Source organism: Paenibacillus sp. Soil724D2 (genome assembly GCF_001427935.1).
GTDB lineage: Bacteria > Bacillota > Bacilli > Paenibacillales > NBRC-103111 > Paenibacillus_E.
In genome coordinates, this window is record NZ_LMRY01000056.1 from 173015 (window position 1) to 288357 (window position 115343).

Consider the following 115343-nt stretch of genomic DNA (forward strand, 5'->3'; position numbering starts at 1 on the left):
TCCCGGCGTAGGAACTACCTTGAATCCATATCCGGCAAATTCGTACGATTCGTAATCCTTCAGAGCTCCGGCGATAGCTACTTGCTCGAGTAAGGAATAGCGATCTTGACGGACATTGTAGTTATTAAATACTTCCCTCGCTTGCCAGTGTGCATCAATGTTCGAAAACAGCTCTTGTTCGGTGTGCGGCACCCAAATGGGGATACCTGCTTCTGACGCGCGTGCAAGCCCTTGTCCTTGATCGCGGTGATGGTGCGTCATCAAAACCGCGCAGACTTGATCTACCCCGATCTCTGTGAGTCGATCAAGTACTTCACCGCTGCCGAAATCGATTAGTACTGCCTTTGTTCCATTTTTCACAACGTACACATGACATGTGTCCTGATATAGAAATAAATTCTTTGAAAGTTCAATCATAGATATGTTTACCCCATCTCCTAATTCACTAAAGCTATTTCTTTACTTTTTGTGTTTTTGGATAAGTCATGTTTTTCACTTTCGGGCTACTTTTCATCTTCGCCTACAATTTTGACTGCTGACTTAGCCACATGTCGTATTCTAGGAGCATAGGACGAAAGCGTGAGAACCCGTTCTCGAACATGGACCGATATTGCGTGTGTCTCATTGGGTCAGGCGCATAGACTTGTGACTCTGGTGCTGGAAGAGCAAGTATGGCCTCCTCGAACGAAGTATACACACCAGAACCGACACCCGCCATTAACGCTGCGCCAAGCAGTGTTGCTTCCGGCAAATTCGGATGCTGGAGCTCGATGCCGGATACGTCTGCTTTTATTTGCAGCCAGTGTTTATTCTTGGCACCCCCACCGACAACAATTAGTTTGTTGATGGGCTCTCTCCCTACTTTTTCGGCTTCCTGCCGCAGCCATTCCATCTGGTATGCGTTTCCTTCCAATATGGCCTTGAACATATCGCCTCGACTATGACGCGTAGTAAGGCCAATCCAGCCAGCCTTTGCCAAGGCATTCGGAGAAGGCGCACCGCAACCTGACAAATAAGGGTAGTACAGGATACCTGTCGGAGTAAGGGCTACCTGATCCAACATGCCTAGAATATCGGAATAGGATAAATCTCCTTTATCCAAAAGATCCCGCAGCCATTCCACTGAACCCCCTGAGGCTGAGTGACCGCCCATCCAGAACATTTGACCTGGCAGTGGATGGCGTCCGAAGGCAAGACCGGAATGGTAATCGGCTTCCCCAAGCGCCCTTATGCCGAAGTGCCCCACCAACGTTTCCGCAGTGCCCATGGAATTATAGACACGCCCGACCTCTGACTGACCAATTGTCAAGGAAGCACATACATGATCGTGGCCGGCAAGACAAACGGCTGTTTCAACTCCTAAACCTAGTCTCCGACTAACTTCAGGCAGCACGGTTCCTATGGAAGTTCCCGTTGCAACAACAGTTGGAAAATGACTTTCTTTAAGTCCAAAATGCTGGATTAACGGCAGATTCCAAGCCTGCTTATCCATGCGATACACGAATGTTCGGGCAGCAAGTGTTTCCTCTTCCATAAACCTTCCTGTAAGTAAATAAGCGACAAAGGAGGAAACGGATAGCCAAACGGTGCCTTCAAGCGCCTCGGGCTGCGTTTCCTGTATCCAAAGCAGCTTCGACAGTCCTTGCTTAAAAGACGGATGAAGTCCGCTTTGGCAAAACTGCTCGTAAGCGTCAATTTCGCTTTTTATCCGTGCCTCATAGGGTAATGCACACGTCTCAAACCAAGGAATAATCATCGTTCTGGCTGCGCCCGTTTGGCGATCCACAAGCAGCCCGCTTTCAGCCATACTGGTTATGCCCACTGAACGAATAGATGTAACGCGTGCTCCTGTTACCACTTCGTTGATAAGATCAACCACGGTGTTCCACAGATGCTGCGGGTCATAGTAAGCATACCCCTGTGCATGCTGCTGCTTCCGGTTAGCCCTAATTGCCGTAGCCAGCAGTTTTCCATTTTCATCAGCTACTCCTGCTTTAATGTTCGTTGTACCTATATCGAAAGCTAAAAACAAAGTAGCCACCTCATCCTGAGAAAGTTCCCGCAGTCACAATCCGATGGTAGGAGCCGCGTCCCAGCGTACCTTCCCTCATGACCCACGGAGCATCGAAAAAGAGCCGCTGCTCGTCTAATTCCTCTAACTGGCTAACGCTTCCAGAAAGATAGTCTTGAATTCGCTGTTGAGCCGTCTCCAGTCGGGATAATACGCCTCCGTATCTGATATCAATAACTTCCCAACCGAATGGTGTGTTCTCGGCTAACCATATGGTGCGATGGCATTTCCGCAGATGATCCACATCACTCCGCAGCGTGTTGATTTCCGATTCAATACGCCCTAATTGCTCCAAATCATTTGCATCATAAGCGCTTTTCAACCGAATACCCATATCGCATTTCACACGCAGCACGCCAGCCAGCTGTTCATAAAACACGAAAAGTCGGCCCCAATCCCCATTCCTACCTACTGCAGCCGACATCTTCAACTGCAAATCAGCATAATGGTCGCTTAACGGCAGCCCTTGCACGTTAGAATCATATAAGCCGATCATAACATCCTGCCAAAGCAAAAATTTTGAAGGATTGGATTCCTGCATATTATTTTTGGATATACCAGGCGTTTCATCAAAGGCGTTGAGGGCTATAAAATCGTCCCAATTTCCTCCGGTACAGAATGCAAAGCGTTCAGCCAGCTTCGCCTCATCCACCTTCTCCGAATAGCCATGCTCCGCAAAAAGCTGCATGCCAGCTAAACCGGTAAACACACTTGTCTCTGCACCATTATCACCCCACATGGTAGCAAAGACTTCTCGAACTCCTTCTGATTTGCAAGCGTTCAATGCGGCTGAAGTAGTAGCCATCGTCTTGCCGTAATTTGGAGCAACACTGCCCCAAGTCCAAATCCCGCCAGCAAATACAGGATCAGAGCCAAAAGCTCTATGTTTCTCTATAAACGTACGGTAAAAAGCTTCGTCATCATGGTAATAATCCCAATAGACGTACTGCACATTCTTAGGCATATCTGCTATAACATCCGATGGAATCTGTCCGTTTAAATCGTAATAATTGCCAGTTTTGGAACCTAGGCGAAAGTACATATCACTCCAAATCATCGGTGAAAGTCCGAACTCTCCACAGATATCAACTACCTGCTCCAGATGTTCATTCATGATATCAAAGCGTTTGCGGTAGCCGTTCTGCTCCAGATAGCGTCCAAGTCCAAGCTGATGGGCTTCATCCATCCCAATATGAATGTTCTTACTGCGGAACGGCGCCACCGCTGCCTCAATCAAATGACGAATAAAGGTGTAAGTTTTCTCACTGCCAACTAACAAAATATCGCTGGTATCGCGGATATCTCCGGCGTAGTTCCATTTCAAGGCTTCCGTCAAATGGGCAAGGGTTTGAATGCACGGTACTAGTTCAATGCCCAAGGAAAAAGCATAGTCGTCACAAGCCTTCAATTGCTCCGCCGAAAAGCGCCCCCGCATGTAACCGAAATAAGGATACGGCTCAACGGCAAATGTATCTTCTGTATACAGCATAAGTCGGTTTAGTCCCATCAATGCCATTTTTCGCAGCATCGTTTCAACCGACCCTACCGTCAATACCGCATTACGTGATACGTCAACCATGACGCCATTGGTATCAAACTGTATGTGTTCCGTTAGATGGAAATTGGTCCTGCTCTCGTAATGCTGTATCCAAAGACCAAATGCACGAAAAAAATGAATGGGCTCTTTATAACGAATCCAGCCTTTCCCGTCTTTAAAGCCTGCTTCCAATTGGTTATCGTCTGATCGAACGACCTGAATCACCAAACCGTCAGGACGGAGCGTACATCCTAGCTCCATACTTACAACACTTAGTCCCGCTTCGAGTCCTTGCAAATCGCCTTCCAAATGAAGCTTCATCTCTTCTTCTCCTCACAAGTGCGTAATATGGATTCACTGTTCGTTTCAATATCAAGCTGAAGCTGGAGTGGGTGCGTTTGGCGATAGGGCCGCTCCGAATCCAGCCAAATACGCAAGCGTTCCGCATCCTTATCGAGCAATTGTCCACTAAGTGTCCGAAGCTGCTGTAAGGCTTGCTTCGCAAGAAGAGATCGCCCGTCGCGAACATACTGGATCAACACTTCATAACCCAGTCTGCTGCCGCACCTGGCTAGCGCTCTGGCAATAACCAATTCGAGCATAGCTCTCCGTTCCAGAAAATAATCGGATTGCGGAGCTGATGAGCTTATTTGCGAATGCAAATAGGGAATACGATGCAGCTGTTCCAGAACAGGAATAGCGCCTCGGTCTCCCAACCGCTCTGCTCCTTGGCTAATGGCATCCACATAGTAATAGAGCCCAAGCCACGTATCTGTAAAGTCTTCTTCCCTTGGCTGCATGAGGTCAACCACCCGCTGCCATACAGCAATGCTGCGTGAATCTCTCGTCTGCGCGAGGGAATATAGCAAGTAAACGACATCTGGCATCGCGCCATGATCAGGCGGCAATTGGACATACATCATATCCGCAGTCCGGCGAGGAAGCTCTGTGCCTTTCAGCTGTTCCATGATCCTTTCGATCAGTACAGGAACGGCGGATTGGTTTCCAAGCATCGCCAATGCTTGCGCCAATCTTATTTGCTTCGCCCCCGAAGCCAACTCAAGCGCTTCCGCCAGAAACGGTACGATCCTCTGACCTAGTGAGCATATTTCCACAAAGGGAATGGGTCCCTTATAAATTTCATTCATTCTCATATTCGCATATTCATAGAGCGGTTGCTCCGATTCAATCTGATCCACCAGTCCTCTTAACGCCTCTTCCGAATAATGAATAGGCGCAAGACGTCTAGTTCGAACCGAAGCAGGTAATATCCCCTCGTGAATCAAGCGATCCTGCAGCTCTTGAATCCTAATATCCCTTGGTGTGACACCTGAACGTACGGCAAGTGCGGCTGCAAGCGCAGCTACTCCACCCAGATTTTCTAAGTCAGACTGCATGCGAATAGCAGGAAGCGCATCATGTGTAGCAGATATGGCTTTTCCGGCAACCAACAAACCTTCAATGGCTTTTGGCAGCAGCAGACGGTAAGGGATTTCAATTTCTAAATTAGGGGGGATAAGTCCGACATTTATCCAGTCTGAGCCACTAACCCCTTTGACATCATGATTGCTAAAATGAATATTAACGACGTCCGGCCAGCTGCGCTGCAAAAGCTGATCAGACAACTGCATAACGGTTTCACCTATAATGTGCCGGCTTTCCCGCGTTGCGACATAGATGCCATGATCGTGCAATTGCGGATCGCCTCTTCTGCGGCCAGCCATAATGGCACGCGTATAGTCCAAGATATCCGATACATCCACCATGCTTGTAAAATTGTTTTGAATCTTATCAGGCGTTTTATATTGGGCGAGGGAGTACCACATCACCGTATGGTCCTTGGCAGAGCCGTACACAAACTCTGCTCCTGCAAAAGCAGCCACATCCCCATCCCCCGTCGCATCAATAACGACCTCAGCATATAACGCAGCAGGTCCCCAGCGTGTGGCTACTTGAACACCGCATACGCGGTTCTCTTTCATTAATACGCCATATGTGAACGCATTAAACAGCAAATCGACGCCTTTGCGAACGGCTTCCTGCTGCAAAGCGAACATTTTGGCTTCGATGTTCCATTTATGCCCCTTATAGCCGATTTCCTGCTGCACGGCTAACACAGCCTCATGAATCCGAGAAGCGAAGCCTTCTCTTCTACCAAACCAATAGCTATCTACCCCGCCTAGTGTCCCAGTTCCGCCAAGTCCCGGATTCATATCCACGAGGAGCGAGTTGACACCTTCCCCTGCTGCTGTGATAGATGCACAGGCTCCGCTTGAGCCGCCGCCGATGACGAGCACATCTACCTTCTTGAGCGTAGGAAGAGGGGCGTCTATCTTTTTACTTGTACTTGATGTGAATACTTGTTTAGTAAAAGGCCTTTTAATTACTTCAATTGCCAGCTGCATACCCGCTTCAACCGCTAAAATCGGATCTAGACATACAGGCAGCTGCTTACACAAGCTATAAATGCCAAACATCCCATTCGCTGTCTGCTGCGTTTCGATCGCCAGCGTAACGCGGTTGCCTTATTGCATCTCCGCACCCCTGAGAGGAAAAGGACCGTGAAGCTCGAAGGACGACCCGCAAAGCACCGCTTTCCGGAATGCAGGGACATGCTTTACCAAATAAGCCGCTAACGCCATGCCGCTCCTGCGCGCTTCCAGTTCACGTTCACCCGCCGCTGCGATCTCATTGGCACTCGCTAATTCCAACCAATACTCAACATAGCGATGCTGCTTTCCACGATAACCCTCCATTAGCCGGACTTGGCCGCCCAATAGTCCCAAATCGTCAGGAACCGCATACGTCATAAGCTCCTCAGCAGCTTTATCCGGCCACTCTACGCCGGTAAATTCCAATGTCCTTGCAAACGCTGCCTTTTCATTGAATGCCAAATCAACCACTGGTTCACCACGAAGACGTGAGACTATCGCGGTTTCCGTTGTATCAATCAGCTTGCTGCAGCGGATGAATTGGCTGCCCATTTTATTAGCGATCACAATGCCTTCCAGTCCTGATTCCTGATCATTACTTATAATGGCAACCGGAAGCGATGCATAGATGAGCTCAATACCATATGCCATTAGTTTATCTTCCAGTGACCGCTTAAGCCGATCTGGTTGCAGCGGAATATGAGCCATGTCAGCAGCATCTGCTTGTGCAGCTGACTGCTCCACGACAAATTGAATCAGCTCAGGCCATTTCCCATCCTCACGCGAAGAAAGGTCAAGCCACGGGCGAAGAGAGGCGGTTAATTCCCGCCCCAAATAAGTCCGTGGCTCAATGATCATGACCTGTTGTCCGGCCTTGGCCAATTCGACCGCGCATGCAATGCCAGCCAAAGAACCCCCGATGATAACAACATCTTTGTTAGCTAATACGGGAATTCCCGCTTCCCATTGGGTCGTCTTGTCCATGTCATCTCTCCTCCACATGCACGCATTATTCCGATACGGACAGAACAATGTTCAGCTTTTCATCCAACATCGGAACGTCTACTTCATACAAATGCTCGCTGATAAGTAAGACTGGAAGCGCCTTGCCGTTCAACTGCGCGGAAACACGATTGTTCTCCGACACGAACCGGAACGTACCGCCTTCTTTGAGCTGAAGCGATCGTGTAGAACCTTCCGATTTCACATCGCTAACCGCATCCGTTGCTACATACTTGTTCGTCAAACCAATTGGTGTCACAGCCCCCCCTGAAGGAATAATCAGGTAAATCGCACATTGACCAGGCTGCAGCTCAAAAGCATGCTGTTCGCCCTGATGCATGATCTTCATCTCACCAGAGAAGTGTTCATAGAGAACAAACGCATCGCCTTCCAATCCTGGAACATCGGACGGACCTACCGTGCCTTTGACTGAATCCGTATATTTACCAATATGGAACGCGGCAACGACACCGGATGACTTGGCGATATTCCATAGCTTGAGCGGTACGGTTTCCTTCGTAGGATCAAGCAACAAGCAATCAGCCGTAGGGTTCGGCGTTTGCTCACAGCGAATGATTTTTCCGTTGTTATAAATTAATGGCCATAGTTTTGAAGCATCCGTGTTGCCCGGGGCATCACTGAAATATATCGGACCGCCGCTGACCGAGCGGAGGACAGCATTTTGAATATCATCATGATTCTTAGTCCAGTACATATCCCAGTCACCATAATAAAAAGCGCCATGATAGTAGGAATTGTAAGCATTTTGCAAGGCATGTTCAGCGAAACCAAATTGATCTTGGGGAACGAAATCATCACTGTTGCGCGACACAGAGGACTTAGGACGGTGCCACATATTTTCCGCTGCCATCCCCATGCAGTTAATGATTGTATTGTTAAAATGTAGTGCCGCAGAAGCTTCCAGCGCCTCATGAGCAGCAGCTGCAGCCTCACCGATCGACCACTCATGCTTCGTGAAGTTCAAGACGGCGCTTTGGCTGTCTACTTTTACGAAATCAATACCTTGACGCTCCAAAAAGGAATGCCACGCATGCCAGAAACCAAAGCCGCGGCCCGCATCCGGATATGGAATTAAGCTCCCTTTGGCATTGCTGTATAGATAATCGCTGAATTGTTTCGCGAGTGGGCTATCCGGATGAATGCCGCCCCAATAACCGGCAATGGTATGCCAGACTCCAACCCAACGAATACCATACTTTTCCTTAAGCTGACGGACGGTTTCCGCGAGACCTTGAGGAAATTTCTCTACATCTGCCTCAAAAGAGGACAATTTTTTGTCTACCGTCTGTGACCATCCATCGTCAATCATCACCCATTGCACCGGCAAGCTAGCAGCCTGCATCTCTTCGGCTTTTACCAACAGTCCTTCTTCATTGACCTGATGGTAGAATGCATCCCAGCTGCACCAGCCAAGAGAGTCCAGAATTTCAGGATAGGGTTTACGTGAGCGAGGCAGCGTCGGGTAATCAAGGGTATGCAGCGCAGCTTCCACATGTCGCTCTACAAGCTGGTAAGGATCAGTCCCCGCACCTAGTACAAACGATAAAGACTCACAGCGCGTCCTTCCTCCTTGATGCGAAGAAACGCGAATTTGCAAGCCTTCCTCCGTACCGCATACATCTGTTCGAAACACCGGTCCGCAAACAGGCAGCAAATGATAAAATGCCGATTCCTTACGCCACAGCAAAGATTGTGTCCGTTCAGGTAATGTCGACCATTTTGGGTCAAAATGAGGTCGTGTCCACCAGTCTTTATGCTGATAATTGGCCATTAAGCCATCTATATTCGTCATTCCTTGTGCATGAATGATAATGCCATTCTGAGCGGCAAAGCAGTGTTGTTTGCCAAAATCGCTGGCATTTATCATTTCTCCCTGCACCGATGTCAGTACAAAGGATTCATAACAGCGGAACTGTAAATGAACAACAGCCGTGTCTGCTTCATTCGAATAGGTTACTTTCGTTTCTGTGTAATCACCGAGATGATCCGTTCCCGCAGTCTTTTCGTTTGCTCCGCGCAGAAGCGGCAATGCCGGACCCGAATCAGGCGTCACGGTAACACCAATACGGCCCAGAACATCCTGCAAGCCGCTTGAACTTAGATTTTGAAGTTCAATTTCATTTAGTTGAAACATAGGGGCCTCCTTATAACCGTTGTTGTTCAAATTCATGAAGCGCTACGGATAGGCTGGCGGCATCTCCGACATGATCCATTAATCCCGAAGGAACAATTCCGCAAACACCTAGTGAAATCGGCAGCGCTTCGCGTTTTAGCTCCTCCATAACCAAAGGGGCTAGCATGGACTCCTGCCGTTCATAAATACTGCCGATGACGATGGTATCCGGATTGAGGATGTCAATTAGGATCGCAAGTCCTCTGCCTAGCTGCCCACTTACCTTACGAATCACCAGCATCGCCAGCTCATCGCCAGCATGTGCCGCTTCAAAAACATCTTTCGCTGTGAGCTCTTGGAGCTGATCCTTAGAAGTAGAAAGTATCGTTGATTTTCCTGCAGATAACCAGTCTTCAGCCATCGCAAACGCCAGCCGGGCAATACCGCCGCCGCTGCAAAACCCTTCGAACGAACCTTGCTTACCATAGCCTAGAGGTCCATCCTCAGCTAAACGGATATGCCCAACCTCGCCGGCCATATCGTTCGCTCCTGCATATAAGCGGCCATTTAGAATAAGACCCGCACCCATTCCGGTACCAAAGGTCAAGAAGATCATATTCTGGGAACCTCGCCCGGCTCCCCATTTCCATTCAGCTAACGCACAGGCGTTGGCATCATTTTGCAATCCGACAGGAACATCGAAACGTTCTCGAAAAGGGGCTAGCACATCAATACGGTCCCAACCAGGTAAATTAGGCGGCGACAGCACGAGGCCATCCTTACTGCTTAAAGGACCGCCACAGCTGATGCCAATGGCTTGTAAATTACCTTCAGGATTGCGCTTCAGCAGCTGCTCTAGCGCGTCACCAAGCTGCACAAGTGCTTCATTCGGCGTTGCCGGCGTCGGAAAGCTTATTTTATCTAAAATGTTAACGGTCTCTCCAGCAGTGATACCAAGCACCGCAGCGCACTTCGTACCTCCTATATCAATGCCACCAAGCAGAAGACTCATACGAAAAATGCCTCCTCCAGCATCATGCATAGCACATGGTAGATGGGAAGATGGCGTTCCTGAATGTCTGGTGTTGAACGATACGGCACGCAGATCGTCACATCGCAAAGTTCTTTTAAGCGGCCTCCGCCTTCCCCAGTCAAACCAATGGTGTAGACACCAAGTGCTTTGGCAACTTGCACCGCGTGTACAATATTAGCCGAGTTACCCGATGTACTGAATACAACGAGTGTATCCTCCGGCTTTCCATAGCCATATACCTGCTGTGCGAATACCATGTCAGCCGCCACATCATTATTGAAAGCTGTTGCAAACGCTGTATGGCTGACAAGCGAAATGGCCGGCAGCGCACCTTGCAAATGATCAGCCAAATACGTCCCCTGCTCTTCGCCGTGAAGCATCATTTTGTCTCTTTGCTCCTTGGGTAGCTTGCGCGGCGACATAAATCCTTTCATTAACTCGCCCACAACGTGTTCACAATCAGCTGCACTTCCTCCGTTACCGGCAAGCAGCATTTTGCCTCCCTTTTCAAACGACACTTTCATAGATTCAAATGCCTCTTGGATTGATGAACGACACGGTTCCAAGTCTGGATATTTCACGAAAAGCTGCTCCAATGTTTGACTCATAACGTCAATCTCCTCCTAACACAGGTTATGTTTGTTTCAAGTGTTCAATAGCTTCTATGAAAAAGGGTTCGCTGCCAAAGCTGCCTGATTTTAACACCAAAAAGCGCTGCGGCGTTTGGAGCGTTAAACAGGATGGCAATCCCGGCTCAATTTCTTGCCAGATGCTAAGTCCGCCAATGCCCAGCTTATCGCAGACCGCAGCGGACGTTTCCCCTCCAGCGATGAGCAGACGTTGCTGCCCTGTCACATTGACGACCGATTGTATGACGTCGGACAGCGCATTCGAAACGATAACGGACACTTCCGTATTGCCGTAGCCGAGTTCAACGCCTTTTACTTTCGTCGCCGCCACTTTGAGCGGGCTATTCGAGGCGTGAATGAGTACGTCCTTATCATCCTTTAGAAGTCTTGACGCTTGTTCGACCAATTGCTTGCAATGCGCCTCCTTCTCAGCAGGGTTAAACAAGAGCAAGGAATCGAGCTCCAATGCTGTCAGGCCCTGCTTTTTGGCATAGGCAATTTGCGCAGCTGTTTGCGGCATTAAACTGCCTGCGGCGCACAAAACAGCTGAGCGTCCAAGCGCTGGCAGCTTATTCGCAACACTCGTTTGCACGGCATTCTGCTTCTCTAACAACGCCAGCTCCTCCGCCAAAGCTGAGCTTCCGCAAATAATCGGCTCAGCCTGAACCGCTTGCGCAATGGTCTTTAGTGACTGCTGATCACGCACATCGAGGATGATATAGGTGAAGCCTGATTGCTTCATCACTGCAATTTGCTCCTCTAACACAGAAGCACCTTGTTCTACAATATGAATGGGAATTAGTCCTACTCTGCGGTCCGTTTGTGATTGTAAAATATCAACCAAATTGGAACAGCGCATCGGATGCACAGGATCGTTTCGAAACTCGGATTCTTGCAGTTTTTTACCATGTACATAATGAATGCCATTCAACGTAGTCCGTCCATTTTTCGGAAAACCAAGCACTACTATGCCAAAAGATGCGTCTAGCGCATCAAGCATGGCATCGAATTCTGTCCCGATATTGCCGCGGAAGACGGAGCACGTTTTATTGATAAATCGTGCGCACCCAGCCTCCTGCAGCCGCTTCGTCATCTGGTACACCTTCGTGTACGCATCATCCGGCGTATCTAATCGGGAGTGCGTGTCGAGAACAAGTACATCAGGTTCGGCACCATTACTCTGATCTCTCCCCGTCCACGCCTCCATCGGGTAGACATGTGTTCTGATGTTCGCTTTAGCGTACATGATGCCGATGTCATTAGCCCCTGTAATATCGTCTGCGATAATACCAATCATTCGGAGAACCTCCTTCTTGGCCTATAGCCCGACTCGTTCAAGAAGCTTTGAACCACGTCATCTGGCAGCTTGCGTAGGGAAATCCCCGAACTCTTCGCCATCACATACATCTGGCAAGCCATTTCAAGTGTGTGCATGGCCATACGGGCTTCCTTCACGTTCTTGTCGTAAACAAGAACACCGTGATTTTCGAGGAAAAGCACATTCGCTTTGCATGCCTTTTCCCGCACCGCATCACCAAGCTCGCGGGATCCAGGATGAAAATAAGGAACGCGTTCTATGCGTTCCAAGTAATACATCGTTTCAACAAACCATTCAGATGGCAGTTGTTCTGCCGAGCAGGCTAGCATCGTGCTGTAAAAGGGTGAAGCATGAAGCACGGCCCCTACATCAGGGCGAGACTCATAAATCGCTTGGTGCATGGGCACTTCTTTGGATGGCTTCTTCCCTGGTGCAGAGGACGAGGTGCCACCCGTTAAAGCGCACTCAACGAAGTCGTCTTCGCTGAGTTCCCCTAGGTCTGTACCGCTTGCTGTAATCAAGTAGTGGTCAGCTTTGGTTCGCGCACTGATATTGCCTGCGTTTCCCCAAGCCAAGCCGTTATTCAGCATGTAACGCCCGGCTTCCTGCAGCTGCTGCCAAACCGATGCCTCCATTTACTCCACATCCCATTCCAGCATATTGGTTTCTTTGATCGGCAATTCCGGATTCTTCGGCACGCGGAAGGTTTTGATCTCGCATGGGTTAAAATCCGCCTTAATGACACGCTTCCATCTAGGCAGCTCAATCTCGGCTGACGTAGCGGATTTATTCGTCTCATAGACACGAATAATGAGGTCCTCGTTATCTTCCGCTTTCTTGATCGCACTAACAACGATATTGTCGCGGCTTACTTTTACATAGGAATCGGTTTGCGCAAGCTCCCCTTCATGGAACGATTCGATAACAGCAATCGGCTTGCAGTTAAGTTCCGCTGCGCGCTTCACCGTACCGGCCTGCTCCCATGTGCCTTCATGAGGCAGCAAGGAGTAAGAAAAACGCTGAATGCCCTGATCGATAAAGGAATACTCACCATTTGGATCCGGCTCATAAGGCACATGGTGCGCATAAATAGGACTTCTCAGTACAGTCAACGCCATGTCTTGGTTATGAATGCTATAGCTGTATTTGGCATCATTCATTAGGCTGAGGCCATACATGATGTTGCCTTTTCGAGTCACACCCGAATAATCAATCCACGTTAATCCTGGTTCTTCTTCGCCGTTATGTTCACGTTCAATCGTACCGTAAGGTATTTCGTAGGTTTGCTTGCTAAAGATGACATTCACAGGGAAAACCAGCTTTAACATTTTGAAGGACTCGCGCCAATCCACCATCACCTGTACATCGATTTGATCGCGGTCCGGATACATGGCGAAATCTTGAACTAGCTTCGAGCTGCCATACTCACTGACAACACGGATGACTGATTTAACGGGACCATGCTCGACACGGAACACCTTTTTCGCCTTGAATGTGCCAGCCTTTTGGTTAAAATGCAGCACATCATGGCTCCATGTATCCGACTTATCATCCAAGACGATGGGCTTGGCTCCTTCTCCTTTAAACACTTCATGATCGACCACTTTATCATGCAGGCTCTTGATATAGCCTGTTTCTTTATCGAACTCCAAGCGGAACCGCTTATTCTCCATAACTAAGTCGCTTGCTTGAATGGGCTCGCCAACCGGTTTAAGTGAGGCTGACTCAGCCACCAATTTGTACACCCGATATCCCATGGAAGGCAGCTCAGCCATAAAGCTAAGACGGAAACGGCCATTTGCAGAAGCTTGTGATTGCACTGTCTGGAATGGCACCGGATTCCCTTTGTCATCAAGCAAAACAGTAGTGGGTTTGATGCCTCCTACTTCCAGCTCAACGTTTACACGGCTTTCCCATGCATGAGGGTTAAAAACAACAATCGGCTTCATGGTTACATCCTGTTCAATGTTTATGTTCCATGATAAAGATTGAACCGCATAATTAAGGGAACGATCCGCGATAGCCATGGCTTCCCCATACAAGTACATCGCGTCTTCGTAAGCAGACTCCAAGCTGGTTCCAGCTAATATGTCATGGAACTGATTAAATAGCACATTTTTCCAAGCTTGCTTGAACTCTACCGGATAAGGTTGACCCGTAATCCATGAAGCAAGCGCCGAGTACTTCTCTGCGGCCATTAATCGATTCTCTGCCTTGCGATTCCAATGCTTGATGCCTGAATGCGCTGCGTAGCAGCCGCTAGCATGGTGCTGCAAATCATCATGAACGACCGGCAGCTTTAAGTTCTTGCTCTCCATCTCTTTGAAATACGCATCCGGCGTTGCAAACTCCAGCTTAGGAAGGGATGGGTCCTCGTTCATGCGGCGAATACTCTCGATATTTTCTTTCGTTGGGCCGCCCCCATGATTGCCAACGCCATAGAACAGCATCAATTCGTTAAGCGGCTCTTTGAATTCGCCCAAGCAGCGGCGAACATGGTTTTCCAAATCTTTGCCCCAAGACAAATATTCATACATGATGCGGAATGTCATGACTTGTGAGCCATCATCAGATTCCCACATGAACAGACGGCTTGGCAGCCCTTTTTCATTCGGCATCGGACGCATCATCACGTAATAGTCCATCCCGCTCTTCTTCAGAATTTGCGGCAGCATACCGTTATGCCCAAAGCTGTCTACGTTGTAGCCAACTTTAGCGGTTACCCCGAACTTTTCTTTGAAATAATGTTGACCGTACAACCCTTGACGGACGAAGGATTCCCCATTCGGAATGTTGCAATCAGGTTGAATCCACCAACCGCCGACAATATTCCAGCGTCCTTCCTGCACGCGTTTTTTGATCTCCGCGAACATCTTTGGCTCGTTATTTTCAATCCACTCGTACATGGCAGCAGAGCTGGAAGTGAAAATAAAATCTTCGGACTCTGTCATCCGGTCTAGAGCAGAACGGAATGTCGCCTTCGCTTCTTGGAATCCTTCCTGCCATTGCCATAACCAAACCGGATCCAGATGTGCGTTACCAATCATATAGAGTTTGTTATCTTTCATTGAGAGAATCCCCCGATCTATTTGTTAAAAACATCCGCTTTACCAGCGCTGTTCAAAAAATGCTTCATTTTTTCCATCACCGTTTGCGTAACGGCATCACGGCCAACTTGCAGCCTATCCGGCGCTAAGTTTTTACATTCTTCATTGGTCATCCGTTCTTCACGTCCAAGGGCTTGGAGCAGCGAAAGCTCCAAATCCGTCGCGATATTCACTTTGCTAACACCGCCGCCTGGCAATTGGTAGGCTCTGCGCATCATTTCAGGTGGTACGCCAGAACCGCCATGCAGGACAAGATGAACCGGAGTCAATCTGCGAATTTCCATCAAGCGGTCATAGTCGATTTTCGGCTGCTTCACGACATATACGCCATGTGCGGTACCGCAAGACACAGCTAGCGCATCAACACCGGTAATCGCGACAAACTCAGCCGCTTCCTGTGGATTCGTATATAATTCTTCATCTTTATCCGTTTCTACGAAGTCTGTTGTGCCAATCATTCCAAGCTCGGCTTCTACGGAAACTCCTTTCGCATGGGCATATTCCACAACTTCCTTGCTTATTTCCGCATTTTCGGCAAATGGTTTCTCCGATGCATCAATCATGACCGACGTAAAGCCTGCTGCAATTGCTTCCTTAATGGTTTCTAATTCCTTTGTGTGATCCAAATGCAGTACGACAGGCACTGTGATTTGCTGCTCTTTTACTTGGCGGTAAAATTCTTCTCCAAATTCAGCTGCTGTAATCCCATAACGAATCAATTCTTTATGTGAAATTTGAACAATTAACGGTGAATTTGCGATTTGTCCCGCCTTCAGAACGGCAGCAATCATTGGGGTATAACGCGGCGAGAAAGAGCCAATCGCAAAATGGTTCGCTTCAGAAATCTCAAGTGCTTGTTTTAATGTGATTACCGGTGCAGTAGGTGTTGAGTTTGTCATCGAGTATGTCTCCTTTTATATAAAGCTTCTAATAGTGAGGTAACGTTATAGTTGTTCCATGACTTCTTTAACCCGCAGCATTCCTAAACGCGGGCTGCTCAGAAAACGCGTTTGTTCCTCTGGGGCAAACTGCGAAATCACGCGGGCCATAGAAGCCTGCGCAAGCACAACGACATCCGTGTTGGCTGCAAGATTGCGGAGTGCAGATGCGAGTTCTTCATCATGCCCCTCTTTATCTCCAGCGAGGAGCTTCTGATAAGCAGATTTTGCGACGACTGAATCAATTTGCACCGCTTTGCCAGCTTGCTCTGCTTTGCTAATAAGCATTCGTTTGGTCGGCTGCAATGTCGTTTCGAGCGTTGCCGCAACACCAATCTTGCGTGCTGAATTCACCGCTAACTCTGCCATCGGGTCATCGATACGAATGATGGGAATTTGGAGTTTCGGCTGTACGCGGGCAACCAACTCGCCGATGGACGAGCATGCGCTCAAGATACAGGAAGCACCTGCTTTCTCGGCAATTTGTGCGTACTGAAGGAAACGCTCTTCAATCTCATCGATTTGCCCGCCATTCGCTACGAGCTGCGGCAAAATGGAATCATCTACCCAGTTCATCACTTCAACCTCAGGCAGAAGCTCTGCGGCTAATGCTTTTAAACTTTCCACCGTTACCGGCGTTGTATGGATAATGGCTAGTTTATTTGTCATTGAAATCGCTCCTTTGCATGTATGAAGCACCTTAGAAACTGTCGCTTGATTCACAACTGGTATTCATAACTCCAAAAATTCGTCTTTAGAGTCATTCAGCTTTCGTGAGAACAGATGGGCTACAGTGATTACTAATGTTGTATTTTCTTCAACAATTCACACGCCAAAAGACTGTTTTGCAACTTGAAGTTGCATTTCGTGCAACATTTTGAGCATATTTGTTGCGAAATGGTCTATATTGGGCCAAATTGTTGTACATTATGCAACATCGAAGGGTGAAAGTCTGGATCTATGCAGCAATTGTTGCACTTTTTACAACATCATTCTACCGCGAATATGGATTCGTTCTTCCAACAACCTCAAGCGAGCATAAATGATAATTGATCCCAATTTAAAACACTTCAATGTAGGGAGAGATGGATGAATGAATGAATGAATGAATGAATGAATCGACGGTCTCCGTTATCTGGCAATTTGGGCACGTTCCCAAAAGTTATATAGGCTGCAACGCAGCCTACTTTTCATTTGGTCCACTTCAATTATCGATCGTATAAATCTAAGTCATTTTCATAAGGTAGAGATGCCTGAGCCGCATATAATATGAGTCCAATACACCAAGAATGGGATAGCGTCAGCATCATTCCCTTCGGTTGGAAGCAATTCGTATTGTAGAACCGTTCCGTTACCATACCTTTGTAAGCATTGAAGTCGCCATCTTCACGCGCGATAAACTGCAGGAAGCAAGAAATATGATCTCGCGTACGATCTAGATAATATCGGTCTCCTGTATAAGTCCATAGCCGGAGCATCTCTGGTACTGCAAAAAGTCCATAATTGTGTAAATGTTGATTGGATGTTGAGGCCTGATCCGCTCCGCGCGAACAGTAGTCATACTGTGCCAGAAGAGAATGTTTAGGAAATTGCAAGTTGTACGTCCAACGGAAAGTCATCATCCAATCCGCGGCACTAGAGGCAAGCTCCAACCAAAGCGGCTGACGATTGAATTCATACAACAGAACGTAAGACACGACAGCGTTGTAAGCATCTTCCGAAGTTGGTGTTAAGTGGACGTCCTCGGGAGCGCCATAAATATACTCGTCACGAATGAATCGTTCGTAATAGCTTCCTCCCCGAACTGCAGCAGCTGCGAAACCTTCGTCTTCAAAGTAAGAGGCTCCCTCCAGAAGAGCTGCAATCCACAGCATACCGCCTGCGCCATCCCACTCCTGTACTTCGCCAGTCTCGCAATCATAGTAGGAGCCGAAGTTCCCATCGGAGCGTTGATGTTCCGCAGCGAAACGAAGATTGGAAAGAACAGCATGCTCCCATTCAGGATGCATGACACCTGCTTCTCTCTCAAAAGCAAGCGCCCGGACTAGGAACAACGTTGCTTCAGATATCGTTCGGGCTTGCAGCCACGTCTTTTTCGGATTCCAGCCTGCCGTCCAACCTCTCCCGAGCTCCCATGAAGCCCAGAACGTTCCGCTCGGTGCAAGCCCTGTTGCGATTTTATTCAACACTCGGATGCCTGCTTCTGTATAGGATGTATCCTCTTTTTTCCTGCCATAGGTCAACAAGGCGTAGGCATAAGGCACACCGCTAACCCAACTGACGTGCATGTGCGGACGATCGCCCATCCCTTTGACATTGTTGTTAAACTCGCGGTCGAAAGCAGCCGTTTCTCTAAGAATGTCGTTCTCTTTATCATAGTGCCATTCGTACAGGCCATGAGCCGTTAGTTCTGCTGCTTGCTCCAGGCCCATCCATGGATTCAGCCCATTTACTTGACGATGTATAGCATACATTTGACGAACGAAAGGATTGTAGCTGTGCGCATCAGAAGTGCCTGCGTAAACATAGAAATGAAGCTCTACTTTCTCACCCGGTTGGAACGTATGCATGTGCAGATCCGCTGGTGCTGGCACGGCGTTACCAATGAACGTCACGGGCTCCTCCTTATAGGGAAAGTTAAGCCAAATTTCCGTCCCTGCTTCATTGCCTCGAAAGCCTAGACCACTAAGTCCAAGCGGGGACATTTCATCCGTACAAAGCGCTCCGCACATCCCGTCATTCCAAGCGAACACCGCTGGAAGAGCTGCACGATCTGCACGAAATGACCAGTAATCGGACACCATTTGCTGAGGATCGCCCCCCTTAAAGTCATAGCGAGGGTAGGGACGCAGATTTTTTTCGAATCGATTCTCTTTGTAAAAAGCGCCGGGAATCATCCAATCCGGCTTGCCCGTCCCTTCAAGGCTGCAGCCAAACTGCAAATTGTACGCAGAAGCTTGCTTGCCCTTGTACTCCACATCCATGGATACTTCGAAATAGTCGCAAATATCGTTCATTTGTTTCCAGCTTGATCTTACTTGAAAGCTTTCCGATTCCCCAGAAGCCTGCAGCCCGTCAGAGGTTGACGTTATCTCATCAACAGATACCATTTCCTGCTTCCCGTCCCTACCGCTTGCCGATAACAAATTGGAAAACCGAAGACTTGCTTGATGCTTGGATTCGGCCATAGTAATCTCAAATGCCTTTACTGCATGCTCTAAGCCGTTATCCGATAACTTCCACTGCATCGCTATTCCTCCAAACCCTTCAGCTTATATAGTTCGATTAAATTCGTTCGGAAAATCCGATCAGCAAAGGTCATGGCTTCTGATTCATCAAGTGCGCCATCAGCCACCTTTTCCGTCAACACATCCGCCACCACTTTGCGGGCCAACTTCTGGTGGGCATATGTCCCTTCGATAAAGTTATAATCGCCGCCAAAGCCTTGAATTTTCGTCATTGGGACCATTTCAATAACCTGATGCAATATTTGTTTAGATGCCGTCGGCGAAATGATGTACACCCATGTAAAATCTGCGTAGACATTCGGAAAATTTTTTACAAGGCTTAAATAAGGCAAATAATAGGGGTATCCGCTGTGGAGCAGAACAAATCTTGCTTCCGTATATTCCAGCAGCAGCGGGATCAGCAATTCCACATTAGAATTCGTTAACGTGTTACCGTTAGAAGAAACACTTACTTCATGATGACCAGTATGAATTTGAATCGGTAGATCATAAGCAATCGAACGTTGGATGATGAAATGAATCAAATAATCCTGCAGCGCCTGTGTTTCAGCTTGTGAGAGCGATTCTTCCAGTGTACAGCCGAGCAGACGATTGAAAGCCAGCTCCGCTTCATGGAAGGTCGGTTTACCAGAAGATAGGGAGCGCCAGTAGGCATGCCCAAACTTTGTCGCGACCATGCCTTCCTGAACATATTTATGCAATAAGGTATCCACTGCCTCCAAATATTGGCGCAGGTGATAGACCGTAACGCCAGACATTCTCTCGACAGTAGTGATATCCTTCAATGTTCGAAGTTTGAAAGTAAAATCCATAAACATGATGGGACGAAAACGCTCGTATTCCAATTTCGTTGTTTGGATCAGTGTAAAAGCAAGATCAATGCCGGATTTTTGGACCATAACTTGCTCATACCAGCCTGGGTTATGTGTTGCTTGGGTCACTTTTTCATTCGCCTCTAATAGGCCTTTCACATTCCACTCGCTGAGCCCATATAAATCTTCCATCGCTGTCCGAAACATCCGGGCATACGTTGTATTTTTTGTTTTATGCCAAAAGTCCATAAACAGGGAAGCCTTTTGCTCCACATCTAATGAACTTTGCCTTCCTAACGCACCCATTTTCATGCCTGCGCTATAAAAATCAGAGTCCAAGTAATGCAGCAAGGAAAACAAATCATGATTTTCTCTTTTTCGAATTTGTGGTGTTGCCAGGTGTTCATGACCGTCAATGATGCGGATTCGGTTAACATAATCATGAAGGATGCTCATTAGCTGGTCTCTCTCCTTCTAAATATGCGGCTGTTTCTTGAAGAAACAGCCGCTTTTCTTTTTTACAATTATTGAAGCTCAGGGAACGCTGCTTTCACTTCTTTTTGGAAGGCTGCTACAACATCCGCATAGCTTTTATTGTCTGTAAGTCCTTGACTTGCTACTTTTCTCCAGAGACCTAGAATCGAATCACTGTATTTATCAGACTTAATCACTGGCATTGACTTCATCATTGCGTAGTAAGGCTGCAGTACTTTTTGATCCCCAGTTAAAGGAGCTGTATACTTATCTACATTTGCATCATAAACACTTTGAAGTGCTGGCATGTTCCCTCTTGCAATCAGATCTGCGTTCTGCCATTCAGCGCTAGCAGAGAATTTGATAAACTCAGCAGCGATGTCTTTATTAGCCGTTTTATTATAAATCGCACGGAACGTTCCACCGTTGTAGAAACCTTCTGGAGTTTTGGCAACGCCAAACTTACCAACGGCTTTATTATCTTTGTTACCGATCATGAATGTTGCCCAAGCAGGCATCGCTACCAATACAACACTTCCGTCATTAAGTGCATTACCCCAGCCCGCTGACATGAATGGCAATTTTGCATCTACGTTATTCGCACGAATTTCTTTTTGACTGTTATATACTTTTTCCCATTTCGGATCGACATTTAATTTGCCATTCACATAGAAAGGCTGTGTATTGTAGCTGGCAATGTCATTCAAGTCCCCTGTATTCGCAATTAAATGAACCTTGCCATCGCTTTGCTTCGCAACTTTTTTACCGAGTTCAATGATTTTATCGTAACTGTTCACCATTTCGCTGATTTGGTTCGAATCATCCGTACCGAGGAACTTTTTGGCATTTTCTTTCAAATACCAGAAGCCGCCTGGAGAGGATTGGTCAGATACCGCTTTGATTTTGCCGTCCGATGATTTACCAAGCTCAGAGACATATGGAATGTAATTTTTAACTAAATCAGCAGCGCCAATTGGTGCTAAATCCATCAAGAACGGAGATTCAATGAATTTACCAACATAACTTCTTTCAAGGTCAAGCACGTCAGGCACATCTTTGCCGGATTGCAGCGCTGATAACAGTTTGATTTGATATTGATCGCCAGGGAACACCTTAACGTCAACTTTGACATTCGGATATTTCTTTTCAAATGCTGTCGCAATGCCTTTTGTTCCATCAAAGAAAGTCCATAGGGAGAGCGTTCCAGACAGCTTTGCCGGATCTACTGGTGCGACAGATGCCGCAGGAGTATTCGTCGCTGAACTATTGTTAGTTGATTTAGAACCACAAGCCGTTAGAACACCTGTCGCAAGTACCGTTGTCATTAAAATAGAAGCCCATTTTTGTGCTTTCAAGATATATCTCCCCTTAGAGTTAATTTACAAGTATAGTGATGTTTTCTGGTTAAAATGACGATAACATATTGCCGCGCATCACTCCCCTCAATGTCTACGTATCAGCCCTTTACGGCTCCAGCCGCAACTCCGTTAATAATCCGCTTGGACATAAAAGAGAAGAACACCAGGATCGGGACGACCGATATCACAATTCCTACATATTGAGCGCCAAAGTCGGATGAAAACTGCGATTTAACACTCGCAATCATGACTGGCAAAGTTTGCATGTCGGCATCGAACAAAATAATCATCGGAACTAAAAAGTCATTCCATTTTCCAATGAAAGCAAAGATCGCTAACGTGGCAAGCGCAGGACTCATTAACGGTAAAATGATGCGATGGAAAAGCTGCATTTCACCATATCCGTCTATTCTTCCAGATTCGATAATTTCGGTTGGTACCGATGTATCAGCGAACTGTTTGACTAGAAAAATACCGAATGCGTTGTACACGGACGTAAGCAATAAAGGATAATAGGTGTTCAACATATGGAAAACATCCATTAATTTATAAAATCCGATAATCCCCAATTGTCCAGGAATCATCATTGTCGCTAGGGTAATCATGAACAATACGCCTTTGTACCGAAAATTGTATTTTGAGAATCCATAACCAGCTAACGCTGCAAAATAAACATTAATGAGTGTTGCCGTAACAGTGATGAATAACGTATTACCTAATCCACGCCAGATGTTTACGGTTTCAATCAGCCTATGATAGTTCTCTAAGAACTGGTCGCCAGGTACGATGAGCAGCTTCCGGGCAATGTCTGAATTGGTGTGTGTGGAAGTAATGATCATGCTGTAAAAAGGCAGTAAGCAAGTCAAAGCTATAGCCATTAACGCCACGTAGATGATAATTTTCAAAATAAACCAATCGAATTGAAACGCTTTCTTTATCAAGGGTCGTCACCTCCTACTCATTGAGCTTTGAAGCTTTCGCTGTAATCGCCGTCAAGACCATGACAACAACGAAAATACCATACGCGACTGTTGCTCCGTAGCTGTAATCAAAATTTTTGAATGCGGTTTGATAGAGGTACATAACCATGGTTCGGGTCGTATTATTAGGACCATCTCCGAGCATTAGTGGCGCATCAAACAATTGCAATCCACCAATTACTGAGGTAATGAAGGTAAACAGAAAGACAGGACGCAGCATGGGGAGCGTAATATATAGCGTGCTTTTCCATTTATTCGCGCCATCCATCTTGGCCGCTTCGTACACTTCTTCTGAAATGGATTGAAGTCCCGCGATAAACACGATCAGGTTAAATCCGAAATATTGCCAGCAAATGACGCCCGATACAATCGTGCGCGACCACCATGGACTGCTGAACCAGTTCACTGGCTCACTAACGATTCCTAATTCCATCAGCACTTTATTGACCGAGCCCGTTTGCCAGTCGAACAATAAGCTGAACATGACGCCAAGCGTAATCGGTGTAATGATATGGGGAAAGTAGTACACAGCCCTGAAAAAATGCTTGCCGCGAATAAATTTCTCATTCAAAATAATCGCAAGAACGAGAGCAATGATCAGCTGTGGAACAATCGACATGACCCAAATGATCAAGGTGTTCCCTATCGTTTGATAGAAGTACGTATCGTGCAAAAGACGAGAATAGTTGGCCAAGCCGACATAAACGGGATCTGTAAATCCATCCCATTTGGTAAAGCTTAAATAAAACGTATATAAAATCGGAATTAAACCAAAGATGCCAAATCCTATGAAAAATGGAGCTACAAATAGATATCCGTAATTCGACTTATTGATTTTTGAAATCATCGGTCTCAACTCTTTTCTAAAGTTTGGTACAAGATTGACGAATCACCAGTGTCGGTTTAAATAAATGAGACGTTCTCTCTACTGCTTCTCCCTCTATTTGGGCAAACAAGCCTTCCGCTGCCTTCATCCCAACCTGCTGTAGAGGCTGGCGAACCGTTGTCAATGGCGGGGAAACCCAACTCGACAAGGTGATATCATCAAATCCGACGATCGACATTTGGTTAGGAACTTGAATCCCTTGCTCCTGTAATGCTCGAAGCGCACCGATAGCTGTCTCATCACTGGAGGCAATGACTGCCGTATAGCCTTCTTCTTGAAGCAGCTCCTTCATGGCCTCGTATCCGCCTTGATTGGTCCAATCCGACGCCACGACCCACTCAGGCCGGAATTCCATTTGCAATTCTTGCATCTTCTGCTGCAAGCCTTTCAACCGGTATTTGATAGGTCCCATGTGACTAGGACCTGAAATATAGGCTACTCGACGATGTCCTAATTCATGCAGATAGGTAACCAGATCAGCAACCCCAGAAGCGTTGTCGATATCAACGGAGTATAAGCCATCCATTTCCCCATGATCGCCAATTAATGCAAGCGGATACGGAACATCCATCATCCGCTCCAGTTCAAGCAGATCCCGCTTCTGGAAGCTAAGCAGGATAATACCGTCAACCTGTCCTTCGAAAAGCAGATGGAGGAAGGACGCCTCTTGTTTGGCATTTGAAGTTCCACTATAGAATATACAGTTATAGCCTTTCTTATTGGCTACGGCTTCAATCCCTCTAATAATGCCTGAGTAGAATATGTTCGAAATGTTGTCGACCACGATACCGATCGTATTCGTCCGACTCATGACTAATCTTCGAGCATTTTCATTCCGATGATAATTAAGAGTTATAATCGCTCTCTCTAAGGCCTCTTCCGTTGCTTTCTTTACCTTTTGACCATTTAAATAACGTGATACTGTACTTTTGGATGTGTTGGCTACTCTAGCGACGTCATGAATCGTTGGATTCATTGGCTGCCCCCCTCTATACTTGAACAAATCGATTGAATTTTCATTTTCGGGAACGTTCCCATTTTAAGGATAAAAGTTTGATTTTTTGCTTGCTTCGATAAGTAATCTCACTTTTTGAGAACGTTCCCATTTTTTATTCAAAAAAAAGGGCATCTTATTCAGTTTTCCGCACTTGTTTGGGATCGTTCCCACTTTTATTCATGGCGATTTCTATAAATACATGTTATCGCTTACACATGAAATTGTCAATACTTAATTTAACAAATGAACAAACCTAATCGATGACTAGATTCATCTGTTTTAAATCTACATTTTCCATTCACCAAGATAGCAATCAACAAAAAAAGCGGGGGTCCTAGAAGCCTTTAAGGCTTCTATTGGACTACCCACTATTTTTTACTGTTACTTTAACTCTCATTCATCTTCATTTAGGATCAATTCCTTCACGGGACAAACAATCACCTGCACTCCGCACTGGCGGATTTCATCAAGAATACTGGGTTCTACTAGATCGCTAGTAACCAGAATATCAACATCTTGAAAGCTGGAAAAGGAGACCAAACCTTGCCGCTCGAATTTACTGTGATCCGCAACAATGACAATCTTTTGTCCTGCCGATATCATGGCCCGTTTTACTTCCGCTTCATAGAGATCAGAACTTGTAAAACCTTTACGAATGGTTATCCCAGAGGCGCCTAAAAAGGAGAAATCGGCATTATATTTCTGCAGCTCTAATTCCGCTTGGGGACCAACAAGACTCATTGATTTCTTAATTAGCTTCCCGCCAATGACAAAGACTGAAGCATCTTCATTATGACTGCTTTCCTCCGCGACATCTGTTCCGTTCGTAACTACCATCAGCTTTGGCACATTTCTTAGGTGACGCGCCACACACCAGGTTGTTGAGCCAGCGTCTAATATGACGATTTGATTGCCTTCCACCAACGAAGCGGCCATTTTCCCGATCGCATCTTTCTCCTCGTAAAATTGGAATCTCCGCTGCTCGACTGGAGGAATGTTTTGTGAATTATTTTGCAATTCTTCCATCAAAATGGCGCCGCCGTAATTTTTTTGAATGATGCCTTCCTGCTCCAATTGGTTCAGATCGCGGCGTATGGTTTCTTCGGAAACATTGAATTCCTTCACCAAATCAGCTACTTTAACACTGCGTTCTTGGAAGAGAATTTCTTTTATTTTGGTTCTGCGATGAATAGCAATCATAATTTGATCCCCCTCTAATCCTCGAATACCTTTACACTATTAGTTTCCGAATCAGAAAGGGATTTCTGATTGGGGATTTCTCAATGAAGATATGCAAATTCTAATATCGCTCTTCTTAGTAGGGTTGTCAAGAGAGTTCCCCGTAAAAACCCTCCAGTAAAAGAGGTTATTAAGTCCTACCCGTTATAAAATGTTCTGAACCGGGCTGTTCCAAGCAGATATGTCCAGTTTCCTGTCTGCTTCAGGAATGGAGCTCCACTGGACGTTAATCGACTTGCTTTCACCAGGGAGTAAAGAGAAGTCATTATCCGTATAATAAACATATCCTTCTGCAGTTACCGGACGAGCATCCTCTAGATGGACTAGAAAGGCTGCTTGTGTGCCTACGTTCGTAAGTTGAAGCTGCCAGAATGCCCCTTCCTCGGAAATCTTTTTCTCCACCTGTATGCTGGTTTGTGATAGTACTAACATCGGCACCAAATTAGCTGTGACACTAAATGGATAGCAATTACTGCTGATGACTTCCTTCGCGGCGTTTACAAGATTGATGCGGAAGTAGAACACATCCTCTTGCAGCTGCTGGAGGGACAGTTCAAACTCCCCAAGTCTTGTGGCAGCACTTGGCGCCACTTTTCCTTGCCACTGGAATTCCGAATATATGTGTCCGCTTGCTCCAACTAAACACCACTGCGAGGTTAACTCTCCAAGTTCTATCCTATCTGACTGAACAACCCATACATCCGCCTTGAAAGTTTCTTGACCTTCCCATGCAATCATCGCAAAGCTGGCTGAAACTTGTATAGTTTGATAGGCTCTAGCCATCGCATAGTAAACCGGCTTAGGGTTCGTAAAGTAATCAAGCGCGGAAGTGCAATAAGCATTCGGGAATGGCTCATTGAACTGCCATGGGAGTGTTCCGCTATTTTGCCACATCCGTCGAAGATTAGATTCTACCGCATACCTAAGTCCCTCTGCTTGCAGAAACTGACTTGCGCGTATGAGGTCCTCCGGATTACGAAGCTCATTTCCGAAGGATGACTGAATCATAGGCTCATTAATCCACCAGGAGCCTCGGTGAAAATAAATAGGATTATCCCGGGTTGCTGGCCACTGATTAGACTCAGAAATCGTATGGTTCAGCGTCTTTAAATGCGTCATTCCCTCTACGCCGAACTCACTATGGAGCAGTGAGGTTCCTTTGTTATAGAGCTCATACTGTTGCGACAATCCCTGAAACTCCCAAGGGCCATGCACGTCATGCTGCCCAGTTGGATCCTGATCGATGTTGTCCAGCGTATTCGAGAAGCATCGGCCGGTAGGCGATGTCGGCAGCCAAAGTGCGTCAGGATGTAGTGTTTCAACCACTTGTCTAAGGGCTCCCAATACAGGCTCCGTATCGTCAAGCGGCCGATCATCGCTATCCTGCAGTTCATTGCCTCCACACCACAGCACAAGAGAAGGATGATTTCTCTTTCTCAGAATGATTTGTTCGGCTTCCTGTACCATCATCGTGATAAAAGCCTCATCCTCACTCGGTTTGTTCGCAATCCCAGAGCTGGATTGGATGAATTCCTGCCAAACCATAATGCCGAAACGATTGCAAAGCTCATAGAAGGCATCCTTCTCAATTAGCCCTCCACCCCATACTCGCAGCATATTAACTCCTGCCTGCTTGGCTAACGTTAATAGTCTTTCTAGCTTAGCCGCCTGCTCTCTACCATACATAACATCCATAGGCACCCAGTTCCAGCCTTTAATGTACGTTTTATGCCCATTCACCACTAGTACATAAGGCCTTGCCGTAGGATCAGGTGTTTCATTCCGATGCCATGCCACTGTTCGAATGCCGAACGTTATTTCTTTGTCGGTGCTAAGCAGACTGTCGGCACGTCCCTCAGTATCATTTTTCCTTTCAAGCACGTTAATTCGGACCCGATACAAATGGGCTTCACCCGAACCGTTCGGCTGCCATAGACGTGGATGGTTAACCTGTGCAGTGGAGCTAATCTTGGTTTCTCCCTCACTTATGAAGTGATCGGATACGACAGAACTAACTTGCTCTTCTCCTGAAAAAATGCAAGTCTCCAGACGTACTTCCGCTTGTTTATTAGAGGAAAGCGTCGAATCTATCGTAAGTTTTGCTAATTGAAAATCATTGGAAAGTGTTGACCTCACATAAATATCCTCGATACGAATCGGACCCGTGACTTCCAAATACACATCGTCCCATATCCCTTGATGAATCATGCGCGGACAGAAATCCCACCAATACGTCATCCGGCTTTTATGTTCGCGAACATAGCTTGTTTTGCTAACCTGCGGTTGTTCGTCCGGTGCTTTTTCAATCACAACAGACAATAGGTTCGCCCCTCCATAATGAAGGGTGTCCGTGACATCAAATACGGCTGCCGTAAACATGCCTTTGTGATGACCTATTTTAGCACCATTCAGAAAAAACTGCGCCTCAAAATCAACACCCTTAAAATGAAGCTGAACGCGTTGACCAAAGATGAAAGCATCGATGTCGAACCATTTTTTATAAATCCACGTTCGTTCAGGCACCCATTCTGCCAGTAAACTATTACGCTCAAAATAGGGGTCCGAAACCTCACCATTTTGCCATAGATCATAGAGGACAGTTCCAGGAACCGTCCCTTTCCTCCACCAACGACTATCTTTGGAATCGGGTTTTTCTGCATTTCGCCATATCCAGTCCTCACCCAAGAAGTCTTTGAAGAGCCAATCGCTTCCGTTCAAACTAATTTGCTTTATTGCCATCGCAGATCCCCACCCTACCACTCGATTAGATCCGTCTCAGTAACCGAAAGGCTTGGATCGGAAGGAACACGGAAGGTTTTAATTTCACAAGGACCGAATTTGGCTGTTATTTCTCGATCCAAGTGAGGTAAATGAATGGTCGCTTCGGTCGTTTCTCGCGTTGTTTCATAAGCACGAATAATCAGATCGCTGCCTTCTTCGGCTTTTTTCACTACACTGAGAATGATATTATCCTTATTTACGTTCAAATAAGAATCCTTTTGAGGAAGCTCTCCCTCATGATAGGTTTCGATGATCGTGATCGGACGCTGATTTAGCTCCAGTGCATGCTTGACCGTTCCAGCCTGCTCCCAGCTTCCTTGATGCGGCAGCAGTCTGTAATTAAACGTCTGAATGCCTTGATCGATGAAGGAATAGTGTCCTTGAGGCTCGGGAACTACAGGATCATGATGGGCATAAATCGGACTGCGAATCACCGTCATCGCCAGCTCTTTATTCATAATGCTATAGCTGTATTTCGCATCATTCATTAGGGAAACACCATAGGAAGTCCCTCCGTGCTCACCAATATCACGCAAAATACCGCCATAATCTACCCAGCTTTGGCCTGGCTCTTCTTCGCCATTATGCTCCCGTTCTTTGAAGCCGTATGGGATTTCATATGTCTGTTTGGTAAATACCAAATTAATTGGGAATACCAATTTCAACATTTTAAACTGTTCACGCCAGTCCACTGTCACTTTGACATCGATATAGCCCAATTGTTTATACAAGGTGAAATCCTGCACGATCTTGGAGCTGCCATATTCACTTGTGACTCGGATGACTGATTTAACCGGGCCATGCTCAACGCGCTGAACGCCTGTCGCAATGAATTCACCAATCTTATTGTTAAAATGAAAAACATTATGACTCCACGTATCTGACTTGTCTTCGATAACGACGGGTCTCGCCGCGGGCCCGCGGAATACTTCAACATTTACTTTTTTATCAAATAAGCTGGAGATAAAGCCTGTCTTTGGATCAAATTCCAGTCGGAATCTATCATTTTCCAACGCATAATCGTTCGCTTTAATAGATTGTGATGCCAATTTGGTTTCCTGCGAAGCTGTTAGTACCTTATACACCCGATACCCCATGGACGGCAGCTGGGCAATAAAGCTAAGACGGTATCTGCCGCCAGCCGTTGCCTGAGATTGCACCAATTGGAACTGCACCTGTTTGCCGTTCTCATCTACCAATATCGTCGTATCTTTGATGCCGCCAATTTCTAACTCGATATTAACGGTGCTTTCCCAAGAATGAGGATTAAATACAACGATTGGCTTCATGCCATCTTCCTGTTCAATGCCGATATGCCAGGAAATTGATTGTATCGCATAGTTCAAACCACGCTCGGCAATCGTCATCGCTTCTCCATGCATGTTGCGAGCATCTTCATAAGCCGATTCAAGACTAGTCCCGGCAAGGATATCATGGAATTGGTTAAACAACACATTTTTCCATGCTCGATGAAAATCCGTTGGATAAGCTTGCCCTGTTCTTAATTCAGCCCATGAGGACCATTTTTCAGCCGCTAGAAGTTTATTCTCAGCTTGACGGTTCCAATGCTTGATGCCCGAATGAACGGCATAACAACCGCTGGCATGGTGCTGAAGATCGTCGTGGACGACGGGAATCGGCAGCTGCATAGCTTCCATATCGGCGAAAAATTCATTCGGCGCAGCCATCTCCATCGTCGGAAATTCAGGCAGCCCATTCATCCGTTTGATGCTGTCGATGTTCTCTTTCGTTGGACCTCCCCCATGGTTGCCAACCCCGTAGAAGACCATCAAATTGCCAAAAGGATCCTTCAGCTCCTCCATACAACGGCGAACATGCTTCTCGAGGTCCTTGCCCCATGTGCAGTACTCAAATGGAATCCGGTAAGTCAGCACGCGGCTGCCATCATCCGATTCCCAGTGAAATAGACGTCCTGGCAAGCCTTTCTCATTCGGCATGGGACGCATAAAAATATAATAAGGCATTCCGCTTTTGAGCAAAATTTGCGGCAGCATGCCGTGATGTCCAAAACTGTCGACGTTATAACCCACCTTCGCGGTTACGCCTAATTTCTCCTTGAAATAACGCTGGCCATATAAGCCTTGACGAACAAACGATTCCCCTCCGGGAATGTTGCAATCTGGTTGCACCCACCATCCGCCCACGATTTGCCAGCGGCCTTCACGTACACGTTCCTTAATCTCTTCAAACATTTTTTTGTCGTTATTCTCAACCCATTCATAGTTTGCAGCGGAGCTCGAGGTGAAAATAAAATCATCATATTCCTTCATGCGATCGAGAGCTGACCGGAAGGTTGCCTTCGTTTCTTGAAAGCCTTCCTGCCACTGCCAAAGCCAAACTGGATCCAGATGGGCATTCCCGATCATGTAAAGTTTCTTCTGTTTCATAAATTCCCCTACCTTTATTGGTTATTGGAGTGAAATCAATATTGGAAAGTCTCATACATGGGCTTGAACCATGGGTTAAAATAAACACCTAGCTGCTTCCGTGCCTCGGACACTTTCGTTTTGGCGTCATAGACCAACGTCGGAGGCAAATGACCGAATGTCATCAAGTCAAAATCATAAGTCAACAGCTTATCCAGCGAGTTGCCCCATGCTTCAATATCAGATCCTACTTTGACGTGGTAGCCTCCCCACATGGTATCACCGGCGATGAGAATCTTGTGAATGCCATCCATAAGCAGCAGCGATACACTCCCAGGAGAATGACCTGGTGTATGTATAACTTCTAATGTGAACCTGCCTATTTGCAGCATCTCCCCGTCAATTAGCGTCCGATGAACCTGCAAAGCAGGAAAAGACTTACCATAGAGAAAAGCACCTGTTCGATGGTAATCGCCTATCTCCACTTGCTCTCGATCAGCCTCGTGAATCCAAAGCTCAGTTCTGCTTTCCAGCGCCAACTGTGCAAATCCGGATACATGATCCCAGTGACCTGAGTCGCAATCACCTTCGTAATATCTTGCGGCTGCACGCCAAGCTCCCCTAAGTTGCGCTTTAACGCCGGATAGCCATCTGCACCTCCACAGTCAATTAACACAGGCTCTTTGCCAGTAATCAAATAAGCACTCGCATCCCACGGATGAGTTAGCTTATCGCCAGATACAACATAGAAATCTTCAGCGAGTTTAACAGCTTTAGACATTTGAGGATCCTCCTTTATTAGAAGATAACCGGGGCTAGGCCATAGGTATCGTGTTGTTCAACTTCTTTAGCGGTACCCCCTCATGATAGGGAACATACGATGCAGAACACTCGAGAAAAGGGATTTACCATCCAGTAACCTCAAGAAAGGAACATACCATCCAAAACCCTTGAGACAGGAAACATTCCGTCAAAATCATCGAGAAAAGGGATCATGATGCCCAAAACCCTCATGAAAAGGGATTATGATGCCCAAACCCTCATGAAAGGGCACATGCCTCCCAAACCCTCGAGAAAAGGGATCATGCCTCCCAAAACCCTCATGAAAGGGATCGTCGATGCGTTATTTACCTAGAAAGTCGCTATTCGACTAGCGAAACGGAACGTCAATCACTTATTTCCGCTTTGAAAGCCGTCATTCAGCCCAAAATGACGAAATAACGCATCCATGTTCCCTCAACGCTCGAAAAAACAGTTATTTTACAAAATAACGCATCGTCGTTCCCTTTGTTCTCGTCCGAGCCCATAGACTTCCCCTAGATGAGGCGCTCCCACCCTTCTAGTTCGACAATCCCAATGGGGCAAAACTGTCACTTTAAACAGAACCCAAACCATATAAATCTGGCAATGGAGGTGGCTTAAATTGGAATCCTTCGTCTTCTAGGCTCACTTGAGCATGCCGGAGGGAGGTATCCATCATCTTTTAGGCACTCTTGAGCTTCACATAGGAAGGTATAAGCTCCCATCCTCAGTCATTTATGCCTTTATCACTTTAAACAAAATGATCAGCCTGCGCTTTGCTACCTAAGAAATGAATCATTTTATCGATGACCGTGTTTTCAACTGCAGCTCTCCCCTTTTCCAAAAGAGAGGGTTCCAATGCTTTGCATTCTTCATTGGTTAGTCTCTCTTCCCGTTCCAATGCCCCCAAGAAAGCTAGCTCCAAGTCCGTTGCGATATTCACTTTACTCACACCGCCGCTTGGAAGGCGTATGGCTCCTTCCATCATTTCGGCAGGCACACCGGAACCGCCATGAAGAACAAGATGTACGGGTGTTAGAGAACGGATTTCTTGCAATCGAGCGACGTCGATCTTAGGCTGTCTAACCATATACACGCCGTGGGCTGTCCCACAGGAAACCGCCAATGCATCAATATTCGTTTCATTCACGAATCGTTTTGCTTCCAGAGGATCGGTATACAGCTCCTCATCTTTATCCGTTTCCACGAAATCCGTCGTTCCGATCATGCCGAGCTCCGCTTCAACGGAAACACCCTTCGCATGGGCATAATCTGCGACCTCTTTGGAGGTGCTAATATTGTCCTCTAAATTTTTCTCAGAGGCGTCAATCATGACAGAGGTGAAGCCGGCGTCAATCGCAAGAGCGATGGTTTCCAATTCCTTAGTATGATCAAGATGCAGGACTAGGGGCACGGTTATTCCTTCCGTTACCACTTTTTCATAAAATTCATCGGCGAATTCCTTCGGTGTAATCCCATATCGGATTAGTTCTTTATGAGATATCTGAACAATAGCCGGAGATTTCATCTTCTCGGCAGCCCTCAAAACGGGCGTAATCATCGGTGTATATCGAGGGGAAAACGAGCCAATTGCGAACCCGTATTTTTCGGCTACCTCTAAGGCTTGTTTGAGTGTAATAACGTTTTTGGGTCTTAATTCAGTATTCATGGTGATCTCTCCTTTTTATCTATTTGGTTGTTACAGATGGAAAGCTGATTTCAAGCGTAATGATTTCGGCACCTTTTGCATGAACTGTGAATGCCCCATCGGCATCCATAGTAAGATCTTTCGTATCTATGGGCTGTTCATTCAATTTCACGTAGCGTACCTGATCAGGCTTTATCTTCATTCTTACTTTTGCTGAGGTAGCTTTTTTAGCTGTATTCCAGAATCGCAATATAAGGCTATCTGACTTCTCCGCTTTTTTGCAGGCGCTGAGCATAAGGGTATGATTTCCCTCTATCTCCAGCCAACCATCTTTCTTTGCCAAAACACCGTCATGTTTCCCAGTTATCGATCCGAAGCTAGCAGTTAAATATTCATGTACCCTTGGAGATATATGGGATTCCAGCCAATCTCCTTTATGAACAAAGATCGCATACTCTGCTTCATTGAACCCGAGGCTCTGCGCATCAGGTACCGGTGTTTCAGGACCTGCTCCGCCAATCCTAACTAGCGTATCCTCACGGGACAACCAGCCTACAGCCCTTAATAAAGTGATAGCCAGCGTTCCCTGCTCATCATCAAGCATGTCATACTCGGTCAGCCCTTTATTGCCTACAGTCATTCCTTTATCTCTGCTACTCACACTGACAAAGCCTTGCTGAGGCTTTTGCTGTACATAGGTTTCCGGCCAACCATTGCCGTGATCTTGGGCAGCAGCTTCTCTTGCCACAACATCGAAATGCCCTTCGGCATGTGAAACCTTGAGCTTCTCACCAAGCGGAAACAACACCCGTAGTCGATGGTCTTCTGCTTGATTGTTCCACGCCGTGCGCACATCCACTCTTGCGGATCCTGCGGCAAGCGTCACATAATTCGTAATCCGATATTCTGTGTAGGCAGCTTCTCTGCTTAATCGGTCTCCGCTAAGTTTCTTCGGCAAGGACCAATCGATGTCCACTTGAAGCGTTCCTCTCGCATAACCAACCTCAGCTGCTGAAACGTGTACTCTGACAGGAGTTTCCGTCGTGCGGAGCACTCGATCAACTAATGGGGCTGCATAATTATAGGTATCTCCAGCATCCCCTCCGCTTTCAAAGGCGCCTAAACCTTCATAAATAAGGCCGCTTTGTTTGTCGGTAATGCGCAGCGTGCCGTTTTGTTGATTCACTTCAACTCGCAGTAACGCATTTTCCAAGATATGGTGTCCGATCTGCAAATCAGTTACAGCTTCGCTGCCTTTCAACTTGGCAGATGGCAGCAGGGCGTTAAAAAACACCTGTTTGGGATCGCATGCTGCTTCCCTTTTATGCAATGAGTAGGTCTTATAGCCAAAACCGGGAAGATCTACAGCTGGAAAACTTATTTCCGTATAAAAATGTTTATCCGTCATAGGCTTCATACCGCTGACTTCCTTCACCTGAAAAGGAACCTCATTCCCTTCCGAATCCTCCAGCCTATAGGTTCTTGGATGAACCGTAAGCTTTCGATCCACCCATACGGTTGCCGTGTCGTCACGCGTCCAGCTGAGTGAGTTATGGATAACAATCGCCAAACCACCATCTTCCAAATCGTTCGTATCAATTTGATTGTTGATGTGTTGGATGCTTTTCTCGGTCAAAATGTCAGCTATTTGCTTTGATTGTGCGAACCTTGGCAGCATCTCCCGATGTACTTCGTCAATGCTGCATCCACAAATACTGTCGTGCGGGTGATTCTGGACAAGAAGCTCCCATGCAGTCCACAGCAGGGTTGATTCGTACTTGCGGCCGCTTAGCCAAGCAAGCGCTGAGAAAGGCTCCGCGTAGCGCTCCAATGCCAGCTGTCCGATGAAATTATGTCGTTTCAAATATAGACGTGCTGACAATACACCGGGCAATACATGGGGTAAATCTACGCCAAAATGACGAAGCTCGCCATGTATAACTTCTAATGAAGGATTCTGACTGCGAACGGCTTCGATGAAATCTTTCGTCGTTCCCCAATGCAGCTCCGCGATTTCTTGTAAATCTTCGCCCACCTGCTTCATTAATCGCGGCAATCGCGCATCAATAAGCCTGTGATCACCGCCATAGGGCATTAACAAGCAATCCGTCGTTGCCCGTGGAGCCCAGCGTTCCAAGGATTTACGGACTCTGCCGTAAGTTTCGTCATAAGTCTTGAGCGGATTGTCAAAGTGGAGAAAATCCACCATATAATAGCCATCCGGGAACCAGTACGTGAACACTTGCGTGCCATCTGGAGCTTCCCACAGAAACTCTTGTTTAAATTCGGGTGATGCTCCGCCGAGCCCTCGCCAGACCATCGCATTATCAATCCCGAAGCCTTGGAGAATCTGCGGCATCTGAGAGATATGACCAAATGTATCCGGGATATAACCGACATCCAAGTTCGTATAGCCAAGCTTCTCAGCCATCCGTGCACCTAGCATCAAATTACGCACATGCGCCTCACTGCTGACGAGAAACTCATCTGGTAAGATGTACCATGGACCGCATTGAATCCGGTTTTCATGGATATAACGCAGAAGACGTTCTTGATTTTCCGGCCGAATCTCCAGATAATCCTTCAAGACAATCGTTTGACCATCGAGCAAAAAGCAGCGGAACTCCGGATCGTTATCCATCGTATCCAGCAGTTCATCGATAAGCTCTACCAGGCGGATGCGGAAATCCTGCATCGTCGCCCACCACTCCCGATCCCAATGGGTATGATGATAAATAAACACACGATATTTGCGATCCAAGTTTTTATCCTCCTTACCCTTTCGTACCGGCGCTGATGTTCATTCCCTCGATAAAGTATCTTTGGAAAATGAAGAATATTGCGATAACCGGAATCATGACCATCACCGAACCCGCCATCAGCAAGTGCCATTGGCTAACGCCCGAGCTGACCTTGAAAGCCTGTAAACCAAGCTGCAGCGTATACTTTGATTCATCATTTACATAAAGCAGCGGTCCAAGGAAATCGTTCCAGGCTCCTGTAAAAGTACCGATTGCCACCGTAGCGAGTGCCGGCTTAGCCAACGGAAGCATAATCGAGCGCCAAATATACAAGTGGCTTGCGCCGTCAATTTTCGCTGCTTCAACTAAATCATTGGGAATTCCTAAATAAAATTGGCGTATAAGGAAGATATGAAAGGCGCTTCCGAAAAAACCTGGAATGACTAAGGGCAAGTAAGTCCCCACCCAATGCAATTTTGAAAATAAAATGTACTGTGGAATGAGGGTTACGAATCCCGGAATAATCATCGTCCCAAGAATGATGGAGAACAAAAGCCCTTTCCCGGGAAAGCGAATTTTTGCAAATCCATAAGCGATGAATGAATTTGAGATTACATGCGCAAGCACCGCGGTTGTAGCGATTAACAGCGAATTGGCCGAATATCTCGCAAAATTCCCTGCTTCCCACGCCGTTTTATAGTTGGACCATTCGAATTTCTTAGGAAACCAGGTCGGCGGATAGGTTACCACTTCTGTCAATGATTTCAAGGATGTTTGAATCATCCACCAGAACGGCATGAGAAAAGACAAACTGCCGACAATGAGAATCAAGGTTACGACCCATTTGGAGATCCTTTGCTTGGTCTTGCGGCTTTGATAGTATGATTTCTTATTTACAGCTGCAGCGACAGTCATCGCGAATCTCCTCCTTCGTAGTGAACCCAATATTTCGACATCACCATATTAATGATGGTAACGATAATTGCGATGATGAAAAGGAACCAGGCCATGGCCATGGCATATCCCATATCGAATATTTTGAAAGCTTTCAGGAACATATGAAGATTGAAAAACAAGAGGGAGTTCGCAGGAGATCCCGGAGCACCAGGGTCATCTGCCATGACATAACCTTCCTGGAAAATTTGGAAGCCGCCAATTAAGCTTGTAACGACATCAAAGAAGATAACAGGCGTAATCATCGGCACCGTGATATGCCAAAGCTTGCGAATGCTGGATGCGCCGTCAATTTCAGCTGCTTCATACAAATGATCGGATACTCCTTGCAACGCCGCTAGAAACAGCAGCATCCCTCCGCCGACTGCCCACATTTTCATCATGACAATCGCATTTTTCGTCCAAGCAGGATCCGTCAACCAAGCCGGTCCTTCAATTCCAATCCAACCAAGCACCGTATTAATGAGACCTGATTCTGGGTTAAGCAGCATCATCCAAAGCATATAAACAGCTACACCGGACAAGACAGTTGGCAGGTAGTAAATCGTCCGAAACCATCGCATGCCGGGAATTTTCACATTCAGTAAAACGGCAAGAATCACAGAGCCCATAGTGGTTAACGGAACGGCAAGAGCAACATAGTAAAGGGTATTTCGGAGTGATTTCCAGAACAAAGGATCTTCTGTAAACATGCGTTTATAGTTGTCGAAACCAATAAAGTCCATACGTGAAGTGATGTCATAGTTCGTAAAGCTAGCGTATAAAGAGAACAACAGAGGACCTGCTGTAAAAATCAGAAAACCAATAAACCACGGGGCAACGAAACCATAGCCTTCTAGCGCTTCTTTCTTGTCCAAAGACCACTTTCTTCTCTTTTTCGGATGGATAACCTTATTCACTTGGGGATTCACATGTGTCCCTCCTTAACATTTCTTTCTATATCTGACAATTAAAATCTTCTGCTTATGAGAAAAGGGTGGAGCAGTAATACACTACGACTCCACCCTTATGTTCTAAAGCTTACTTTGTATTTTGCTTAACCAAGTCTTCAACCGCTTTCTGAGCTTTATCCAAGGCTTCTTTCGGGCTTTGCTTCCCTAGAATCGCCTCATCAATTTGTGGATTCATCAAGTTAGCAAAATCAGGTGCTGTTACTGGTACTGGCGCAAGCACAGTATCTTTCAAGTTATCAACAGTAAACTTGTAAATTGGATCCTTGATCAAATCCGGGTCATTGGATGCTTTAATATTGGATACGTTATCGAAGTTGAATTGCGCCCAATATTTCTGTGCATCCACATCCGTCATGTATTTCAAGAACTCCCAGCTTTCATCAGGATGCTTAGCGCCAAACGGAATTTCAATGGTAAAGCCTCCACCGACGCTCCAGTTTCCGCTTCCTGCTTTGTATTCAGGTACTGCAGCAATACCAAAGTCTTCTTTCTTAGCGGCAAAGTCACGGATTTGTGTCCAGAATGTGCCCGCATCAATTTTCATAGCTAATTTCCCAGCAATTAACGGATCGTTCGTTTTACTGCCAAAACTAGCTTTGAAAGCGTCAACTTCCTTTTTGCCTAGACGAGCATCCCAGCTGTTATACCATTCGAGTGCAGCAATCCGGTTAGGTGAATTGATATAAATACCTTTGTCGTCCAGCCAAGGTCTTCCGCCATCCGCGTTGTTCAAGAACACATCTTGCCCTCCTGCTAAGCGAGGATGATAGCCTAAGCGCTCAATTTTACCGTTGTTGATTTTATCGATTTTCTTGGAGTACTCTTCCAACTCAGCCCATGTTTTTGGCGGTTTCTCTGGATCGAGTCCTGCTTCTTTAAAAATGGCTTTGTTATAGAACAATACGCGAGTGTCTGTTACAAATGGTAAAGCATAAACTTCGTTTTTATATTGCATCGCACTATATAAGTGCGGGAAGAAACGATCTTTGATGTTATCCTTCGCTAAGTAAGGCGTAAGATTCGTTACTTGCTTCTTGCTGGCACGTTGAGCAACCTGGCTAATATCGTGAATGATGACATCGGGCGGATTACCTGCAGCAATGGCTGCAAGTTCTTTCGTCCAACCATCTCCATAAGGTAAGAACGTATGTTTCACGGTAATGCGGTCCTGAGAAGCATTAAAATCACTAATAATTTTCTCAATAATAGGACGACGTGTTGTAGAACCCCAGTGAGTCCAAAAATCCAGTGTAACTTTCCCCTTCGGCTTCTCTACTGCGGCACTAGCAGCTGGACTTGCACCAGTTCCAGCACTTGCACTTGGACTTGAACTAGCTGTTTTATCCGTGCTGCATGCAGTCAACACTAATCCGGTGCTGAGCGCTGTGCTGAGTAGGACCAACATGGATTTATTTGCTCTCTTCATACGGTTTCATTCCCCCTAATTAAATGGTTAGACAACCAATGCCACATTGTATATCAACAATCCCACAATATAAAGCGTTTGCAATGTGGCTTTTTGAAGCCTATACACTTATAATACCAACAAAAGCTACATTGTCAACAAATTTATAAGCGCTTTCAAGTGAATTTTTGTGATGCATTTGTTAAATCCCACTAGAAGCCACATTTATTTGCCCACTAACTCCTATGATTGCTATTTATTGGACTTTTGTTGCTTGAATTGATGCTATGCAGGTTTTCAATTGTAATCGATTTCTACAATCCTTTAATAAGTGAGGTTATGCCTCGTTGGTCGAAGCAAGCTAAGTTAAAAGTAACTTTTCCCAACTGCTATTCTCTCGCTAAAGCCATGATTGACCCAAGGATAGCATTGTTGTAATTTGTACAATAATTGGCGTGTAAATTCGCGTTAACTCCGCGATTGTTGCAATAAATACAACAAATTTTCTTAAATTAGCTCCGTAGAATGAAAATACGGCTAAACTGTTGCACAAAATACAACAACTACAGCTTAATGCGAAAAAAACAGCTAAATTGTTGTACGCTGTACAACTTCCCTCATATATGCCAGGCAAGGACAGGCAGATATGCTCCTTATCTCCTTTCTTCATCGAACAAATAACCAAAAACCCGAATAAATGTACTCACAACTCACTCTGTGTAACTCAGGTAACAGAACCTCAACTATAATCACAATCACAACCACAATCAGAATCAGAAGCACAACCTCAACCTCAACCACACTCAATATCGAAATCAAAATCTCAATCAACAGAATCCAAAGCAAACTAAGCCAAAAAAGGGATAAGCATCGCCTGCCCCAAAACTCTACAAATCAAAAAAATCTCCCACATCCATTAGATGGGGAGATTTCATGTTTCTGACTCACTAGCTCGTCTGACTATATACTAGAGTCTAGTTAAATATAAAAGAGAACAAAATTGCGATGTCGAACGCGCACTAATGTCCTATCAAAATGCTGCGAAAAATCAAGGAAATGGTCGAAATAGGAAATATATGGGTCAAACTGCGCAGGACTAAAAGCACTTACTAGAATAGTCAAACTATTATTTAATTTTAATATACCAATGGTTAAATCAATAGGTTGGTTTCATAGGTTTCATACTCTATTGTAGGAGGTTTCATTTTGAAAAAAAGCACCTTGAAAATCACTAGACTATTACTAGCAACAAGTTTAACAGCAGGACTTTTCACAACATCATCTGCATTCGCAGCAGAATCCGACTACTCAGAGGCACTTGAAGCACCGCCGGTAGATTTTAATATTTTAGACGATGAGCGTTTGGCAAAAGGGTTAATGGACAGAGGGCTGTTAAGCAAAGGTGCCACGCCTGAACAAATAGCCAAAGCCGTCAAGTCTTACGTAGCAGCTAAAAACAATAAAAGTGTTAAATCAAAAGAAGACACAAATCATGATGAAATAGACAAAAAGTCAAAGGATTTCATAGCGAAGCAGAAAACCAAGCTGCTTTCCCAACTGAACATAGGCCAAGAGAACTTGAAAAAAGGCAATCCAAATGGCTTACCCGTACCCTCGGCAAAACAAGATACATACAACGGTTCTGTTCGTGAAGACAAAGTACTCGTTCTTTTGACGGAATTTTCAGACTTTAAACATAACAACGTAAAGCAAGAGCCTGGTTACATGTACGCAAACGATTTCAATCGAGATCATTATCAGAAGCTGATGTTTGGAAATTCAGATTTCACCTTATTCGATGGTTCTAAGATCCAAACCTTCAAACAATATTATGAAGAGCAATCCGGTGGCAGTTATACCGTAAATGGCTATGTATCCGATTGGTTAACCGTTCCTGGTCAAGCTGCCCAATACGGAGATGATAACCCGGCTGGCGGTCATGATAACTTAAACCCTAAGGGGCCTCGCGATCTAGTGAAAGATGCTCTAAATGCGGCTGCAGCATCCGGTATTAATCTGGCTGATTATGACAAATTTGACCAATACGATATTGATGGGGATGGTAACCAAAACGAACCCGACGGGATCATTGACCACCTGATGATTATTCATGCAGGAACGGGCCAAGAAGCTGGAGGCGGACAATTAGGCGATAATGCCATCTGGTCTCACCGCTGGACTTTAAATGGTGTGTATCCTGTTGCTGGCACGACTGCGGGGGTCGACTATTGGGGTGGCCGTATGGCTGCTTATGACTATACCATTCAACCTGAAGATGGTGCAGTAGGTGTTTTTGCTCACGAATTCGGTCATGACTTAGGTCTGCCAGATGAATACGATACCCAGTATACTGGACAAGGTGAGCCCGTTGCTTCTTGGTCCATCATGAGCGGCGGTAGTTGGAACGGTAAAATTGCCGGCACAACACCTAGCTCTTTTTCACCTCAAAATAAAGAGTTTTTCCAGAAAACAATGGGCGGAAATTGGGCAAATGTGAGTGAAATTGATGCCGCAGACATTACGAAATTGGGTACATCCGCCATTATAGATCAAAGTGTAACGAAGTCGAAAAACCCGGCTATTGTTAAAGTCAATTTGCCGGATAAAGCAGTTCCAGGTATTCAACCAGCATTCGGTGCACGTTATTATTACAGTACAAAAGGCGATAATCTTCATACCACACTCTCAACTCCTGAGTTTGATTTAACCCAAGCACAGACGGCAACATTTGATTTTAAAACTTTATATGATGTCGAGTTTGAGTATGACTACTTAACAGTTACAGCATCAACCTATAATGAACAAGTTACCCTCGATGTCATTGGTGACAATGATACGAACGGCGACGCACGTGCGGAAACTACGAACGGAGCTTGGGTTGACAAGTCCTACGATTTAAGCCATTTTGCTGGCAAAAAGGTTACCCTCCACTTTGACTACGTCACGGATGGCGGACTTGCTTTGAATGGTTTTGCAATGGATAATGCGAAATTAACCGTAAATGGTCAAGTCGTATTCTCAGACGATGCCGAAGGCGCTGCTAAATTTAACTTGGATGGCTTTGTTGTATCGAATGGTATGGAACTTAAGAAGCACTATTACTATCTGGAATGGAGAAACTATGCTGGAGCCGATAAAGCTCTTGCCTACAGCCGTGGTGTCAAATATAATACTGGGCTCGTCGTTTGGTATGCTGATGACAGTTATCTAGATAACTGGGTCGGTATCCATCCAGGACAAGGATTCCTTGGCGTAGTCGATGCTCATTCTGACGCTTTAATATTCCAAAAAGATGGACAGGATTCCGTCGCTCAAACGACTCGTTATCAAGTTGCGGACGCGGCCTTCTCCTTGGACAAAACGCCTTCGTGGTACATCAATAACCCAACTAGAGGCGAGTATAATTACAAATCCATGCATGGTGTAGAGGAGTTTTCAGACTCCAACAGCTATATGAATACAGTAATTCCGGACGCCGGCCGTATTGTGCCGAATTATGGATTGAAGTTCCGAGTTGTCGGTGAGGCAAAAGATAATTCTGCTGGATTAGTTTGGATTCATAAATAAGGATAAAAAGAAAACGGAGCCCGCAATGATGCGGTGCTCCGTTTTTCAATTCCGCTACAACAATTTACGACAAAAAATATGCGATCGGATATGATCGTGCCATATGCCTTGGGATGTAAATAATGCCCTAAAAAGACCGGGACGTTTTGAAAAATTAATTTTTGTTTCCCGCCTGACGAGGAAGTCAAAAAGAATAATGTTGTAATTTCGAGTCAATTTCATAATAAAAGTCCGATTTTTCCAAGCATGGTTTCGGAAGAAATGCAGTTGGATAAGAGCCTTTTGAGACTGCTATTTCTTCATTTCCAGCTTATTTTGTAAAAATAGGAGTCCCTAGAGACTCTTAACCTTCAAGTGACGTGTAGATTCGGTAGAAAAGCAATCGGATAAGAGCCTTTAGAGACTGCTATTTCTTCATTTTCAGCGTATTTTGTAAAAATAGGAGTCCCTAGAGACTCTTAACGTTTAAGTGAAGTGTAGTTTCGGTAGTTACAGAATTCAGAAAGGGATTTATCCGTTTTATTTAAACGGAGAATAACATGATATCTTGGCACCTAATGGATGCCTTGGGTAGGTGACTGTTTTTGAATGCGCTATAAGTCCTTATGTAGCAAGAGGTTTGAATTATGAAATTGACTAATTTCTGCAACAATTCACATGCCAAAAGGCTATTTTGTAAGCTCAAGTTGTAGTTTGTACAACATTTCAAGCCCATTCGTTGCGAAATGGCCTGTATGGGGCCCAATTGTTGTACATTATGCAACAACGAAGGGAAATAGGCAGGATCTAGACAGAATTGTTGCACTAAATACAACATCATTCAACCGAAAAGATGGATTCATTCAAACCCCCTACTCCAACTACTTCCCCCGCGTAATCCTCAACCTTTCTTATTCATTGATTATTAATGTAAAAAGACCCGAGAGAGGTCACTTCTTTCAAAGTGTCCATCATTCGGGTCACTGTTCAAAAACCTCTTGGGAGAGCCCCATTTATTTGGTATTCCCTTCACTTTCAATCGACAAAATGGACATGGCTTGTTGGATCGTTTCAGCCACGATATGACCCGCTTTTTGTCCGGATGTAAGCATTCTGGTACCTTGTCCTGCCCACAAGGACATATAGTCAGCATTGCTTTGACTAGCTGCAGCATTCCTAATATCGCGTGTAGCGGTATTTTGCGTAGGAAAAGGAAGTGGCTCTACGCCGTTCGCATCCCATTGTCTAATAAATTGGTTGAGAACCCCTCTTGCTGGTCGACCTGAGAACACCTTGGTAATGACTGTACTCTCTTCGGTACTTTTTAATAGTGCCTCCTGGTAGGAGACGTGAGCGCCGGATTCAATCACAGTCAAAAAACGCGTTCCCATCTGTACACCTTGCGCTCCAAGAACAAGAGCGGCGACAAGTCCACGACCATCCATGATGCCTCCAGCGGCAATGACTGGGATCTGAACACAATCAACAATTTGCGGAACCAGCGCTAATGTGCCGATGTTTGCACCCATTGGATGATTCGAAATGTCGAATGTTCCCCGATGACCGCCCGCTTCGCTTCCTTGTGCAACTATGGCATCGCAACCGGACTGCTCAGCCAAAATAGCTTCATTAACCGTGGTCACCATGGTGACTATACGCATGCCAGCCGATTTGGCTTTTCGCATCAGGGTTTCAGGAAGGACACCAAATGCCGTACTAATGACAGGCACTTTTTCTTCCAACACTACCGCAAACTGTTCCTCAAAATAGTCCGGAGTTACCACGAGCTCCTCAGTTGCTTGCGTTATTCCAAGATCGTTTCTTACCTGGTTAAGCTCTCGCTGAACTTCCTTCGTTCTTTCATTATTGTCCGTCATTTGAATTGAAAATAAATTCACCCCAAACGGCGCATCCGTTAGCTGTCGGATCTCCCGAATTGCCTTGCGGATTGCACTAGGCGTCATGTAGGCTGCCCCCAGCGTCCCAAGTCCTCCTGCGTTAGAGACAGATGCCACCAACTCAACGGTTCCAGGGCCTCCCGCCATTCCCGCGAGAAAGATCGGATAACGAATATTAAAAATTTTACAAAGGTCTGTTTCAAGTTGAATTCTCATCGTATCCCCCAGAGAGATCTGATTTAAATGCGCTGAAAGCGTTGCGGCCATTCCATCTTCGGATGGAAATTGTACAGCAGCCCCTCTGTATATATAATAGCATTTACCCATAGTGATTTGAAAAGAAGTGGCTTTTGATTAAGAAATTGCAGCGGATCGACCGGGACCGAGAAGTTGGTAAAATCTTCAAAGCCACCTTCGAATCCTTTCGGCCAATGCCGCTTCAAGGGATGATCGGGAACACGCCCGCCAGCTTTCACCTGCTCAAAAGTCTCCTGCAACCACTCCATGGCAGTGACTTCCTTCATCGGGATCACTAAGTTCTCCCAACCTTTGAGAAGCGAACCGTGTTTCCCCCACTCAATGCGCACGATTGGGCGCCCGTCATTTTCATGCGCCTCCTGTACGGCGGCCTGTGATTCGATGACACTACTATGAAAAAAGGTCAGTACATTCGTAACGGCTTCCGTGTGTGGATCGTACTCTACCCAAATCTCTTCATGATCACATGGCTCATAATCATCCGGGAAATCGTAATCGTCTTCCCAAAACAAATGGTAGCCAATAAGCGGAAGTGTCGGATGATGAACAGCCGCCACATCCTTTAGAGGAAAACACTCAAGCGGCGTTGTAAGTAACATCGGGCAAAATTTGCGGATAAAGCGAATTTCGCGCTCTTCCAGCGGCTCAGGTGGAGCCAGCTCCAGTGTTCGCTTATACTGCTCGCCCGCGCGCCGTAAATTTCCATCCAGATGGAAATATTCCGCCCGCCAGGCCGAATATTCGGATTGCTCAGGGCAAACCTGCTGGAGCAGCTCCAATAAAGGAAGGATGGCTTGATAATAGGCGCTTCCCGCTTTAACTTCACCGCTCAGCATTTTGGCCGCAAGTGTCTCACTAGCAAGTTTGAATTCATGGGCGTAGATTTCAATCATAAACGCTCACCACGCATCTTTTGCTTCATTTGCACCAGAGCTGCAACATTTCGTGTGGTTATAGATGCAACACCCAAATCTGCATACTGCATCATTAAGTCTTCTTCATTCACAGTCCATACATAAACCGGAAGCCCTAGGGATGTTGCATAATCCATTAACTCTTGGCTCACGATGCTGTAATGGATGTTGATGCCAAAACAGGAGGCTGCAAGCGCATCCTCGCAGGTTTGTACCATAGCATCTCTATACGGAAGTGTTCTAAACAAGTCGTGGTCGGTATTGAGCAGTTTGCGTATTTCTAGGTTCAATCGCTCTGCTAGCATCGCGCGATCCATCCCACAACCGGATAGAAAAGCCTGCTCTGACATCCCATATTGCTTCACCAATGAAGCAACAGGTTCGATACTCTCGTCCACTTTCAAATCCAAATTCACAACTTTACCCGAAGCTTGGATAAGCGGAAGCATATCTTCCAGTCTGCAGATTTGAATCGTTTCACGGTGTTCCCCATGAGTGACCTCAAACTGAAGCTCTCTTAATTCTTCAAAAAGCATTTGCGAAATGGACATTTTCAAGCCATCAACGGTAACCCATTCATCATCATGAGCCAAAATCGGGATGCCGTCCTTCGTCACTCTAACGTCTTCCTCAACCACGTCTGCACCGAGCCTAATTCCCATTTGCACGGAATCGAGCGTATGATCAATCGTGTTCATGCTGCCGCAGTGAGCGGTTATGAGTGGAAATCGATAACCCATGCCACAAAACACTCCCTTTCATCGATCTACATATATAGCATTCGTAAAGGCAATCAATGTGCGAACTCCACGAACGTTACCTTTGAGCTCAGCCCGAATCCATAGAAGTTCATCACCAGGAATTTCGATCTCGTAATTCGGCTGATCCATAGTAACGAATTGCTCGCTTAGAACACCGGTATTCCCAATCAAGTTTAGCGTATAATGGGGTTCCTGAAAATCCCAAATCTCTTTCCGTACATGAAAATCTATGTTTACTTGGAGCTTATAACTGTGGGAGTGATCCTGCGAAAAAACGACGGCGCCGATACCATAGCACGCAGTATCTGTCCCAATTTCTAGCGTTACCAAAGGTCCCATAGTTACCGATACTTTACCAGCCGCGAGTGCACGCACCGCTCGGTTCGTCACAGTCCCTTCCCCGTCATCGATGTCGAGATACGTCACCGATACCGGTTCATCCGTTTGCTCTTGGGCGTGCCAATCTCGCCCTGACGTTGCCGCAATCCGGTAGCCTTCATTCAGCTTGTCGGTCCATAATCGGTAAGCGCGGTCGTTGTCTGTTTTAATCGAAGGGAACGTGCCAGACCAAACCTCGATATAATCAATATCGTTCCAATCCTCGATGTTGAATTCCCAGAAACAACCCGTACAAATTGGACTTCCTATGCGATAAGGATGTGCCATACCGACAATTCCCCCACTCCTATGAACATCGGCAATCCCTTTATGGATATCGTCTGGACCTGCCGGACGCCAGTCAACAAAATTGGTCAGTCCGATTGTCACCATATGCCCGTAAAAGGTCGTCCATTCCATCCCGGAAATGATCGAAATTCCGGTTTCTTGCTCCACGGCATCTTTATCATGCAAACCCGTCATGGTATTGTGGTCGGTCAACGCAATACACTCGAAACCAAGCGCCATTGCACCATTAGCCAACTCCATGAGCGTTTGTCTTCCGTCACTGTGGAAAGTATGACTGTGTAATTCGCAAGCAATCCAGGGCATGCCGCTATTCCTCCTCTTGATGAATTTGTAAGGTGTAACGGCAGCTTTCTGTAACAATCGCATGCAAACTTAACGTAACGTGCCACATGCCTGCAAGCATTTTACCACTGACAAAGCCTGGCGAAGCTTCCAGCTCATTAATAACCAACAGCTGCTCAGGATCATGCCGATGCCCCGCACCGCGGTGCCGTTCAGGGTCGTCAACGGACACCGTTATTAAGTTTTTCAGCGGCAGGAAGGATTCCCATTTCGCCTGAACCCGCTCACGCTGATTGGGTTCCGTGTACTTGTCGATACTCTCGAAAATCATCGTTTTTGATTGTTCCCAATCATCCAAGTTTTTAGGTTCATAAGCAAAATGGATCCTTAGCTTGCCACCTTGAGTTCCTAAGTGAAACCGATACGAAATATGTGTTTTGGAGGAGTTGGGATGTACAATTCCTTGTACATCCAGAATAAGTTGATTCATCGTGACCTCGCGCTCTCTTCCGTGATCATACTGCGGATATAAAAGTATCCCATTACTGAACATAGCAGGAACGTAAAGAAAGCGATAGCCGCAGCTAGTTGTTTTTCTTGGAAAACACCGAAAACTTGTTCCATGGATACACCTAGCATTTGCGGAGCATTGGGTCCAATCAGAAATGGAGCCGTAAACGAACCGATCACGCCCATGAATACAAAAGTAATCGCAACGAGCAAAGTTTTATACGTAAGCGGCAAAATGAAACGGACGAAGATTTGCAATCTCCGTGCCCCTACATCCTTCGCGCTTTCAATGACAGAATTGGGGACAGCGGATAAGGCTGATCCAAGCAGCATCGTTGTGAACGGAATGTTAAACCACAAATTGGCGATAATAATCCCCTTCATGTCGAAAATAATACGCGGCATTTCCCCACCGTTGACCAGAAGTAACATGCGGGACACCCAACCGTGGTTGCCAAGCAATTGAATTAAACCGTACGTAGCGATAACGGATGGGATAAAGATTGGAATCATATACATATTGCGAATCCATTTCACCATCGTACCGTTATTAAACCTCATATAAGCTGCCAGCGCGTAGCTGATAATTAGCACGAGAATGACCGAAATAATTGTCACTTCCAGTGTAAAAATGATGTTGGAGCGCATCAGCTTATCCGTAAATAAATACGTATAATTGGACAAATCGTAACCGCCAGACTTATTGGTAAAGCTTTCTTTAAAGGAAATGATGATAGGAATGACGACAGTGACGAAGAGCAATAAAAAAGAGGGGATGACCAGAAGCAATCCCAGTATCCCCATTTTCATTTGTTTACTCATTGGGCAGCAACTTCACTTTGCCAGCGTTTGGTCATATCTTTATCTAGTTCGCCGATATTGAAGGAGCGGAATCCTTCGGATGCACCTTTGAATGAATCTTGAATTTCTTTCGACATATTGGAAAGCTTGATCCCAGGGAAACCATGCATTTTGTCTACAACCACAGCTTGTGCCTCAGAAGAAAGAACGAAGTTCAAGAATTTGTAAACCGCATCCTTCTTTTCAGAAAGCTTAGGAACCATTAAGTAGGTTGGTCCGCCGTTAAAGCCTGGTTTGATTTGCGCCATTTTTGTTGTTTTTGGAAGCTGATCTTTCGCCAATTGCTCAAGAACCATATCCGACCATGCCGGTATCATATCAACTTCACCGCTCGTCAGTAAATCTAAAGTTCCTTGGTTTTTCTTTGGATAAATACCTTTGCCGTATACGGATTTCCCTAGATCCTTGAGCAGCGCAAAGCCTTGATCCCACCCTTTTTCAACACTTGGATCGGAATTATGGATGGCTTCTTCTGGCAGGAATTTATATAGAGTTGTCGCTACAAAAGAATTACCGGAACCCCCTGTGGATGGATCATTGTAAGCGAATTTGGCTGGATTTTTCTTGATCCAATCGTACAATTCATCCAAAGTAGTTGGAGGTGTCTTTACTTTGTCACTGTTATAAGCTAATACAACCGCTGATGAACGATAAGGAATAGCGAGATTGGAGATATCTTTTAACGTTTTCTCATCAACATTTGCCAAGTTTTTAATTTTGTCGCCTGGTAACGTGTCCCATAGACCATCTTTTTGCCCCCGAGTTACATAAGACAAGCCATCTTCATATAAATCGATATCGCCTGAGCCTTTGTTAGCTTGCTTGGCAGCCGTAATGCGGTCATAGGTTGGTTGTGCGCCTGTTCCTGAAGGAATGTAGACCGGTTTCACTTTAACATCCGCATTTGTCTTCTCAAACATGGGAATCAACGTATCCCACAGATCTTTGACATTTTGCGAGCCGGTAAAATAGAAGTTAAACTCGACAGGCTGTTGTTTAGTACCAGCTGCTTCTTTGGCCGGACTGGTGCTTTGAGCTGCAGAACCTGCATTCGTTGAAGAGCTGCCGCACCCAGATACAAAAGCAGCGGTAGCAGTCATTAATGTCACTAACATAACAGCGGATTTCTTGCGAAACATAGATAATTCCTCCTTGGGATATAGGTCTAATTTTCCGGATACGCTAAAACTTTTGCAAAGCTTGCTTTTACTTGTTGCCCTGTATGAAGATCCTTGACGAAATCCCTTGGTTGAAATGCCCGGATTGTGCCGTACTCTGGCAAATCGATGGACACTTCGGCATAATGCCCAAGTACCATAACCTGTTTGATCACGCCGGAAAGGCCTTCTCCCTCTTCACCTTCTATTATCACGTCTTCAGGTCGAACGGCCAGATTTACTTGCCCGGACAGATTTTTTATATTTGGAAAACTTAGATGCCCTACGGTCAACCCGCCGGCCGTGATCACCCCTTTCAAAAAGTTCATTTTACCGATAAATTGGGAAACAAACAGCGTATTCGGTTCATCGTAAATTTCTTGCGGTGTAGCAATTTGCTCAATATTGCCTTGGTTCATAACGACAATGCGATCTGAAATCGATAACGCTTCTTCTTGATCATGCGTGACAAATACCATCGTAAGGCCAGTCTTGGCTTGAATTTCCCGCAGCTCTTCTCTCATCTCGTGCCGAAGCTTCGCATCAAGTGCGGAAAAGGGTTCATCCAGCAAAAGAACAGCAGGCTTAAGGAGCAAGGATCTCGCAACTGCTATGCGCTGCTGCTGACCGCCGGAGAGTTCACCGGGATATTTGAACTCTGCTCCAGGCAAGCGAACCAGCTGAAGCACTTCGTTCACAGCCTTATCGATGTCAGTCTTTTTCATCTTGCGTATTTTGAGACCGAATGCCAGGTTGTCAAACACCGTCATATGCGGCCATAAATTGTAACCTTGAAACACCATGGAAGTCGGACGTTTTTCCGGAGGTGATTTTAGCACGCTTTTGCCCTCAATGAGAATGTCGCCTGAATCTGGGTCGAGAAACCCGCCGATGCTGCGAAGCACCGTTGTTTTACCACAGCCTGAAGGGCCCAGCAGTGTGATTAGCTCGCCTTTGCGAACATCGAGGGAGATCCCTGTTACGCCTTCTCCTGTTTTATAACGCTTCGTCAATTGTTGAACGGAAAGCTGAATGTCCATAGGTGCCCCCTAAAAGTTTTGTTGAGCATTGCTTCTAAGCGATTACTTCGAAACAAAACTCGCATCGGAAGCATTGCTTTGCTAATTGGTCTATCGTCATTTGAGTTGGAAGCCGCTGGACATAATATCTGCGCTCACAAAGCGCTGCGCGGCCAGCAGTAGGATAATCGTCGGCGCTGTCAAAATAATGGAAAATACAGCACCCGCGTAGGCCGGATAATCGCTGATGATAGAATACATGACGATCGGCATCGTTTTGTAATTGGGGATACCCACCAGAAAAGTACCCTGAGCCTCATCAAGCGAGTTAAGGAACGTAAAGATCGAAGCCACGATAATACCCGGCATCGCCATCGGCAGCGTAATACTGCGGAATACGCGGAATGGGCTCGCCCCCACATCCCTGGCTGACTCCTCTTGAGCTGTATGCACATTGCGGAAAGCTGCCGTGGGAATCCAAGTCATGAACATGAGCACATTGATCATATGGATCAAGACAACGCCTATCAAAGTGTTCATTAGTCCGAGTTTGTAAAAGAGCACGGCTATCGATACATAAAGTCCCATTTTCGGAAAAGCATGAGTCAGTAGAAATGAGAACAAGAAGAACCGACTAAGCGGAAAACGTATGCGAGCAAACGCATAGGCTGCAGGGATACAAAGCACAATGGATAGAGCGGTCACGATGAATGCGATCATAAACGACAAACCGATCGACTTCGCGATATCCTCCTGCTGTAACACAAATGTCCACCATTTCAGTGACCACTCATGCGGCAAGATATCTGGGTAGGTCCATTTTCCAGTAAAAGCAAGTATGGCTAGGTTGAGCAGCGGGCCCAAGAAAAAGATGACGAACACAATAAGTATGATAAATTCCACGATTTTACGTGGACCTATCGCTTTTAGATACCAGCGCATGCGGACTAACCACTCCTCTCCTATAAAAATTATTTGGTCGATTGCCGGACAATTAATTTGGGTACAAGCTGCTTGGGATTCTCAATGTTAGCTTCCTGACGGATGAGCTTGTCTAACAAGCTCAAGGCCTGAGTCCCCATCTCCTCTGTATTGACCCTGACGGTTGTTAAAGAGGGTGAGAACATTGCGGCAAAATCGATATCATCAAAGCCTACAACCGCTACCTGTTCAGGTATGCGTACCGATTGCTCCAACATAAACTTCATGGCGCCCAGCGCTATCATATCGTTGGTGGCAAAAAGCGATGTAAACCCGCCTGCACGAAACTGCTCCCAATGGCTGCGCATTAACTCATACCCTTCCCCGAAGGTGGAGGTCGATGCCTGTAAGATCGATGATGCTGAGATCGGAACACCAATTCCTGCCATGTACTTCTTAAAACCTTTCAGCCTCAAATTATGGCTGCGATGCGTCTGCGGTCCGGCGATCACGAAAATCTGACGATGCCCTAAATCCGTTAGATACTCAGCGACCTTCCGTCCGCCTTCCTCGTCTTGATTGACAATATGCATGACCCCGTCGACATCCGTGGAGCCATTGACCATCACGTATGGAACTCCGAAGTTAGCAATGTAATCAATGACGTTCTGTTGCAATCGGCTGATTAGGATCAATCCGTCCACCCTTTTCTCCATCATAAAATCAGCAGAACGCAGCGACATATCATGATCTGTCGTAACGAAAACGGAATAATTCAAGCTTGCGGCTGTCATCAAAATAGCATCAAGAATTTTGCCGTAAAACGGATGAGACGCAATAGGATGATGCTGGCGATAAATGAGTACGCCAATGTTGTGCGTTCTCTGTGAAACCATAGCCCTTGCCACTGCGTTGGGCTTGTATTGCAGTTCTTCAATCAGCTGGAGTACCCTATCGCGTACCTCCAAGCTTGTATAGCCCTTGCCAGAAATCACCCGCGACACAGTTGATTTGGATACACCGGCACGCAGGGCAATTTCCTTAATCGTAAGCTCCATGCTTCAACCCCATTTCTTCGTGTGAGACCGTTCCCACATAACAAAAATAACGTATTTTTGTTTTTCCTGTGTCAACCACAAGATAATAAATTGTAAATCTTCAAAACAATCAAATACCTTGATTCTTTCTTATGCTTCTTTTCATAAAAAAAGACCGCCTATAAGCGAGCTATATATGCTCCCTAGGCGATCCTCTGCTTGTCAAGAAAAATAATTAGTTTACAACAAATTCGATCACAATTGGAGTCGCAGGATCGAGTGCATCACCGCCTGGAATGGTAATAGCCGTAGTGGTAACTGTTGAAGTGTCAGCTGTTTGAATCTGTGCATTAATATAAAGATTATAATACGCAGGTGCAGTTGGAAAAGCTGTGGCAGCAGCACCGGCGTCATTGGTGGTGGCTGTAGCAAGAATATTAAATGCAGCACCTACACCTGTCCCGTCCGCTATAGTAGCACTAAATCTTCTGGAAGCCATGAAGGGTTTTGTAATTGGCATTTATATCACCTCCCTTCTCTCAAGTAGATTATGCTAGTGATAGAAAAAGGGAAGGGCTGATCAATTGCGAACAATCGAACATTTCAAGAAATGATTTGAATCGATAATCGAACGATCTCAAGTATGATTGGGGTTCCTGCAAAAATGGTGTCATTGCCGGTTATAATGGTCAAGGCATTTGTACTCACATTATAAGAGACACCAACTTGCATGATCCCGTTAATGTAGAGATTAGCGTAACTATTTTGATTGAGATCAGTAAATTCAGCTACTGATTCATTTTCATCGTTTGTGAATTGATTTGCAGGAATAACTGTTGGGAGAGTAACATCTGTGTTCGCAATAAATAAATATCTGTCAGCAGTTAGCAAAGAGTTGACAATAGGGATGATGATTGGTCCCGAGGGCCCCGGAGCACCCTGTGTGCCTTGTGGTCCCTGAGGTCCTTGTGTGCCTTGTGGCCCTTGTGATCCCTGTGTGCCTTGTGGCCCTTGAGGTCCCGGCGTACCTTGTGGTCCTTGAGGTCCCGGCGTACCTTGTGGTCCTTGCGGAACAGTTATATTAATTTCTGGTCGAGGACAAGCTGCAGGTTTCCGTTTTTTCCTTCTATGAGGGCTACCTATCATTATTTTCTTTTTACAATCTTTTTTCCGGCCAGTACTAGAGTCTCTCAATTTTATCTCGGATGTTACACAGCTGTTCTTTTTTTTGATGATACATTTCTTTTTACGTATATGTTTTCTTGTAGTTGGATTCATTTGATTTTTTTTATGGGTATTGAACACCACAAGCTAGACACCTCCATTTAAACCAATTGTATATCTTATGTTTTTATTCTATTAGAGGTATGGACCTTGAACTTATAACGGATAGACAATGATCTATTTCTATTAAAATAGGTGTTGGACCACTCCATTTTTGCCTTTTATTATAAGTAACTAATTTTTTGTTTGATATTTACTGAAAATAAGTTATAATAACAACTGTAATTATTTTAAGTATAGAAGGGAAGTAATTAATTATGGCAACAGTACTTTATATCACAGCACACCCGCATGATCACCAAACATCATTCAGCCTAGCGGTAGGTAAAGAATTTATCGAGGCATACCGTGAAGCGAATCCATCCGATGAGGTTATTCATGTGGATCTTTTCAAACAAGATATTCCTCAAATTGATGCTGATGTATTCAGCGGTTGGGGGAAACTTCAATCAGGAACAGCTTTTGACCAGCTGTCTGATGCAGAAAAAGCAAAAGTTGCACGTTTAGGCGCACTCGTTGACCAATTCGTGGCTGCCGATAAATATGTTTTTGTTTCTCCAATGTGGAACTTCTCATTCCCTCCAGTATTGAAAGCTTACATTGATGCAATTTCCGTTGCAGGTAAAACTTTCAAATATACGGAAAGTGGTCCAGTTGGTTTGTTGACAAACAAAAAAGGCCTTCATATTCAAGCGAGTGGCGGCATTTATTCCGAAGGTCCTGCTGCAGCATTTGAAAGTGGCTTTAGCTACCTGAAAAAAGTCTCTCAATTCTACGGTATCCCTTCCTTCGAAGCCATTTTTGTTGAAGGCATGGCTGTAACGCCGGATAAAGCTCAATCCATTAAAGAAAAAGCAATTGCACAAGCAAAAGATGTTGCAGCTAGTTTCTAAGAAAATAGTAAGAACCCGCTAAATCTAGCGGGTTCTTTTTACGTTCAATATATAATTTCTTATTTGATATGGCTTAGACATTTCCTTTACTGCGGCTCATTAACCATAGGGTTAACCAAATAAACACGAAGCCTACGAGTTGTCCTACAGTCAGCTTTTGACCAAATACAACCCAGTTTATACATACACCTACAGCTGGAAAAGCAAGCTCGGCAAGCGTTGCAAAGAATGCCTTTGTCGATGATAGCCCTTTATAATAAAGGAGCATGCTGATCAACCCCGGGAAAAAGGCTTGGAACAAAAGGTTCACTGCAATAAGTGTTAGATCACCACTAGAACCGCCTACATGCCAAGCATCGCCACTTACCAAAAGAACAATCGTTAGCAGCGGGATCGCCATCAGGAAGCGCAGCGATGTGACAACAGGGAAATCCAAATTTTTCTGCAGCAGGAATTTACCCATGACGGTCGATCCCCCCCATAAGACGGCCGCTAGAATTGAAAATAAGCAGCTTAACGTGCCTAAGTCCTTCAAGCCCATCTCCGGTGAAGCAAAACCAAACGTCAGCAGATACGTACCTAACAGCGCCATAATGATATAGGCAAAAAATTTGGAAGGCAGTGTCTCTTTAAGCAGTAAACGAGCCAATACGATGGCGAACAAGGGCTGTAATTTCTGCAACAGCAGTACGGAGTTAGCACTGCCGTGAGCGAAAGCCGAAGTGAAGAGTATGGTGGCTATGGCCGATCCACCCCAAGAAATAAATAGAAGAGCGCCAATAACAGCTAGTGTTAGTTTGCCGGCTAAGGATTTGCGGTACTTCATCAGCACCGGAAGCGCATAGCAGGCCAGCAGCAGATGCTCAATGAATACAATTTGTGCAGAGGTAAAACTTTTCAACAATAAGATTCGAAATAGAGGGTCCAACCCCCAAAGTGTAGCTCCTAGTGCCACATACCAGATACCACTGATACCCCTGATACCCCTGATACTTGATGAATACAAACTTGCGCGTTTACTTCCAAGCTTAAATACATTTTCCAATTCAAAAACCTCCTAATAAGAGAGACTTTGAGATTAGCTCAAAGATCCCTTTATGATGTTTTGAATTGAACCTCCTGAAAGAGACAATGCCCCTGTTTAGAATCAACAGGGGCATTGACAAACAGACCTATTAAAAATTGAATTTTTAACAAGTTGTCCTTCACCTTCTCTCATCCGGACTATACCGTCGGCCTTGGAGTTTCACCAAGTCAGTCCCACTCTATACAGACTGGGAGTCGCGGGCTTTAGATACTTCCGTATCCATCACCGCCGGTAGGGAATTTCACCCTGCCCCGAAGGTTCAAATCTTATTCGTTTGTTTATTTGGCTCATATAAACGTTTAACGTTGAAAGTGATATTAACACCTATAAATAAAAAAAGCAAGGAATTTCATCCCTGCTTGGCTTCAATCATATATTTTTTACTCTGATATATACCAATTTCTTCTCGTACTGATTTCACGTTGCGCTCTTAAAAGAATACGTAAGGCCTTATCAATCTCTTCCTCTGCTCGTCTAAGTTTATCTGCAGAGACACTTCGCTTTGAGGCTCCCAATGCATCTATCGCTTCGTTAATTTTTTCACTAATTTCTTCCCTTGAGACTCTCGTCATACCATTTCTCCCCTCCCTTGCACTCGTACTTTTCATCATTTTTTTATTCACTATTTCTTTTTCCGGCATTTCTATTACTTTTTTTAGAATATCTTTCTTCACTGGCTCTTTATTCACTGCTACTTTTTTCGGCATTACTTCCCCCCCCCCCATTTCCCCCATACTATATCTTATGCGTACGAGAGAAATGACGATTGGGTAATATACCAACACACATGATATATAATCCTATTATTCGAATAAACCATATACGAACGCACAAGTAATAGATACAAAAAAGAAAAAGGGATCTCCAGCTGTCTTATCTATCTGACAGGGATACCCTTTAAAGTGTTGAATGACGTCGTTTTAAAAAAAGAAATAGAACAACGCCTATTGCAATACCAACAAATGAAAATAGCATAGGCAGCCAAACCGGACCTAATAGACTACCGAAAGGTTGAAACACATCCGAATAGATGATTCCTACCGTCCCCAGAAAAGCGCCTAATACAAAAGGAATATACGCATACTCTGTCGTATCTCCCCCGTCTTTATAAGCATCCCAGATACCAAACATGTAGAGACAAGGGTAAAACATTAACCAATGATAATCGGTTTTCTGGATGGCCTCTTGAATGTTTCCTTGGAAACTGTCAATAATAATTTGATTGAGATCTGACATGTAGTTCACGATAAATTCCAAGATAATTAACGTGATTCCTTTAACATATTTCCCGTTTAAAAACTGACCAAACCCAGGGAGTGCGATGGCCCATAATAGTTTCTCAATTTTATTGGATTTGTGCATAGTTGTCATCTGGCAGTCGGTGATTTGCTAAACTTGCTATGAACTCAGGTGATGGCATCTTGCTATGGGATCGTTCCTCTACAAAATGTCCTCCTCTTACTTCAGGCGTAATCCTTTTTAATAAACCCACAAACGCTCTTATTGTAAACAAAGTAAAATTAATTGATGCAAATGTATGAAGAACAGACCAGGATTTCCATCTAAACAAATCGGTTTTTCTCTCTAAAAACCATTGAAGTAAAGTCATTGGTCCACTAAAATATAAACTTCTCGTGAGGAGTTCAACTGGCTTGCTCTGATAAGTCGATCTTACCCAGATAACACTTAAAAGCGGATAGAATAACAAATCGTACAAAATATTCGTGTCAAATACTTTGGCGAAAGGACGAACGGGGTACGATATCTTCCCTTTTTTAATAAAGTAGGAATCGATCGAACTTGATAAAACACATTTCGAAAAGAATATAGTCAGATACATGAGCAGGTTTTTACGTTTCAAAATGAATGGGGCAGCTGCTAATGATGAGGCAAATAAAATCCGCAGTAATATCTTTTCCATTTTAGATCTTTCCCCCTCGCATTTTTGCTTTTTGCTTCATACCTTCTAGTGTGGATAAAAGAACATTCTATTATGCATGTAAGGAATAGTCAGCAAACCAAAGAAACTAAAAAAGCTGCCGCGGGCAGCTCTTTTTATGTTTGACTGACATTTGTATAATAGGGGGATAAATAAAACAGATCTCTAGTTAGACAGGATGGTATTAGATGAACGATAAAATTGTAATGCCGGTATGGACAATTGGCTTGTTCATTGTTGTCATGAATACGACGATGTTCAATGTATCTATTCCTAGTATTATTCAAGATCTTGGGATCACCGCCGATCTCGGATCGTGGGTGATTTCAAGTTACTCCATCGGGTATGCCTTATCGACAGTGATTTACAGCAGGCTCTCAGATGTCGTACCGATTCGCAAGCTGCTGACCGTGGGGCTCTTGGTGCTTGGATCTTCATCGGTTTTCGGATTATTTGCCCGGGAATTCCATGCTTTGCTCATGGCTCGCATTCTTCAGTCTGCAGGCGCAGGGGTAATGGCAGGCCTTGGTTTAGTATTAGCAAGTCGATATATTCCAATTGAAAGGCGCGGGTCAGCCATCGCCATGATTTCCGCAGGGAGTGCAATGGCTTTCGGACTCGGTCCGATCGTTGGCGGCTTGATTAGCGAATACTTGGGTTGGAACGGATTGTTCGCAATCACTTGCCTTGTTCTTATCATTCTTCCCATCCTTGTGCGTTTGCTTCCCAAAGAAAATACGCCAACCTTTCGGTTCGATATTCTGGGCAGTCTCTTAACGATCGTCAATGCGACTTCGCTGCTGTTAGCTGTGACGCAAGTTTCTGGGACATGGCTTGCTGTCAGTTGTATTTCATTGCTTATTCATGCTTGGCACTTGAAACATGGGAAAGAAACATTCATTAACCCTGTACTGCTGACCAATCCAGCTTATCGTAAGCTTGTTATGATCGGGTTTTGTATCTTAGTATTGAACCTTGGCAATTTATTTCTTATGCCGTTGGTGTTAGCTAAAGTGTTCGATCAATCAGCTATGATGATTGGCTTAACCATTGCGCCAGGCGCCATCTTGTCGGCATTCTTGACACGCTTCGTCGGACGATGGATAGATCGATACGGTAATCTACGCTTTATGTTTATAGGGCATTGTATTTTATCTTTCGTGATGATTGCTTTTTATTTGACTCTCGGCGCTTCGCCAATCGTTTTACTTTTTGGTTATGTTTGTTTCTCGCCTGCTTTTTCAGCAACGATTGCATCTTTGAACAACGAGACCTCACGCATTCTTCCAAAATCATTAATAGGCTCTGGCATGGGACTTATGCAGCTGATCCAATTTTTTGGAGGTTCAATTTCAGTTGCGATTTGCGGCATACTACTCGAAATTCAAAAGAATACGTCACTTCCTTATTCTTTTAAACATGTTTACGGCCTTTTATTTTTGGTAGGTCTGAGTTCTCTTGGCATGTTGGTGTGGTACAAGCTTACTGCACCTGTTCTAGTTTCAATCGGAGATAAATGATAAATCCTTTTCAAATTGGACAATCTAATTTTTAGAGGTGATACAGATATGAACACTACTCAATTAAAACTAACTTCAACGGAAATCGGAGCTTTGTGGGGGCAATATGTAAACGAATCTATGGTAAATCAAGTAAATAAATATATGCTTTCAATAATAGAGGATACGTCCATTAGAGAGGTTTTTAACGATGCAATAAAAATTTCAGAGAATCAAATGCAGCAGGTCTCTACCTTTATGCTTAATGATGGATTTCCATTACCTATAGGGTTTACAGAAGCAGATACCAATCCCAATATTGGAAGGTTATTTTCAGATATTTTCTGTTTGGATTATTTGTATCTCATGACCATACATGGTTTAAACGGTCACATCTATTCGCTTACTACATCCGTTAGAAAAGATTTAAGAGATTTTTTTGATTCCTGTTTGACGGATGGAAAAAATATGTACCAACGCACCGTTGATTTATTACTCGAAAAGGGACACTTCCAAAGAGATCCTTATTTTTTCCCGCGTACAACCCCAGAGTTTATTGATAGCAAAAAATATCTCGATGGTTTTTGGGGAGATAAACGTCCTCTTTCAGCCATAGAAATAGGCAATATTTCACTTAACTTAAAGAAAAGTATTATGGCAAAAACACTTGGAATTGCATTTAGTCAAATTGCCGGTTCCAAAGAAATAAGGAAATTTCTAACAGACGCCGTTCAAACTTCAAATGACCACATTCAATTGCTAAGCAAAAAACTAAAGGATGATAATTTACCTGTTCCGATGTCATGGGAAACGGAAATAACCGAATCTACAGACTCACCGTTTTCAGATAAACTTATCATGTTTCATACTGGTTTTTTGTTTCTGACTTCTCAATCCTATCATGGATTAGGACTAGCGGGTTCCATGAGGTCTGATCTAATTCTTGATTATGAGCGGATCATTCTCAAGGATTTGACTGTATCGAAAAATTGGTTTGATCTCATGATAAAAAATAAATGGTTAGAACAACCTCCAATTGCACCAAACAGAAAAGAACTTGCTAAAAACCAATAGTTTTTACTTATTGTTAAAGCCCTCTTTGTATGTGTTCAAAGAGGGCTTTTCGGTAACACTATCATTTTTTATATATCATTGTTTCATAGCTATCAATCCATAGACTGGATGAATTATTCTCAACGCGGCGGTCGTCCCTTCCGGTAAGATAGATCATATTTTCTCTATCAGTGATAAATTCGCCTGCCAACGCGTCATTGTCAAATTGAACAAATAAAGCATCCTTTGACAAGTTAACTATGATCAAATATTTACTATCCTCGTGTTGCCTCAAGTAAGATAAAACCTGCTCTTCAGAGTTGCGAATGAACGTTAAATCTCCCATCCAAAATGCCGGATTGTTCGTCCGAAGATGAATCAGAAATTGATAGTGCTCGAACATATCCATATCGAATTGATTCCAGTTCAGCTTATATTCATCGAATAAGGATGTCCATGTTTCCAACGTACTCTCATTAAATTCCTGCCCCATCATCATACATGGAACACCTTCAAGCGTCAGCAAGATAGAAGCCGCAGCCTTTGCAAGTTTTTCGCCAAAAAAGTTACATGCTCTTGACCGTTCCTTTTCCTCCAGCCATCTCATTCTTAGCGCATTCCTAGGAAAGCTGTACTTATAAGAGTTATAAATCGCTATAAAATCGCTCTGAGCGATCGTTCCATCAACCATATCACGTATTAGAATTCGGGGACTGCCGTCGTAGGTCAAGTCACAAGATTCAATATGATGATACTCATCGTAGGACTGTGAGATTAGGATGAGATCAGCTTTTACTTCTTGCAGCGCATGCTTAATTTCAGAGAGAAAATCAAAGGGAGTTATGTCCGAATCGTCCAATCGAATACCGTCAAAATCAAACTCGACTATCCAATATTTCATAGCCTCAATGACATATTTCCTCATCTCGCGGTTACTAAATTCTAGACCGGCAAAATACGCTCGATTAGGCACATCATAATAGATCTCATCTTGTTCATTTCGAGTGAAATATTCCGGATGGCTTCTTGTCATAATGTGATCCACACTTGTGCGGTTCAACACCCAATCCAAAATGACTTTGATCCCGTTGTCATGAGCTTTTCGAATAAATGAAAGTAGATCCTCTTTGGTTCCAAAGCTGGGATCAATGGAATAGAAGTCTTTTACCGCATAGGGGTCGCCATATTTACCTAACCTTCCTTCATGTCCAACTTCATTGAAAGGCATCAGCCATAGTGTATTGATTCCCATTTTTTTGAAATAGTCAATCTTCTCTGATAGTCCATTAAAACCATTTTCGGTAAACGCCCTGAGATGAAGTTCATAAATCACCGACTTTTTAATCCATTCGGGACTTTGGATAGCCGTAAAGTTTTCATACATATATCCAGGTTGCTCTTTTGAAATTTCATTTGTTCGGATCAGTACTTCTCCCTGTTCAGTAACAGTTATGGCCGAATTATTTTGCCCATCTTCTGACACACTCGGATTCAATGGGTCCAAAATCCATGCTTCCCCATTCACTACAAACTTATAAAGATGTCTTCCCTTAGGGATGGCTAATTCAATCTCCCAACCTTTCGCATCTTCCCTTTTGTTCATGTAGTTTCGATCGCCATTCCAATTATTAAAGGTCCCTGCTAAGGCGACACTATCAACTTCAATATCTGTGTAATAAACAAACCGTACGCCATTTGTTCCTTTTGTTGGAAAGTCAGGTGACATTGTATGAGCTCCTTCGTATTAATCTCTTCTCCTATAGTAGCAGTAAAGAAATAGGCTGCCCATATCCGATTCCACTCCATTATGATGCTATTCTGTTGTGATCATTGAGACTATGCTAGTAGTTTCATGAGTTCGTGCTATCATAGTGTCTTTAAAGCTTTTAGGGGAATTTTGATGGAGTCTTTTAAATAGTTTGTAGAAGTGGGATATGTTCGGTAAGCCGACAAGTTCGGCAATCTCAGCAATGCTAAGATCTTCAGTCAAAAGCAGACGTTCAGCATATTTGATTCTGCGGTGAATCACATAGTCTGTGAAGGAAATGCCCATGATCTGTTTGAAATATTTAAGGAAATAGGTATAGCTGAAATTGACGAGATGGCATGCTTGCTGGGCGGTTATTTTATTAGATAATTGGGCTTCCACGTAATCGAACACTGGCTTTAGGTTGGAGTCATTTATCGATCGGCTTGTTCCTAACAATCCTATGGTGTCATGACGTAACAATAAAAAAATACATTTCTTTACCAAATAGTTCATTGCGAGCTCATAGCCCCTCTGTCTCTGCTGATGTTCCAGCTGCAATTCAATGACCGTACTGTAGAATTGCTGACGCAGTTCAGAATTCTCTTTAAACAATGTGTTTAGTTCGACTAATGGTAGCATTGATTCCTGAAACAGATACAAGTATGGAAGCATGTTGGAATCAAAGAAGGCTTCCAGCTCAAATTGAAGCGCCACATAATCAACGACCTCGTTTTGCTTTCTCAGATCGAGATGGGGTTGGCAAGAACCCAAAATCAGCACATCTCCCGCTTGCAAGTGGTATACCTCCGCAGGTGTATGAATTTCCATTCTTCCAGACCGAACAGCTATAATCTCTATTTGAGGATGAAAATGCCACCCATCTTGACATATTTTCATGCTATTAAAGCTAAGCACTTGAATACGAAGAAGAGGATCATCATAATGAATCGGCTCTTTAAATAAGTTCATTTCGTTCCTCCAGAAAACCCTTTACTTCAAAGAATAAAGCAGGTCGCCCTAAGCGCCTGCTTTAATGGTACGTCTTTATTCTCCACAAGTCACTACTTAATCGGTTTGGGACTGCCATGAATCGTTCCGTTTCGGCTGTTGCCGGACTGATCCTGGGCCCCTACGTTGAAAGTCCAATAGCCTGCAAGGCCCGTATGGATTTCGGATCCAGTTTTAAATCGATAATCACATCTTATGTATCTGGAAATAAATCTCACTGAATTATAGCATATTTTTCTTATTCGACGCCCTTATTCTCATATTCCTTGCTGTCCAGTTAGACACCGTTTGAGCCTCGATTTACCTGTAACCCTTTTCGGTTGAAGTAAGCAATTTTAAACCCAATACATAGAAGTGCCAGCATAATAAACAATAAGCCACTCCATATAGTCCCTTTCATTCCTGTAGTGCTAATAAACCACCCACCTGCTAAGGAACCGATGGACACACCCAGATTGATAAAGGAAATATACAACCCCGTGGCAAATTCAGGAGCTTCCGGAGCTTCAGAAGTTAACCATATCTGGGTTACGATGAGTCCACTGGTATGAGCGGCTCCCCACAAAACCATTATGACAATGATAGGCACAATGGATCTTTCTCCCAAATAGAGCAGTAAGAAAGAGGTGGCTAATACGATCGGATGAAAAACAGTCGTTCTGCCCTTGTTTTTACCAATCAGTCTCCCTGCCAATAAGTTGCCGGCCACTCCCCCAACACCGAAAATGACAAGCATGACGCTAACGATTCTCCCGCTCAACCCCATCACTTGTTCCAAGTATTCGGCAGCATAGCTATAGACCGAAAACATAGCGGCAAATATGAATGTTGCTGCTCCAATATTGATCCATAGGGGGACTTTACGCAATATACCGAGCTGTTTCCCGTAAGAGACTTTCTCAGCTTTGGACGAGTTCGGAAGCATGATGGCGATCCCCACAGTAGCAGCGGTGTTTACAACGGCACAAAATATAAAAGCAGCCTCGAATGAGAATTGATCTACGAGATAGGTTGTTATCGGAATTCCAAGTACCATACCCATACTAGTACCAACAAATGCTTTCGCAGAAGCTTGAGTGGATTTTTCCTTTGGATAGAGCGAAACTGCAGCTGCAAAGGCCAAGGAAAAATATACGGGATGGAACAATGCCGGGATAATCCGAAGCGCCAGCAAAACATAAAAATTAGGAGCATAAGCGGATAATAAACTACTTACAGCAAAAACGAGTAAAGACACCATCATTACGTTTTTACGATTATATTTAGAAAGAAACAGCACCATAAAGGGACCACATAGTGCTATAACAAGTGCAAACACCCCGACAAGCATGCCGGCCTGAGACGTACTGACATTGTAACGCTCCGTAATAGCTGGTAATATTCCGACAACGCCAAACTCAATGGTATACACGCCGAATAAGCCCAGAGCGATAAAGAATATGGGGTTTATCTTCCGTTCATTCATTCGTTCCTGATCCCGTCATAAACGGCTTCACAAAGATCAACGGTAAACTGGCCTGACATGCCTTCCAAAGCTGTATTGGTAAACGCTACGACACTTAGTCGTTTCTCAGGATCAACGAACCAGGAATGACCATAGGTCCCCCCCATACGCCAGGTGCCCGGTGATTCCGGAGTGTTTGCGGCGATAGGATCTTTGAGCAGCGTAAATCCTAGGCCAAAGCCTCGTCCTGGCCAATAGGCCATTGGCAAATCACCGAGTTGGTTGGTCGTCATCTCGCGAACCAGACTCTCCGGCAGCAGGGGCGCTCCGCCCTTACGTAGTGCTTCCAGCAGCAGCAATAAGTCGCCGGCGCTCCCGACCATGCCGGCTCCGCCGGAGTGATAGGCCGAATTATCAAGTGCCCGGCCAGGGGCAAGCCGAAAGCCCGCCGTACCTTCAATAAAATCAATGCTATCGGGATCATGCAGGGGCCGTGGCTCTGGATTTGCATTGGCATAGGCCGTCGCTAGTCGCACTGGATCAACTGCTGTAAACCCAGTGTCGTCCATGCCAAGCGGCGCTGTCACTAGCGTACGTATGGCTTCACCAAGCGGTGAATCTGTAACCTTCGCAATCACGGCGCCCAGAACATCAGTGGCAATTGAATATTTCCACTGGGTGCCTGGCGTGTAAAGGAGCGGAACAGAGGCGATACGACGGAGGTTCTCTTCCAACGTGATACCGGCCTGATCCATACCATCCGATACCTCGGCTCGATGATAGGGACCATTCTCTTCCTGAAAAAAGCGGTAAGTCAGCCCTGCCGTGTGTGTCATCAAATGCCGAATCGTCAACGCCGCGAATTCACCGCTCTCCAAACGTGGTCGAAACGCTGGAAGCCAACGATCAACGCGGTCGTCAAGTCGTAAGCGGCCTTGCGAAACGAGTATCATCGCAGCTGTTGAAACGATAGGTTTTGTTACAGAAGCAAGCCGAAATAAGGCATTTTCTTGCATCGTCTGGTTCTTCTCACGGCCTGCAAAACCGGCAGCGCGATTATAAACCAGTACCCCATCTATCGCCACTTTAATGACAGCGCCAACCAACCGTTTATCCGCAAGGGTACGATCGATTACTTCATCCATGCGTGCTTGTAATCGGTCAGGATTCATTCTGTTTGTATTCAACTTATTCATTCGTTTTCATCCTCTCTGAATAGGAAAGATTTGATCACTTCACTATTGTTAGTTTATTATAATAATTAAGTGACTTGCTTTACATAAGGCATTCAAGTTATGTCTGCCCTTTAACAAATAAAAACGAGTTAGTTTTTAAGCAAAACCTTAAATTTAAAGGAGCCGATTTCAATGGACCATGTTGATAAACAAATCCTTTACCATCTTCAAAACCAAGCGAGAATATCAATGACGGAACTAGGCAAGTGTGTTGGGTTATCACAACCCGCAGTAACGGAGAGAGTAAGACGTATGGAGGAAAAAGGGATCATCCAAGAGTATCGCACCATGATTTCCCCGGAGAAAATCGGGAAACAAGCAGCCGCTTACATCCTGTTTCATACGAGGGATTGTCATGCATTCCTTGATTTTTGCCGCTCATCACCCGATGTCGTCGAATGCAACCGCATAAGCGGAGAACATAACTACTTATTGAAAGTTATGACTGACTCCACACGGTCTCTCGAAGAGTTCGGCAACCAATGTGATAAGTATGGGACGTATACGATTCTTATCGTGATGTCATCACCAATCGAGCCAAAATTACTTATCCCATCGCTTGAAGAGGCAAACTTGCTTGCAGAGGGAACGTAGAAGCGTTATTTAGACGAAAAACACCCGAAATCATGAGGAAGAGGAACGACGATGCGTTATTTCGCGTTTTTATACCTCCAGATCGTTCTTTTTGATCAAATAACGCCCCTACGTTCCGCTTACTAGAGGTCGGGTGAGTTTCTTTTGCAATCGACAAAAACAAAAAAAAATGAGGAGGCAATAATAACCTTGCACCTCATTTTTTGTACCCCTATTTACTTTCGGGAAGCTCTAATCCTCAGAAATAACCTCAAAAGATATTCGTGCTAGCTCAGTATTCAATGTTTCCCCCAAATAAATGACATCGTAAGATCCCGCTGGAAGATTCAAATCAGTGAATATGATCTTCCCATCCGGCTGGCTTGCCGAATTAGTTTTAATATGCGCTATGGGAGTAATCGGTTGAATCTCACTAGGTATAGTACCTCTTGGGAAAATACCGAATGCATCTTCTCCCAATGACCCCGTGTAAGTAACTTCAATCAAATCGCGAGTCCGATAAACGGCCCTGTCTATCTGCATTGTCGGGCTACCAAGAGTCAGATCGGGATCGACTTCAGGGTCCACCTTTGGAATTAACGAAGGAAGTGATACTGTGAAAGTGGCATCTTCGATCCACGTTTTAGCTTTAAAGTCTCTTCCTTTTACGACCACTTTATGATCATAAACCTCTACGAAATATCCCTGGGAGCCTGCCTTCTCCACATTCTCATCCGTCCATAAGTAGGCTGTGGAGGCTGCGTTAAACATTGTTGCATACTTGGAGTTGTACATCGTATCGGCCGAACCCAGTTCCCAATGAGTATGGCCAGTGAATACAATCGTTTGCGGATGCTTAGCTAGTATTGTCTTAAGTTCCCTGTCCTGTCGAATACCATGCCACCCGAACTTGTTTTGTGACCCTGAAACTGTATGTTTCAAAGGCTGATGAACGAAAATAAAGGACGGTTTGTGAGCCTCTTCGTGCTCCGATAGCTTTAGATCTAACCACTCAAGCTGCGTCATTGATAAATACGAAGAGTCTTTTAACCCTTTCTCTGTCCCTAAGAAAATAAAATGATAGCCGTTCATCCAAAAATCGAAATACTTTTTATCCATACCCGTACTTGTTGTAAAATAAGACATTTGGGTATCAAAGTCCGCCCAACGGACATCATGGTTGCCGTAAGTAAAATAGATAGGTGGCAGACCCTCTCTATGATCCTTCAAAATTTGAGTCATCGTTTCAAACTCTGTTTGCTTGCCATTGTTAGTCATATCACCAACATGCATAATTCCTTGACTATCGGGCGAAGTTGCCCTGATATCCTGTAAGGCCTGAATGAAATTCAGCGAATGTACGCCTTCTATATCATCTTCAACATGTGTATCCGTAATGACGATGAATTTGGCATTCGGCTTTTGGTCTTGTTCCTCATTTATATACTCCGCCATTTATTTCCCGCCTTTGTTTTTGAAACTTTTCAATCTTATCGAAAATAACCTCGCTTTTGATAGGTTTGCTGATGTAATCATCCATACCTGCTTCAAGACATTTTTCACGATCGCCTTTTAAAGCGTTAGCTGTCACAGCAATTATGTAAGGGACTTTCTCTGGCGGCATTGTTTCTTTGATCTGTTGAGTAGTTTCCAGACCATTCAGGATAGGCATTTGGATGTCCATAAAGATGATATCGTATGTTTCGTAAGCAAGAGCTCGAATAACCTGATTGCCATTTTCGACAATACTTGTGAAATGCCCCATCTTTTCAATCATTTTTTTTAATACGATCTGATTAATTTGATTATCTTCGGCTATTAAAACTTTCAAAGGGTTTTGAACAAATGCGATTTCTTGTATAGATGAGTCTATTGGATGCGATACCTCTTCTTTAAACCAAACTGTAAATACAAAAGTTGCCCCAGGTTCGTCCGTTTGTTCGAACCAAATATCTCCACCCATCAACCCAACAATTTTTCTGCTAATGGCTAAGCCTAATCCTGTTCCTTCCGATTGTCGCGTCATGAAGCTATCCAATTGATAGAAGGGATCAAACAAATGATTGAGTTTTTCTTTGGGAATACCAATCCCCGTGTCTTTTATTGAAAATTTAAGCTGAATCTTTTGATTTTCACGCCCATTATTTTCAACCGTAATGGACACCCCGCCGCTATACGTGAACTTGATCGCATTGCTAATGAGATTCATTAATACTTGTTTCACGCGATCGTAATCACCAATTAATTTATAAGGCAATTCCGGAATCATAGAAACATGAATATCCAGCTTTTTTTCATGTGCTTTTGGCATTAGTACAGCGAGCGTATCGTCGATGCAGTCTCTGATATCAAATGGCTGCGCTTGTAATTCAGTCTTGCCTGCTTCAATTTTGGAAAAATCCAAAATATCATTAATAATCTTAATAAGCGTGTTCCCGCTTTTATTAATGATTTTTACATATTCTTTTTGCTCGTCATCCAAGTCTGTCGTAGATAATAGCAAGTCAGTCATGCCAATCACCCCATTCATAGGGGTTCGGATTTCATGGCTCATCATGGCTAAAAATTCACTTTTTGCTTTATTTGTATTTTCAGCTGCTTCCTTAGCAATAAGCAATTGTTTCTGTTCAGTCATATCTTTCGCAATAATATAGAACCCGACGTTTTCCTTATTAATGATGATAGGCGCAATCGTTGTTAATACTTCAACATTATGTCCATCTTTATGTTTGATTTTATTAATATTTCTTTCCGTTGTAACGTCTTCCATGGAATAGGAGATTAACCTACGGAGATTTCGTTCACCAATAAGTTTGGAAATACGCTCACCTCTCATCTCCATAACCCTGTATCCAGTCAGTCGTTCTGCCATTTCATTGGTGTTAATGATCCTGCCTTTAACATCCAGGGAAATAATAGCATCGTGGTTGTATTTTTTCAGAGACGTATAGCGTTCTACGGACTCTTGCAGCTTCAACTCTACTTTTTTGCGTTCCGTAATGTCCTGTGTAGTTCCATTCATTTTGACAGGCTTTCCATTTTCGTCGAATGTTACTGAAACGCGAATTTGCATATACTTAATTGTTCCATCAAGCTGCAGATTGCGAAATTCCGAGCTAATCGTTGTACCTTGCATGGCTTGATCAATGAATTCATTAAATCGTTGTCGATCTTCTGGATGAATTATAAATGCAAGATCCGTAGGATCTAATGGTAAATTATTTTTTAACAAGTTATAAATTTGGTAAAATTCTTCAGAGAATGTGATCTTATCATCGAGAATATCCAATTCCCAACTGCCAAGCATGGCAATATGCTGGGCCTCCGCAAGATTATCCTGGTATTTCTTTCGCTCTGTAATATCCCGCCCTATCCCTAATACCTTCTGTAGATTTCCTTGATCATCTCTAATGAGTTTAATCGCAGTCTCAAACCAAATATACGTACCATTCTTGTGGCGTGAACGATAGGTAACTACCCCATTATCCGAAAAAGGTTCAGATCTTATTTTTTCTAAATCTTCAGGATGATTTAATTCAGAACTATCTTTTCCGATCAATTCTTCTGGCTCATAACCCAATAAATCACTCACGGAGGGAGATAAATACTGGATTTTACCATCTGGATTCACTAAAGTAATAATATCCTGAGCATTTTTTGAGATAAGTTCATACAATTCTTCAATCTTTAAAAGTTTTTGTTCCGTGGCTATTTTATATGAAATATCGATGATATGAACAATAAAGTATAGTGGTGTTCCTTGTTTTTCGTCACGAACCAAAGATAATCTTACAGACGCCCAAATAAGGTTCCCGTTTTTCTGAATACAACGCTTTTCTAGCTCATAGAATTGTGAATTTCCATTCAATACCTCTTCGATTAGTGCATTAATTTTATTCAAATCATCAGGATGGGTTATTTCCTTAAGCGTAAGTCCAATTGCTTCTTGCTCCGTATAACCGAGGGTTGAATAGAAGGAGGAATTGACCCTCCTAATCGTTCCATCCATGGACACCAACGCTATAGCATTTGGAGCAAAGGTATATACTTGTTGATAAACAGAGTCGTGGTCGAAATCTACCTTAGGCATTTGAAATCCTCCAGTCGTCAATGTACCTTACTTAGAAATTCACAATTTGCCTTCACGAATTGTTCGCCAGTCGTGCTTACAACTAATTCGTCATCATGTGATTGAATGATAACATTTTCACCTATTTGTTCACCGTGTAAAAAGATCGAGATGGGCTGTCGAAATACCCTCATCCTCTCAAAGTCTGAAGGTTCTGTCAGTTTACGTTGTTTTGGCATGTTGATCTCCTTTTAAGATATATGTTCTTACATTATTGCATAAATAAGGATCAAAATCAGGGTCCTATGAAAAGGACCTTCTCCATTGTCTAAAAGACAAAAGAAAGTCCTGTTTGGTTACGGCCAAGGCTAGTCTGAAGCGCTCCGTTAAAACATAGCCCATGATTGCATGGTCGTTTGGACGGTTTCACCCGATTTAACCGCTTGAGTGATCATCATACCCAGGTAGTGATCTTGTGCCGCTTCCGCAAGGCTATAAAAGCTGGGTCCCCCCTGCACGTATTCACTCATCTTTTGTAGACAAGTAGCAATCGCTATTTCGTCGTCCGATAGTCGTCCTGGCTGGAAGGGATTTCGATAAACCCATTTATCGCCTGCCAAAATGCCCTTGTGATAATACCCTTCAAGGTTGCCATTCTCCCCGGCATTCAGCCGTCTTAGCTCCAGTTGAATGGGGGTACGAAAATCCTGCAAATAAGCAATCCTCGTATTATTAATTTCCCCCTTATCCCCTCGTACAAGTACCCGCTCTGAACGAATCCATGAGAAATACTGATCACCGGTAAAATCAAACACACCTAACTTGTCACCAAACTCAAGGTGTGCGATCACTTGATTAGAGATCGACGTCTTCTCACTAGTTGGATCACCCTCTCGGTTAGGTCCGCTAATATTCGGAGAAGAGAATCCGAAACCTCGAATTATTGCATCTTCAAATCGTATGCCCAGGAGACTGCGCATGATGCTGATCCCATGGTAGCCATGGGCAACAGAGACTTGCGCTTGGCTAACAGTGCCCAGCAAGCCGGACTGTACGACAGCAATACGTGCTGCATGCAGCGGCTGGAAGGCATATTGCTCCGCCACCTGTACCTTGGCGTCCGGTCCAATGTCTTGATAGAGCTGATTCAATTGCTCCAGATCAGCCGCAGGCGGTGTTTCGGACAGAACGGGAATTCCTTCACATACGAGTTGTTTAACCAATTCCGGAGTCTGTGAAACAGGAACCGAAAGGACAACAAACGAAGGTGTTGTTTGCTTCAATAAATCCTCGGTTGAGCGGAACGTCCGCACTCCCCATTGTTCCTCGAACGCACGCCCTTTCGCTTCATTGCGTACGACAACACCGCTAACTTTAAAACGATCTGGAAGGGCTCGAACGATACGCATAAAAAACTCTGCACGCCAGCCGCCTCCGACTATACCGAATGTGATAGCCACACTAATTCCTCCTCATTTAAATGAAACATTTCACTACTATTGTATGACACAAATACTGGTAAAGGGATGTAATTATATATGCTGTCTTGTTATTTACACGACTTTCTGCAGTGTCTTGAAATATAAAGAATAGACTGCCGAAAGATTCGGCAGTCCTAGTATCGTTCATACTAGCCTTATGGCAAACAGCTATATTAGTTGTTTGCCCCGCTAAGTCTAGATAAAAACAATCTTGTTCTATCGTGTTTAGGATGATTAAACAAAGAATCGGGAGCACCCTGCTCAACAATACTGCCATCGTTCATAAAGACAACAGTATCCGCTACTTCCTTAGCGAATTGCATTTCATGCGTAACAATTATCATAGTCATACCTTCCACGGCCAAGTCCTTCATGACTTTAAGCACTTCCCCCACAAGCTCAGGGTCTAAGGCAGAAGTTGGCTCATCAAATAAGAGTACTTCAGGATCTACGGCCAATGCTCGGGCTATACCAACCCGCTGCTGTTGTCCTCCAGACAGCTGATGGGGATAAGAGCTAGCCTTGTCCGCTAAACCGACCTTCCTAAGCAGTTCGACTGCTTTACTTTTAGCCTCTTGCCTGCTTCTTTTCTTCACAATGACCTGAGCTGCCGTAACATTCTGTAATACCGTTAAATGAGGAAATAAATGATAGGACTGAAAAACCATCCCTGTCTTTTTCCTTAAAGCGAGGATCTCACTCTGTTTTGGCTTAACTATTTCAGTAAAAGTAAGATGAGCGTTCCCTACCTCAATCGTGCCTTTATCAGGAATTTCTAGAGCGTTAACGGAACGAAGCAAGGTAGATTTCCCGGAGCCGGAGGGACCGATGACAACCATCACTTTGCCTCTCTCTAAGGTAATATTGATACCTTTTAACACCTGCTGAGAACCGAAGGTTTTGAATAGATTGTTGATTGTAATCATACATCCACCACTATCTAGCCGTATGAAGGTCAAACTTTTTCTCCAAACGACCTTGAATATTTGAAAGAATTGTACTAAGCACCAGATAAATGAGTGCAGCTTCACAATAAAGCAATAAGGGTTCATAAACGGTAGCCGTAATTTGCTGAGCTTTTTGAAACATTTCCGTCACCGTGACAGTAGCTGCGAGTGAGGTGTCTTTCACCAAGCTTATGAACGAGTTAAAAAGTGATGGAATCGAAATTCGAATTGCTTGGGGCAATATGATGTTCCGCAGTGCTTGAAGCTTTGTCATTCCGAGCGAATAAGATGCTTCCCATTGTCCTTTTGGCGTTGAGAGCAGAGCTCCACGAATAATCTCAGATCCATAGGCGCCAACACTTAAGGTAAATCCTATAACAGCTGATGGGAAAGCATCCAATGTAATCCCGATACTTGGCAGTCCATAAAAAATAATAAACAACTGCACCAGCAAAGGGGTACCCCGAATAATCCACACGTAAAAACGTGCTGCCTGAACAAGAGGTTTAATATCAGAAATTCGAATTAATGCGGTTACCAAGGCAAGACAAAGCCCTAGTGTAAATGAAATTAAAGTCAAAGGTACTGTAAAAGCAACCCCTGCCTTAAGCAGGGGAAGGAATGAGTCTATGAAGATTTGCCATTTTCTATCGTCCATGTTAGATAACCCTACTTCGATACGTCTTGGCCAAAGTATTTTTCAGAGATTTTGAGATAGGTTCCATCTTTCTTCAAATCAGCCAATGCTATATTAATCGCATCAACGAGCTCTTGATTGCCCTTGTTTATCAAAACTGCACTTTGAGATGCTTCCTTGGTCTCATCGACGACTTGAATAGCTACATCCGGCTTTTGTTTTTTCAAATCCAGGTAAGACAAGCCATCATTAATGGTGGCGTCAATACGTTTGGACAGCAGCAGATCAATGGCTTGATTAAATCCGTCGGTTTGTACAATCTCTGCACCATTGGATTTAGCAATTTCGGTTAAGTTGCTTGTTAATGATTGCCCTGCTTTTTTACCTTTCAAATCAGTTATTTTTTTAATATCTTTATTGTCTTTGTGTACAATCAAAACGGCTTTAGACACGATATAAGGATCTGAGAAATCGTATTTCACTTTACGGTCTTCTTTAATGCTAACTTCGTTCACGACAATATCAAATCGTTTGGAATCCAGCCCAGCAAACATGCCATCCCATTTGGTTTCGATGAATTCGGCTTGAACACCCATTTTCTTAGCGATTTCTTGAGCAATCTCTACATCGAATCCTGTTAATTTCCCATCCTTGTCATGGTACGTGAAAGGTGCATAAGTTCCTTCCGTTCCTATACGAATTTTCCCATTTGTTTTGATCGTACCCAATAAGGTTTGAGTTGCTTGTCCAGGTGTTTCTTTCGCTGCAGCTTCTTTGGTTGCTGCCGCAGTTGGAGATGGTTTATTAGCCGTTTCTTTTGTTCCGCATGCAGTAAAAATAAGAGAGCCCGCTAGAAGTATCATGCCCGCCGATAGATATTGTTTTTTCATTTGAAGACCTCCATGTTGTTATTTGAACTTTTGTCATCTTATCACTACTAACTTTATTCAGTCAAGAAATATTCCTACTATTTCAGTTGGATTAAATTCCTTGCTGATGTCTCTGGAGTTTCGCCGTATCAGGACTTATTGAGCAATTTGACGGATTCGGCATAAAGCTAAAAAATAAGCATAATCAGACAGCTATACGCTGCTCCGATTATGCTTATTTCACTAATACTTACAAAAGTTTCACAGCTTCAATCGACTCACCGCTTCAAAACCTCGTTCCAAAATCTACTCACTTCTCGTCGCATCCTTTGACTCATAATGACTTTCTACCTACCCTACTCTTTGACGCCGCCAGCAGTCATCCCTTGAACAAGGAATTTTTGAAAAACGATCGCAATAAAGAGTGGAGGCAGGGAAGCTAATACACCGCCTGTTGCTACCATACCGAAATCCACAGCGTTCTTACCGCTAAATTCAGAGATGGCCACCGAAATGGTTTTCGCATGAAGGGTTGACGTAAACAAAAGTGAGAAGAAAAACTCATCCCAAGACAACAAAAATACGAAAATCATGGTCGCCAGAATGCCTGGACGCACAATAGGTACTACGACCAAACGGAGTATTTGCATGCGGCTGCAGCCATCGAGCGACGCCGCTTCATAGAAATCGTGGGAAACCTGTTTGAAATAACTTTGCATGATCCATATCACAAATGGAATGGCAAAGGTCAAATCAAGTATGATCAGGGTCAGTTTGGAATCCAACATCCCCATTTTTTGCAACAAAAGATACAACGGAATGACGATAACGACAGAAGGGATCATATATGTGAATAGAAACAGGTAAATGAGCTGACGCCGGAAGTTAAATTGATACTTGGCAAAGACATGTGCAGCCAGACCTCCGATGATTAGCGCGATGATTGTAACGGAAACAGCAACCATGAGACGATTCCATCGTTCACATGACGCTCAGGACTAACACCGTAGGGAGGGGAATAATCGATAGTAGGATGAACGATATAATCAATCGATTCTTAATTTTTGAATTGCGCAACAGATTGCTTAGCCGAATGCTTTTTAATAACAATTCTGAGGTCATCTCCTCTTTTACCTTGTTGAATCTACGTAAAGTGGGTTCATTATAACACACCGAATGCGTGAGGATTCTGCAATTTCTGACTTTTCTGCAATTTTGCCATTCTCTATTCCTAATTCCGCATCGCTGCGCTATTCTATAAATAATGCCTAACAATGAAAGGACGTAGCTCATGCAATTGAAATCAGATATCAAATTATTTCTGCGTATTAAGGGAGCCGGATATCTTCTGTTAGCTATCGTTATTTATGGAATCGGAACTGGCATACTAGCTCCTATGAATGCGGTATATTTGAAGGATCATCTTGGTTTGTCTAAAGGCGAAATCGCGTCCATTTTCTCTATTTCATTATTTCTGAATATGGTCATTACTTTATCCGTCGGCATTGTCAGTGACAGGCTTAAGAGGAAAAAACCAATTCCGATGATTGCTGCTGTAATTTGCGCAAGCGGGCTCATCCTCTATATGCATGCTGACAGCTATATGGAAGCCCTGGCTGGTATGTCTATTGCCGTGGGCCCATCTGGATTGATCATGGGGCAACTTTTTGCTATGGCCCGTAATCATTTCAAGAAACAAGCCGAATCCATTATGGAAATAGCGATGCTTTGGCTTCGTGCCGGGTATAGTGTTGGTTTTTTTATGGGCTTGCTGTTCGGAGCTAATCTGTATCTGATTACAGGATTCCGAGGAGTTCTTTGGGGCAATGTCGCAGGATTTGCTGGTCTCTTCTTTCTGCTGTTGTTTTATAACGAAGTTAAAGGAGCGGCCGAAACAGCAGCTATCAAGGCCGGTGAACCGTTCTCTTTGGCCATGCTAATAGCACTATTGATGCTTTTATGTGCAGATGCCATCCGTGGATTGTACTTACCATTAGTTTTTAATGAAAGGTTCGGAAGGCCAGATCTTATGTCGTATTTGTGGAGCGGTCAGGCTGTTTTTGAACTGCTATTCATGACCTTGACAGGTTATTGGGCAGCCAAGATCGGGAGCAAATCCATCATGGTATTAGGCGGCATATGTGCGCTCGTCACTTATATCGTGTATACACTGTCTTCTCCTTTAGCGCTGTTTTTTACGGTCCAGCCTGTTTATTCTTTATCCATTTCCATTTTATATGGCGTAGCAATGGGTTATGTTCAGCGCATGTTTATCAACCACACAGGCTTTGGGGCTAGTTTGTACCTTTTTATTTCCCAAACAGCATCACTTATCGGCTACTTACTGCCCGTATTGATTCTAGGTATATCGCCAACTATTTTTATCATACCAATCACATTGGTGATGGTTGCGCTATTCATTATTATGAATGTGCTTTATAAGGAGAAGAGAATTTTGAAATCTGGATCTTTAGGAAGATAGCAAACAGCGCATCCCACCGTTCATCACGGTAAAATGCGCTATTTGCTATCCTCGACATTCTTACTTCGCTAGTTCTGTATATTTCTGTTAACTTGCTAAGCATTTCATCCACGTATGTATTGATTTGCGTCGTAATCCGATTATAATCATCCAAATCAGCTTCGGAATATTTCAATGTTGGGATCGCATCTCTAAAATTTTAGTTGAGGGGTTAAGTCTGCTCTCCCCGTACTGTTCTCTTATTGAACTTTCCTTCACCGAAAATTTGCGCAGAAAGGATCCCTACCAACAAAGACCATACAGGTGCGGATACCCCAATAAATGAGACGTTGGATATAGCGATTAGAAAAGCAAACAAGGTCGAGTATCGATAAGACGACTCCGAGAATGCTGTTTGCATGCTATTTAACAATACAGCCAGGAGGGCAAATCCTGATAACATCGTAATAAAAGCGGAAGGGAGCATTTCAATAAACACAATGACCTTCCATGCAAATAAACCGAATAAAGTGACAAGTCCTCCGGAAACTAGTGCTGCACCTATCCGATTTTCTTTCGGACCTGCTTCCTTACTGCTGCATAGCGCTGTCATCATCCCCCCAATGTTCACCGCATGGCCTCCAAAAAAACCGGCAATAAGCGTGCCAATCCCTGAAAGCACAAGCGTCTGGTTAACGGGAGGCTGATAATCGTTTTTCTTCAAAGCAGCTAAAGCCACTGCAATATCATTGGTCAAAATCAATACGGCAATCGGAATTGCAATCGATAAGAAACTGTGAACGGTGAAGGAAGGAATAATGATTTGAGGTAAGGCAAACTCAGCAGCCTCCGATACTGCCGGAAAATCATACCCCATGAAAAGCCCCAAGACGCCAAAGAGTATCACCCCTAGTAACGGAGGGATTGATTTCGAAATTTGGGGTGCGATAAAAAAACCTAAAATGGCCATTCCGCCTATAAGAGGTGATTCCTTTAATGAGGGAATGATATTCACCACATATTGAAGAACCAGACCGGCTAGCATTGCATCAATAAAAGGCTTTGGGATGAAATCCAACGCTTTACTGAATAATCCCGTAAAGCCGAATACAGCGATAAGTCCCCCCGCCATAATGAAACCGGCTGCCAATTCATTCAAAGTAAATTGATCGACAACTGTGCTTAGAAAAGCAACAGCCGTGATCGAGTGTGCCCCGGCAAAAGGGATCTTGTATTTCCACGTCAATACCAAATTTAGAATACCGCCTAAGCAGTAGACACAGAACAACCAGGATATCAGCTGCGAGCGGCTGAACCCCGCTGTTTGAGCACAATTTATGATCATGATGGCGCCACTCGTGCAGGCCATCAACGCAGACATAACGCCAGTCGATAGGTTTTGTGTATTCAGAGCTGACATATACTCCCCATTCTATCATCTTGTATTTTTTATGAGAAGCTGACTACTCATTTACATAATAGTAGCTTAGCCTCGAAGGGAAGTAACCAACCATTTATGAGATTTCTTTCCCAACCAATCCCGCCATACTTTCTCGACTCATCCGTCTACTTCATTTCTTAAATGATTCAAGAAATACCAAACACTATTGGACAAACGCTCGGCAGGCCTTGTAATAACACTCGCTACAACAGGTATTGGTGTGAACGTTGTCCAAGGCAGCAGCTTCCCGCAAGATAGCTCTAAACTAGCTGCAGATTCTAGGATCACTCCGTACCCCATCCCTTGCATGACAAATTGTTTAACGGTTTCGGTGGAATCGAGATGCATGATCTCCATATCCCATGTATCGTTTATAGGTAAGGATGCAACATCTCGAGGAACGATCAACATTCGGCAATGACATGACAACGAAGGTTGAATACCCATCAGTCGCTCCTGAGCGAATGGCGTGACTCGAAATGAAAAATGGTCGTCTGGCGGCTGCAGCGTCAATCCTATATCAATGCTGCCCATTCTGACTAATCTCTCAATTTCCTCATCCGTTCTTGTTTGCAGTTCTACTGTAATATCGGAATAGGTTTGAATAAACGAATACATGATTTTCGGTAACAAATAAGCGGCGACTACATGGGAGGCAGCTACAATGATTTTGCCTCGATTCCCTAGCCGATATTCCTCCATGGCCCGATAAATCTGCCCTTCCAAGGACAGCATGGTCTCTGCATACTCCATCAAAGTAAGTCCTGCATCCGTCACCGCGATATCCCGGCCAACCACCGTAAACAGGGGAACTCCTACTTCCTGCTCCAAACGCTTGAGCTGCATGGAAATCGCAGGTTGGCTCACATAGGTTTCCTTTGCAACTTGAGTAATACTCCCCTTCTTAATAACTTGCATGAACAAGGACAAGTGTTTAGTATTCATAAGCGCCCCCAAATATATAACTAAATTATTATGATTATATAATATTAATAGTATTTGTATTATAGATCAAATCATGTCATTCTATAGTCAATCTTTTGAAAGGACGTGTTTTCTCCATGAATATCCAAGAAATAAGAGATCAATTTCCGATTTTGAAGCAGCAAGTTAATGGACATCCTCTAGTCTATTTAGATAGTTCAGCCACATCCCAGAAGCCCTATGCTGTCATTGAAGCATTACGAGATTATTATACGCATTACAATTCCAACGTTCATCGCGGTGCACATACATTAGGTTCATTAGCTACGGATGCATTTGAGAATGCCAGAGATAAAGTCAAATCGTTTATCCATGCCAAGGAGTCAGCAGAGGTCGTGTTCACTCGCGGAACTACAGCATCATTGAATCTAGTCGCGCAATGTTATGTGAGAGAGTTTCTACAAGAAGGCGATGAAATCTTGATTACCTTAATGGAGCATCACAGCAATCTCATCCCTTGGCAGCAGGCAGCTAAAAAAACAGGCGCAACGCTTCGCTATATTCCCATCCAACCTGATGGCACCATTCGGTTAGAGGATGTAGAGGAAGCTATCACTTCGAAAACCAAGTTCGTATCCATAACCCATGTTTCCAACGTCATGGGAACTATTCATCCGGTGAAACAGATTGCGGCAATTGCCCACCGACACGGGGCCGTAATATGCGTTGATGCGGCTCAAAGCGCCCCACATCTTCAGTTGGATGTTCAAGATTTGGATTGTGACTTTATGGCCTTTTCCGGTCATAAGATGGCTGGCCCAACCGGCATAGGTGTTCTGTATGGCAAAAGAGCCCTCTTGGAAAAAATGACGCCTTATGAATATGGCGGAGAAATGATCGATCACGTGGATTTATACGAATCTTCTTGGAAGGAGCTTCCCTGGAAGTTTGAAGGAGGAACGCCGAATATTGCAGGCGCTATAGGGCTTGGAGCCGCAATCGATTTCCTGCAGCAAATCGGGTTAACTAACATTCGTCATCATGAGAATCAACTGGTTAACTATGCATTAGAGCAGCTTTCATTGATTGAAGAAATATCGATCTATGGCCCAAGGCAGCCAGAACTAAGAAGCGGCTTAGTCACCTTTAATGTGTCGGACGTGCATCCTCATGATCTCGCAACCGTTCTGGATTCCGAAGGAATTGCTATTCGAGCGGGCCATCACTGCTGTCAGCCTTTGATGAGATGGCTTAACGTTTCATCCACAGCGCGTGCGAGTTTTTATATTTACAATACAGAAGAAGATATTGATGCTCTCGTAAAAGGTTTAAAGAGGGCCATATCTTATTTCAGTTATGTATCTCAATGACAATGATATAGTTCCTTAAAGAGGGTTACACGTATCCATAAGGACTTCAGCCAATAAGGGGAAGTCCTTGTGGGTCTTAACGGAACGACAAGCTGCTAAAGTGGATGAAACTAAACATTGAATTAGCGGAACGTGAGGGCATTATCTTTAAATTGTTTCAAAAATTATGACCTAGTCAAGATTATTACCTATTTCATTCTTAGCCCGTTCAGCAACCCATGTCAAAATTGACTTGTTTGCACCTCCCAACTCAACAACGTTGTCCTTATACATCATTACTCCAAATCCATGTTCCTCATCCCAGGTACAATCGAATTCTAAACCGAAATATGCCATTCCATTTTTATACACATTCATTACATGTACATTTATTAAACCAATTAACTTTTTAAAGTCACCCATTTCATTTACATCCGGCATATATTGCTCTGCCTCTTCATCTTCATAGCCGTAATGTTCCTGCAAATCTTTATAATTTTTCAACAGCGCTTCAAGAACTGCATCTCTAATTGCATATTGGTTATCGACAATATAACGATATGCTGCAATGTGTTCATCTTCAATTGTAGGATTGTCTATTACCATATCTCCACCGAAATATAGGCCGAATGCCCCGTTCTTTTTTGTAAGAAAGCCCCTCCAAGCGTCTAGAGTAATAGTGCCCTCATATCCATATTCTCCAAGTGAGATGTTAGGTATTTTAATCGTCATTTTCCACTTCATTCCTTTACTCCGTATTTATTTCCAAAACGCATACCATTTCGACAATAATGTCCAATCTCCTGTGACTTTGTTGAAACTTAATGAAAATGAGGTTGTTGGCATATTTTTCAATTATTACGTGAATAATAACCAAACCTTTTATTCATTCTTGCAAATTTTATTCCCGCCATTCTTAAAAGATTAGCGAGTTTGTCAAATATTCTACGCGAGAGTTCAACAACGAATTCGTGAACTGTATTATACTATGGAATAAATGGATATTTCTCAAAGATGGTGGTATACATGCGCAAACCTGACCGAACAAGTAAAAAACCTCTCTATCAACAGATCTCAGATGAGATGGAGAGGAGTATCCTACATGGCGAATATCCGCCCGGAAGTTTCTTGCCTTCTGAACGTAAGCTTGCTGAACGACTGGAAGTAAACCGAAGCACCGTCGTACAAGCCTATGAGGAATTACGTGCAAGAGGAATAGTCGAAAGTATAAGCGGAAGCGGTACCATGGTCAGCAACCATATTTGGGGTATTAGGCCTAATTTAACACCCAATTGGCGTCAATATGTAGAAGGAGGCACATTTGCCCCCAATCTTCCATATATCCGCCGGGTACGCGAGGTTCTACGTGAGCGAGAATCAATCATTGACTTTGCTAGTGGCGAGTTATCTGCCGACTTATTCCCCAATGATGCGATTAAGCAAATAATGAAGGACATTCCTTTCGAAGCCTACTTAGGATATGACGATCCGAGTGGGTATTTGCCGCTTAGAGAGACTCTTGTAGGATTTCTGGAAGAAAGATTACGGATTCGAGCGACAGAGGCTTCCATCCTTATAACGTCCGGCTCACAACAATCTCTGCATTTGATTATGCAATGTTTGTTAGCTCCTGGGGATGCGGTTGCCATTGAAGATCCGTCTTATTACTATTCTTTATCCATGTTCCAATCTGCCGGGCTCCGTATTTTTCGCTTACCCGTAAAAGAAGATGGCATCGAACCCGAAGACATTATGAGCTTGTACCGCCAACATCGCATTCGTATGATTTTTTTGAACCCGAACTATCAGAACCCGACAGGGACGATCCTTCATGCATCTAAAAGAGAGGCTTTGCTGAAGATAGCTGCTGAACTCGGTATACCCATCGTAGAAGATGATCCTTTCAGCCTTACTTCCTTTGATCATTGTCCTCCTGATACGTTGAAATCCATCGATACTCACGGTTCCGTACTCTATGTCGGTTCCTTATCCAAGGTTGCAGCTTCAGGATTACGGATCGGCTGGTTGGTAGCTCCCCAGGCTGTCGTACAACGATTAGCCGATGCTCGCCAGCAAATGGACTTTGGCCTAAGCATTGTCCCACAATGGCTTGCTAATAAATTTCTGGGATCTGAGTTGTTTGATCAACATACGCTCTTCCTAAGAGACTCCCTTTCTCTGAAGCAGCATCTTATGATTCGATCCCTTCAGCAAGAGTTACCCGACCAAATCAGCTTTACCCCAGCTAGAGGAGGTCTCAATATATGGTGCACGATCAAGGAAAAGCTTGACGATCAGAAGTTATTGGAGGAAGCGATCAAACGAGGGGTTGTATTTATGCCAGGAACGGTATTTGGCTCTGAGCCTGGACATCTGAGATTAAGCTTTGCTCGTCCCTCTATGGATGAGATCGCTCCTGGTATATCCAAACTAGCTCAGGCTTTTCATGCATTAACACAGAAATGTTAATAGGATTGTGAGAGCTGCCCTTCTCTATTTACATAGAAAGGGCAGCTTATTATTATACCGACTTAAAAATGTGTTCTTCCAGTCCTTGACATTGCAGCATAACTATCATACAATGAATAATGTAAGTAAGTACTTGCATTAAAGAAGGGTAGATCAATGAGCAATAATCTAAGCACCAGTGATAAACTTCTGTTAGCAACAATCGATCTCATGGCAGAAAAAGGGTATGACGGTACGACAACTAAGGAAATCGCTGCTGCTGCCGGAGTGAACGAAGTCACGTTATTTCGCCATTTCGGAACGAAAGAGAAATTGTTAGCGGCTGCCTTCAACCGTTATCACTATGCCTTAGAGATGACAAAGCTTTTTAACGAATCTTTGACAGGCGAGCTGCATGAGGACCTTCTTATTATCAGCCGAAAGTATCATTATCTCATGAATCGGAATAGAAAACTGTTTCAGATCATTCAAAAAGGAAGCAGCAGTCTCCCTCCAGAAGTATATCAGGAGGCCCACCGTCATCCTCAGGAGCTTAGGAAGCTTTTAACGAATTATTTGATTTCCATGTCTGAGCAAGGTAAAGTGATCACTTCAAAACCTGACATACAGGCATATGCTTTCATGTTGATGAATCATGGTGCGTTCAATAGCAATTTTTCCCCCATAGATTTGGACGAATTTATTGAAGAAGGTGTGCGGTTATTCGCTAGGGCATTAACTCCCTAGCTTTTTTATAAACCATAATGCAAGCATGTACTTGCATTCATAACCAAAAAGGAGCGATGAACCATGAATTCTGAAACCATGCTGCAAAAAGGTCCTATCTTGATGCGATTATTGATGTTTACCGTTATGATGTCATCGATGAGCGCCCTAATGTTTAACGTTGTGCTTCCGCAAATTAGCGAGGAGTTTCATCTTACCCTTGCTCAGGTGAGCTGGCTGTCCTCCGCCTATACGCTGATCTACGCCTTTGGAACCGTAACGTATGGGAAGCTGGCGGACAGATTCCAACTGAAGAGCCTATTGACGTTCGGTTTGACGTTGTTTGCCGCAGGTTCTCTCATGGGGCTCGTTTCCCAAACATTCTGGTTCGCATTACTCGGAAGGTGTCTGCAATCTGCGGGGGCTGCAGCTATTCCCGCCATTGCGCTGATTATCCCTGTACGGTATTTTGCGCCTGAGAAAAGAGGCTCCGCATTAAGCATGACAGCCGTCGGGCTTGCGCTCGGTAGCGCTCTTGCGCCTGTTATTTCCGCTACTATCGTCAGCTTTGCGAATTGGAGATGGCTGTTTCTGCCTTCCCTATTGATTTTATTATTGCTGCCGCTGTATCGAAAATATTTTGAGCATGAAGTGAAACAAGCTCCGCGCAAATTCGATTGGCTTGGCGGAAGCTTGCTCGCCGCGTCCATTGCGCTGCTTCTGCTAGGGGTCACGAATCGAACCTGGTGGTATTTGGTGATCGGATTAGCGACCTTACTCCTCTTCATTGTACGAATTCGAACCGCAGAAGAACCTTTTATCCAACCTCAATTGTTTCGTAACAAGAAGTATACTATCGCAATAACACTGGCGTTTCTCATCAGCGGCATAGGCATCTCCTTGTATTTTTTGACTCCGATCCTGTTTTCGCAAGTTTATCATCTTGGTTCCAATTGGATCGGTTTCGCCATGGTCCCTGCGGCTGCAGCCTCAGCACTTCTGGGGAGAAAAGGCGGGAAGCTGGCGGACTTGAAAGGCAATTCCTATCTGTTCTCAGTTGCTTCCGGTTCTTTAATTACCTGTTTTGTCTTGTTGTCCAACTTTGCAGGAATCTCGCCGCTATGGATTTCATTCTTTTTGATTTTCGGTAACGTAGGCCAATCTTTCTTGCAGATCGCAATGTCCAATTCCATTTCAAGGTCATTGCCCAAAGATCAGGTTGGAGTGGGCATGGGGCTATTCTCGATGGTCAGTTTTATAGCTCAAGGAATAGCTGCTGGCGTTTACGGTATTGTGGTTGCACAGGGTCCCTCTGTTCATTGGAATCCATTAAATATCGATCCGAACAGCTACCTATTCAGCAATTTTTATCTCGTTCTTGCCGCAATACATGTGGGGATCTTGTTCTTCTACCATTTACAATTCCGTACTAAGAAACCAAGCGTTGCAATAGAACACTGAACAAATCAGTGATTAGGGAGGGAACATAAAGATGAATGGTAATGTGAGGCAAATTATTATCGATCAATTGCTATCATGGCCAGAAGTAACTCAGCAACCACACCGTTTCGGAGGGATTGAATTTCTGTTTATCGGAAAAGAAATTGGTCATCTACATGGAGATCATCTAGTCGACTTGCTCATGCCAAAATCGTTTCGCGATCAGCTTATAGTTTCAGGGCGTGCGCAACCCCACCATATGTAGTGATAATAAGAACACTCCATATTAGTTTGGTATTCGATGGAGAACCCTCAGGCATTATGCCAGAGGGTTTTCCTGCATGAATATCGGGAGGGTTTACTGTTCACAAAAATGTCGGATTGGCAATCAAGTACGTAGAGTAAAATTTCATAATATTGGCATTCTAATAAGGCCATTCATTCTGACCACTACAGTAGGTGATCATATAGATAAGTACAAAAAGCAAGAGAAATGGTTAATATGGCTCTGTATCATTGTCGCTTCTCTCATGCTTCTTTCCTGGCTCCGGCAGATGATCGCGTATTCGTAATAACTACATTCCCAAGCAATTTCCAAGCTGAAAAGGAGTACATCACCTATGACTTATGATTCCGTGCTTTACAGCCGAATGCTCACTGAGCTCACATTCGCCTTCCATATTATCTTCGCTACCGTAGGTGTCGGAATTCCAATCATGATCTCATTCGCCGAGTGGTCTGGCATTAAGCGAAATGATCCTTACTACCTGCTTCTTGCGCGGCGCTGGGCCCGCGGTTTCGTCATAACCGTTGCTGTTGGTGTTGTCACAGGAACCGCAATAGGTCTCCAGCTCAGCTTGCTTTGGCCGAGCTTTATGCGCGTTGCCGGCCAAGCGATTGCTTTACCTTTGTTTATGGAGACCTTCGCCTTTTTCTTTGAAGCTATCTTCTTAGGCATCTATCTATACACTTGGGATCGATTCCGCAAGCCCATCACTCATTTCTTGCTATGTATTCCCGTTATGCTCGGATCTTCAGCGTCTGCTTTTTTTATCACAACCGTTAACGCATTTATGAATACCCCGCAGGGCTTTAAGCTGAACAACGGTTCCATTACAGACATTGAGCCGCTTATAGCTATGTTCAATCCCGCTACGCCAACGAAGGTAGCACATGTGCTTTCTTCTGCCTATATGACTAGCGCCTTCGTCCTTGCGGCTATAGCCGGCGCTGCTTTGCTTAAGAAGCGCAATTCGCTCTATCATCGTAAAGCGCTCAAGCTAACGATGGTCGCTGCTCTTTTTTTTTCGATTACAACTGCACTGATCGGAGATCTTTCCGGGAAATTTTTGGCCAAATACCAACCCGAGAAGCTGGCTGCCGCTGAATGGCATTTCGAGACAGCTAGACAGGTGCCGCTTGTTATAGGAGGGATTTTAACAGAAGATCATCAGATTAAATACGGGTTGAAAATCCCATTCGCACTTAGCATTCTAGCTCACGATAACCCGAATTCCGAAGTTCAGGGCTTAAATGAAACACCTGTTACTGAGCGTCCCCCACTTATTGTTCATTATTACTTTGATTCGATGGTCACGATAGGCATCTTCCTTACGGTACTTGCTATGGTATCTGTTTGGATGGTTTACAAATTAAAAAGTGTCCAATATCCAAGTTGGCTGTTGAGGTTGGTCGTCCTTTCGGGTCCACTTGCCATTTTGGGGATAGAAATGGGTTGGATATATGCAGAGGTAGGCAGACAGCCTTGGATACTTCGAGGATATATGAAGACCGCTCATGGAGCGACTACTTCTACACATGTGGATTTGATGCTTCTTTTGTTCTGCATTCTATATGTAGCTATTGGGTTCACTTTGATCAAAGTACTTAGGAGAATGTTCATGAACAGCGATGTACAAGAAGAACTCAAGAGCAGAGGTATTGAGGGGGGACCTAAACAATGAAATACGAGTTAATCGGCATTACAGTACTATGGATATTTCTGTATGGGTATCTGATCGTAGCTTCCATTGATTTCGGAGCAGGCTTCTTTAGTTATTACTCCTACGCTACCGGAAAAAAACATCTCGTTGAAAACATCATCAAACGTTATCTATCTCCCGTATGGGAAGTAACGAATGTTTTCCTCGTTTTCTTCTTTGTCGGCATAGTCGGCTTCTTTCCGGATAGCTCGTATTACTTTGGAACAGCCCTTTTGGTGCCTGGCAGCATCGCGATTGTTCTACTTGCGATACGCGGCTCTTACTATGCTTTTAGTATTTATGGACAAATGCAAAAACAAAGCCACTTGTATACATTTTTGTACGGAGCAACCGGCCTCCTCATTCCCGCTTCCTTATCAACCGTCCTGACAATATCAGAGGGAGGTTATATGACAGAGGAGAATGGCAAGGTTATTTTACACTTTAGCAAGCTCTTCACAAGCTCCTATTCCTGGTCGGTTGTGCTGCTTGCACTTGTTAGCGTTTTGTACATTTCTGCGATGTTTCTTTCCTACTATGCCAACAAAGCCCAGGATTACGAAGCACTTGAAATCGTCCGAAGCTACGCACTAGGCTGGAGTCCGCCAACAATCGTGTGCAGTATATTTGTTTTTTTCGCTATTCGTTGGCACAATCCGGAGCATTTTAAGGCTATGCTTGATCTTTCTTGGATGTTCGTTGCTTCGTTACTATGCTTCATAGCAGCCGTCTATCTGATTTTTAAACGAAAAAACTTTGGCTGGGCATTTATTCTTGTCATGCTGCAATTCGCTTTTGCCTTCTTCGGATATGGAGCTTCACACTTGCCGTATATCCTTTACCCATTTATTACCATTCATCAAAATTTCACGAACGATGCTATGGCTATCTCCCTAATTGTCGTTTTCCTTGCTGGATTATGTCTGCTTATTCCATCACTTGTACTACTGATGCGACTGTTCCTGTTCGACGCTGAATATGTGCGAGGGAATCCCTCCAAGAAAGGGTGATGATTATGGATTTCTTTTTGCTTATGATTGCGCCTTTATTGCTTGTAGCTTTTTCAATCGGGATTTTGTTTCTGATGTTCTCAAAAGGGCAGGATAAGTTTCCTGAATAACCGAAATTTATGCCCTGCCCTGGACACAAGCTACATTGATCTCAAATAGCAAAAAGAGGATTTCAGTTACAATCCTCTGGTCTATTCTCTATGAAGGTAATATCATTTTAACTCTTGAAAGTTAACAATATATTGATCTAATTTTTGACTAAGATCTACTACTTTCTCATGCGTGAAACTTCCGCGTAAATACGCCTCTTCTACCATTTCAATGCGTAAAGCTTCGATTTTTTCTAATAATAGTAGTTCCATATCAATTATTCACACCAATTCTGTTCAATGATGGTTTGTATACCTATTATAAAACAGGACGCAGAAAAAGGTAATGATGGGGTCGATAAACTTTATGACAAATTTGTGAAATATTATTTCAGTGTCGAATAATGATTTTGTTTTTTTACGCCATCATATCGGTTAGAACGACAAAGTTGTACTTAATGCAACAATAGACAAGCTTTATTTCGCTTTATCCGCGCGAAAGTTGTAAAAAGCACAACAATCCAGCCTAAAGTAGCTCTACACCTATAAAAAGACCAAATTGTTGTCAAACAGATATCAAAAAAATAAGCCGCCAGCTCTATGCCGGACGGCTTCGTGATACGAGATTATTGAATGGATTGCAGATGCTCGGAGAGACGATCCCAAGTTTCAGTAATACCTTGCTCCATGCCCATTTCCATGACGGTTTTGAGCGCTTCAGGTGAAGCGTATTTTGAGCGGCTGACAAGCTTCGTCTTGCCTTCATGCTCTACAAAAGTCATCGTTATGTGAGATGACGGCATCCCCTCCGTTTCATTCCCTTCGGCATCCGAGAAGTAATCAACGTAAACAATTTTCTCAGATTCAACGATTTCATCATAGACTGCTTTGCCCCAAGATTCGTATCCGTAAAAATCTCCTTGGTTCTGATCGATACACTTCATGCAATAATGCCAGATACCGCCCGGACGAAAATCGACGTTACAAACTGTAAGCGTCCAGCCGCGAGGTCCCCACCAATGTTTTAGATGCTCGGCCTCGGAGAATGCTTTGAATACAAGCTCACGTGGCGCGTTAAAAACACGCTCCAAAATTAGTTCCTGACCCTCTACCTTGGTAATCATTTGGTTTGACATTGAAATTCCTCCTACAATTTAGTTTTGTTTGTTTTCTTTGTTTCGCAGCTTCTGGAGGTAATTCTCCAGTACGTCAAGTCGTTCATCCCAGACACTCCGGTAGGTTTTAAGCCAGGTGTCCAGTTCTTGAAATGGTTCCAAACGAAGTTTGTAGTTCCGGCGATTGGCGACAGCCTGCACCTCCACAAGTCCGGCCTCGAGAAGAACACGAAGATGCTTCGAGGCTTGAGGCTGGCGAAGCCCAAGGCCATCGGCGATATCCCCTACAGTTAAGGGACCATCTAACAGGAGCTCAACAATGCGTAAACGGTTGGGTTCGGCCAGTGCGTTAAATGTTGTATTATCCATGATGATGATTTCCAGTTCCAGTTCTAGTCAAGTCCGGCCACCTCATTTCGTTAGGAAGTTTCCTTATTTCTAATAACAATATACCTCAATGAGAATATTCCTGTCAAGGAATATTCTCAAATTGATTTGTAAGTATTCTCGAGCAAGATTCGGTGGCGTAAAATCAACCATAAAACAGAGAAAAAAAAGAAGTGCGTCTAAGTGAACGCACTTCTTTCTATTTCCGATAATTTCCGGAAAGCTGTTGAACTAGCTTAACCATCTTTTTACGAATGAAAATCTTGTCCGGAACGAACTTCTTTGACATAACCGGCGCGAATGACAAAATCGCCAAAATGCTCGTTTTCTTGTCGTTCCTTCGCGTATTGATTAACAATCGGCCGCAGTGACTCGAGAATCTCCACTTCGCCGATGTTTTCCTTATACAGCTTGTTCAGTCGGTTTCCGGAATGTCCGCCGCCCAAATACATGTTGTATTTGCCTGGTGCCTTACCAATGAACGCGATTTCCGCTAACATTGGACGGGCGCATCCATTCGGACAACCGGTCATGCGAATGACGATCTCTTTATCACTCAAACCGGCTTCTTCCAACATCGGCTCGATTTTATCCATTAAGTCAGGAAGGTAACGCTCAGCCTCAGCCATCGCCATACCGCAAGTTGGCAGAGACACGCAGGCCATAGAGCTTCTGCGCAATGCGGAGTACTGAAGCCCGTCCGTAAGACCGTATTCTTTGATCAGCTCTTCGATCTTTTTCTTCTTCTGAGTGCTTACATTACCGATCACCAGATTCTGGTTCGCCGTAAGTCTGAAGTCCCCGGTGTGCACTTTGGCAATTTCACGAAGTCCAGTCATCAGCAGGTAGTTATCTTCGTCTTTAACACGACCGTTTTGAATAAACAGGTTGAAATGCCATTTCCCGTTAGTTCCCTTAACCCAGCCATAGCGATCTCCATTATGATCAAAATGGTATGGACGCGCCGCTTCGAGCTTCCAACCTAAACGAGCGGTTAGTTCACCAACGAACCAATCAATGCCGCGGTCATCAATCGTATATTTAAAACGTGCATGTTTCCGCACAGAACGATCACCATAATCCCGTTGAATCGTAACTGTCTTCTCTGCCAAATCAACCATTTGATCCGGCGTGATGAATCCGATCACTTGGGCTACTTGCGGGTAAGTTAACGGATCGCCATGGCTCATCCCCATGCCGCCACCGACGGATACATTGAAGCCTATGAGACGTCCATCTTCAACAATAGCAATGAAACCCAGATCTTGTGAGAAGACATCCACATCATTGGAAGGCGGTACTGCAATACCGATTTTGAACTTACGCGGCAAATACACCTTTCCATAGATCGGCTCTTGCTCTACGCCATCTTGGCTATCCACTACCTTTTCGCCGTCAAGCCAGATCTCGTGATAGGCTTTGGTCTGTGGATCAAGATGGTTGCTAACGCGGCAGGCCCATTCGTATACTTCGGCATGAACATCCGACTGGTAAGGATTCGGATTACACATGACATTTCGGTTAACGTCACCGCACGCGGCTAATGTACTTAACAACGAATCATTGACTTCACGGATCGTCTTCTTCAAATTCCACTTCAACACGCCGTGAAGCTGAAAAGATTGACGAGTCGTCAAACGGATAGTTCCGTTAGCATACTTTTGTGCGACCTGATCCATCATCAACCATTGCTCTGGTGTAACGACTCCGCCAGCAGCACGCACACGCAGCATGAACTGATAGGCTGGCTCCAGCTTCTGCTTTTGCCGCTCGTTGCGCAGATCCCTGTCATCCTGCATATAGCTTCCGTGAAACTTCATCAGCCGGTTATCATCCTCGGGGATGGACCCCGTAATTGCGTCTATCAGCGTCTCTTCGAGACTCCCCCGCAAGTAGTTGGTTCTCATTTTAATGTGTTCTACTTCGCTGTGCGGCGCACTGTTCTTTGAAAGTAAATTGTTTTCTGACATATTGGCCTTTCTCCTCTCGCGATCTTTGGGATCTGAACTTAGTAAACATCCCTCTGATAACGTTTTTGCTGTTGCATACGGGTCAAATACTCCGCTGCTTCCTCCGAGCTGAAACCGCCCTCTTGTTCAATAATTGTTGCTAGGGTCGCATGAACGTCGTGTGCCATTTTCTTTTCGTCACCACATACGTACACGATTGCCCCTTCTTGAAGCCATTTATAAAGCTCCGCGCTCTTCTCAAGCATCCGATGCTGCACATATACTTTCTGGTCGGTGTCGCGGGAGAACGCAACATCCATGCGCGTCAACACGCCATCCTTAAGCCACTTCTGCCATTCAATCTGATAAAGGAAATCTGTGGAGAAGTGCTGATCACCGTAGAAGAGCCATGATTTGCCTTCGGCCCCTGTCTCTTCTCTTTCTCCGAGAAAGGCTCTGAACGGAGCGACGCCCGTGCCAGGTCCGATCATAATGATAGGAGTTTCCGAGTTCTCGGGAAGCTTGAAATTCGGGTTGTTTTGAATGTAAACCGGCAGCGTTTCGCCAGACTTGATTCGCTCAGCGAGCTGCACAGAGCACACGCCATAACGTTCTCTACCTTGAGTCTCGTAACGCACCGTACGGACGGTAACGTGAACCTCATCCGGGAAAGCTTTGGAACTGCTCGCGATTGAGTACAGTCGAGCAGGCATCTTCCGAAGGATCGCTACGAATTCGCCTGCAGGTACGCCCTTAAGGGAGTAATCCTGCACCAAATCTAATAAATCCCGCCCACTGATATATGATTTAAAATCTTGCTCACGTCCTGCAGCCAACAGCTCTTGCAGCCCATTGCTTGAAGTAAGCTTTGCCACTTGTTCCAACAACGGTTTTGTCAGTACAGTAATTTCATAATTGTGAAGCAGCGCTTCGCGCAATGAACGCTTCTCGCCGTTCTTATTAATAGTAACGAGTTCCTCAGCTTTCCAACCCATGGCTTCGATCAATTCATCTACAAGGCGCGGGTGGTTCTCCGGATAGATACCTAAGCAATCACCCGGTTCATACTGAAGATTGGATCCCTCCAAGGAGATCTCAATGTGGCGGGTTTCGCGGTCCGATCCACGGCCATTCAGATTCAAATTCTCAAGAACCTCGGCTTGGAATGGATTTGTTCTGGAATATTCCGATTCAGTACCGCTTTCAACTGCTGCTCCAACGCCACTCACAACAGTCGAGCCCATTGAAGCTTCACTTAAAGAGCTCATAACGGAACTCATCCACTCTGCAGCTGGCTCATCGAAATCCACGTCACAGTCGACACGCGGCGCAAGGCGTTTGCCGCCAAGCTCTTCCAGACGTTTGTCGAAATCCTTGCCTGTTTGGCAGAAAAGCTCGTAAGATGTATCTCCAAGTGAAAGCACGGAAAACCGCAGTTCCTCTAATTTAGGAGCTCTCTTGCTATGAAGGAATTCATGGAAGGATATAGCGTTATCCGGTGGATCTCCTTCTCCGTGGGTACTCACTAGCACAAGCAAGTTTTGAATCTTTTTCAAATTGTTAGGTTTGAAGTCAGCCATCGAGGAGACTGTTACCTGAAAACCTTGCTCTTCTAGCTTTTTGGACATTTTCTTCGCTAATCCTTGAGCTTTACCCGTCTGTGATCCGAAGAGTACGGTCACCTCTTTAGAGATTACCGGCGCATTCGCCGCCAAAGTCGCTAAGGGAGCTACAGGAGCTGCACCAGAAGTCGTCACGACAGCCGATCCCTGAAGTGCTGCAAGATACCCGTTCAGCCAAATTCGTTGTGATTCCGTTAGTGTAGGAAGTAATCGATTAAGTAATTCTACTTGTTCCTGATTAAAAGGACTGTTTGTTACTTGAAGTACCAAGAATATCCACCTCTCATAGCCTGCAATGATATTATTTCCTATTATACATTTTCGCATTATTTTCACTCTCTTGAAACTATCATGTATGTCGAAATAGGTCAATTAGAATGATCTTATATGATCTATCAGTAATACTGATAAAGGGGTAAAACCCCAGAAAAGTACAGACCGATATAAACAGTCATAGACGAATAGTATAGGATACAGGAATTAAGCAAGGGAGCTTCGCTAATGAGATTTGTAACAGAAACGAGATTAAAACGATTGGAAGAACTGATCCAATTGATTCCTGAGTATGAAGAAAGAAGCCACGCTCTTCATCTACTGAATTCGATTCGTAGTGATATCGATGATAACTATGCGGAAATTGAAAAACCGATCAGCTTAAGCGGCTTAAATCGACGGCCAAACGACCGGAAATAAGCCAAAAAAATAGCAAAAAAACGAACCTCTAGAATTGCTTCTAACGTTCGTTTCGCATGTTATTATTAAGCCAAGATTCGCAGTTACATGGCGTCCAGTATGATACCAGCCGTTTCCTCAATAGCTTTTTCTGTGACATCGATCACGGTACATCCAAGCTGCTTATACAAGCCGAATGCATACTCCAGCTCTTCCGCCACTCTTTCTAATGCCGAATATTTAGCGCCAAATGGCAGCCCAACTGCTTTCAGCCGTTCCGTACGGATCTTCACAAGCTGCTCAGCGCTCATCGTCAATCCGATCATTTTGCTTTTGTTAAGCGTAAACAACCCTTGAGGCGGCTTTACTTCCGGCACCAAAGGATAGTTGGCAACTTTGTATCCTTTATGCGCCAAATAAATACTTAGCGGTGTTTTCGACGTCCTTGAAACGCCCAACAAAACAATATGAGCTTGTTTTAGAGCGCTTGTGTCTTTTCCGTCATCGCTTTTTACAGCAAATTCGATCGCTTCGACGCGCTTATAATAATCTTCATCCATTTGGTGCAGCAACCCTGCTTTCCTTTTGGGAGAATCATTAAACGTATCGATGAAAGCTTGCATGACAGGACCTAGGACATCAATGCTAGTCACGTTTAGGCGAATCGCTTCTTGACGCATCATCTCTCTTAATTCCGGAAGAACGAGCGTATAAACAACAAAACTGCCAAGTCGCGAAGCTTCCTCCATCATACTTCGGATTTCTTCCTCCGTACGCATAGTTCCAAAACGCCTTACATGAACTTGACTGGCGTTAAACTGACGAATTGTCGCTTGAACAACCGTGTTTGCCGTTTCCCCAACCGAGTCTGAGCAAACGAATATCGTATGGACTTTCTCCTCCACCCGTGAATACCTCCTAATTCGCAGCTAGTTCCAACATTAATTTGGTCATGGTTGTTTTCGTTATTCGTCCAATAACGCCATACTGGTCTTGTTCAGAGTCCAAACTCACAACGGGCAGACTGTCAACTTGATGATGAATCATTTTGCGCGCCGCATCAATGACGTGGTCCTCCGGACTTACGGTAACGATGTTCGGGTGTCTCGTCATCACAAGACTTATCGGCATGGAAGGAGCACCCGCATTGCCTAACGTTACTTTTAACAAATCTTTTCTAGATACAATACCAACTAATGCCCGATTACTGCTCACAATCATCAGAGTACCCACATTCTCAAGAAACAGTGAGACGACGGCATCATTCACCGTAGCTGTTTCTTGAAGAACGACAGGTAAACCCATAACATCTTTAACATAAATGCCATCAAGTTTTTTGTATGATGATTCTTCACGCTCCAGCGTTTTACCGAGAAAATAACCAACCTTTGGCTTCGCATCCAAATAACCTAGCATAACAAGCAGGGCAAGGTCGGAACGAATGGTAGGACGGGCGATTCCGAGCATTTCTGCTAAGTTTTCTCCGGTAATCGGAGCATGTTTTTTTACACGTTCAATGATTTCCATTTGACGGGATGTAAGTTCTATCGCATTTCCCTCCCCGAACTTTCATGTTCATCCCTATTTTAACCGATTTTCTCGCGTTATCATATGGCTTGAGCGACCTTTTGTTCACCGATAACACCATGCAAGATGAACGCTTGTGCCGCAGCTATTCGAGCCAAAGGAATTCGGTAAGGAGAACAGCTAACATAATCCAATCCGGTCAAGTGGCAAAAGAAAATCGACTCTTTATCTCCGCCATGCTCCCCGCATATGCCCGTTTTGAGGGACGGCTTAACGAGCCTGCCCGCATTCACGGCCAAATCAATCAATTGTCCGACTCCTTCTGTGTCAAGCACTTGAAACGGATTATGCGGAAGAAGCTTCTGATCAACATAGTGGGTTAGAAATTTACCCTCCGCATCGTCACGGCTATAACCATACGTCATTTGCGTCAAATCATTGGTGCCAAAAGAGAAGAAATCGGCATATGCCACAATTTGGCGCGCAGTTAGAGCCGCTCGTGGAACCTCGATCATGGTCCCTACTTTGTACGGACAATCCCGAAGTTTGTCTTTCCCAAGCACCTGTTCCGCAACAAAATCAACAAGCTCTCGCAAAATTTTCAGTTCATTGGCATGGCCTACAAGCGGAATCATGATTTCCGGAAGAACTCGGATGCCTCTGTCGATACAGCTTGAAGCTGCCCGGAAGATAGCCTCTATCTGCATATCGTAAATTTCCGGATATACAATTCCCAATCTGCAGCCCCGCTGTCCGAGCATAGGGTTAGCCTCATGGAGACCCTGCACTTTGCGGAGAAGGTGAGCGATCTCTTCTCTTTCTAAGTCTGAGACACTTTTATTGTAAGTCAGCTCCGTATATCTTTTTTGCAGATCTTCAAGGTTGGGTAAAAACTCATGCAAAGGTGGATCCAGCAACCGAATCGTTACCGGAAGGCCATCCATTTCCTCGAACATGCCTTCAAAATCTGACTGCTGCATGGGAAGCAGCTGTGAAAGAGCCTGCAAGCGATCTTCTTTATCATCAGCCAAAATCATTCGTTGAACAACAGGTAGACGAGTTGGCGAGAAAAACATATGCTCTGTTCGGCATAAACCAATCCCTTCGGCTCCTAATTGTCTCGCAATTTTCGCATCTTCCGGATTGTCTGCATTCGCGTATACCTTCAGCGTACGAATCTCATCCGCCCACTTCAACATGACGAGAAGCTCATCCGTCATCCTGGCTTCTCGCAATGGCATAGCCCCGACAATTACGCGTCCGGTTGCACCGTCGAGCGTAATCCAATCGCCTTCTTCTACGACTCTGCTTCCCGCCAACATCCGCTTCTCATCAAGCACAATTCGCACTTCTTCGCAGCCGCATACGCATGGTTTGCCCATTCCCCTTGCCACAACAGCGGCATGGCTCGTCATTCCTCCGCGGCTCGTGAGCACTCCTTCCGATGCGATCACGCCATGAATATCTTCGGGTGTTGTTTCGTTTCTTGCTAGAATAACTGTCTTGCCGGCGCGGTTCCATTCTGCAGCCGTGTCTGCGTCAAACACAAGCTGTCCAACCGCAGCGCCTGGCGAAGCAGGAAGTCCTTTGGCCAACACATCCTTTACAGCCTCTTCATCAATACCTCTGTGCAGCAGCTGATCAAGATGCGACACTTCGATGCGCTCAACGGCTTCCTGCTTAGTCAATAAACCTTCTTGGACCAAATCGACAGCAATCTTGAGCGCAGCTTGGGCGTTTCGTTTCCCGTTTCGCGTTTGCAGCAGGTAAAGCTTATTATTTTCAACCGTAAACTCGATGTCCTGCATATCTTTGTAATGCTTCTCTAACTGCTTGGATGCCGTGAACAGCTGCTCATAAATCTGAGGCATTTCGCTTTTCAGCGCGGCAATCGCCAGCGGTGTTCTGATACCTGCAACCACATCTTCCCCTTGTGCATTAATCAGGTATTCACCAAAAAATGTATTCTCACCCGTGGATGGATTTCTCGTAAAGACAACGCCTGTACCGCAGCTGCTGCCCATATTGCCAAATACCATGCTCTGAATGTTAACAGCTGTCCCCTGTTCATCTGGAATCCGATTGATTTTGCGGTAAATCTGGGCTCTTTGATTGTTCCATGACTTGAATACAGCCTCAACGGCTAATCGCAACTGCTCATAGACATGCTGAGGAAAAGCTTGACCTGTTTTTGAAATAATACACTTTTTGTAATCTTCGATAAGACCCTTCCAACCGTCAGCTGTAACATCCTGATCTTGATGGACGCCTTCTTTCTCTTTCAAACGGTGCAGCAGCTGCTCGAAATGATAGCCTTCAATGCCAAGCACCACGTTTCCAAACATCTGCATCAAACGACGGTAGCAATCATAAGCGAACTTTTCATTGTTCGTAAGAGCAGCCAACCCTTGAACCGTTACGTCGTTGAGACCGAGATTCAAAATGGTATCCATCATACCCGGCATCGAAGAGACAGAACCGGACCGCACGGAAACAAGAAGTGGATTGTTCGCATCCCCGAACGTTTGTCCCTTCTGTTTCTCTAACTGCTTAAGGGCTGCTGCAATTTGTTCAAGCAGTTCCTCTGAGATCCGATTGCCAACCTTAAAAAAAGCTAAGCAGGCCTCAGTTGTAATGGTGAAACCCGGTGGTACGGGAAGGCCGGCTCTTGTCATCTCAGCAAGATTAGCCCCCTTTCCTCCCAGTAAAGCTTTCATTGAAGCATTTCCCTCCTGAAAGGGTACCACTTGTTTCTGAGTCATTATTTGTTAGCCTCCTTATTTTTATCGATACATAGGGTTGAATTGCACAAACTATAGAATTTTTTATATCCGTCCGTAGGTAACGTTGCAATCACTTCATTACATGATTTACAAATGATAACACCCAGATCATACCGATGAATGGCCGCCAATGTTACATGGTTTGTGTTAGACATTTCGTTTCCCCCTTTAGTTGTGTGCTTTCAGCACGTGACATATGAGCTACTAAATCAATGACTCGGTTTGTGTAACCCCATTCGTTGTCATACCAGGCCAGCAGCTTGATTTGGTTTTCGTGCGTCATAATGCTAAGACCGTCTATGATGGCAGATTTCTCATTACCTATATAATCCGCAGAAACAAGCGGCAATTCATTGTAGTCAACAAAGGATCCTATTTGCCCTGCAATCGCTTTTTTAATGGCGAACTTCACATCATCAACGCTAACTTTACGGCCGACCACCACTTGGAGGTCTAACAGTGAAACATCTTGTGTCGGGACGCGGACGGACACGCCTTGAATTTGGGATGCGAGATGAGGAATCACATCGATAAGTGCTTTACCCACGCCAGTCGAAGTCGGAATAATAGAATTGGTGCATGCCCTCGCACGTCGAAGATCTTTATGCGGGTTATCCATATGATTTTGATCATTCGTAAAAGCATGAACCGTTGTCATCCAACCCTGTTTAACAGAAAAAGCTTCATCTAGGATATGTAGCACTGGTGCGATACAGTTGGTTGTACATGAAGCTGCAGATACCAAGCGATGCTGCTTAGGATCATACTTCTCTTCATTCACACCCATGACAACTGTGAGGTCCATGTTCGTCCCTGGTGCTGTAATCAAAACCTTCTTGGCTCCAGCAAATAAATGTCGTTCAGCACCATGCCGATGATTGAACTTTCCGGTTGCATCCACAACCAATTCAACACCATAATCCTCCCACGGCAATAAATCCGGCTCTCTTTCACAAATGACGGTAATCAGCTTTCCGTTAATCCTCATTAAGTTATCATTTAACACATCAATTTTCGCGTCCCATGTGCCATGAACGGAATCATATTTCAACAAATGGGCCAATACTTGAATGGGGCTTGTTGAGTTGATCACGTTGATTTCAAACTCCTGCTGCTTCTCGGATAATGCTTTTCTCAAAAAAAGCCTTCCGATTCTACCTGTACCACTAATTCCAACTCGCATCTCCATCCTCCAATTCGTTAAATCGTTATTTAGTATGTCATAAATGTATCATATGGTTATATAATGTACAATATATATTTTTAAGTTCACAAAAATATCATTATTTATCACTATTCTTGGGATTTATTTTATATATGACGTCATATATAACGTTATATTTAAGACACAAAAAGACCTCGGCGCTTAACGGTCGGCTTCTTTCATAATTTCCTATACAATAAAAAACCGCCTTACGATGGTTAGTCGTAAGGCGGTAGTTAATACAGCATCAATTAATCATTCTATGAATCCCTCCATCAAATCCATACTCACACCCACAGCTGCTTTGCTGCCATCGGCCGCGGCATAAATTAACTGCGAAGGCATGAAATACGACGCATCCCCGGCGGCATATAAACCCGTAACTGAACTTCTTCCAAACTCATCTGTCCTAATTCCACCTAATTCCGTCATCTCGCAGCCCAAACTTTCCCCAAATGAACTTTTTTGCACAAATTTAGGAGTAACGAAGCCACCGGCTCTAAGGATATGAGTACCATCTGTAAATCGTACCTGCTCAAGCAATCCATTTTGACCGATAAAGGCCGCAATGGGTTGTTCCATGACCTTAACTCCCTTCGAGTGAAGCCATTCTTTTTCCTGCTCCGACAATGACGCTTGACCGTTCGTGCATAGTACCACATCCTTACTCCAATTCAGAAGAAGTTTCGCCGTATGGAAAGCAGTCGGATACTCGGAGACAACAACAAGCGGTTGATCCCGGAGCTCCCAGCCATCACAATAAGGACAATTAAATAAACTTTTCCCATATAACGGATAAAAGCCTTCGATCTCAGGAAAAACCTCCTTCACACCCGTAGCCAAAATCAGTTTTCGCGCTTGAACGCCAACACCTGTTGAAGTGAACATCTCAAAACCGTATTCGGTTCTGTTAACAGATGTAACTTCAGTCTGCCAATGATTAACTGACGGATAACGCAGCACTTCTTCATAGGCAATACGTCGGAACTCGGCCGGTGCTATGCCATCTCTCGTGATAAATCCATGGGATGCGTGTGTTACGGCATTTCTAGGTTGATTATTGTCAATCAAAGCCACGCTTCTCCTTGCTCTTCCTAGTACCAGTGCTGCATTCAAACCCGCTGGTCCTCCGCCAATAATGGCACAATCATAAATCATGATGATCATCTCCTATTTAGAATTAGAATTAAGGTTATAACAGACTCTCAATATCTATAATTACTTTAAAAAAACGACTTATCTAAAACTGAAGTAAACTTTGTGAGCTAAATCAACGAAATTCTATTATAGACTTTATATATCTATAATATCCATTGAATTAAGATGTGTCAAGAATAGCCATCTTCTTAAGGACTTGATCAAATAGAATCGCCCGGAAAGGATATTGGGATACGAAAAAAGGTGAAAATAGAGAGACGGGGACTATGCTTGGCCATTTCCCGGGCAATAATAGAAAGTGATAATGCAAATATTTATCACTCAATGATTGTGCTTTCTTGTTTAAGAGTAAAATATAATGTTTAATGTTTACAGAAACGACTATTTTCTGAATTCGAGGCGAGTGATAGCGATGCAAATGGAAAAACGCAAAGATAAATGGAACGACCTCTTCGAACTGGCCATGTATGCGACTGCCGCAGTCTGCTTCGTTTATTTTTGGGTGAAAGGTATCCCAGCAAAAATGTTTCAGGCCGTTTTGATTGTTGCTGTGCTGCTGATCATTCGCTTCGTGGTCAAAATCACAAAGACCACGATGTTTGCAGCATTGCGCTTTTCCGTCTTATTGTTCATTTTTATCACCATGTTTTTGGCTAACGAATTTGGATTTTACAAAGTTATCCCTTACTTGGATAAAATTGAACATCTCTTTTCAGGCTTGATCCTTTGCTTCGTCGGTTTAATGATTTATATGAAAGCAAGTAAAGGTGAGAAAGCAGCCGTACCGAATGCGAAAGTTGCCGTGTGGTTTTGCCTTTTCTTTTCCATCGCCATGGCCGGCGTTTGGGAAATATATGAGTATACGACGGATAGTCTGTTCGGTCTTCATTCGCAAAACGGAAGCTTGGTCGACACGATGACGGATATCATATGTGGAACCATAAGTGCCATACTAACCAGTATCTATCTTGCTTTCAAGGCGAAGCAAAGAAAAATGCCTCTCATTGACGTGCAATCCTGACCCGTGAACGGGGTATGTATTCTAACAAAAATAGACCAATCTAAAGTCTGATTAACTTAGATTGGTCTATTTGGCATTATTCTTTACTGCTATGCTCAATTCGTTAGACGTACCTGCAAATGAGCCAGTTTGTGCTACTCCACTTGAGTCCCAAATCGCCAAAGTTCTTGTATTCAGTTTTCATTTTGTGAATTCGAAGCATGAATCCTACTTCCATTGGATTAACTCCAATGGAAGTGGGGATTTGATAGCCTGGAAGCCAATTTCATTGGAACTATTCCAATGAAATTGCGTTTTTTGAAGTCTGAGAGTCGATTCCATTGGAAAATTTCCAATGGAAGTATTAATGTTATCCTTCAATACGATTCGAATGTTCCAGCTAATCTTATCGCTGAATCCCGATGGTAACAATTTCGCAAGGACCTGTCGGCAAAGACATTTGGCCTTGGGCATCAGCATCAATACTCGCCCCTTGTACTTCCATAATCGTACTCTTATAGAAGGAGTACAGAGGTAGGTTGGAACTTAGCTTGAGCTCAGTGTTTTGGGAGCTCATGTTGTACCAACGGAGCAGCACATCGCCAGTTCCTTCATTCATTTTCATGGAAGAAAAGGCCATCTTATCGCCTTCCCAATAGAATGGTGCATACGTAGGTGAGATGCGCCCAGTGTGAATGCCCGTTTGACATAACGTCCACGGAATTTGGAATTGGTAGGCTTGCTCGTAAGCGCCGAATTGTTCGCCTTCACCGCTATACGGAATGATGGTCATTCGGACGGTATGCTCGCCCAGACACTGCGCTTCCGGCGTCGGGAACAAGCCCCAGTCGCCAAGCTCGCCAACCGCGCGAAGCAGCGTCACGGCAATCGTATTGCGTCCGTCCCGCAGAACTTCGTATTCGTTCAATCCGAGGTTAGCAACAACAAGACCAGCCTCCGCCTCGCTTACATCAATAAATGCCTGTTGATGCTGCGTATTGCTTGGATTTTCCCACTCAGCAGTCGGCGTGTTGTCACGCTGCGGAATTTCAAACATGGAGTCGACGCGGTGAACTTGTGTATTCAGATCCGACGGGAACAACATCCGCAGACGATGATCTTTGGCCTGATTGTTGAAGGTGGCTTCGATCTCTACTCCTTTGCCGCCGCGGTTCAGACTGACAATGGTACGGATCTGCATAGGTACCATGCGAGCTGATCGCTGTGCTTTTCTGTGCGGATAGTAGATCAAATCTCGCTGCTCTTCCTCCAGTAATTCGTCCGCCGACTCGGGAATTTCCCAGTCGTGTACAATCTCAATAGTTGCCTGATAGGGCGTATCCTTTAACACACGGATATGTGCAGCTAGATCGCGTGTTGTAAGCGGCGTCTCGCCATCCGGTTGTTTGTACATATATTCGTTGCCGATATCCCCGGTATTCTCATATACGCCTAAATCCCTGTAAGTTCGGCCATTCTTCTTGTCTGTCAACGTGAATGAACCGTTATTCACGATTTCGATCTTCAGCGAGTCATTCTCCAGCACCCGGTCTCCCGATAGCAGCGAGGAAGATGAAATCTCATCTTCTCTCTTCACCCAAGCGTACGTCTTCAGCCCTAAAGCAGGAACCTTCTCCGCTTCAAAAGTCAGCTTCACTCTACGACACATATACGGCTGACGGAACTTGTCGTTCGGCAAATCGTAACCAAATTGCAGTCCGAGATCTTCGATTGTGCAAGGAATATCGTTCCCCTGCGCATCCACGAGCGTACGGCCTGAAAGATCCGCCGCCTTCGCAAAACTGCTTGCTTCTTCAAGCGTGTAACCATCACGGAAGTACAAACGCAAGGCATCGAGCTCGATACTCACTACGCCGGTACGCTCCCAACCGGAGGTATTGAAAACAACGACCGGCAGGGCGCTTTCGCCCGCTTGTGCAAAGCTCGACGTATCGATCGCTTCAGCAATCGCACGTTTGCTGTCATCGACGATCGATTCCGCTACATGCCGGCTTTTCTCGAAACGAGTCACCATTTCGCGGTGTACTTCGTCTACAGAGCAGCCGCAAATGCTATCGTGCGGATGATTTTGCATTAATGTTTTCCAAGCATACGTGAACAAATGATGCGGGTATTTCTCCCCAACTTCGAGGACGTGCGCGAAAGCAGCCAACGGTTCAGCCACTTTCTCCAGCATCGCTTGCCCCAGCTGATTCATCTGCTTCAAGTAAACACGAGCGGATGCGGTGTTCACGAGCGTAGACCAACCGTCTGTCCGTTGACTGCGAAGCTCGCCTTTTACCGTAGAAAGTTCATGCTTCAAGGAACGCTGAACAGCCTGCAAGTAATCGATAAAATTCGAATGAACAAAGGTCGTATCCGGATACAGATCGCGCGCAGCTTGAATCGCCTCAGGCAAGTCCAACTGAACCGGCTGATGGTCGCACCCATTCATAAAGAGCAGCTCGCCAGTCGATGCGTATTTCTCCGCGTCCGCTAGCTTCCGCTCCCAGTACGCTTTCGCTTCTTCTCGGTCTACTGGAATTTCATTGCCGTTCGAATACCAGTTGGCGAAAAGAATGCCCAGCACTTGGGAACCATCGGGTCCTTCCCAAAGCAGTTCCGAGAATGACGATTCATAATCACCGTCAGACACGGTATTGTTAAAGCCAGTCGGCTTCACGCCACGCCCAAATAAAGCATTCGTGATTCCGGACTGCTGCATCAATTGCGGCGTTTGGCCTACCAGTCCGAACGTATCGGGAAAATAACCGATCTTCGATACGTCTCCATATTTCTTCGCATCTTGATGTCCAATCTGCATATTTCGTACATTGGCTTCACCGCTGGTCAGAAATGCATCCTGCAAAATGTACCACGGACCTATTAAAATACGGCCGTCCTGAATAAATTTGGTCAGTCGATCCTTTTGATCCGGTCGAACTTGGAGGTAGTCCTCCAAAATGATCGTTTGTCCGTCCAAAAAGAAGCTGCGATAATTCGGATCCTGATCCATTTTATCCAGCAGCGTATCTACTAGCTTAACAAGACGAACATGATGCTTCTCATAGGGTAAATACCATTCCCGGTCCCAATGCGTATGGGAAATGATATGAGCGGTTCTCTTGGTACTCATCGTTTAACTCCTTTCAATATGGACTGCCTCCGGACGGTACACGGAGATGAGATTGCCTTGGGCATCAGCAGCAAAGAGAACGGAACGCTCTTTCTCTAGTGTAAATGCATAAGTTGCCTCGCTATCCGTATCCTTCACTTCGACATCCACGTTCCATGCAAATTCAGATACGAATACATACAGGAAGCCGTTCTTAAAGCTTAACTTCCTTCCGTATACACCTGCAATATCGCCGCCTTGCAGCCATTCCAATCCGCTTTCACAGCCCGCGGCATCGATGGCATAACGATACAGGCGGGCGACCGTATCCAAGCGTCCGTTCAATTCAACCGGCAGCGGACTCCAAATGAGTCTGCCTTTGCCCAGCGGAATATCGACAACCGCATCGCTTGCGCTAGCAGACCCTGTTCCCGCGCCTGAATGTCCAGTCCGCACTTCTTTCACGACTTCGGCTATTCGACGCTTATCAAAGGATACCGGGAGCGCTGCACCTTGCAGCCCAAGCATTTCTTCGCGGCGTACGTTGTGAAGCTCCGCTTCACCTAGTTCATCGATCAGACGCGGTGTTTGTTTCCAATACGCATCAATGCTGATTGGACCTGTCGCAAGCAGCGTTGCACCCGTACGCTGTACGATATCTACAAGCTTCAACCAAGCTTGATCATCCAAATTATGCGCGCTCGGCAGCAGGATCAGCTTCGCCGGTTGGTGCTCCAGCGCATCCAAATGATACTCCGATGCCGCACGGAACGGCATCTTCAATTGATAGGACAGCACGCGCGTCATACTAGTCGTAGCATCAAATGCCAATTTCCGGTTGGAAAAATCGTTCGAATAAGGGAAAATCGCTACGATATCCTCCAACGCCCGATCCTGGAACAAATCTCTGATTTCAGCCATAAACCGCCCGAAATCGTAAGAGACATTAGCTTCTGGCTTCTCTGTGCCGTCAGCACGAAGCGCACCAATATGCGATTCGTTCGCATTATCCATATAAAAGTTAGTATTCCAGATCCAATGAATAGCACCGGCGCCTCCGGTAGCAAATGCATAGGCATATTTCCGCTCCAACAGGCTGCGCAGTTCGTTCTCCGAACGTTTAGCGCGTCCATCCGGTGTCTCCACGTACATGATGCCTGTTTCTTGAATAACATTTGGCTTATTCGCTGTTTTGGCAAAAATGCCGTCCCAAACGAGGTTATCGTTCAGCCACCACGAGTGTACGGTTGTATAGTCCACTGCCTCCTCATAAAACAAAGGAGAAGGCCGCTGTGCGCCAAGCGCTTCATCTTGACCGACCACAACAAGATGATCAGGACTGATCTCTTTAATCGTATTGTAGAGCTCTTTGGCCCAACGGTTATGCATCTCCATAGAGAACAAACAGTAATCCAGCCAGCGAGTTCCTTTCTTGCCCTTGTGCATATCCTGTACGTCAAAATTGATTTCTCCAGCCTCGGGAATAGCCGCCGCTTCAAAAGTCGGAAGCTGTTCAGGCGACATATTCCATTTCTCCTGAAGAAGCTCGATGCTGTTATGACGCTGCTTAAGCCACTCTACAAAAGCCTCCCGTTCGTAGATATCCCGAGTGGAACGCGGTCCCGCGGAAAAAATCAGTGCAGGATCAAACATAGATGGCTCGTTAATCAGATCCCAATCCACATGCGTCGTCGCACGGTGACGCGAAACAATGGAGCGGATAAACCGCTTCTGTGCCTCTACGCTTTGCGGATCGAGATAAGGGTTAACCCCTTCCCAAGTTTCTGGCGTAAAGGAGAAGAAGGTGAACGTTACCTGAAGATTGTGCTTCTTAGCCGTTAAGAAGAAAGCATCGATAGCTCTCAGAACCTCTTCGGAAGCATGTCCATCCACCTGCATGATATTGCGGTAAGCCGTCCAAATCCCTGTTCGGATCCAATTGATGCCGGCTTTGGCCATTTGGGCCATATCTCGATCCCAGACATCGCTATTGGGCAGGAACAAGAATTTGCGAGCGACATCGGAGGTCATATATGTCATGCCGACAATCGGCAGCGGGCGTCCGTCTTTGATGAAATAGTCGCGACCGCTTGTCATCGGTTGTCCCTCCGCGAGCAGCAAAGGATCGTGTCCCCAGAAGCCTTGGCGAAGCACGCGAAGCTCGCCATCCTCAGACGTTGCCGTGCAAGTTACACGGTATAAACCACGTTGTATGTCTAGCGGTACCGGGATGCGGACTACATTGAATTCTTTATTCACTTGAGCTGTCAAACGATGGGTCCACACGTCTTGTGTGCCACCCTCATGCGCTACACGAAGATCAAACGTCCATTGCTTCGAGTCAGCTCCAGCTTGGAGCCCTCCGATAAGCTGAGTTTGAAGCGTCAGCATGGCATGCTCTCCCGGCTCGAAGCTGGCATAATTCGGCTTAATCCACAGCTCTGTAACGCCATTAGCACAAAATGCTGCCCATGCCATCAATGCTTGGGCACCTCCTTCGCTCCAAAACGAAGGACTAAGCGGTACATTGACAAACATCCAGCGCGAACCGATAAACGTGCCTCGCGAGTTTTCCCAAAGAACGACAGGCGCAGCCACTTCGCGGCCGTCCTTACTGATGCTTTTCAATAGCGGATAAATCTGTGTGCTCATGGTACCCGCAGCGCCCATTTGATCGGGCAAGTCGCTGTTGCGTGTCGTATGCGGGACCAGATTCCACGTATCTGCAAGCGCGAACATCGATTCCTGCCCCTGAAGCAGAGGCAAGGTCTCTAACGCTGTATAGGAGCGCATGGGAACGGCTTCAACACGAAGTATTTCATGAATGTACAACTGCTGATGATAGGCGGTCTGCTCCGATTCTATATGCCAGCCATCAGCTTCTCGACGCACCGGACGCTTGAAGGCTGCGCCGCCAATACTTAGCAGCCCGCCGCCGCGTTTCAAGAATGCCAGGATTTCCGGCCATGCGGACTTAGGGAAATACGGGGCATGCAGATTAACGAAGCATCCATCAACCGTCGACCGGAGAGCTTCTCCAAGTGCATCGGCGCCTACAACAACAGCACCATGCTCCGCGAGTAGATCAACTTTCACTTCACAGGAATTGCTGATCGGAAATGTAGCATCATAGAATATAATGACCGGTTGACTCATAGCAAACCATCCTTCATCGCTTTATACACCAACTGGGAGAATAAACTGTTCGACCAGGCGAACCATTTCCGCGTAAAAATCGTTGGATCATCGACATGAAAGCCCTCGTGCATAAACCCGGTGTCTGCATCTGTTGCTTCAAGCATCGCGATCATCGCCAGCTTCTCTTCATCAGTGGAAGCCGTCAAGCCCTGCATGGACAAGGCCATATGCCAAATGTAATCGTCCGGCGTATGCGGACTGCCGATGCCTCTGGCAACTTTGCCTTCGAAATAAAACGGATTCTCTTTGCTTAACGCGAATCGTCTTGTGTTCTGATAGATGGGATCATCCGCCGATACATAACCCAGATAAGGAATCGACATTAGTCCAGGAGTGCCCGCATCATCCATCAAGCAGTAGTTGCCGAAGCCGTCTGTCTCATACGCATAAATCGGTCCAAACGCGGGATGGCGATAGATACCATACAGCTGGATGCCATGGTCAATATCCGCTTCAAGGGCTTTCAGGTCTTGGAGAAAGTCCATATCCCTGAACACCCATTCCGCAAATTCTTGCATATGGCGAAGAGCCACAACCGCGAACATATTCGCTGGAATATTGTAATGAAAGTCGCAGGCATCGTCACTTGAACGAAAGCCTGACCATACCATGCCTGTGTAATTCACCGGCATCCCCATCCCGTTATTGCGCAGTGAATCCGTCGGAATTCCGTTATTGCGAGTGAAACGATAAGGTGACTTTTCAAAGTGGTATTGCTCCGTCTTAAACAATTCATAGATTTTAAACATCGCTGCTTTAAATCCCGCATCGAAAATATCCGTTAACTCCGTTTCCTTCCAATACGCATAAGCCAGCCGCATCGAGAAGCATAACGAATCCAGTTCAAATTTACGCTCCCATACCCATGGCGACATTTCCGTTTGATCCGCCTTATTCCAGTGCCAGTCGTTCGCTGATTCGTTAAACGCATTGGCATACGGATCGATATGAATATATTGGATATGACGCTTGATTAAACCGCTAATGATGTGCTGCAAATCGGAGTCCTGTTTGGCAAATGGCACATAGTGCATGACTTGTTCCACAGAATCGCGCAGCCATGACGCAGGGATATCTCCGGTGATGACGAAGGTCGTGCCATCCTCCATCAATTTGGTCGTCGTCTCTAATGTATTAGGAAAACAATTTTTAAATAGCTGCAGCAGCTTCGGACGATGCGCCAGCTTCTCTTCGGCTTCCAGCAATACTTCTTGAATGGCCTTTGGCAGCTCCAGTTTCGGCATCGGAATTTTCGGCAGTCTGAATTGTTCCACGGTAAGTCCTCCAAATTTTTCTAGTTTCGAAGAATGCATTTTTACGTTACTCTTTCACGGCACCAATCGTCAAGCCTTGGATAAAGTACCGTTGGAAGAACGGGTAAGCAAAAATAATCGGCCCGGTTGCCAGAACAACCATCGCCATACGGGATGTATCCTGCGGCAGCGATTGCAGTAAGCTCACGCCAACAGAAGGGTTGCTGGTATTCTGGAGCAGGAATTGCATGCTGTTCTCAATACGCATCAACATCGATTGTAAAGGCACTAGTTTTGGTGTATCGATATAGAGCAATGCATTAAACCAATCGTTCCAGTATCCCAAAGTACTAAACAAACCTATAGTGGCTAGTCCCGGAAGCGAGAGCGGCAGCACTAGTTTGACGAAAATCCCAAATTCACCGGCCCCGTCAATTTTTCCAGATTCAATAATGGCGTCGGGAACAGATGTGACGAAGAAAGTACGCATAATCATAATATAAAATGCATTTCCGGCCAAAGGCAAAATCAAAGCCCAGACTGAATCTTTAAGCCCCATCAGTTGTGTAACAACGATATATGTCGGCACAAGTCCACCGTTAAACAGCATCGTGAAGAAAGCAAAAAAACCGAAGGCATTGCGGAATTTAAAGCTTTTACGTGAAATCGCATAGGCAAACGTAGCTGTGATAAGCAAGCTTACAATCGTCCCAACCACAGTTACAAGAATGGTAACGCCATAGGAAAGCAGCAGCTGATCCCCCGCTTTGAAGAGATAGCGATAAGCCTCAAGGCTCCATTTTTCTGGGATAATGCGGTATCCATTCGTACTTAACGACTTCTCATCCGTAAATGAAATAATGGTTACAAACAAGAACGGAAAGATACAAGCGAGCGCAAACAGCCCCGCTACAAGATTAAAAATTATATTCAAAGCAGGCGGCAATTTATGAAAGTCACGGCTTTTCATTGGTTTAGCAATCATTTGAAAATCCTCCTTTCCATGAAAATAGTTTAGAACAACGCATTATCTTTATCGAATTTTCTAACGATATAGTTCGAAGTCATAACCAGGATGAAGCCGATAACCGATTGGTATAGACCAGCTGCGGTACTCATACCGATTTCTCCGGTAGATTTGAGGCCACGGTATACATACGTATCAATAACATTGGTTACAGAGTACAGTGTTCCTGAATCTCTTGGCACCTGCAGGAACAATCCGAAGTCTGCATAGAAAATGCGTCCGATAGCCAGCAATGTCAGAATTGTCATAAGAGGCTTCAGCATTGGGAACGTAATGTGCTTGATTTGCTGCCATTTGCTCGCTCCGTCAATCATTGCGGCTTCATACAACGATTTGTCGATCCCCATGATCGCGGCCAAATATACCACACTGCTGTAACCAACCGATTTCCACAGATAAACAAAAATGATAATAAGGGGCCAATACGTCTTGTCGTTATACCAACGAATCGGATCGATTCCAAACCCGGACAGAATGTGATTCAGCATACCTTTATCGACACTAAGAAAACTGAACACGAAGTAGCCGACGATTACCCACGATAGGAAATAAGGCAGGAACATTCCTGTTTGATAAAGCTTTGCCAGTTTTTTATTGACGATTTCTGATAAGACAATCGCTAAACCTACAGAAAGAACAAGCCCTGCAATAATGAACACAATATTATAGAGCAGTGTGTTCCTCGTAATGATGTAGGCGTCATTGGTGCTAAATAAAAATTTGAAATTTTGCAGTCCTACCCATTTGCTTTCCATAATACTTGCCCAAAAACCGTCGCGGCTATAGCGATACTGCTTAAAAGCAATCACCATACCCGCCATCGGCAAATAAGAGAAGAACAGGAACCAAAGCGTCGCCGGCAATGCCATTAGCAGCAGAACTCTACTTTGTTTAACATCTTTAAAAAATGCTCCTATTCCTTTCATAAAATCACCCCTCTAGATCATTGTAGTGAAAAAGATCAGGCGAATGTTGGACATTCGCCTAATCAACCATGTTGAATTATTTTTTGTTAGCTGCTTTCCAAGCATCAATCTGACTTTGCGCTTCAGCCATGATTTTATCCAAACCAGCCTTTTTGAATTTTTCGTTGGCTAGCGGAATGTATTTATCCGGGTCAACAGTACCCGTCATCAATGTTGCCCAGAACTCTTCTTTTACGTTTTGAACCGCGGCGATTTCATTGATTACTTTGGATGGATCGAAGTTGAAGCCAAGCAGAGGTGCAGGTTTGCCGGTATCGTTAAACTTTTTGAACTCTTCCCATTTGTTCGCAGGATCTTTAACATCTTTATACGTCAGCAGAACGTTTCCGAGTGAGAAAGTCGGCATATCGTAGTTTTTGGATTCTGGTAAATTTTCCATTTTGTCGTTGTCGACTTTTTTGTAGTGAACACCTTCAATACCGGAATCGACCATATTACGAAGCACTGGATCGGTATTCAGCAAGTTCAGGAATTCCATAGCTTTTTCCGGATATTTGGAATTAGCAGATATCGCTTGCATGGAGCCCATTACGGACCAGTTGTAAATCAAAGCAGGGCTTGCCGCTTTGGAAACGACTGGATAGCCATAACTAGCTGACCAAAGGTTGTCCGCAAACGGTTGATTCGTCGCTTTATCCGCGAACCATTTGCCAGTTACTTGTACATCGTTAAGCGAGGAAAGCGTCGATGCTTCCGTAGGAACATATCCTGCTTTGTAGTATTTGTTCATGGTTTTAAGTGCTTGCTTCATTTCTGGCGTATCAAAAATGTTGACAACTTTGAAATCCGCATTGTTTACACTCACGGCCATCGGCATTTTCTCGATAATGTAATCGTAAGGCACATATGGCATGTAATTTTTATCAACAGCTAATCCATAAATGTTCGGTTCTTTTTCTTTAATCGTTTTGAGCAGTGGCTCCAAGCTTTCAAGCGTGTTCACATTATCTAGGCTAAGGTTGTATTTATCAGCCAGGTTTTTGTTGAAACGCCATACGTCTTGAGCTGGCAGCTCTTTATTGGCAGGTACGCCGTAATTGTGCCCGTCCACTTTGGAACCGTTAAGAAAAGCAGGATCTAGCGCTTTCACGATACCTTGTCCATTTTTTTGAAGAAGCTCGTCAATCGGCTTAAATGCGCCTTTACGCACGTTTTGCACGTAATCAAAAGCCCATGAAGACGTAAACATAATGTCCATCGGTGTGCCGGATGCCGTCATGACTTGCATTTTTTGTGCGTAGTCGCCCCAGTCCGCCATGTTCATTTTCACGGTAACGCCGATTTTTTCCGCGGTGTATTTACTCACTTCAGCCATGACGCGGTCCACGTCTTTTTGTGGTGTTCCGATTGTGTACCAGATTAACTCAACCGGTTTATTTGTCGTTTCATTCCCTTTCGCACCGCCGGCATCTTTGGTGCTGCCGCACGCGCTAAGAGCCATGGAAACGGCTAGCGTCAATCCTAGTGTGGTGACCAAGCGTTTTTTCATTTTTGTATCCTCCCTGTTAAATGCTCTATTGTTTACGCCCCGTTGGGCTACCTTTACAGTACCTCATGAAAGCAGTTACAAATAGACGATAAACTAAATGAACCCTGTCTAAAGTTAAGAAAAAAGCAGCTATTTATCCTTTCCGGCAAAAAAAAGACTGCTCCTCAGTTTTCCCTAGAGCAATCCTCTGTAATCCGTTGGGGAGATTCCCACATACTTTTTAAATTGTTTATAAAAGTAACCCAATTCTGAGTAGCCCACCTCATTAGCAATGACATGAACCTTCGAATTCGTTGTCTTTAGCATTTCCTTTGCTTTCTCGATCCGGTACCGATTGATATATTCCGTAAACGTCTCATTGATTTCCTTATGGAACAATTGTCCCAAGTAAACGGGGTGAATATGATAGTGCGCCCCCAGCATTTTGAGCGAAAGCTCTTCCGCATAAGACTGATGGATATATTTTAAAACCTGCTGCACGATCGGACTTCGAACGTCAGAAATTAAGAATCCGATTGTCGTATGGGCAATTTCGAGGATGGCCGTTTCCAGCTGTTCCAGCGTAACCGCGCTCCTGATTTGGTGAAAAGCATGATTATACGCATCAAGTTCCTCAGTATGGCGAATCGCTTTGATCTCCAGCTTGAAATGGATGATCATCTCAAAAGCGATATTCTGAAAATCGTGCGGCGTAATGCCAGGGAGCGCTTGAATCCGTTTGAAATCGTTTTGAATTTGCTCGCGCAAATTCTCTTGATCTTTAGCAATAATTAATTTCGCGTAGACTGGCCAGTCAATAATGGAGAAATCGACCTTTCGATTGTCTTGATTCATAGCAAGCTCCGTATAATCAATCATGATCAGTTCTGGATATACCAAGAAATACTCCTGCGCTTTCTTCGCGGCCGTATAGCTTTGTCCAGCCTGTTCAGGTAGAGGCTCTACACTGCCGATAGATATGCGGAGAGGACGATCCTGAAGATCAGCTCGAAGCTGCTCAAGCAAAGCCGTCAAATCCGTTCTGCCGCGGCCAGCATCATCTACAGCTGCAAGCAGAACGATATCGCCATCCATATCGAAGAATGCGGTGATCCAATCATAGGCTTGTACCTTATTGGAGATACATTCGAAAACCTCATCTGCATCGGATGCCACTCGGAGTACAGCAGCTATCATATAGGCACGATCAAGGTTCATGCCCAGAAGGTCCGCGCGTTCATAAAATTCCAAAGGCGCAATCTGATGGGTTAACCAACGATGAAGCGTGTTGTCTTTCAACACTTGTTTGCTATAGGCCTGAACTTGCCGATTCTCTTCAAACGTATTCAGCTTCTCGACCGTATTATGAAGCGTTGCCTTCAGCTCTTGGATATTGATGGGCTTAAGCAGGTAATTTTCGATACCGAGCTGCATGCCTTCTTTTAAATAGGTAAACTCATCGAAACCGCTGAGCACAATGACTTTCAAATCGGGATGAACCGTTCGGGCTTGGCGAATCAGATCC

The 115343-nt window shown here is 44.7% G+C and carries 94 protein-coding genes and 1 riboswitch (2 of these 95 running past the window's edge); of the genes, 16 read left to right on the forward strand and 78 right to left on the reverse strand.

The annotated features are described in order from the left end of the window. The 29 genes from ASG85_RS31015 to ASG85_RS31155 all read right to left on the reverse strand — a co-directional run. Positions 1–417 carry the beginning of an MBL fold metallo-hydrolase gene (locus ASG85_RS31015; protein ID WP_060648804.1) on the reverse strand. It extends 1380 nt beyond the left edge of the window, so 417 of the gene's 1797 nt are visible here — the first part of the coding sequence; the start codon lies at positions 415–417; its stop codon lies beyond the left edge, outside the window. A gap of 103 nt (positions 418–520) precedes the next feature. Beyond that, entirely contained in the window at positions 521–2032 is a 1512-nt protein-coding gene (locus ASG85_RS31020; RefSeq protein WP_060648805.1) for an FGGY-family carbohydrate kinase, read from the reverse strand. Positions 2033–2042: 10 nt separating this feature from the next. Continuing rightward, on the reverse strand, positions 2043–3929 hold the full coding sequence (locus ASG85_RS31025; protein ID WP_060648806.1) for a beta-N-acetylhexosaminidase: 1887 nt from the start codon (positions 3927–3929) through the stop codon (positions 2043–2045). After that, positions 3926–6085: an FAD-dependent oxidoreductase gene (locus tag ASG85_RS31030; protein ID WP_060648807.1), complete on the reverse strand. Its 2160-nt coding sequence runs from the start codon at positions 6083–6085 to the stop codon at positions 3926–3928. Before ASG85_RS31030 ends, ASG85_RS31025 begins: the two co-directional genes overlap by 4 nt. A gap of 48 nt (positions 6086–6133) precedes the next feature. Beyond that, on the reverse strand, positions 6134–7024 hold the full coding sequence (locus ASG85_RS31035; protein ID WP_060648808.1) for an FAD-dependent oxidoreductase: 891 nt from the start codon (positions 7022–7024) through the stop codon (positions 6134–6136). A gap of 25 nt (positions 7025–7049) precedes the next feature. After that, positions 7050–9197, reverse strand: a complete 2148-nt coding sequence (locus tag ASG85_RS31040; RefSeq protein WP_060648809.1) for a Sip1-related alpha-galactosidase — start codon at positions 9195–9197, stop codon at positions 7050–7052. 10 nt (positions 9198–9207) lie between these two features. Continuing rightward, complete coding sequence (locus tag ASG85_RS31045; RefSeq protein ID WP_060648810.1) at positions 9208–10188, reverse strand: ROK family protein; 981 nt, start codon at positions 10186–10188, stop codon at positions 9208–9210. Continuing rightward, positions 10185–10817 carry an SIS domain-containing protein gene (locus tag ASG85_RS31050; RefSeq protein ID WP_060648811.1) on the reverse strand — a complete coding sequence of 211 codons (633 nt, stop codon included), beginning with the start codon at positions 10815–10817 and terminating at the stop codon, positions 10185–10187. Before ASG85_RS31050 ends, ASG85_RS31045 begins: the two co-directional genes overlap by 4 nt. A gap of 25 nt (positions 10818–10842) precedes the next feature. Continuing rightward, positions 10843–12135, reverse strand: coding sequence for a four-carbon acid sugar kinase family protein (locus ASG85_RS31055; protein ID WP_060648812.1), 1293 nt, complete (start codon positions 12133–12135; stop codon positions 10843–10845). Next, entirely contained in the window at positions 12132–12791 is a 660-nt protein-coding gene (locus tag ASG85_RS31060) for a class II aldolase/adducin family protein (protein WP_060648813.1), read from the reverse strand. The genes ASG85_RS31055 and ASG85_RS31060 overlap by 4 nt, the downstream gene beginning before the upstream one ends. Further along, entirely contained in the window at positions 12792–15224 is a 2433-nt protein-coding gene (locus ASG85_RS31065) for an alpha-mannosidase (protein WP_060648814.1), read from the reverse strand. 17 nt (positions 15225–15241) lie between these two features. After that, positions 15242–16162, reverse strand: a complete 921-nt coding sequence (locus ASG85_RS31070; RefSeq protein ID WP_060648815.1) for a class II fructose-bisphosphate aldolase — start codon at positions 16160–16162, stop codon at positions 15242–15244. Between the two features lie 45 nt (positions 16163–16207). Further along, entirely contained in the window at positions 16208–16870 is a 663-nt protein-coding gene (locus tag ASG85_RS31075) for an aspartate/glutamate racemase family protein (RefSeq protein WP_060648816.1), read from the reverse strand. A gap of 539 nt (positions 16871–17409) precedes the next feature. Beyond that, complete coding sequence (locus ASG85_RS31080) at positions 17410–19449, reverse strand: hypothetical protein (protein ID WP_060648817.1); 2040 nt, start codon at positions 19447–19449, stop codon at positions 17410–17412. 2 nt (positions 19450–19451) lie between these two features. Further along, entirely contained in the window at positions 19452–20717 is a 1266-nt protein-coding gene (locus ASG85_RS31085) for an amidohydrolase family protein (protein ID WP_060648818.1), read from the reverse strand. Positions 20718–20785: 68 nt separating this feature from the next. Continuing rightward, positions 20786–22090 (reverse strand): ABC transporter substrate-binding protein, encoded by a 1305-nt coding sequence (locus ASG85_RS31090; protein ID WP_060648819.1) that lies wholly within the window; start codon positions 22088–22090, stop codon positions 20786–20788. Positions 22091–22191: 101 nt separating this feature from the next. Further along, on the reverse strand, positions 22192–23034 hold the full coding sequence (locus ASG85_RS31095) for a carbohydrate ABC transporter permease (RefSeq protein WP_063860439.1): 843 nt from the start codon (positions 23032–23034) through the stop codon (positions 22192–22194). A 13-nt stretch (positions 23035–23047) separates the two neighbouring features. Continuing rightward, positions 23048–23920: a carbohydrate ABC transporter permease gene (locus ASG85_RS31100; protein WP_060648820.1), complete on the reverse strand. Its 873-nt coding sequence runs from the start codon at positions 23918–23920 to the stop codon at positions 23048–23050. A 16-nt stretch (positions 23921–23936) separates the two neighbouring features. Continuing rightward, positions 23937–24935, reverse strand: a complete 999-nt coding sequence (locus tag ASG85_RS31105) for a LacI family DNA-binding transcriptional regulator (protein WP_057306600.1) — start codon at positions 24933–24935, stop codon at positions 23937–23939. Between the two features lie 414 nt (positions 24936–25349). Next, complete coding sequence (locus tag ASG85_RS31110) at positions 25350–26156, reverse strand: DeoR/GlpR family DNA-binding transcription regulator (RefSeq protein WP_057306601.1); 807 nt, start codon at positions 26154–26156, stop codon at positions 25350–25352. Positions 26157–26339: 183 nt separating this feature from the next. Continuing rightward, positions 26340–28934 carry a glycoside hydrolase family 2 protein gene (locus ASG85_RS31115; RefSeq protein WP_060648821.1) on the reverse strand — a complete coding sequence of 865 codons (2595 nt, stop codon included), beginning with the start codon at positions 28932–28934 and terminating at the stop codon, positions 26340–26342. A 14-nt stretch (positions 28935–28948) separates the two neighbouring features. Continuing rightward, positions 28949–31384, reverse strand: coding sequence for an alpha-mannosidase (locus ASG85_RS31120; RefSeq protein WP_060648822.1), 2436 nt, complete (start codon positions 31382–31384; stop codon positions 28949–28951). Positions 31385–31419: 35 nt separating this feature from the next. Continuing rightward, positions 31420–31902: an MBL fold metallo-hydrolase gene (locus ASG85_RS31125; protein ID WP_162257297.1), complete on the reverse strand. Its 483-nt coding sequence runs from the start codon at positions 31900–31902 to the stop codon at positions 31420–31422. Further along, on the reverse strand, positions 31839–32144 hold the full coding sequence (locus ASG85_RS39655; protein ID WP_057306605.1) for an MBL fold metallo-hydrolase: 306 nt from the start codon (positions 32142–32144) through the stop codon (positions 31839–31841). The genes ASG85_RS31125 and ASG85_RS39655 overlap by 64 nt, the downstream gene beginning before the upstream one ends. A gap of 771 nt (positions 32145–32915) precedes the next feature. Further along, entirely contained in the window at positions 32916–33833 is a 918-nt protein-coding gene (locus tag ASG85_RS31135) for a class II fructose-bisphosphate aldolase (RefSeq protein ID WP_060648824.1), read from the reverse strand. 19 nt (positions 33834–33852) lie between these two features. Beyond that, positions 33853–36573, reverse strand: coding sequence for an alpha-mannosidase (locus ASG85_RS31140; RefSeq protein WP_060648825.1), 2721 nt, complete (start codon positions 36571–36573; stop codon positions 33853–33855). Positions 36574–36586: 13 nt separating this feature from the next. Then, on the reverse strand, positions 36587–37468 hold the full coding sequence (locus tag ASG85_RS31145; protein ID WP_057306608.1) for a carbohydrate ABC transporter permease: 882 nt from the start codon (positions 37466–37468) through the stop codon (positions 36587–36589). Next, positions 37465–38418: a carbohydrate ABC transporter permease gene (locus tag ASG85_RS31150; protein ID WP_156396936.1), complete on the reverse strand. Its 954-nt coding sequence runs from the start codon at positions 38416–38418 to the stop codon at positions 37465–37467. Before ASG85_RS31150 ends, ASG85_RS31145 begins: the two co-directional genes overlap by 4 nt. Positions 38419–38527: 109 nt before the next feature. After that, positions 38528–39886, reverse strand: coding sequence for an ABC transporter substrate-binding protein (locus ASG85_RS31155; RefSeq protein ID WP_057306609.1), 1359 nt, complete (start codon positions 39884–39886; stop codon positions 38528–38530). A 1185-nt stretch (positions 39887–41071) separates the two neighbouring features. On the opposite strand from ASG85_RS31155, the gene ASG85_RS31160 reads away from it, so the two are divergent. Next, a complete protein-coding gene (locus ASG85_RS31160) occupies positions 41072–43432 on the forward strand; it encodes an immune inhibitor A domain-containing protein (RefSeq protein WP_060648826.1) in 2361 nt (786 codons plus the stop codon). A 992-nt stretch (positions 43433–44424) separates the two neighbouring features. Here ASG85_RS31160 and ASG85_RS31165 read toward each other — a convergent pair. The 12 genes from ASG85_RS31165 to ASG85_RS37380 form a co-directional block, all read right to left on the reverse strand. After that, entirely contained in the window at positions 44425–45525 is a 1101-nt protein-coding gene (locus ASG85_RS31165; RefSeq protein WP_060648827.1) for an NAD(P)H-dependent flavin oxidoreductase, read from the reverse strand. Positions 45526–45548: 23 nt separating this feature from the next. Further along, positions 45549–46460 (reverse strand): hypothetical protein, encoded by a 912-nt coding sequence (locus tag ASG85_RS31170; RefSeq protein ID WP_060648828.1) that lies wholly within the window; start codon positions 46458–46460, stop codon positions 45549–45551. Then, entirely contained in the window at positions 46457–47221 is a 765-nt protein-coding gene (locus tag ASG85_RS31175) for a glycerophosphodiester phosphodiesterase (RefSeq protein WP_060648829.1), read from the reverse strand. The genes ASG85_RS31170 and ASG85_RS31175 overlap by 4 nt, the downstream gene beginning before the upstream one ends. 18 nt (positions 47222–47239) lie before the next feature. Beyond that, entirely contained in the window at positions 47240–48232 is a 993-nt protein-coding gene (locus ASG85_RS31180) for a CehA/McbA family metallohydrolase (protein WP_060648830.1), read from the reverse strand. A 4-nt stretch (positions 48233–48236) separates the two neighbouring features. Next, a complete protein-coding gene (locus tag ASG85_RS31185; protein WP_060648831.1) occupies positions 48237–48701 on the reverse strand; it encodes a hypothetical protein in 465 nt (154 codons plus the stop codon). Further along, positions 48698–49543: an ABC transporter permease gene (locus tag ASG85_RS31190; protein WP_060648832.1), complete on the reverse strand. Its 846-nt coding sequence runs from the start codon at positions 49541–49543 to the stop codon at positions 48698–48700. Before ASG85_RS31190 ends, ASG85_RS31185 begins: the two co-directional genes overlap by 4 nt. After that, positions 49540–50721 (reverse strand): extracellular solute-binding protein, encoded by a 1182-nt coding sequence (locus ASG85_RS31195; protein ID WP_060648833.1) that lies wholly within the window; start codon positions 50719–50721, stop codon positions 49540–49542. Before ASG85_RS31195 ends, ASG85_RS31190 begins: the two co-directional genes overlap by 4 nt. 26 nt (positions 50722–50747) lie before the next feature. After that, positions 50748–51779: an ABC transporter ATP-binding protein gene (locus ASG85_RS31200; protein WP_060648834.1), complete on the reverse strand. Its 1032-nt coding sequence runs from the start codon at positions 51777–51779 to the stop codon at positions 50748–50750. A gap of 96 nt (positions 51780–51875) precedes the next feature. Further along, positions 51876–52700 (reverse strand): ABC transporter permease, encoded by an 825-nt coding sequence (locus ASG85_RS31205; protein WP_057306622.1) that lies wholly within the window; start codon positions 52698–52700, stop codon positions 51876–51878. Between the two features lie 29 nt (positions 52701–52729). Further along, positions 52730–53737 carry a LacI family DNA-binding transcriptional regulator gene (locus tag ASG85_RS31210; protein ID WP_060648835.1) on the reverse strand — a complete coding sequence of 336 codons (1008 nt, stop codon included), beginning with the start codon at positions 53735–53737 and terminating at the stop codon, positions 52730–52732. Between the two features lie 214 nt (positions 53738–53951). Then, positions 53952–54236 carry a DUF4183 domain-containing protein gene (locus ASG85_RS31215; RefSeq protein ID WP_057306624.1) on the reverse strand — a complete coding sequence of 95 codons (285 nt, stop codon included), beginning with the start codon at positions 54234–54236 and terminating at the stop codon, positions 53952–53954. An 83-nt stretch (positions 54237–54319) separates the two neighbouring features. After that, a complete protein-coding gene (locus ASG85_RS37380) occupies positions 54320–55024 on the reverse strand; it encodes a DUF4183 domain-containing protein (protein ID WP_060648836.1) in 705 nt (234 codons plus the stop codon). Between the two features lie 233 nt (positions 55025–55257). Between ASG85_RS37380 and ASG85_RS31225 the strand changes: the two genes are divergently transcribed. Then, positions 55258–55893, forward strand: coding sequence for an FMN-dependent NADH-azoreductase (locus ASG85_RS31225; protein WP_057306626.1), 636 nt, complete (start codon positions 55258–55260; stop codon positions 55891–55893). Positions 55894–55966: 73 nt separating this feature from the next. Here the strand turns inward: ASG85_RS31225 and ASG85_RS31230 are convergent, their stop codons facing one another. The 4 genes from ASG85_RS31230 to ASG85_RS31245 all read right to left on the reverse strand — a co-directional run bounded on the left by ASG85_RS31230 (position 55967) and on the right by ASG85_RS31245 (position 58901). Further along, positions 55967–56899: a DMT family transporter gene (locus ASG85_RS31230; protein ID WP_156390250.1), complete on the reverse strand. Its 933-nt coding sequence runs from the start codon at positions 56897–56899 to the stop codon at positions 55967–55969. A gap of 197 nt (positions 56900–57096) precedes the next feature. Next, positions 57097–57243, reverse strand: a riboswitch (FMN riboswitch). Between the two features lie 117 nt (positions 57244–57360). After that, positions 57361–57687, reverse strand: a complete 327-nt coding sequence (locus ASG85_RS31235) for a hypothetical protein (RefSeq protein ID WP_057306628.1) — start codon at positions 57685–57687, stop codon at positions 57361–57363. 190 nt (positions 57688–57877) lie between these two features. Then, positions 57878–58342, reverse strand: a complete 465-nt coding sequence (locus tag ASG85_RS31240) for a hypothetical protein (protein WP_060648837.1) — start codon at positions 58340–58342, stop codon at positions 57878–57880. Then, entirely contained in the window at positions 58326–58901 is a 576-nt protein-coding gene (locus ASG85_RS31245; protein ID WP_063860440.1) for a CBO0543 family protein, read from the reverse strand. The genes ASG85_RS31240 and ASG85_RS31245 overlap by 17 nt, the downstream gene beginning before the upstream one ends. 206 nt (positions 58902–59107) lie before the next feature. On the opposite strand from ASG85_RS31245, the gene ASG85_RS31250 reads away from it, so the two are divergent. Both ASG85_RS31250 and ASG85_RS31255 read left to right on the forward strand, forming a co-directional pair. Then, on the forward strand, positions 59108–60439 hold the full coding sequence (locus tag ASG85_RS31250) for an MFS transporter (RefSeq protein WP_057306630.1): 1332 nt from the start codon (positions 59108–59110) through the stop codon (positions 60437–60439). A 48-nt stretch (positions 60440–60487) separates the two neighbouring features. Then, positions 60488–61492: a DUF3231 family protein gene (locus tag ASG85_RS31255; RefSeq protein WP_057306631.1), complete on the forward strand. Its 1005-nt coding sequence runs from the start codon at positions 60488–60490 to the stop codon at positions 61490–61492. Positions 61493–61553: 61 nt separating this feature from the next. Here the strand turns inward: ASG85_RS31255 and ASG85_RS31260 are convergent, their stop codons facing one another. From ASG85_RS31260 to ASG85_RS31275, 4 genes are all read right to left on the reverse strand, one after another. Further along, positions 61554–63197, reverse strand: coding sequence for an alpha-amylase family glycosyl hydrolase (locus ASG85_RS31260; protein WP_060648838.1), 1644 nt, complete (start codon positions 63195–63197; stop codon positions 61554–61556). An 87-nt stretch (positions 63198–63284) separates the two neighbouring features. Continuing rightward, positions 63285–64190 (reverse strand): AraC family transcriptional regulator, encoded by a 906-nt coding sequence (locus ASG85_RS31265; protein ID WP_060648839.1) that lies wholly within the window; start codon positions 64188–64190, stop codon positions 63285–63287. A gap of 316 nt (positions 64191–64506) precedes the next feature. Further along, entirely contained in the window at positions 64507–65694 is a 1188-nt protein-coding gene (locus ASG85_RS31270; RefSeq protein ID WP_060648840.1) for an MFS transporter, read from the reverse strand. Further along, complete coding sequence (locus ASG85_RS31275; RefSeq protein WP_200961725.1) at positions 65691–66869, reverse strand: serine hydrolase domain-containing protein; 1179 nt, start codon at positions 66867–66869, stop codon at positions 65691–65693. The genes ASG85_RS31270 and ASG85_RS31275 overlap by 4 nt, the downstream gene beginning before the upstream one ends. 171 nt (positions 66870–67040) lie before the next feature. On the opposite strand from ASG85_RS31275, the gene ASG85_RS31280 reads away from it, so the two are divergent. Further along, a complete protein-coding gene (locus tag ASG85_RS31280) occupies positions 67041–67502 on the forward strand; it encodes an Lrp/AsnC family transcriptional regulator (RefSeq protein ID WP_057306635.1) in 462 nt (153 codons plus the stop codon). Positions 67503–67733: 231 nt separating this feature from the next. Here ASG85_RS31280 and ASG85_RS31285 read toward each other — a convergent pair whose 3' ends face one another. From ASG85_RS31285 to ASG85_RS31320, 8 genes are all read right to left on the reverse strand, one after another. Beyond that, on the reverse strand, positions 67734–68936 hold the full coding sequence (locus ASG85_RS31285) for a metallophosphoesterase family protein (protein WP_060648841.1): 1203 nt from the start codon (positions 68934–68936) through the stop codon (positions 67734–67736). Then, complete coding sequence (locus ASG85_RS31290) at positions 68917–71571, reverse strand: PAS domain S-box protein (protein ID WP_060648842.1); 2655 nt, start codon at positions 71569–71571, stop codon at positions 68917–68919. The genes ASG85_RS31285 and ASG85_RS31290 overlap by 20 nt, the downstream gene beginning before the upstream one ends. 17 nt (positions 71572–71588) lie before the next feature. Then, positions 71589–71789, reverse strand: a complete 201-nt coding sequence (locus ASG85_RS31295; RefSeq protein WP_060648843.1) for a hypothetical protein — start codon at positions 71787–71789, stop codon at positions 71589–71591. A gap of 147 nt (positions 71790–71936) precedes the next feature. Continuing rightward, on the reverse strand, positions 71937–73010 hold the full coding sequence (locus ASG85_RS31300; RefSeq protein ID WP_321166618.1) for a Gfo/Idh/MocA family oxidoreductase: 1074 nt from the start codon (positions 73008–73010) through the stop codon (positions 71937–71939). 194 nt (positions 73011–73204) lie between these two features. Beyond that, the gene (locus ASG85_RS31305) at positions 73205–73957 is read right to left on the reverse strand and encodes an amino acid ABC transporter ATP-binding protein (RefSeq protein ID WP_060648844.1); all 753 of its coding nucleotides are present in this window, start codon (positions 73955–73957) and stop codon (positions 73205–73207) included. A 10-nt stretch (positions 73958–73967) separates the two neighbouring features. Continuing rightward, entirely contained in the window at positions 73968–74636 is a 669-nt protein-coding gene (locus ASG85_RS31310) for an amino acid ABC transporter permease (protein ID WP_057306640.1), read from the reverse strand. An 11-nt stretch (positions 74637–74647) separates the two neighbouring features. After that, positions 74648–75505: an amino acid ABC transporter substrate-binding protein gene (locus tag ASG85_RS31315; protein WP_060648845.1), complete on the reverse strand. Its 858-nt coding sequence runs from the start codon at positions 75503–75505 to the stop codon at positions 74648–74650. A 335-nt stretch (positions 75506–75840) separates the two neighbouring features. Then, on the reverse strand, positions 75841–76449 hold the full coding sequence (locus tag ASG85_RS31320) for a carbohydrate ABC transporter permease (RefSeq protein WP_060648846.1): 609 nt from the start codon (positions 76447–76449) through the stop codon (positions 75841–75843). Between the two features lie 326 nt (positions 76450–76775). Between ASG85_RS31320 and ASG85_RS31325 the strand changes: the two genes are divergently transcribed. After that, positions 76776–77966 (forward strand): MFS transporter, encoded by a 1191-nt coding sequence (locus ASG85_RS31325; protein ID WP_060648847.1) that lies wholly within the window; start codon positions 76776–76778, stop codon positions 77964–77966. 211 nt (positions 77967–78177) lie between these two features. On the opposite strand, the gene ASG85_RS31330 is transcribed toward ASG85_RS31325, so the two are convergent. Then, on the reverse strand, positions 78178–79365 hold the full coding sequence (locus ASG85_RS31330; protein WP_082588309.1) for a benzoate/H(+) symporter BenE family transporter: 1188 nt from the start codon (positions 79363–79365) through the stop codon (positions 78178–78180). Between the two features lie 138 nt (positions 79366–79503). Continuing rightward, positions 79504–80331, reverse strand: coding sequence for a LysR family transcriptional regulator (locus tag ASG85_RS31335; protein ID WP_060648848.1), 828 nt, complete (start codon positions 80329–80331; stop codon positions 79504–79506). Positions 80332–80447: 116 nt separating this feature from the next. Between ASG85_RS31335 and ASG85_RS31340 the strand changes: the two genes are divergently transcribed. Beyond that, positions 80448–81680, forward strand: coding sequence for a cysteine desulfurase (locus ASG85_RS31340; RefSeq protein ID WP_060648849.1), 1233 nt, complete (start codon positions 80448–80450; stop codon positions 81678–81680). A gap of 171 nt (positions 81681–81851) precedes the next feature. Here the strand turns inward: ASG85_RS31340 and ASG85_RS38910 are convergent, their stop codons facing one another. Beyond that, positions 81852–82403, reverse strand: a complete 552-nt coding sequence (locus tag ASG85_RS38910) for a DUF6985 domain-containing protein (RefSeq protein WP_200961726.1) — start codon at positions 82401–82403, stop codon at positions 81852–81854. A gap of 282 nt (positions 82404–82685) precedes the next feature. Here ASG85_RS38910 and ASG85_RS31350 point away from each other — a divergent pair, with 282 nt between their 5' ends. The 7 genes from ASG85_RS31350 (at position 82686) to cydS (ending at position 89375) form a co-directional block, all read left to right on the forward strand. Further along, a complete protein-coding gene (locus tag ASG85_RS31350; RefSeq protein ID WP_060648850.1) occupies positions 82686–84128 on the forward strand; it encodes a PLP-dependent aminotransferase family protein in 1443 nt (480 codons plus the stop codon). Between the two features lie 156 nt (positions 84129–84284). Beyond that, the gene (locus ASG85_RS31355) at positions 84285–84854 is read left to right on the forward strand and encodes a TetR/AcrR family transcriptional regulator (protein WP_057306651.1); all 570 of its coding nucleotides are present in this window, start codon (positions 84285–84287) and stop codon (positions 84852–84854) included. Positions 84855–84917: 63 nt separating this feature from the next. Continuing rightward, entirely contained in the window at positions 84918–86294 is a 1377-nt protein-coding gene (locus ASG85_RS31360; RefSeq protein WP_060648851.1) for an MFS transporter, read from the forward strand. Between the two features lie 31 nt (positions 86295–86325). After that, positions 86326–86538: a luciferase family protein gene (locus ASG85_RS37385; RefSeq protein WP_082588310.1), complete on the forward strand. Its 213-nt coding sequence runs from the start codon at positions 86326–86328 to the stop codon at positions 86536–86538. A gap of 355 nt (positions 86539–86893) precedes the next feature. Next, a complete protein-coding gene (locus tag ASG85_RS31375; protein ID WP_060648853.1) occupies positions 86894–88237 on the forward strand; it encodes a cytochrome ubiquinol oxidase subunit I in 1344 nt (447 codons plus the stop codon). Continuing rightward, positions 88234–89265: a cytochrome d ubiquinol oxidase subunit II gene (locus ASG85_RS31380; RefSeq protein ID WP_057306656.1), complete on the forward strand. Its 1032-nt coding sequence runs from the start codon at positions 88234–88236 to the stop codon at positions 89263–89265. The genes ASG85_RS31375 and ASG85_RS31380 overlap by 4 nt, the downstream gene beginning before the upstream one ends. A 5-nt stretch (positions 89266–89270) precedes the next feature. After that, positions 89271–89375, forward strand: coding sequence for a cytochrome bd oxidase small subunit CydS (gene cydS / locus ASG85_RS40025; RefSeq protein WP_414858804.1), 105 nt, complete (start codon positions 89271–89273; stop codon positions 89373–89375). Between the two features lie 102 nt (positions 89376–89477). Here the strand turns inward: cydS and ASG85_RS37395 are convergent, their stop codons facing one another. The 5 genes from ASG85_RS37395 to ASG85_RS31400 form a co-directional block, all read right to left on the reverse strand. Further along, positions 89478–89627 carry an aspartyl-phosphate phosphatase Spo0E family protein gene (locus tag ASG85_RS37395; protein WP_082562532.1) on the reverse strand — a complete coding sequence of 50 codons (150 nt, stop codon included), beginning with the start codon at positions 89625–89627 and terminating at the stop codon, positions 89478–89480. A gap of 353 nt (positions 89628–89980) precedes the next feature. Then, positions 89981–90490 carry an SRPBCC domain-containing protein gene (locus tag ASG85_RS31385; protein ID WP_060648854.1) on the reverse strand — a complete coding sequence of 170 codons (510 nt, stop codon included), beginning with the start codon at positions 90488–90490 and terminating at the stop codon, positions 89981–89983. 18 nt (positions 90491–90508) lie between these two features. Next, positions 90509–90838, reverse strand: coding sequence for an ArsR/SmtB family transcription factor (locus ASG85_RS31390; RefSeq protein WP_057306658.1), 330 nt, complete (start codon positions 90836–90838; stop codon positions 90509–90511). A 266-nt stretch (positions 90839–91104) separates the two neighbouring features. Next, positions 91105–92826: an assimilatory sulfite reductase (NADPH) hemoprotein subunit gene (gene cysI, locus ASG85_RS31395; protein WP_057306659.1), complete on the reverse strand. Its 1722-nt coding sequence runs from the start codon at positions 92824–92826 to the stop codon at positions 91105–91107. A gap of 38 nt (positions 92827–92864) precedes the next feature. Continuing rightward, positions 92865–94697, reverse strand: a complete 1833-nt coding sequence (locus tag ASG85_RS31400) for an assimilatory sulfite reductase (NADPH) flavoprotein subunit (protein ID WP_060648855.1) — start codon at positions 94695–94697, stop codon at positions 92865–92867. A gap of 231 nt (positions 94698–94928) precedes the next feature. Between ASG85_RS31400 and ASG85_RS31405 the strand changes: the two genes are divergently transcribed. Beyond that, positions 94929–95120 (forward strand): hypothetical protein, encoded by a 192-nt coding sequence (locus ASG85_RS31405; RefSeq protein ID WP_057306661.1) that lies wholly within the window; start codon positions 94929–94931, stop codon positions 95118–95120. An 83-nt stretch (positions 95121–95203) separates the two neighbouring features. Here ASG85_RS31405 and ASG85_RS31410 read toward each other — a convergent pair whose 3' ends face one another. From ASG85_RS31410 to ASG85_RS31430, 6 genes are all read right to left on the reverse strand, one after another. Continuing rightward, entirely contained in the window at positions 95204–96004 is an 801-nt protein-coding gene (locus ASG85_RS31410; protein WP_057306662.1) for a pyruvate, water dikinase regulatory protein, read from the reverse strand. A gap of 13 nt (positions 96005–96017) precedes the next feature. Next, positions 96018–96626: a helix-turn-helix transcriptional regulator gene (locus ASG85_RS31415; RefSeq protein ID WP_060648856.1), complete on the reverse strand. Its 609-nt coding sequence runs from the start codon at positions 96624–96626 to the stop codon at positions 96018–96020. 80 nt (positions 96627–96706) lie between these two features. Beyond that, positions 96707–99388 (reverse strand): pyruvate, phosphate dikinase, encoded by a 2682-nt coding sequence (gene ppdK, locus ASG85_RS31420; RefSeq protein WP_060648857.1) that lies wholly within the window; start codon positions 99386–99388, stop codon positions 96707–96709. Next, positions 99388–99564 (reverse strand): GapA-binding peptide SR1P, encoded by a 177-nt coding sequence (locus tag ASG85_RS38355; RefSeq protein WP_156390228.1) that lies wholly within the window; start codon positions 99562–99564, stop codon positions 99388–99390. Before ASG85_RS38355 ends, ppdK begins: the two co-directional genes overlap by 1 nt. Beyond that, entirely contained in the window at positions 99543–100598 is a 1056-nt protein-coding gene (gene gap / locus ASG85_RS31425; RefSeq protein WP_060648858.1) for a type I glyceraldehyde-3-phosphate dehydrogenase, read from the reverse strand. Before gap ends, ASG85_RS38355 begins: the two co-directional genes overlap by 22 nt. A 270-nt stretch (positions 100599–100868) precedes the next feature. Continuing rightward, the gene (locus tag ASG85_RS31430; protein ID WP_060648859.1) at positions 100869–101771 is read right to left on the reverse strand and encodes an NAD(P)/FAD-dependent oxidoreductase; all 903 of its coding nucleotides are present in this window, start codon (positions 101769–101771) and stop codon (positions 100869–100871) included. A 412-nt stretch (positions 101772–102183) separates the two neighbouring features. On the opposite strand from ASG85_RS31430, the gene ASG85_RS31435 reads away from it, so the two are divergent. Continuing rightward, on the forward strand, positions 102184–102792 hold the full coding sequence (locus ASG85_RS31435) for a hypothetical protein (protein ID WP_162257298.1): 609 nt from the start codon (positions 102184–102186) through the stop codon (positions 102790–102792). Positions 102793–103177: 385 nt separating this feature from the next. On the opposite strand, the gene ASG85_RS31440 is transcribed toward ASG85_RS31435, so the two are convergent. From ASG85_RS31440 to ASG85_RS31470, 7 genes are all read right to left on the reverse strand, one after another. Continuing rightward, positions 103178–105907, reverse strand: a complete 2730-nt coding sequence (locus tag ASG85_RS31440) for an alpha-mannosidase (RefSeq protein WP_060648861.1) — start codon at positions 105905–105907, stop codon at positions 103178–103180. A 3-nt stretch (positions 105908–105910) separates the two neighbouring features. Further along, positions 105911–109042 carry a beta-galactosidase gene (locus ASG85_RS31445; protein WP_060648862.1) on the reverse strand — a complete coding sequence of 1044 codons (3132 nt, stop codon included), beginning with the start codon at positions 109040–109042 and terminating at the stop codon, positions 105911–105913. Next, a complete protein-coding gene (locus ASG85_RS31450; protein ID WP_060648961.1) occupies positions 109039–110358 on the reverse strand; it encodes a glycoside hydrolase family 125 protein in 1320 nt (439 codons plus the stop codon). Before ASG85_RS31450 ends, ASG85_RS31445 begins: the two co-directional genes overlap by 4 nt. Before the next feature lie 46 nt (positions 110359–110404). Further along, positions 110405–111322, reverse strand: coding sequence for a carbohydrate ABC transporter permease (locus ASG85_RS31455; protein ID WP_060648863.1), 918 nt, complete (start codon positions 111320–111322; stop codon positions 110405–110407). 29 nt (positions 111323–111351) lie between these two features. Beyond that, positions 111352–112290 (reverse strand): ABC transporter permease, encoded by a 939-nt coding sequence (locus ASG85_RS31460; protein ID WP_029199042.1) that lies wholly within the window; start codon positions 112288–112290, stop codon positions 111352–111354. A 76-nt stretch (positions 112291–112366) separates the two neighbouring features. Beyond that, positions 112367–113839 carry an ABC transporter substrate-binding protein gene (locus ASG85_RS31465; RefSeq protein ID WP_057306671.1) on the reverse strand — a complete coding sequence of 491 codons (1473 nt, stop codon included), beginning with the start codon at positions 113837–113839 and terminating at the stop codon, positions 112367–112369. Between the two features lie 174 nt (positions 113840–114013). Further along, positions 114014–115343, reverse strand: the 3' portion of a protein-coding gene (locus tag ASG85_RS31470; RefSeq protein WP_057306672.1) for a response regulator transcription factor. The gene runs 191 nt beyond the window's last position; only the last 1330 of its 1521 coding nucleotides appear in the window; its start codon lies beyond the right edge, outside the window; it ends in the stop codon at positions 114014–114016.

Excerpts from the sequence above, each read along its gene's own strand:
- ASG85_RS31025 (WP_060648806.1), bottom strand. The coding sequence starts at position 3,929 with ATGAAGCTTCATTTGGAAGGCGATTTGCAAGGACTCGAAGCGGGACTA.
- ASG85_RS31030 (WP_060648807.1), bottom strand. The coding sequence starts at position 6,085 with ATGTTTGGCATTTATAGCTTGTGTAAGCAGCTGCCTGTATGTCTAGAT.
- ASG85_RS31035 (WP_060648808.1), bottom strand. The coding sequence starts at position 7,024 with ATGGACAAGACGACCCAATGGGAAGCGGGAATTCCCGTATTAGCTAAC.
- ASG85_RS31040 (WP_060648809.1), bottom strand. The coding sequence starts at position 9,197 with ATGTTTCAACTAAATGAAATTGAACTTCAAAATCTAAGTTCAAGCGGC.
- ASG85_RS31045 (WP_060648810.1), bottom strand. The coding sequence starts at position 10,188 with ATGAGTCTTCTGCTTGGTGGCATTGATATAGGAGGTACGAAGTGCGCT.
- ASG85_RS31050 (WP_060648811.1), bottom strand. The coding sequence starts at position 10,817 with ATGAGTCAAACATTGGAGCAGCTTTTCGTGAAATATCCAGACTTGGAA.
- ASG85_RS31055 (WP_060648812.1), bottom strand. The coding sequence starts at position 12,135 with ATGATTGGTATTATCGCAGACGATATTACAGGGGCTAATGACATCGGC.
- ASG85_RS31060 (WP_060648813.1), bottom strand. The coding sequence starts at position 12,791 with ATGGAGGCATCGGTTTGGCAGCAGCTGCAGGAAGCCGGGCGTTACATG.
- ASG85_RS31065 (WP_060648814.1), bottom strand. The coding sequence starts at position 15,224 with ATGAAAGATAACAAACTCTATATGATTGGTAACGCACATCTGGATCCG.
- ASG85_RS31070 (WP_060648815.1), bottom strand. The coding sequence starts at position 16,162 with ATGACAAACTCAACACCTACTGCACCGGTAATCACATTAAAACAAGCA.
- ASG85_RS31075 (WP_060648816.1), bottom strand. The coding sequence starts at position 16,870 with ATGACAAATAAACTAGCCATTATCCATACAACGCCGGTAACGGTGGAA.
- ASG85_RS31080 (WP_060648817.1), bottom strand. The coding sequence starts at position 19,449 with ATGCAGTGGAAGTTATCGGATAACGGCTTAGAGCATGCAGTAAAGGCA.
- ASG85_RS31085 (WP_060648818.1), bottom strand. The coding sequence starts at position 20,717 with ATGAGCATCCTTCATGATTATGTTAACCGAATCCGCATCATTGACGGT.
- ASG85_RS31100 (WP_060648820.1), bottom strand. The coding sequence starts at position 23,920 with ATGATTTCAAAAATCAATAAGTCGAATTACGGATATCTATTTGTAGCT.
- ASG85_RS31105 (WP_057306600.1), bottom strand. The coding sequence starts at position 24,935 with ATGAATCCAACGATTCATGACGTCGCTAGAGTAGCCAACACATCCAAA.
- ASG85_RS31110 (WP_057306601.1), bottom strand. The coding sequence starts at position 26,156 with ATGATTGCTATTCATCGCAGAACCAAAATAAAAGAAATTCTCTTCCAA.
- ASG85_RS31115 (WP_060648821.1), bottom strand. The coding sequence starts at position 28,934 with ATGGCAATAAAGCAAATTAGTTTGAACGGAAGCGATTGGCTCTTCAAA.
- ASG85_RS31120 (WP_060648822.1), bottom strand. The coding sequence starts at position 31,384 with ATGAAACAGAAGAAACTTTACATGATCGGGAATGCCCATCTGGATCCA.
- ASG85_RS39655 (WP_057306605.1), bottom strand. The coding sequence starts at position 32,144 with ATGTCTAAAGCTGTTAAACTCGCTGAAGATTTCTATGTTGTATCTGGC.
- ASG85_RS31135 (WP_060648824.1), bottom strand. The coding sequence starts at position 33,833 with ATGAATACTGAATTAAGACCCAAAAACGTTATTACACTCAAACAAGCC.
- ASG85_RS31145 (WP_057306608.1), bottom strand. The coding sequence starts at position 37,468 with ATGACTGTCGCTGCAGCTGTAAATAAGAAATCATACTATCAAAGCCGC.
- ASG85_RS31155 (WP_057306609.1), bottom strand. The coding sequence starts at position 39,886 with ATGAAGAGAGCAAATAAATCCATGTTGGTCCTACTCAGCACAGCGCTC.
- ASG85_RS31165 (WP_060648827.1), bottom strand. The coding sequence starts at position 45,525 with ATGAGAATTCAACTTGAAACAGACCTTTGTAAAATTTTTAATATTCGT.
- ASG85_RS31170 (WP_060648828.1), bottom strand. The coding sequence starts at position 46,460 with ATGATTGAAATCTACGCCCATGAATTCAAACTTGCTAGTGAGACACTT.
- ASG85_RS31175 (WP_060648829.1), bottom strand. The coding sequence starts at position 47,221 with ATGGGTTATCGATTTCCACTCATAACCGCTCACTGCGGCAGCATGAAC.
- ASG85_RS31180 (WP_060648830.1), bottom strand. The coding sequence starts at position 48,232 with ATGCCCTGGATTGCTTGCGAATTACACAGTCATACTTTCCACAGTGAC.
- ASG85_RS31185 (WP_060648831.1), bottom strand. The coding sequence starts at position 48,701 with ATGAATCAACTTATTCTGGATGTACAAGGAATTGTACATCCCAACTCC.
- ASG85_RS31190 (WP_060648832.1), bottom strand. The coding sequence starts at position 49,543 with ATGAGTAAACAAATGAAAATGGGGATACTGGGATTGCTTCTGGTCATC.
- ASG85_RS31195 (WP_060648833.1), bottom strand. The coding sequence starts at position 50,721 with ATGTTTCGCAAGAAATCCGCTGTTATGTTAGTGACATTAATGACTGCT.
- ASG85_RS31200 (WP_060648834.1), bottom strand. The coding sequence starts at position 51,779 with ATGGACATTCAGCTTTCCGTTCAACAATTGACGAAGCGTTATAAAACA.
- ASG85_RS31205 (WP_057306622.1), bottom strand. The coding sequence starts at position 52,700 with ATGCGCTGGTATCTAAAAGCGATAGGTCCACGTAAAATCGTGGAATTT.
- ASG85_RS31210 (WP_060648835.1), bottom strand. The coding sequence starts at position 53,737 with ATGGAGCTTACGATTAAGGAAATTGCCCTGCGTGCCGGTGTATCCAAA.
- ASG85_RS31215 (WP_057306624.1), bottom strand. The coding sequence starts at position 54,236 with ATGCCAATTACAAAACCCTTCATGGCTTCCAGAAGATTTAGTGCTACT.
- ASG85_RS31225 (WP_057306626.1), top strand. The coding sequence starts at position 55,258 with ATGGCAACAGTACTTTATATCACAGCACACCCGCATGATCACCAAACA.
- ASG85_RS31235 (WP_057306628.1), bottom strand. The coding sequence starts at position 57,687 with ATGCCGAAAAAAGTAGCAGTGAATAAAGAGCCAGTGAAGAAAGATATT.
- ASG85_RS31240 (WP_060648837.1), bottom strand. The coding sequence starts at position 58,342 with ATGCACAAATCCAATAAAATTGAGAAACTATTATGGGCCATCGCACTC.
- ASG85_RS31245 (WP_063860440.1), bottom strand. The coding sequence starts at position 58,901 with ATGGAAAAGATATTACTGCGGATTTTATTTGCCTCATCATTAGCAGCT.
- ASG85_RS31250 (WP_057306630.1), top strand. The coding sequence starts at position 59,108 with ATGAACGATAAAATTGTAATGCCGGTATGGACAATTGGCTTGTTCATT.
- ASG85_RS31255 (WP_057306631.1), top strand. The coding sequence starts at position 60,488 with ATGAACACTACTCAATTAAAACTAACTTCAACGGAAATCGGAGCTTTG.
- ASG85_RS31260 (WP_060648838.1), bottom strand. The coding sequence starts at position 63,197 with ATGTCACCTGACTTTCCAACAAAAGGAACAAATGGCGTACGGTTTGTT.
- ASG85_RS31265 (WP_060648839.1), bottom strand. The coding sequence starts at position 64,190 with ATGAACTTATTTAAAGAGCCGATTCATTATGATGATCCTCTTCTTCGT.
- ASG85_RS31270 (WP_060648840.1), bottom strand. The coding sequence starts at position 65,694 with ATGAATGAACGGAAGATAAACCCCATATTCTTTATCGCTCTGGGCTTA.
- ASG85_RS31275 (WP_200961725.1), bottom strand. The coding sequence starts at position 66,869 with ATGAATAAGTTGAATACAAACAGAATGAATCCTGACCGATTACAAGCA.
- ASG85_RS31280 (WP_057306635.1), top strand. The coding sequence starts at position 67,041 with ATGGACCATGTTGATAAACAAATCCTTTACCATCTTCAAAACCAAGCG.
- ASG85_RS31285 (WP_060648841.1), bottom strand. The coding sequence starts at position 68,936 with ATGGCGGAGTATATAAATGAGGAACAAGACCAAAAGCCGAATGCCAAA.
- ASG85_RS31290 (WP_060648842.1), bottom strand. The coding sequence starts at position 71,571 with ATGCCTAAGGTAGATTTCGACCACGACTCTGTTTATCAACAAGTATAT.
- ASG85_RS31295 (WP_060648843.1), bottom strand. The coding sequence starts at position 71,789 with ATGCCAAAACAACGTAAACTGACAGAACCTTCAGACTTTGAGAGGATG.
- ASG85_RS31305 (WP_060648844.1), bottom strand. The coding sequence starts at position 73,957 with ATGATTACAATCAACAATCTATTCAAAACCTTCGGTTCTCAGCAGGTG.
- ASG85_RS31310 (WP_057306640.1), bottom strand. The coding sequence starts at position 74,636 with ATGGACGATAGAAAATGGCAAATCTTCATAGACTCATTCCTTCCCCTG.
- ASG85_RS31315 (WP_060648845.1), bottom strand. The coding sequence starts at position 75,505 with ATGAAAAAACAATATCTATCGGCGGGCATGATACTTCTAGCGGGCTCT.
- ASG85_RS31320 (WP_060648846.1), bottom strand. The coding sequence starts at position 76,449 with ATGGTTGCTGTTTCCGTTACAATCATCGCGCTAATCATCGGAGGTCTG.
- ASG85_RS31325 (WP_060648847.1), top strand. The coding sequence starts at position 76,776 with ATGCAATTGAAATCAGATATCAAATTATTTCTGCGTATTAAGGGAGCC.
- ASG85_RS31330 (WP_082588309.1), bottom strand. The coding sequence starts at position 79,365 with ATGTCAGCTCTGAATACACAAAACCTATCGACTGGCGTTATGTCTGCG.
- ASG85_RS31335 (WP_060648848.1), bottom strand. The coding sequence starts at position 80,331 with ATGAATACTAAACACTTGTCCTTGTTCATGCAAGTTATTAAGAAGGGG.
- ASG85_RS31340 (WP_060648849.1), top strand. The coding sequence starts at position 80,448 with ATGAATATCCAAGAAATAAGAGATCAATTTCCGATTTTGAAGCAGCAA.
- ASG85_RS38910 (WP_200961726.1), bottom strand. The coding sequence starts at position 82,403 with ATGAAGTGGAAAATGACGATTAAAATACCTAACATCTCACTTGGAGAA.
- ASG85_RS31350 (WP_060648850.1), top strand. The coding sequence starts at position 82,686 with ATGCGCAAACCTGACCGAACAAGTAAAAAACCTCTCTATCAACAGATC.
- ASG85_RS31355 (WP_057306651.1), top strand. The coding sequence starts at position 84,285 with ATGAGCAATAATCTAAGCACCAGTGATAAACTTCTGTTAGCAACAATC.
- ASG85_RS31360 (WP_060648851.1), top strand. The coding sequence starts at position 84,918 with ATGAATTCTGAAACCATGCTGCAAAAAGGTCCTATCTTGATGCGATTA.
- ASG85_RS37385 (WP_082588310.1), top strand. The coding sequence starts at position 86,326 with ATGAATGGTAATGTGAGGCAAATTATTATCGATCAATTGCTATCATGG.
- ASG85_RS31375 (WP_060648853.1), top strand. The coding sequence starts at position 86,894 with ATGACTTATGATTCCGTGCTTTACAGCCGAATGCTCACTGAGCTCACA.
- ASG85_RS31380 (WP_057306656.1), top strand. The coding sequence starts at position 88,234 with ATGAAATACGAGTTAATCGGCATTACAGTACTATGGATATTTCTGTAT.
- cydS (WP_414858804.1), top strand. The coding sequence starts at position 89,271 with ATGGATTTCTTTTTGCTTATGATTGCGCCTTTATTGCTTGTAGCTTTT.
- ASG85_RS37395 (WP_082562532.1), bottom strand. The coding sequence starts at position 89,627 with ATGGAACTACTATTATTAGAAAAAATCGAAGCTTTACGCATTGAAATG.
- ASG85_RS31385 (WP_060648854.1), bottom strand. The coding sequence starts at position 90,490 with ATGTCAAACCAAATGATTACCAAGGTAGAGGGTCAGGAACTAATTTTG.
- ASG85_RS31390 (WP_057306658.1), bottom strand. The coding sequence starts at position 90,838 with ATGGATAATACAACATTTAACGCACTGGCCGAACCCAACCGTTTACGC.
- cysI (WP_057306659.1), bottom strand. The coding sequence starts at position 92,826 with ATGTCAGAAAACAATTTACTTTCAAAGAACAGTGCGCCGCACAGCGAA.
- ASG85_RS31405 (WP_057306661.1), top strand. The coding sequence starts at position 94,929 with ATGAGATTTGTAACAGAAACGAGATTAAAACGATTGGAAGAACTGATC.
- ASG85_RS31415 (WP_060648856.1), bottom strand. The coding sequence starts at position 96,626 with ATGGAAATCATTGAACGTGTAAAAAAACATGCTCCGATTACCGGAGAA.
- ppdK (WP_060648857.1), bottom strand. The coding sequence starts at position 99,388 with ATGACTCAGAAACAAGTGGTACCCTTTCAGGAGGGAAATGCTTCAATG.
- ASG85_RS38355 (WP_156390228.1), bottom strand. The coding sequence starts at position 99,564 with ATGTCTAACACAAACCATGTAACATTGGCGGCCATTCATCGGTATGAT.
- gap (WP_060648858.1), bottom strand. The coding sequence starts at position 100,598 with ATGGAGATGCGAGTTGGAATTAGTGGTACAGGTAGAATCGGAAGGCTT.
- ASG85_RS31430 (WP_060648859.1), bottom strand. The coding sequence starts at position 101,771 with ATGATTTATGATTGTGCCATTATTGGCGGAGGACCAGCGGGTTTGAAT.
- ASG85_RS31435 (WP_162257298.1), top strand. The coding sequence starts at position 102,184 with ATGCAAATGGAAAAACGCAAAGATAAATGGAACGACCTCTTCGAACTG.
- ASG85_RS31440 (WP_060648861.1), bottom strand. The coding sequence starts at position 105,907 with ATGAGTACCAAGAGAACCGCTCATATCATTTCCCATACGCATTGGGAC.
- ASG85_RS31445 (WP_060648862.1), bottom strand. The coding sequence starts at position 109,042 with ATGAGTCAACCGGTCATTATATTCTATGATGCTACATTTCCGATCAGC.
- ASG85_RS31455 (WP_060648863.1), bottom strand. The coding sequence starts at position 111,322 with ATGATTGCTAAACCAATGAAAAGCCGTGACTTTCATAAATTGCCGCCT.
- ASG85_RS31460 (WP_029199042.1), bottom strand. The coding sequence starts at position 112,290 with ATGAAAGGAATAGGAGCATTTTTTAAAGATGTTAAACAAAGTAGAGTT.
- ASG85_RS31465 (WP_057306671.1), bottom strand. The coding sequence starts at position 113,839 with ATGAAAAAACGCTTGGTCACCACACTAGGATTGACGCTAGCCGTTTCC.